Here is a 114368-nt window from a genome sequence, read left to right on the forward strand (position 1 = left end):
ATGACGATGCCGGCCGACCCCGTCGAGGACCTCTGGTCATCCGTACTCGGACTCCTCGCCGAGGACCCCCGCATCACGCCGCAGCTCCACGGGTTCCTGAACCTGGTCGAGCCGAAGGGCGTGCTCGCCGGCACCCTGTACCTCGAGGTCCCGAACGACCTGACCCGGGGCATGCTCGAACAGCGCATCAGGATCCCGATCACCGAGGCGGTCGGTCGCATCGGTGACGACTCGGTCGCGAACTTCGCCATCACCGTCAACCCGGACATGGCGTCGGAGCCGCGGGTTGACCCGAACGTCCCCGAGTACGCCGAGCCCGTGCAGGAAGCCGTCGAGCAGAGTGCCGCACCGCGCCAGTACATCGAGGCGCCGTTCGTCCCGAGCCAGATCGACTCTCCCGGCACCAGCGGTCGGCCCGAGTCGCGACTCAACCCGAAGTACAACTTCGACAACTTCGTCATCGGCTCGTCGAACCGGTTCGCCCACGCGGCAGCGGTCGCCGTGGCTGAGGCACCGGCCAAGGCCTACAACCCGCTCTTCATCTACGGAGACTCCGGGCTGGGCAAGACCCACCTGCTCCACGCCATCGGGCACTACGCCGAGAGCCTCTACCCGGGGATCCGCGTCCGGTACGTGTCGAGCGAGGAGTTCACCAACGACTTCATCAACTCGATCGCGAACAACCGCTCGAACCAGTTCCAGCAGCGGTACCGCGACATCGACATCCTGCTGATCGACGACATCCAGTTCCTGCAGGGGAAGGACTCCACGCAGGAGGCCTTCTTCCACACGTTCAACACGCTGCACGACCACAACAAGCAGGTCGTCATCACGTCCGACGTCGCGCCGAAGCACCTGACCGGGTTCGAGGACCGGATGCGATCGCGCTTCGAGTGGGGCCTGATCACCGACGTGCAGGCGCCCGAGCTCGAGACGCGCATCGCGATCCTCCGCAAGAAGGCACAGTCCGACCACCTGCAGGTGCCCGACGACATCCTCGAGTTCATGGCGTCGAAGGTGTCGAGCAACATCCGCGAGCTCGAGGGCACCCTGATCCGGGTCACCGCGTTCGCGAGCCTGAACCGGACGGCCGTGGACATGGCCCTGGTGCAGACGGTCCTCAAGGACCTGATCACCCTCGACGAGGACAACGTCGTCGCGCCGACGGACATCATCAACCACACCGCGGAGTACTTCAAGCTCTCCGTCGACGACCTGTACGGGTCGTCCCGCTCCCAGGCGATCGCCACGGCACGACAGATCGCGATGTACCTGTGCCGTGAGCTGACGAGCCTGTCCCTGCCCAAGATCGGGCAGCTGTTCGGCAACCGCGACCACACCACCGTGATGTACGCGAACAAGAAGATCACCGAGCTGATGAAGGAGCGTCGGTCGATCTACAACCAGGTCACCGAGCTCACCAGCCGCATCAAGCAGGACCGCCGTTACCGCTGAGATCGGCCCGTTCCCGGCCCCATCCACCATCTGAGACGGTTCCATGGGCCGGACTTCTCACAGTGTGGATAGCCTGTGGATAACTGTGGAGGACACGCCGCCCGGTTGTACACAGGTGGGGGGTCACCTGTGGAGACTGGGGATGGAAGTGGATAGATGAGATTCATTCATCCCGTTAACGCTCACACACCGCTCACAAGTCACAACCGTGTAGTTCCCTACTGCGGAGCGGGATGCACAGGGTTATCCACAGTGTGCACAGGCGTTAACACCATTACTCCTGGTTAACGATCAATCTCTGCGGGACAACCTTGTGGACGGCGGGATGACAAGAAATCCGGCCCCCGTCCGCCTGTGCCAGAATGGGGCGGCCGGACAGTCCAAGCCGATCGACAGGGGTTCCAGCTGTGAAGTTCGAGGTCAACCGGGACGTCTTCTCCGAAGCCGTCTCCTTCGCAGTGAAGCTCCTCCCGCAGCGCACGACCCTCCCGATCCTGTCGGGCGTCCTGATCCACGCCGACGGAGATCGTCTGACGCTCTCGTCGTTCGACTACGAGGTGTCGGCGCAGACGTCCATCTCGGCCCAGATCGACGAGCCGGGCACGGTCCTGGTCTCCGGTCGACTGCTCAACGACATCGCGAGCCGGCTCCCGAACGCCCCCGTGTCGTTCACCACCGAGGACGCCAAGATCTCCGTCTCCTGCGGATCGGCGCACTTCACGCTGCTGTCCATGCCCGTCGAGGAGTACCCGACGCTGCCGGAGATCGGCCCGCAGACCGGTGTGATCCCCGGCGACGCGTTCTCCGAAGCGGTGTCCCAGGTCGCCGTCGCCGCCAGCCGCGACGACGTCACCCCCGTCATCACGGGCGTGCAGCTCGAGGTCGGCGACAACGACCTCTCCCTCATCGCCACGGACCGCTACCGCGTCGCCGTCCGCACCATCGCGTGGGACTCCGGCCGAATCGGCTCGGACCCCCTGCACGCACTGGTCCCGGCCCGCACCCTGCAGGAGGTCGGCCGCACGTTCGGTTCGGCGTCCACGGTGTCGGTCTCGATCAGCGGCAACTCCGACCGCGAGCTCATCGCGTTCCACGCCGACGACAAGACCGTGACGTCGTTGCTCATCAAGGGCAACTACCCGCCGGTCCGCCGGCTCTTCCCCGAGACCGTCAACGACCACGCGGTGATCAACACCGCGGAGCTCGTCGAGGCGGTCCGACGGGTCTCCCTCGTCCTGGAGCGCGAAGCGGCGCTCCGGTTCTCCTTCACGGTCGACGGGCTCACGCTCGAGGCGATCGGATCCGAACAAGCGCAGGCGTCAGAGTCGATCAGTGCGTTGTTGACCGGCGAGGAAACGGTGGTCTCGTTGAAGCCCGCCTTCCTCCTGGACGGACTGAACGCGGTGCACTCCGAGTTCGTCCGCATCTCCTTCACCAAGACGGAGAACCCCAACAAGCCGGGCCCGGTGCTGATCACCGGCCAGACTTCGCAAGAGGCCGCAGCGACCGATGGATACCGGTACCTGCTGCAGCCGAACCTGCTGCTGCGATAGGCGCAACAGGCAACCTGCGCTGGCGCACACCACCGGCAGCATCAGCGCGACGACGAACAGAAGAGGAAATCATGCACATCGGTCTTGTCGGCCTTGGTCGCATGGGCAACAACATGCGTGCCCGTCTCCGCAACGCAGGGATCGAGGTCACCGGGTACGACGCCAACCCCGCCGTCTCGGACGTCGCCGACCTCGGCGCCCTCGCCGCTGCCCTCCCGGAGGGCAAGCGTCTCGTGTGGGTCATGGTCCCACACGGCAAGATCACCGACGACGTGATCACCGACCTGGCCGGTGTCCTCGGCGAGGGCGACCTGGTCATCGACGGTGGCAACTCGAAGTGGCTGGACGACACCACGCACGCCGAGCAGCTCGCTGCGCGCGGCATCCGCTACATGGACGCCGGCGTCTCCGGTGGCGTCTGGGGCAAGGACAACGGCTACGGCCTCATGGTCGGCGGTGACGCCGCGGACGTCGAGTTCGCGATGCCCGTGTTCGACGCGCTGCGTCCCGAGGGTCCCCGTGAAGAGGGCTTCTCGCACGCCGGCCCGATCGGCGCCGGCCACTACGCGAAGATGGTCCACAACGGCATCGAGTACGCGATCATGCAGGCGTACGGCGAGGGCTACGAGCTCCTCGAGGCCAAGGACCTGATCACCGACGTCCCCGCCGTGTTCGCCGGCTGGCAGCGCGGAACGGTCGTCCGTTCCTGGCTGCTCGACCTGATGGTGCTCGCGCTGAACGAGGACCCGAAGCTCGACGAGCTCGAGGGCTACGTCGAGGACTCGGGTGAGGGCCGCTGGACGCTCGAAGAGGGCATCGAGCTCGCCGTGCCGATGCCGGCGCTCTCGGCGTCGATCTTCGCGCGCTTCGTCTCGCGTCAGGGCAGCGCCTCGCCGACGATGAAGGCCGTCGCGGCGCTCCGCAACCAGTTCGGCGGTCACGCCGTCAAGAAGTCCTAGGACTTCCCGGGGGAACCCGGACTCGGCCCGCGTGCACGTCGACCATCTCCAACTGACCGACTTCCGGAACTACCGGGAGGCGGACGTCGACCTCGCACGCGGGCCGAACCTGTTCGTCGGGCGCAACGGACAGGGCAAGACCAACCTGGTCGAGGCGATCGGGTACCTGTCCACCCTCGGCTCGCACCGCGTCCCCACCGACGCTGCTCTCGTCCGTCAGGGATGCGACGCCGCGATCGTCCGGGCACGGCTCGCCCACGAGGATCGCAGCATCCTCGCCGAGGTGCAGATCAACCGCACCGGTGCGAACCGCGCGCAGGTGAACCGCTCCGCGATCAAACCGCGCGAGCTGCCGCGCTACTGCACGAGTGTGCTCTTCGCCCCGGAGGACCTCGCCCTCGTGCGGGGCGAGCCGGCCGGGCGACGCCGGATGCTCGACGAGCTCCTCGGCCAGATCGCACCGCGGATGCAGGGTGTGCTCGCCGACTACGACCGCACGCTCCGGCAGCGGAACACCTTGCTCAAGTCAGCCCGTGCCACCGGCGCGAAGGCGAACGCCCTGTCGACGCTCGACGTCTGGGACGACCGGCTCGTCGGACTCGGCGCCGAGATCGTCGCGGCCCGTGACCACCTGACCCGGCGGCTCGCACCCTTCGTGGCCGAGGCCTACGCGACCGTCGCCGGCGAGCACCACGACGCCTCGATCACTGGTGTCCTGTCGATCCGTGGTGGCGACCCCGAGTCGGCGGCGGCCACCGATCCCGTCCTCGGGACCCCCGACGAGCCCGTCACGGTCGCGTCGGCTGCCGAAGCGTTCGCGGCCGCCCTCGAGCGCCGTCGCCGGGACGAACTCGACCGCGGGCTCACCCTCGTCGGACCGCATCGAGACGACGTTCTGTTCCAGCTCAACGGGTTACCAGCCCGCGGGTACGCGAGTCACGGCGAATCCTGGTCCTTCGCGCTGGCCATCCAGCTCGCGAGCGCCTCGATCCTGCGCGCCGAGTCGAACCTGGGTGACCCGATCATCATCCTCGACGACGTCTTCGCCGAACTCGACGAATCGCGGCGGGAACGGCTGGCGAACGCCGTCGCCGACTACGAGCAGGTGCTCATCACGGCCGCGGTGTTCAACGACGTGCCCCCGAAGCTGGCGGCGCACACCGTGCGGATCGAGGCGGGCACGATCGTGACCGACGAGGCGGACGCGACCCGGGCCTCCAGTCCGGCGACGGACGCGTCGGACGCGACGGACGCGACCGACGCGACGGAGCCGACGGACGCGGACAGCAAGACCGACCCGACCGACACCCCCACCCCCGCCGAAGCCGACGCCTGATGCCGAAGCCCCGCAAGCCCACCGAACCCTCGCAGGTGTACCGCCACCTGCGCGCGGTGTTCGGCGACCCGTCCAAGCGCGGCACCGATGCCCGCCGCCGCCGTGCCCGCGAGTTCGACGCCGACACCGTGCCGTACGGGCGCGGCCGCGAGCCGAAGGGCCTCGCGGACATCGTCGGTTCGCTCGCTCAGGAACTCGGTTGGACCGAACCCCTCGCCCGCTCCGAGCTCTTCGTGGACTGGCCGAGCGTCGTCGGCGAGGAGCTGGCGAAGCACTCCCGACCGGTCACCATCGAGGACGGCGCACTCGTCATCCGGTGCGACTCGACGGCCTGGGCGACCCAGCTCCGACTGATGCGTGCGACGGTCACGACGACCATCGCGGAACGGCACCCCGAAGCCGGGGTCGAGTCGATCAGGGTTTCCGGCCCGGACGCCCCCACGTGGAAACGCGGCCCCAGGACGGTCCAGGGGCGCGGTCCTCGCGACACCTACGGTTGAGGCGACGAAATCATCCTGGAGTGCCAGAAAAGCCCGTCTGCGGGGCAGATGAGCCCTCGAAAGAGGGGGCTCTGCGGTAGACTGGGAGGTGCAGTGCGCGGGCGTTCCGCGCGCAGGCAGGAGCACGCTCGACATGGCAGCAGAATCTGAAGACGACCGGCAGAACCCGCTCGGCGCGGAGACCCCGCAGAGCGAACCGTCCTACGGCGCAGACCAGATTCAGGTGCTCGAGGGGCTCGAGGCCGTCCGCAAGCGCCCGGGTATGTACATCGGTTCGACCGGCCCTCGCGGCCTGCACCACCTGGTCCAGGAGATCGTCGACAACTCCGTCGACGAAGCCCTCGCCGGGTACTGCGACACCATCGACGTGAGCATCCGTGAAGACGGTGGCGTCCGCGTCGTCGACAACGGCCGTGGCATCCCGGTCGACGTCCACGCGGCCGAGGGGGTCTCGACCCTGCAGGTCGTCCTCACCGTCCTGCACGCCGGCGGCAAGTTCGGCGGTGGCGGGTACGCCGTCTCCGGCGGTCTGCACGGCGTCGGTTCGTCCGTCGTGAACGCGCTGAGCTCCGAGCTCGACGTCGAGGTCCGTCGCCAGGGCCACGTCTGGCGCCAGAGCTACACCGACGGTGTCCCCGTCGCGCCCGTCTCCAAGGACGAAGAAACCGACGAGACCGGCACGACGATCACGTTCTGGCCGAACGCCGAGATCTTCGAGTCCGTCGTCTTCGACTACGAGACCCTGCGCACGCGGTTCCAGCAGATGGCCTTCCTGAACAAGGGCCTGCGGATCAACCTCCGCGACGAGCGCGCCCCGGAAGAAGGGGAAGAGGCCCGCAACGACACCTTCATGTACGAGCGTGGTCTCGCCGACTACGTCGAGTACATCAACGCGCAGAAGAAGGCCGACCTCGTCCACCCGGACGTCATCGGCTTCGAGTCCGAGGACCCGGAGCGCAAGATCGCGCTCGAGGTCGCGATGCAGTGGAACACCTCGTACCAGGAGAGCGTCCACACCTTCGCGAACACGATCAACACGCACGAGGGCGGCACCCACGAAGAGGGCTTCCGTGCCGCGCTCACGACCCTCGTCAACCGCTACGCGCGCGAGACGAAGATCATCAAGGAGAAGGACGACAACCTCACGGGTGACGACATCCGCGAAGGGCTGACGGCCGTCATCTCCGTGAAGCTCGGCGAGCCGCAGTTCGAGGGGCAGACGAAGACCAAGCTCGGCAACACCGAGGCGAAGTCGTTCGTGCAGCGCGTCGTCGGCACCGAGCTGACCCACTGGTTCGAGAGCAACCCGACGCAGGCACGCGACGTCGTCCGCAAGGCGATCCAGGCGTCGCAGGCGCGGCTCGCCGCCCGCAAGGCGCGCGAGACCACCCGCCGCAAGGGGCTGCTCGAGTCGGGCGGCATGCCCGGCAAGCTCAAGGACTGCCAGTCGAAGGACCCGACCGTGTCGGAGATCTTCATGGTCGAGGGCGACTCCGCCGGCGGTTCCGCCGTGCAGGGCCGCAACCCGATGACCCAGGCGATCCTGCCCCTGCGCGGCAAGATCCTGAACGTCGAGAAGGCCCGGCTCGACCGCGCCCTCGCCAACCAGGAGATCCAGTCGATGATCACGGCGTTCGGTGCCGGCATCGGTGAGGACTTCGACCCGGACAAGGCCCGGTACCACAAGATCGTGCTGATGGCCGATGCCGATGTCGACGGCCAGCACATCACCACGCTGCTGCTCACGCTGCTGTTCCGCTACATGCGTCCGCTCATCGAGCACGGCTACGTGTACCTGGCGCAGCCGCCGCTCTACCGCCTGAAGTGGTCGAACTCGGCGCACGAGTACGTGTTCAGCGACCGGGAGCGCGACGCCCTGATGCAGGCCGGCCTCGCAGCCGGCAAGCGGATCCCGAAGGACAACGGGATCCAGCGCTACAAGGGCCTCGGCGAGATGGACTACAAGGAGCTCTGGGACACCACCATGAACCCGGACACCCGCACGCTCCTGCAGGTCACGCTCGAGGACGCGGCTGCGGTCGACAGCACCTTCTCGACCCTGATGGGTGAGGACGTCGACGCACGTCGCCAGTTCATCCAGCAGAACGCCAAGGACGTCCGCTTCCTCGACATCTAACGGCCAGGAGGCGCGGCGTGAGCCGCGTCGACCAGTCCTGACCACCTGTGGTCGCGCCCGGTGCGACCAACGGAACCACAGCCTCCAGGCTGTCCAGAAAGGGAACGAAGCCACATGGCTGACGACAACGAGAACGGCGCCGACGAGCAGCCCGAGATCGTCCACGGCGACAGCGGGGACATCGTCGTCTCCGGTGACCGCATCTCGCAGGTCGACCTGCAGCTCGAGATGCAGCGCTCGTACCTCGACTACGCGATGTCGGTCATCGTCGGTCGTGCCCTGCCGGAGGTCCGCGACGGCCTCAAGCCGGTGCACCGCCGTGTGATCTACGCGATGTTCGACGGCGGCTACCGCCCGGACCGTGCGTTCTCGAAGTGCTCCCGCGTCGTCGGTGACGTCATGGGCCAGTTCCACCCGCACGGTGACTCGGCGATCTACGACGCCCTCGTCCGCCTGGTGCAGCCGTGGTCGCTCCGGTACCCGCTCGCGCTCGGCCAGGGCAACTTCGGTTCGCCGGGCAACGACGGCGCCGCCGCTCCGCGGTACACCGAGACGAAGATGGCGCCGCTCGCGCTCGAGATGGTCCGCGACATCGACGAGGACACCGTCGACTTCCAGGACAACTACGACGGCCGCACCCAGGAGCCGGCGATCCTGCCGGCCCGGTTCCCGAACCTGCTCGTCAACGGCTCGGTCGGCATCGCGGTCGGCATGGCCACGAACATCCCGCCGCACAACCTGCGCGAGGTGGCCGAGGGTGCGAAGTGGGCGCTCGACAACCCCGACGCCACCCGTGAAGAGCTGCTCGCCGCGCTCATGCAGCGCATCAAGGGCCCGGACTTCCCGACGGGTGCGCAGGTGCTCGGTACCAAGGGCATCCAGGACGCTTACCGCACCGGCCGTGGCTCGATCACGATGCGGGCCGTGGTCTCGGTGGAGGAGATCCAGGGTCGCACCTGCCTCGTCGTCACCGAGCTGCCATACCAGGTCAACCCGGACAACCTGGCGATCAAGATCGCCGAGCTGGTCAAGGACGGCAAGCTCGCCGGTGTCGCCGACATCCGTGACGAGACCTCCGGCCGTACCGGGCAGCGCCTGGTCATCGTGCTGAAGCGTGACGCGGTCGCCAAGGTCGTGCTGAACAACCTGTACAAGCACACCCAGCTGCAGGAGAACTTCGGCGCGAACATGCTCGCGATCGTCGACGGGGTGCCCCGCACTCTGCCGCTCGACGGCTTCATCTCGGCGTGGGTCGCCCACCAGGTCGACGTCATCGTCCGCCGCACGCAGTTCCGGCTGCGCGAGGCCGAGAAGCGCGCCCACATCCTGCGCGGCTACCTCGCTGCGCTCGATGCCCTCGACGAGGTCATCGCGCTCATCCGTCGCTCGCCCGACGTCGAAGAGGCCCGCACCGGCCTCATGGACCTGCTGTCCGTCGACGAGATCCAGGCGCGCGCGATCCTCGAGCTGCAGCTCCGTCGTCTCGCCGCCCTCGAACGTCAGAAGATCCACGACGAGGCCGAGGAGCTCGAGCGCAAGATCGCCGACTTCCAGGACATCCTCGGGTCGGAGAGCCGCCAGCGCTCGATCATCCGCGACGAGTTGAGCGAGATCGTCGACCGCTTCGGCGACGACCGCCGTACCGAGATCATGTTCGGCTACGACGGCGACATGTCGATGGAAGACCTGATCCCTGAAGAGGAGATGGTCGTCACCATCACCCGCGGTGGCTACGTCAAGCGCACGCGCAGCGACCAGTACCGCTCGCAGCACCGTGGCGGCCGAGGTGTCCGCGGGGCCCAGCTTCGCGCCGACGACATCGTCGAGCACTTCTTCGTCACGACGACGCACCACTGGCTCCTGTTCCTCACCGACCAGGGCCGGGTCTACCGCGCCAAGGCGTACGAGCTGCAGGAGGCCGGCCGCGACGCGAAGGGCCAGCACGTCGCGAACCTGCTCGCGATGCAGCCCGACGAGCAGATCCAGCAGGTGCTCGACATCCGCGACTACGAGGTCGCGCAGTACCTCGTCCTCGCGACCGAGCACGGCCTGGTGAAGAAGACCGCGCTCACCGAGTACGACACGAACCGCACCGGCGGCATCATCGCGATCAACCTGCGCGACGGCGACAAGCTCCGGCAGGCGCTGCTCGTCGACGAGCACGACGACCTGCTCCTGGTGTCCCGCCAGGGCATGTCGCTCCGGTTCACGGCGACGAACGACACCCTGCGTCCGATGGGTCGCTCGACCTCGGGTGTGAAGGGCATGTCCTTCCGCGACGGCGACTCGCTGCTCGCGGCCCGCGTCGTCTCCGACGACGGCTTCGTCTGGGTGATGACCGAGGGCGGCTACGCCAAGCGCACCGCGGTCGACCAGTACCGGGTGCAGGGCCGTGGTGGTCTGGGCATCAAGGTGGCCAAGTTGGCGCTCGACCGAGGCGATCTTGTGGGCGCTCTCATCGTCGGCGAGGACGACGAGGTGCTCGTCGTGCTGCAATCGGGCAAGGTGGTAAGGTCTGCCGTGGCCGAGGTCCCTGCCAAGGGCCGTGACACGATGGGCGTCGTCTTCGCGAGGTTCGCGGAGAACGACCGGATCATCGCGGTGGCCCGGAACACCGAGCGGAACCTGGACGACCAGGACGACGCCGAGATCGAGCCCGCGGGCCCGGTGGAGACGGTCAGCCCTGCCGAAGCGGCCCCGGATTCCACTGATCCCATCGACACCGAGCCCGTCGCAGACGAGGCCGGAGAGGACCAGTCAAGCAATGAGTAGTGTCGCCGAGAAGCTCCAGAAGAAGGCGAAGCGACCCGTCGGCACCCGCCAGGTGCGGTTGCGACTGGTCTACGTCGACTTCTGGTCGATGGTGAAGCTGAGCTTCCTCATCGCCCTGGCCGGCAGCATCGTGATCGTGGTCGCCACGGCACTGGTGTGGGTCATCCTCAACCAGACGGGTGTGTTCACCCAGGTCGACGCCCTGTTGAAGGACGTCACCGGGCAGAACAGTTACTCGATCATGGACCAGTTCTCGCTGGGCCAGGTCCTCGGGTTCTCCATCGTCGTGGGCATCCTCAACGTGGTCGTCGGCACCGTGCTCGGCGCCATCGTGAGCGTGCTCTACAACCTCAGTGTTCGGATCACGGGCGGTCTGCTCGTGGGCTTCACGAACAACTGACACACCCGGGCCGGATGGGCCCACTGCTCGATTTCGTTCCGGCGGCATCGTACGGTAGGCTTTCATCCGGTCTGAGGGGCTATAGCTCAGGCGGTTAGAGCGCTTCGCTGATAACGAAGAGGTCCAAGGTTCAAGTCCTTGTAGCCCCACCAGTTCTCCGGAACAGCACGACAATCCCATCCTGTCGCCGATCACCTCGGTGGCACTCGGGGCCTTAGCTCAGTTGGTAGAGCGCCTGCTTTGCAAGCAGGATGTCGGGAGTTCGATTCTCCCAGGCTCCACTCGCATCAGCCCCTGGTTGCCGACTCCGTCGTCTTCCCAGGGGCTTCGTTCTGTGCCCATGCGCGCCGCCGCCCCTGCGGCGCGATCGTCGCGGGCGGCTCGGTCGTCGTGCTGGTCTGCGTGCCTTCGGCGACGCGCCGCTCCGCGATGGCTGGGACCTCCACTCGCCGTGCGGCCGGCATCTTCTCGAGTGGTCAGGACATGCCGCGTGTGGTTCGCCGAGGTCGCCGGAACTGTCGTCTGCGCGTCCTCCGCACGACAGGTTGCGACCTCTCGGCGGCGTCACCGGGGCGTGTTGCGTGAGCGCATGGCGGACGGGAGGCGCGGGGCCAGGCCGGTGGGTGCCTCCGGGTCGGTGGGTGGGAGCGTTCACGGCACGCGGTGCGCAGGTTCAGCGCGTGCCCGGGAACGACGAAGGGCCCCGGCAGCAGCCGGGGCCCTTCGTACGAACCGGGAGGTCAGGCGGCGGGCTTCTCCGCCGTGTCAGCGTCGTCGGCGACCCACAGGTCGTCGTCGGCGCGGAGCGTCTGGTACGCGGCGTACGCAGCACCGGCGACGGCGACGACGCCGACGATGATGAGTGCGACTCCGCCGAAGCCGAGACCCTTCTTCTGCTGCGACGGGACGTACTTCGCGGCAGCCTTCTTCGCGCTCTTGCTCTTCTTCTGCGCGTTCTTCACGATCTTCTTGACCCGGGGGTCCTTCGCGAGGTCGGTCACGCTCAGCACCGAGCCAGCGGTCGAGACGAGTCCGGGGACCACCTCGGACTGGAACTTGTGCGAAGCGCTCTGCGCTGCCGAGGTGGCAGCGTGCACGCCGGTGGCGAACGCGGGACGGATCCCGTTGTCGATCGCGTTCTGCACGCGGGGTGCGATGTCCTTGCGAGCTGCGTCCGCGGCGTTCGACCGGGCCTCAGCCAGGATCGCGTTCGCGTGCTCGAGGACCTTGCGCTGCTCGCCGAGGAGCGAGGCGGTCTGGCCCTTGAGCTTCTTGATCTGCTTCCGACGCTTTCGCGGGATCTCGATCGTCGTCATCTGGTACCTCCATCGGATCGGCGTGACCCCATCCTGCCACCACACTGCCTGACAGGTCACGGAACCGCAGCTGTGCAATCCGTCCGCGGTCAGGAGTACATGCGAGAATCGGAACATGTCTCTGCACACCGCTGTCGCAACGATCCACACCAACAAGGGCGACATCCGCGTCAACCTGTTCGGCAACCACGCACCGAAGACCGTCAAGAACTTCGTCGACCTCGCCACGGGCCAGCAGGAGTGGACCCACCCCGGCACGGGCAAGGTCTCGACCGACAAGCTCTACGACGGCGTGATCTTCCACCGCATCATCAAGGACTTCATGATCCAGGGCGGCGACCCGCTCGGCCAGGGCATCGGTGGCCCCGGGTACCGCTTCGACGACGAGATCTCCCCGGAGCTCACGTTCCAGAACCCCTACATCTTCGCCATGGCGAACGCCGGCATCCAGGGCGGCCGCGGCACCAACGGCTCGCAGTTCTTCATCACCACGGTGGCGACGCCGTGGCTGCAGGGCAAGCACACCATCTTCGGTGAGGTCGCCGACGACGAGTCCCGTGCGGTCGTCGACGCGATCGAGGGCGTCCCGACCGACGGTCGTGACAAGCCCGTCGAGGACGTCGTCATCCAGAGCATCGACGTCGAAGGCGTCTGACCAGCACGTGACCGACCAGGCGTACAACCCGAACAACACCTGCTACCGGCATCCGGACCGGCAGAGCTTCGTGCTCTGCCAGCGCTGTGGGCGGACGATCTGCCCGGAGTGCCAGACGCCGGCGGCGGTCGGGGTGCACTGCCCGGAGTGCGTGCGTGAACAGCGCGCACAGTTCGCAGCGAACCGTCGAGCGTCCGGAGCCCCCAGTGGGTTCACGGTCGCTCGGCGGCGCTTCGCCATGCTCGACCAGAAGGGCACGACCGTCATCGTGGCGATCACGGTGGCGATCTGGTTGCTCGACCAGGTCAGCGGGCGGTTCTTCACGAGCTTGCTCGCCTACAACTCGCTGCTGCTGCCGACGCAGCCATGGCGTGTGGTGACCTCGCTGTTCGTGCACTCGGGCATCTTCCACATCCTGTTCAACATGTGGGCGCTCTGGATCTTCGGTCGGATGCTCGAGAACATGCTCGGCACCTGGCGGTTCGTGGCGCTGTACTTCATCACGGGGATCTTCGGGTCCATGCTCGTCACCTTCCTCGCGCCGGGGACGACCGTGCTGGGTGCTTCGGGTGCGATCTTCGGGCTGTTCGCCGCGTTCTTCGTGCTGCAGCGCAGCCTGGGGAACAATGCCGTGCAGCTCCTCGTGCTCATGGGACTGAACCTGGTCATCGGGTTCCTGCCCGGCGTCAACATCTCGTGGCAGGCGCACGTCGGCGGGATCATCGGCGGCTTCCTGATGGGGTTCGTCTTCGCACAGACGCGCAACATCCGGAAGCGTCCGCTGCAGATCGCGCTGATCATCGGCGCGGCGGTGCTCGGCATCGCGCTCACCGCTGTGGGGTACGCGGTCACGATCGGCTGACACGGGCACAACGCTCCCCGAACGCCCCGTCGCACTGCGGCGGGGCGTTCGTCGTTCCCAGGGCTGTCCGTGTGCTGCTCGTCCACAGCTGTCCACAGCGCTGCTGCGAGTTATCCACAGGTGTGGAGAAGTCGGTGAGTTACACCAGTGTGATTATCCCCACTGTGGAATCGGTTGTGGATAACTCCGGGGTCGGGGTGTGGATGACGGTGTGGAGAATGGGGAAAAGTGTGGAGAACGGTGGGATCCTCGAGGATGTGCGTTCCAGGAGCGCTTGAGCTTGTGGAGAACGACGACGCCCGCCGCACCTTGCGGTGCGACGGGCGTCGGGAGAACAGCGGGCTGAGGGTCAGCGCCAGCGGGTGGTCATGAGGAAGCCGACGAACATGATGCCGAAGCCGACGACGATGTTCCACGAGCCGAGGCTCGGAACCGGCAGCGTGGCGTTCGAGATGTAGAAGACGATCACCCACACCAGACCGATGAGCATGAAGCCGAACATGACCGGCTTGAACCACACCGGGTTCGGGGCGTCCCCCGCGGTGTCGACCGAGTCAGCTCGGGTCGTCCGGGCGGGCTTGGTGCGGTCCTTGTCCTTGGCCATGGCCGGTATCCTACCGTGACCACGTGTGTGGATCGGCCCGCTGACCGCCGCACACATCCCCCACGAGTACGGTGAACCGCCATGACCAGGATCCTCGTCGTCGACAACTACGACAGCTTCGTCTACACGCTCAACGGGTACGTGCAGCAGCTCGGCGCCGAGACCGATGTCGTGCGCAACGATGCCTTCCCCGAGTCCGAGATTGCCGACCGCATCGCCGAGTACGACGGCGTGCTGCTGTCGCCCGGCCCGGGAACACCGGCGGCTGCCGGCGTCTCGATCCCTACGGTGCACGCGGCCATCGCCGCCGAGACCCCGCTGCTCGGCGTCTGCCTGGGACACCAGGCCATCGCGGAGGCACTCGGCGCCACGGTCACGCACGCCGAGGAGCTCATGCACGGCAAGACCTCCGAGGTCGACCACGACGACAGCGCGCTCTTCGCCGGTGTCCCGCACCCCTTCACGGCCACGCGCTACCACTCGCTCGCGATCGTCGACGGTACCGTCCCCGACGAACTCACCGTGACTGCGCGCACCGAGGGCGGGGTCATCATGGGCGTCCAGCACCGGGCGCACCCCGTGTTCGGCGTGCAGTTCCACCCGGAGTCGGTCCTGACCGAGGGCGGGTACCGCATGGTCGGCAACTGGCTCGAGACCACCGGGCTGTCCGGCGCAGCCGAGCGCGCCGCCGACCTCGGGCCGCTCATCGCGACGCACCGCGCCTGACGAGCGTCCCATGGCGGCAGACGCCGTCGTGTCACCGAGACGCCGCCGGATCCGCCGGCGTCTCGTGTGTTTGGGGGCGTCTTGCTGACACGACGGCGTCTCCCGGGCACTGGATCGCACCGTCTGCGTGACGTGCGGTCGGTTGCGGGCGTGCGTCGTGCCTCCAGGCCGGCAGGAACAGCCTGAGGACGGAGGCGACGAGCGGATGGGCCTGTGGCACGGAGGACGGACGGGAGGCCCGTCACCCGTCCGTCAGGACGGTCGCGTCACGAGACGGTCGGCTCAGCGGCCGTCGTCACCCTGGTCGTCGCCGCGATCGTTCTTCCCGCTGTCGCCGCTGTCGTTGTTGTTGCTGGACGAGGGTGCCTTCGGCGGCGCCGCAGCTCGTGCGCAGTAGGTGAGCGTGACGGCGCTGCCCTGGGCGACGTCTCCGGCAGGGGTGTCCTGCTGGGTCACGAGTCCGCCGGTGCACGAGTAGGACGGCGCCGGGTTCACGGTGAGCCCGAGCTGCTCGACGGTGGCCTTCGCCGCCGAGTACTGCTGCTGCGTCACGTCGGGCAGCTGCACCTTGCCGTTGGAGATCGTGAGGTTGATCACGATGCCCTTGGTGTGCAGGGAACCCGACTCGGGGTCCGAGCTCAGCACCGTGCCCTCGGGGACGTCGGCCGAGTAGTCACTCGAGATCGCGCCGAGGCGGAATCCGGCATCGTCGAGGGACTGTTGCGCAGCCGCTTGCGATTGCCCGTTGAGCTCGGGCACGGGGACGCGTTCCGGGCCGAGGGAGACCACGACGTTGACGTTCTGGTTGCGCCCGACGTTCACGCCGGAGCCCGGGTCCGTCCGGATGACCGTGCCCTTGTCGACGCTGTCGGAGTTCTCCTCGACCTTGACGGGCTTGAGGTCCTTCTTGTCGAGGGCGCTGGCCGCGGCGCTGTAGGTCGAACCCGCCACGTTGGGCACGCTGACCGAGGAGGACACCGGCGGCTTGCCCGGCTGCAGGTTCGCGACGAAGAACACCACGGCGACGATGACCGCGACGGTGAGCAGGATGCCGACCCAGATCCACGCGACCGGAGGTCGGTTCTGGGTGCGCTGGGGTCGGTGCTCGGCGGTGTCGTCGTCGAGTTCACGGAACGCCGATGCGGCGTTGGTCGTCGTGCGGGGGTCGACGCCGAAGAGCACGGTCGAGGCGTCGTTCGCCGCGTTCTGCTGCTGCTTCTTCGTGGACGCGGGCACCCGGCCGGCTGCGGCCTGCTGCAGGTCCGAGCGGAACTCGGCCGCGTTCTGGAACCGGCGCGTGCGGTCCTTGACCAGGGCGTGGAGGGTCACGGCGTCGAGAGCCGGGGACACGTCGGGCGAGATCGTCGACGGTGCGACCGGCTGCTCGCTGACGTGCTGGTAGGCGACCGCCACCGGGGTGTCCCCGAGGAACGGTGCGCGACCGGTGAGGAGCTCGAAGAGCACGACGCCGGTGGAGTAGAGGTCGGTGCGGGCGTCGACGGTCTCGCCGCGGGCCTGCTCCGGTGAGAAGTACGAGGCGGTTCCGAGGATCGACGTGGTCTGCGCGACCGTCGCCGAGGTGTCGGTGATGGCCCGGGCGATGCCGAAGTCCATGACCTTGACCTGGCCGGTGTGGGTGACCATGACGTTGGCGGGCTTGATGTCGCGGTGGACCACGCCCGCACGGTGCGAGTACTCGAGCGCGGTGAGGATGCCCTCGGTGATGCGCACGGCTTCGTCCGGGGCGACGGCGCCCTCGGCGATGATGTCGGAGAGCGGACGGCCCTCGACGTACTCCATGACGATGAAGGGGACCTGCACCTCGGCGCCCGACGGCTCGGAAACCGTCTCTTCGCCGGCGTCGTACACGCGGACGACGGTGGGGTGGGCCATGCGTGCAGCGGCCTGGGCTTCCTGCCGGAACCGCGTGCGGAAGGCCGGGTCGTTGGCGAGGCTCGGCTTGAGGAGCTTCACCGCGACCTTGCGGCCGAGGCGGGTGTCGTTGCCGAGGTGCACGGTCGCCATGCCGCCCCGACCGATGACGTCACCGATCTCGTAGCGATTGGCGAGGAGCGTGATCCCCGCGGTCACACCTTCTGGCACGTACTCCTCCGTCTGTTCGTCCGGGCTAGTGTACGGCAGCACCACCTGGTGAGACGCTGGTCGGGGATGGGTCGACCGAACCGTTACCGAACGGTGTCGACAGTCCCCGTCCAGGGGTCGTTCACAGGTCGTCTTGCGGGGTCTCGGTGGGGTTGATCCCGTCGTCCGGGTTCGTCGTCTCCTGGTCCGTGGGCTCGGTCCACTCGACCTGGGCGCCCGGCGAGGACTCGGAGACCACCGAGGAATCGGACTGCGGCGACTTGCAGGTCACCTTGTACGACAGGGTCACCTTGCCGTACTGGGCGCCGGCGACGGTCACCGCGGTACCGGAGGTGGAGCCGGAGCTGCTGCCGTTCGAGGGGACGGTGCCGTTGTCGATCGTGTACGTGTAGCTGACGTCCGAGTACCCGGCGGGGCAGCTCGTGTACGCGGGCCAGCTGAAGGTCACACGACCGGACTCGCTGACGGTCCCGCCGGTGGCACGCTCGGGCGCCGCTGCGGTCAGCACGTCGCCGAACGCCTTGACGGTGACGAGGGTGCCGGGGGCCAGGCTGCCCTCGGGGCTGAGTGACTCGACGGTGCCGACCTGGTCGGACGACGTCGCGTTCGACCCGGCGACGACCTCGGCCTGCAGGCCCCGGGCGCGGAGCTGGTTCGCGACCTGCTCCGCGTTCTGCCCCTGGTAGTCCGCCGCCGAGACCGTGACGCGGGTCTCGGTCGGCTCGGGGGACGGGGTCTGCGTGGGCGTGCGGGTCGCCTTCGGCGTGCTCGAGGACTTCGTGGGCTCGGGTTCCGGGGCGTTGTTCGCGTTGAGGGCGTACGCGGCGCCGGCGGCGATGGCGAGCACGACGATGATGCCGACAACCCACCAGATCCAGGCGCGCTTCTTCTTCGGTTCCTCGGGCTCGTCGGAGACCGGCGAGCGGGGGGTGCCCGGTCCGCCGGCCATCGCTCCGGCCTGGGTGCCGAGGAGTGCGGTCGCGGCGTCGTTCCCCTGGCCCTGCGGCGGGTTGAACGCGACGGTGCCGTTCTGCGCGATCGCGGGGACGGCCACGGTGGCCGCGGCGACGTCACCACGACGCAGCGCCTGTGCGGCGCGGGCGAGGTTCGCGGCCGTCGCGGGACGGTCTGCCGGCTTCTTCGCGATGCACGAGATGACCAGGGCCGAGACCGGCTCGGGGATGTCCCCGGGCAGCGGCGGCGGCTGCTCGTTGATGTGCGCCATCGCGATCGCGACCTGCGACTCACCGGTGAACGGACGACGACCCGCCAGGGCCTCGTACGCGACGATGCCGAGCGAGTAGATGTCGGTCGACGGCGATGCGGGGTGGCCGCTCGCCTGCTCGGGCGACAGGTACTGCACCGTGCCCATCACCTGACCGGTCGCGGTGAGCGGGACCTGGTCGGCGATGCGCGCGATGCCGAAGTCGGTGATCTTGACGCGGCCGTCGGGCGTGATGAGCAGGTTGCCGGGCTTGATGTCGCGGTGCACCAGGCCGACCGCGTGTGCGGCCTGCAGGGCGTTCGCGGTCTGCGCGACGATGTCGAGCACCTTGTCGACCGGGAGCGTGTGCTCGCGCTCGATCATGGTCGACAGGGCCTCGCCGGGGACGAGCTCCATCACGAGGTAGGCGCTGCCGTCCTCCTCGCCGTAGTCGAAGACGTTGGCGATGCCCTCGTGGTTGACGAGGGCGGCGTGCCGGGCCTCGGCGCGGAAGCGCTCGAGGAAGCCGGGGTCACCGAGGTACTCGTCCTTGAGGATCTTGAGTGCGACGGTTCGGCCGATGACGAGGTCGGTCGCCTGCCACACCTCGCCCATGCCGCCGATGGCGACCCGGGAGGAGAGCTGGTACCGCCCACCGAAGGTGAGTCCGCTGGTGGGTCTCATTTGTTCAGCACCGCCTCCATGACTTTCTTCGCGACCGGGGCCGCGACCGTGTTGCCGACTCCGGACTGCCCGAGCCCGCCGCCGTTGCCGACGACGACCGCGACGGCCACCTCCGGGTCCTTGGCGGGGGCGAACCCCGTGAACCAGAGCGTGTACGGATCGCCGGTGCCACCTTCGGCCGTGCCGGTCTTGCCGGCGACGTCGACACCGTCGATCTTGGCATTGGTACCGGTCCCCGCGCTCACGACGCTCTGCATGGCCTCGGTGAGGTCAGCGGACTCGGAGGACGACAGCGGATCACTGTACTGCTTCGGGGAGAAGGACTCGACCGTCTTCAGGTCGCTCGTGGTGATCGAGTCGACGAGTGAGGGCTGCATGACCTTGCCGCCGTTCGCGATGCCGGCCGACACCATCGCCATCTGCAGCGGGGAGACCCGGACGCTCGCCTGGCCGAAGGCGCTCAGCATGAGCTGGGCCGTCGAGTCGACGTCGGGGTACTGGCTGGCGGTCGCCGCCATCGGGATCTCGATCGCGTCGCCGAAGCCGTACTTGTCGGCCATGCTCTTGATCGCGTCGTACCCGAGCTTCTGGCCGAGTTCGGCGAAGGGGATGTTGCACGAGTACTGGATCGCCGTGCGGAGCTTGACCTTGTCGCCGCCGCCGCAGGTGCCGCCCTCGGCGTTGTTGATGTACGAGCTCGTGCCCGGCAGCTGCAGTCGCGACGGGTTCGGGAACGTGGAGTCGAGGTTGTACTTGCCGCCCTCGAGTGCCGCCGAGGCCACCACGAGCTTGAACACCGATCCGGGGGTGTACAGGTCGCCGCCGATGGCACGGTTCTGCAGCGGAGCGGTGTCGGCCCCGAGCAGCGCGTCGTACTGCCGCTTGACCTCGGCCGTGTCGTGCGAGGTGAGCGAGTTCGGGTCGTAGCTCGGCTTCGACACCATCGCGAGGATCTTGCCGGTCTTCGGCTGGATCGCGACGACGGCGCCGCTGTTGGTGCCGAGCGCGTCGTACGCGGCCTGCTGCACGTCCGGGTCGATGGTCAGGTTGACGTTGTCGCCCTGGACGTCCTGGCCGGTGAGGATCGAGTTGAGGTTCTGGAAGAACGAGGCGTCCGAGTTGCCCGAGAGCACGGTGTTCTCCGCGCTCTCGATGCCGGTGTTGCCCTGCCCGATCGTGAAGTACCCGGTGACCGCGGAGTACAGGTCACCGTTCGTGTACTTGCGCTGGTACTGGTACTGGTCGTCCACCGGGGTCGACTCGGCGATCGGGCTGCCGTCGACGAGGATCGCGCCACGCTTGGTGGAGTAACTGTCCAAGATGGTTCGGGAGTTCCGGGAGTCTGCGCGCAACGAGTCGGCCGCGAAGAACTGGATCGACGTCGTCGACACGAAGAGTGCGACGAACATGAGCACGATGACGGTCGAGACACCGCGGAGCTGTCGGTTCATCGACGACGCTCCTTCCTGGTCGCGCGCGCAGACCGCCCGCTCGCGGCGGGGATCGCGCCCTGCTGGACGCGTTGTTCGGCTGGGATGGAATCGGTGAGTCGCAGCAGCATCGCGGCGATGATCCAGTTGGCGATGAGCGAGGAACCACCGGCGGCCATGAACGGCGTGGTCAGACCGGTCACCGGGATGATCCGGGTGATGCCACCGACGACGACGAACACCTGCAGGGCGATGATGAAGCCGAAGCCGACACCGAGCAGCTTGCCGAAGTCGTCCTGCGCCATGAACCCGACGCGGATGCCACGCGAGGCGAACACGATGAAGAGGGCGAGGATCGCGAAGACGCCGATCAGGCCGAGCTCTTCACCGAGCGACGCGACGATGTAGTCGGCGTTGGCGACCGGCGTGATGTACGGCCGGCCCTGCCCGAGCCCGGTGCCGGTGATGCCGCCGTTCGCGAAGCCGAACAGGCCCTGCACCAGCTGGTAGCTCGCCTGGGTGTCGCGGCTGAAGACCTCTTGGTTGAACGGGTCGAGCCACTGTTCGAAGCGACCGCGGACGTACTCCAGGACGCTCTGTGCGACGAGGGCTCCACCGATGAACAGCGTGAGACCGATCGCGACCCAGCTGATGCGTGCCGTGGCGACGTAGATCATCACCAGGAACAGGCCGAAGTAGAGCAGGGCGGTGCCGAGGTCGCGCTGGAACACGAGGACGGCCATCGCAGCGCCCCACATGACCAGGATCGGGCCGAGGTCACGGGCACGCGGGAACGTCATGCCGAGGAACTTCTTGCCGACGATCGACAGCGAGTCGCGGGCGGTGACGAGGTACCCGGCGAAGAACAGCGCCATGGTGATCTTCGCGAGCTCACCGGGCTGGAACGAGAACGGGCCGATCTTGATCCAGACCCGCGCGCCACCGATGTTCGTGCCGATCCCCGGCAGCATCGGCAGGAGGAGCAGGACGATCGTCAGCGCCATGAAGATGTAGCGGTACCGCTGCAGGAACCGGTGGTTCCGGACGGCGACGAGCGTGATGATCGCCAGGACCATCGCGAGCATCGTCCAGACGATCTGCTTCACGCCGATGGCGTCCCAGCCGGACAGGCCGTTGTGGACGTCGATGCGGTAGATCTCCGCGATGCCGATGCCGTTCAGGACGAGCGCGATCGGCAGGATGAACGGGTCGGCGTTCTTCGCCACGACCCGCAGCACCACGTGCATGACCAGCGCGAGGCCGAGGATGCCGCCGCCGACCCAGAGCACCGACTGGTCGAACAGCCGGCCCTTGGTGCCGAGCTGCACGAGCACCATCGCACCCGCGCAGATGCCGCACGCGATGACGAGCAGGAAGAGCTCGAGGTTCCGCGCACGGGCGGGCTCCCGGAGCTTGATCGTGATCGCCTGGGTGAAGGACTGGGCGGCCGTGGCGTTGCTCATCGCGGGCTCCGGGTGGGGCTCGGCGACGGCGATCGGGTCGGCGAGGGCGACGGGGACGAGCTGGCGTCGCCGTTCCCACCGGTGCCGGCCTGGTCCTCACCGGTCGCGGCGGCCTTGCGCAGGCGCTCGACGATGTCACGGGCGTCGGAGAGTGACTGCGCGTTGATCGTCGAGCGGACGTTCTCGCGGGTGTAGTCCGGCAGCGACGAGACCGTGATGTCGCTGTCCTCGTACACGTCCGACAGCGCCAACGGCCCGATCGACTGCTGCACGCCCTTGTAGATCGCGACGGTGCCCCGGTCGGTGCCGACGTAGTAGTGGTCCTGCGTGATCCGCCAGCCGACGAACACCGCGCCGACGAGCACGGCGACGGCGACCACGAGCGCAACGGTCCAGGACACCCGACGGCGGATGCGGCGTCGGCGGTCCTCGGCGATGAGCTCGGCGAAGAACTGGTCGGACTCGGGCTCGAAGTGCGAGTCCTCGGGCGCGGTGGTGACCTTGAGCGGGTGGAGCAGGATCGTGGGGAGGCGGATCGGCTTGCGGCCGGTCGACGCCTCGAAGGTGAGCGGTGCCGCAGCGGAGCCGACCGTGGTGGCCGCGTCGTCGTCGTCTTCGGGTTCGGTGTCCGTGACGTCCATCACCACGACGGTGACGTTGTCCGGGGCGCCGTGGTCGAGCGTCTCCTTCACCAGGCGCTGCGTGACCTGGTTGGCGTCCATGTTCGAGGCCAGGGCGTGGCGGATGCGCTCTTCGGCCAGGTACGAGGACAGGCCGTCGGAGCAGAGCAGCCAGCGGTCGCCCGGCTGGATGTCCATGATCGCCGTGTCGACCTCTGGGGCGGCGTCGACGTCGCCGAGCACGCGCATCAGCACGGAGCGACGCGGGTGGACCGCGGCTTCCTCCGGCGTGATCCGGCCGCTGTCGACCAGCCGCTGGACGAAGGTGTGGTCCGACGTGATCTGCTGCAGCTCGCCGTCGCGGTGACGGTAGATGCGGGAGTCGCCGATGTGCGCGATCGCGATCTGCTCGCCGACGCGGATCATCGCGGACACCGTTGTGCCCATGCCGGTGAGCTCCTGGTGCTCGAACACGGTCTCGGTGATCAGCTGGTTCGCCGCGATGAGCGCCGACTGCAGCGCGAACTCGGCGTCGTGCGCCGACGGGAACTCGCGGTCGACCTCGCGGATGCGTCGGATCGCGATGGCCGAGGCGACGTCACCGCCGGCGTGGCCGCCCATGCCGTCCGCCACCGCGAACAGGTGCGCCCCGGCGTAGCCGGAGTCCTGGTTGTTCGCGCGGATGCGCCCCACGTGGGACACAGCGGCGCTCAACGTGCGAGCGGTCATGCCGGGTTACCGCCGCAGCTCGAACGTCGTCGTCCCGATCGTGATGGGCGTGCCCTCTGTCACGAGGACGGGAGCGCTCACCTTCTGACCGTTGACGAAGGTGCCGTTCGTGGACTCGAGGTCGGTGAGGAGCCAGCCGTCGGCGCGGAGGTCGAGGCGGGCGTGGTTGGTCGAGGTGTAGTCGTCACGGATCACGACGTTCGACTCACTCGAACGCCCGATCGTGATGGGGCCGCCACCCAGCGGCATCTCCATGCCCTCGCGCGCACCCTCGGTGATGACGAGTCGGGCCGCTGCGGGCGAGGCGGGCCGCTGCCCACCACCCGGTTGACCGATCACGTCGGTGAAGGCACCGCTCGAGGCGGGCCCAGGGGCCGCCGCAGCGGGGACGGTGGGGGTGCTGGGCCCGGACGGCGCCGACTTGGGATCGGTCGGGATCGTGCGGACGCGCTGGCCGAAGAGATCGCTGCGCAGGGCGAACACGATCACGAAGACGAACAGCCAGAGCACCGCGAGGAACGCGAAGCGCAGGACGAGCAGGGTCAGGCCTGTGGTCATCGAGCACCTCCGTCGTTCTCCGGGATCACCCGGAACACCATACGGGTACGACCGATCTCGATGGTGGAGTCCGGCTCAACGATCGCCTGCTGGAAGTGCTGACCGTTCAGTTTCGAGCCGTTCGTGGAGCCGAGATCGGTGGCCTGGGCGTGCTTGCCGTCCCACAGCACCTCGACGTGCTTCCGGCTCGTCCCGGTGTCCGCGATGGTGATGTCCGCGTCGCTGCCGCGCCCGATCACCGTGCGTCCGCGGTGCAGTCGGTGTCGCTGCGAGCCGATGTCGAGCACCGGGATCCAGGCGACGTCGCGCTGCACGGTGGTGGAGTCGACCTGCAGGATGCCCGTCGAGAGCGTGCCGTCCTGCTGGAGCCGGATGGTGACCGGGCCGGAGAACGAGTAGTTCTGCGCGACGGCGTGTTGGTGCACCATCTGGGTCAGTTCGTCGATGAGCGGGCGACCGACGTCGTTCATGCGCGTGCAGTCCGGCGGTGCCAGGCGCACGGTGAACTCGTTCGGCACGAGGATGCGCTCGCGGGAGACCACCGCGGCCTTCGTGTCGAGCTCGCGCCGCAGGGCGCTCGAGATCTCGACGGGCTGCACCCCGGAGCGGAAGGTCTTCGCGAACGCGCCGTTGACGGCGCGTTCCAACCCTCGCTCGAAGTTGTCCAGCAGGCCCATGCGTCTCCCGTGTCGTCGGTCGTCAACCACTGCATGGTAGTGGTTGGCGTTGACACCCGTCTGTGCGTGGTAGTGTTTCGGGGCTGGCGCGAGTGGCGGAATTGGTAGACGCGCACGGTTCAGGTCCGTGTGCTGGAAACGGCGTGGGGGTTCAAGTCCCCCCTCGCGCACCAGGCGAAAACAGGAAAGGCCCCGGAGGAATCCGGGGCCTTTCCTGTTTCTCGGGCCGGGCCGGGGACGGCCGTCGACGCGTCCGGCCTCAGCCCCGGTCGGCGTCCGTCGTGTGGTCGGCATCCGGCCTGGAGGCACGGCTCGGCCCCGACACGCCGGTTCCGTCGAACCCGTGGTCGGCTCTCCGGGCCTGCTGCGGGGCGAAGAACGGGCGCGCGCTGGGCAGGAACAGCAGGACCGCGGCGACGACCGACAGCGCGATCGTCAGGACCGCGAGTTCGCCGCCGGTGACGCTCAGGAGCGCGCGGAAGGCCGCGACGACGACGAGCACGATGCGCGCGACGCGGGAGCCCGCGGCCATCCGGAACACCGCCCACGTCACCAGGGCCCAGAGCACCAGGGCGACGATCCCGGCGAGGACCGGCGGCTGGCCGACCGCCGCGTCCGTCGCGAAGAACTGGAGCACCGTGGCCGCGACGCAGGCTGCCACCCACACCAGCCACAGCACGAAGGACACGGTGACCACCTGCGGTCGGTCCGGTCGTCGGAGGATGAACGTCCTGGTCATGCTGCACCGTCCTCTGCCGCTCCCTGGTGCGGCACGTCGAGCGTACCGAGCGGACGGGGTCCTGCCGAGGTGCCCCGCTACGGTGACCGGGTGACCGACGAACGCACCACCGTCCAGCGTCCCGGAGTGGACGTGCCCGACGACCGTGGTCGGACGGGCCTCGACGCCGTGGGCCGTGCCCTCGACCGCAACCCGGACGTCGTCGTGCGGGACGTCGAGGTGGTGTCGAACGGGTGGCACGTGCTCCGCCGCACGACCCTCGACGTCCGGCGCCGTGACGGTCGGTGGGACCGGCAGCAGCGCGAGACCTACGACCGCGGGAACGGTGCGACGGTCCTGCCGTTCGACGCCGAGCGCGGCACCGTCCTGCTCACGCGGCAGTTCCGGTGGCCCGCGTACGTGAACGGACACCCGGACGGCATGTTGATCGAGGCCGCGGCGGGACTGCTCGACGAGGACGACCCCGAGACCGCGGTCCGGCGTGAAGCCGCCGAGGAGCTCGGCATCCGGCTCGGCGCGCTCGAGCACCTGGGCGACGTGTTCATGAGCCCCGGTTCGGTCACCGAGCGGGTCCACTTCTACCTCGGCGCGTACACGCCGACCGACCGGGTCGAGGCCGGGGGCGGCGTCGAGGACGAGGGTGAGGACATCGAGGTGCTCGAGGTGCAGCTCGACGACGCGCTCGCGATGGTGGCGGACGGTCGGATCGCCGACGGCAAGACGATCATGCTGCTGCAGTGGGTGGCGATGCGGTCAGTGGCACTGCGGCGGGTGTCACCCCGACAGGGCTGACCCGTCCAGGCCCACCGCTCGTGCGATCGTCGTGCGGACCAGGCCCTCGCGGGTCGCGCGGTCGAGGTAGTCGACCAGGGCGTACCCGTTGGTGGCGTCGACGAGCGCGAAGAGCAGGCGTCCGACGCCGTCCGGGTCGTCGGTGTGCAGCACACCCGCGCGCACCCCGTCGGCGACGACCGTGGTGGCGAGGAGCTGCCAGTCGTCCATGACGTCCCGTGCCGCGGTCGCCAGTGCCGCGTTCGTGCGGCCGATGCTCCACGCGTCCGCCCACAGGGTGGCGACGTCGTCGCGGGCGGGATCGGCGATGCAGCCGAGCAGGGTGCGGAGGCCGGAGACGGGGTCGGGCGCAGCGGCGACGATCGCGCGGACCTCGGCGACCTCGGCGTCCGCGACGGTGCGGAACGTCTCGCCGACCAGGTCCTCCATGCTCGGGCGGTAGTGGGCGACGAGCGAGGGTGCGACCCCGATCACGGCGGCGACCCCGCGGAGCGTCACCGCCGCGAGGCCCTCGGCACGCGCCAGGTCGACGGCGGCCGCCGTGATCTGGGATCCGCGTTCGGCCGGGCTCAGGCGCCGGCGGGCCGGTGTCGACGGCATCGTCCCACCGTATCCGCGCGTCACGCGCCCTCGACCACGAAGGCTGCCCAGAGGTCGGCCCGGGTCGAGAAGACGGAGAGGTCACGGTCGAGGAGCCGACCGGCGTGCTCCACCCGGGCGCGGGCGGTGTGCCGGTGGATGCCGAGGACCCGTGCGGCGCGGTCGTACTCGCAGTTCTCCTGCAGCCAGGTCCGGACGGTGCCCGTGAGCTCGGTGCCGGCCGTGCGGTCGTGGTCGAGCAGCGGGGCGAGGAACGCGCGGGCGACGGCACCGGCGTCCACGTCGACGTGGGCGAGGTGGGCGAGCACCCCTTCTCGGGCGAGGTCGCCGAACTCGGTGGTGCCCGGGCGTCCTTCACGACGTCGATCGAGTGCCTGCACGGCCTCGGTGCGGGCGCGCCCGAAGGACCGGTACGCCGCGCCGTCGGACAGGCCGGCGCGCAGGTCGAAGCGGTCGACGAGTTCGGCGACGATCCCGGTGTCGTCTGCGTTCACGCAGAGGAACAGGGCGTCGTCGACCGCGAAGAACAGGTGGCCCGGCCGGTCCTGCACCCACAGTTCGAGCAGGTCCACCACGGTGTCGAGGTCGTGGTCGGGGACGTCGACGGCCGCGATCCGGACGGGTTCGGCGGGCAGCGGCCCCCACACCTCGCGTGACGTCGCCTGCACCACCTCGGGTTCGCCGACGGACAGCATCGTGAGGAGTCCGGTCCGCAGGAGCCCCCGGGCACGGGCGAGCTCGCGGTTCTGCTGCAGGGCGAGGCCGGCCAGGGCGATCACGGCCGTGACGACCTCGCGTCCGGCCCGGTCGAGTGCTCCGCCGTTCGCGATCGCGAGCACGCCGCTCAGGTGCCCGCCGCTGCCGAGCGTCTGCAGGGTGTACCCGACGCCGCGGTCCGTGGCGACCGGCAGGCTGGCCCGCTGCCCGGAGCGCAGCAGCCGCAGCGCCTCGGTGCGCAGGAGGTCGAGGTCGGCAGCGGGCAGACCGTCGGCGGGGTGGCCGCGGTCGAGCCGCCCGGAGACGTCGAACAGGCCGACCCACCCGTCGAGCTGGCGGGACAGCTCGGCGATGGTCGCGCCGAGTCCGTCCGGTCGCATCGCGGCGAGCGAGATGGCCCGCTGCGCGGCGAGGGCCCAGGCGCCGCGTGCGTTGGCGTCCCGCGCGACCGCTTCGGCGTTGGCCTGCGCGACCGCGATGAAGGAGGTCTCGTAGGGCACCTCGAACAGCGGCAGTCCGTTCCGGGTGCAGGCGGTGACCAGGGCGTCGGGGGTGCCGGCACGGACCACCTCGGTGCCGAACCCGAGCGCCACGACACCGCGGTCCACGAGCCGCCGGACGTAGGCCTCGGCGACGTCGTCGCGCACGTCGACCTCGGCACCGAACTGCGTGCCGGTCGTGAGCAGCCCCTGGCCTTCGGCGAGGAACGGGGTCGGGTCCTCGAGGTCCGAGCTGTGCAGCCAGGACAGCGGGGCATCGAGGGTGTGCTCGTTCGCGTCGGTGAGCGGGCGCAGGCGGAGTTCACGCCGGTGCAGCAGGGAGCGCAGCGTTGCGGGCATGCCGTCACCCTATCCACCGGGTCGATCCGCCCGGGGGTCGATGTACGCCGTGGACAGTACGAGTGTGCGGTGGTGGCTCCTACCATCGCGGCATGTCCTCCACCGCAGCGTCCGCGACCCGAGCGACCACCGGCGGCCCGTCGCTGCCCCAGGAACGACGGCTCGTCACCGCCGTCCCTGGTCCGCGATCGCAGGAGCTGCTCGCCCGGAAGGCCGGCGCCGTCGCGGCCGGGGTCGGCGTCGCCGTGCCCATCGCGGTCGTCGCGGCCGGCGGCGGCGTCGTGGTCGACGCCGACGGCAACTCGTTCGTCGACCTCGGGTCCGGGATCGCCGTGACGTCGGTCGGCAACGCCCACCCCGGCGTGGTCGCCGCCGTCACCGAGCAGGTCGCGGCCTTCACACACACGTGCTTCACCATCGCCGCCTACGACGGGTACGTCGCCGTCGCCGAGGCGCTCAACCGTCTGACCCCCGGCGACCACGAGAAGCGGACCGCCCTGTTCAACTCCGGGGCCGAGGCCGTCGAGAACGCCGTCAAGATCGCCCGGAAGCACACCGGTCGGCAGGCCGTCGTCGTCTTCGACCACGCCTACCACGGCCGCACGAACCTGACGATGGCGCTGACCGCGAAGAACCAGCCCTACAAGGACGGCTTCGGGCCGTTCGCACCCGAGGTCTACCGCGTCCCGATGTCGTACCCGTTCCACGACGGGCTGTCGGGGCCCGAAGCGGCGAAGCGTGCGATCAGCCAGATCGAGAAGCAGGTCGGCGCCGAGAACACCGCCGCGGTCCTGATCGAACCGATCCAGGGCGAGGGCGGCTTCGTCGTCCCGGCACCGGGGTTCCTCACCGCGCTGTCCGAGTGGGCCACCGCCAACGGCGTCGTGTTCATCGCCGACGAGGTGCAGACCGGGTTCGCCCGCACCGGCGCGATGTTCGCCAGCGAGCACGAGGGGATCGTGCCCGACGTCGTCACGACCGCGAAGGGCATGGCCGGCGGACTCCCGCTGTCCGGCGTGACCGGGCGTGCGGCGATCATGGACTCCGCCCACGTCGGTGGCCTCGGCGGGACCTACGGCGGCAACCCGGTCTCCTGCGCCGCAGCACTCGCGGCCATCGACGCCTTCGAGCACGACGGACTCGTCGAGCGCGCCGGGGCGATCGGCACGGTCCTGCTCGACGCCCTGCGCAGCGCGCAGGCCGACGACCCCCGCATCGGCGACGTCCGCGGCCGCGGTGCGATGGTCGCGATGGAGCTCGTCGACCCCGCCACCGGTGATCCCGACCCCGGGCTCACCGGACGGGTGGTGCGGTACGCGTTCGAGCACGGCGTCATCGCCCTCACGGCCGGCACGTACGGCAACGTCGTGCGCTTCCTGCCGCCGCTGTCGATCGACGACGACCTGCTCCGCGACGGCCTGACCGTCGTCCTCGACGGGCTGGCCGCGTCGTGAGCGCGACCATCCCCACGACAGCCTGGCCCAGCGTCCCCGACGCCACCGGACCAGCCGCCGAACAGGCGGTGCTCGACCGCGTCCCCACGGGCCTCCTGGTCGACGGTGTCTGGCAGCCGGCGGCCGACGACGCGACCTTCGCCGTCGTCGACCCTGCGACCGGCGAAACACTCCTGCACATCGCCGACGCCTCACCCGAGGACGGCCGGAAGGCGCTCGACGCCGCCGTCGCCGCACGGCACGGCTGGGCGACCACGCCCCCGCGGCAGCGCGCCGAGGTGCTGCGCCGCGCGTTCGACCTGCTGCAGGAGCGACGCGAGGAGTTCGCGCTCCTGATGACGCTGGAGATGGGCAAGCCCCTGGCCGAGGCCCGCGGCGAGGTCACGTACGGTGGCGAGTTCCTCCGTTGGTTCTCGGAGGAAGCGGTCCGCATCGGTGGTTCGTACGGCACCAACCCCGAGGGGACCGGCCGCGCCACCGTCTCGCACAAGCCCGTCGGGCCCGCGTTCCTGATCACGCCGTGGAACTTCCCGTTGGCGATGGCGACCCGCAAGATCGCTCCGGCGCTCGCCGCCGGCTGCACCGTCGTCGTGAAGCCGGCCGAACTGACGCCGCTGACCACCCTGCTGTTCGCCGACCTGCTCGTCGAGGCCGGCGTGCCCGCCGGGGTGGTCAACGTCGTCCCGACCACGCACGCCGCCGACGTCTCCGCGCCCGTGATCGCCGACCCCCGCCTGCGGAAGCTGTCGTTCACCGGTTCGACGCCGGTCGGACGCACCCTGCTCGGCCAGGCGGCGCAGAACGTGCTCCGGACGAGCATGGAGCTCGGGGGCAACGCCCCGTTCCTGGTGTTCGCCGACGCCGACCTCGACCTGGCGGTGGAGGGCGCGCTCGCCGCGAAGTTCCGGAACACCGGCCAGGCCTGCACCGCGGCGAACCGGTTCCTGGTGCACGAGGACGTCGCCGACGAGTTCACGCGCCGGGTCACCGAACGGGTCGCCGCGATGCGGGTCGGCCGGGGGACCGAGGACGGCGTCGTCATCGGGCCGCTCATCGACGCCCGCGCCGTGGACAAGGCGCACCGCCTGGTCACCGACGCGGTCGAGCGCGGGGCGACGGTCCGGACCGGCGGGCACCCGGTCGACGGGCCCGGCACGTTCTACGCGCCGACCGTCCTGACCGACGTGCAGCCGGGCAGCGCGATCCTCGACGACGAGATCTTCGGGCCGGTGCTCGCGATCCGCACGTTCCGCTCCGAGGACGAGGCCGTGGCCGCCGCGAACGACACCGAGTACGGTCTGGTCGGCTACGCGTTCACCGAGGACCCGGCACGCGGGCAGCGCCTGATGGAGCGGCTCGAGACCGGCATGCTGGGGCTGAACACCGGGGTCGTGTCGAACGCCTCGGCACCGTTCGGCGGCGTGAAGCAGTCCGGCCTCGGTCGCGAGGGCGGCGGCGAGGGCATCGCCGAGTACCTCGAGACCATGTACACGCTCACCCCGGACCCGTTCCGGCACACCGACAGCACCACGACCGCACAAGGAGCAGCTCGATGATCGAGAAGGACGTCGTCGTCATCGGAGCCGGTGTCGCCGGTCTCACCGCCGCGGACCGCCTGCGCGCCGCCGGCCTGCGGGTCGCCGTGCTCGAGGCCCGCGACCGCGTGGGGGGCCGCACCTGGACGAACGACATCGACGGGGTGACCCTGGAGATCGGCGGACAGTGGGTCTCGCCCGACCAGACCGCACTGCTCGAGACCCTCGACGAGCTCGGCCTGCAGACGTACGACCGGTACCGCGAGGGCTCCAGCGTCTACGTCGACGCCGACGGCACCCGGACCGAGTACACCGGCGACATCTTCCCCCTGCCCGAGGCCACGGCGAACGAGATCGAACGGCTCGTCGCCGTCGTCGACGAGTACGTCGCGAAGGTCGACCCGGCGCGCCCCTGGGAGACCCCGAACGCAGCCGCCCTCGACGAAGTCTCGTTCCGCGCCTGGCTGCACGACCTCAGCCCGGACCGGGTCGCGACCGACAACGTCGAGCTGTTCATCGCCGGCGCCATGCTCACCAAGCCCGCGCACGCGTTCTCCGCACTGCAGGCCCTGCTGATGGCGGCGTCCGCCGGCAGCTTCACCAACCTGGTCGACGCCGACTTCATCCTCGACAAGCGGGTCGTCGGCGGCATGCAGCAGGTGTCCGAACGGCTCGCCGAGCGCCTCGGCGACGACGTGCACCTGAACGCCCCGGTCCGGACGCTGCGTTGGAGCGACGACGGGGTCGTCGCGCTCGCCGACGGCGGGATCGAGGTGCACGCCCGACAGGCCCTCGTCGCGGTCCCGCCGCCCCTGTACTCGCGGATCTCGTACGAGCCGCCGCTGCCCCGACGCCAGCACCAGCTGCACCAGCACCTGTCGATGGGCTTCGTGATCAAGGTGCACGCCGTCTACGACCGTCCCTTCTGGCGTGCGGCGGGCCTGTCCGGCACCGCGTTCAGCCCGTACGAGGTCGTGCACGAGGCGTACGACAACACTTCGCACGGTTCCGAGCAGGGCACCCTGGTCGGCTTCGTCTCCGACCAGCACGCGGACGACCTGTTCGCGCTGTCGACCGAGGAACGCCGGGCCCGGGTGCTCGCCTCGCTGGCGCACTACTACGGTGACGAGGCCCTGTCGCCCGTCGTCTACTACGAGAGCGACTGGGGCACCGAGGAGTGGACGCGCGGCGCCTACGCGGCGAGCTTCGACCTGGGCGGGCTCGTCCGCTACGGCGTCGACCAGCGTGCCGCGGTCGGTCCGATCCGGTTCGCCTCGAGCGACCTGGCCGGGCAGGGCTACCAGCACGTCGACGGCGCGGTGCGCATCGGGCGCGAGGTCGCCGAGGAGATCCTGGCGGCCGTTCCGCAGGCGGTGGAGGCGCAGTAACTGCCTGAACAGGTCACCGGCATGCGCATCGTCCAGGTCCTGACGTGTCCAGGCGCCGACGCGTACCGTCCGGCCCATGAGTGACGCAGCGAACGGGTCCAGCGACCCCACCAAGGACCAGGAGCAGTACACCGAGGACCTGCCGGACGGGTCGCCCACGGGCGACGCGACGGAGGACCCGCAGCAGGACAGCGACACGGACTCCGGCGGCGAGCCCGCCGACCCGCAGCAGTAGCGGCGACCGCACGGCGGCGCGGTGGTGCGGCTGCTCGCGGGCGTGAGACGCCGGCGTGTTCGCTCGACGCCTCTACGTCATCGAAACGCCGCCGGATCCGGCGGCGTCTCGCGCGTTCCGCGGCGTCGAAGCGTGACGACGGCGTCTTCCGGTGGCGACGTGGGAGCGGCGACCGACGAGCAGACGGGAGGCGCGGTGCCAGCTTGCACCGCGCCTCCCGTCCGTCGTGGGTCCGGCTGCAACACACCGGCGTCTTGATCGGACGCCGTCCCGTCGGCGAGACGCCGGCGGATTCGGCGGCGTCTGGCGGAGACGCCGGCGTCTCCGCGCCGGTCAGCCGATGCGGATCAGCTTCTTGTTCACGAACTCGTCGGCCCCCAGGGGGCCGAGCTCGCGGCCGAAGCCGCTGCCCTTGACGCCACCGAACGGCAGCTCCGGGCTGTCCGCGCCGACGATGTTCACGTAGACCATGCCGGCCTCGATCCGGTCGGCGACCCGGAGTGCCTGGTCGGCGTCGGTGGTGAACAGGTACGAACCGAGGCCGTACGGGGTGTCGTTGGCCAGGGCGATCGCCTCGTCCTCGTCGGCGACGCGGTACACGGTGGCGACGGGGCCGAAGAACTCCTCGCGGTAGGCGTCGTTGTCCGGCGTGACGTCGGTCAGGATCGTCGGCAGGAAGGCGTTGCCCTGGCGGTCGCCGCCCGTGACGACAGTCGCACCCTGCTCGACGGCGGACGCGAGCTGTTCCTGCAGCCGATCGGCTGCGGCCGGGGACGACAACGGACCGAGTTCGGCACCGGGCACGCTCGGGTCCGTCGGTTCGACCGCCGACATCGCCGCGGTGAACTTCGCCAGGAAGTCGTCGTACAGGCCGTCGACCACCAGGAACCGCTTCGGGGCGTTGCAGACCTGGCCGTTGCCCTCGAGCCGGGTGGTGACGGCGGACTCGACGACGGCGTCCAGGTCGTCGGTGGACAGCACGATGAAGGGGTCGGAGCCGCCGAGTTCGAGCACCACCTTCGTCAGGTTCCGGCCGGCGATCTCGGCGACCGCGGCACCGGCGCGCGCCGAACCGGTGAGCGAGACACCCTGCACGCGCGGGTCGGCGATGACGTCGGCGACCTGGTCGTTCGTCGCGAACACGTTCGTGTAGGCCCCGGCCGGGAAGCCCGCGTCGTGGAAGATCCGCTCGATGGCCAGGGCGGACTCCGGGCACTGCGGTGCGTGCTTCAGCAGGACGGTGTTGCCGATGGCCAGGTTCGGGCCGGCGAACCGGGCGATCTGGTACGCGGGGAAGTTCCACGGCATGATGCCGAGCACGACGCCGATGGAGGCCTTGCGGATGAACGCGGACCCCTCGGACCCGTCCGCCAGGGTGATCGGCTGGTCCGCCAGGAACTCCGACGCGTGGTCCGCGTAGTAGTCGTAGATGTCGGCGCAGAAGTCGACCTCGCCCTCGGCCTGGTCGATCGGCTTCGCCATCTCGCGCACGATCGTGGCGGCGAGCTCGGCGTGCCGCTCCCGGTACAGGTCCGCGACCCGGTGGAGCAGGGCTGCACGGTCGGAGACCGCCGTCGTCCGTGACCACTCGGTGTGCGTGTGGTCGGCGACTGCGACGGCATCGTGCAGCTCGGCGTCCGTGATGGTCGGGTAGGTCTCGAGGGTCGTGCCCGTGGTGGGGTCGGTGACGGCGTACATGGCGTCCTCTCGTGGTGGCCGGTCAGGCCTGGTCGGTCAGCTGCTTGTTCACACCGGTGACGGGCTGGTTCTCGTCGAAGCCCTTCGGTGCGACCCGGAAGCCCTTGGTGATGACGAGCAGGTAGACGAACCCGATCGCCGCCCACACTCCTCCTGCGATCAGGGCGTCGGCATGGAGCTGCGACCAGAGCACCCCGGTCAGGAGCATCGCGACCCCCGGCAGCACGATGTAGCGCCAGCGGTCCCCCGCCGTGTGACGGCGTCCGTTCCGGATCGCGAAGTGCACGATCACGGTGGCGTTGACGAAGGTGAACGCGATGAGCGCGCCGAAGTTGATGTAGGCCGCGATCGTGTCGAGCGAGAAGCTCATCGCCAGCAGGGTGACCGCGCCGACGAAGACGACGTTGAACACCGGGGTGTGCGTGCGGGGGTGCACGTAGCCGAAGACCCGCTTCGGCAGGACGTTGTTCCGGCCCATCACCATGAGCATGCGGGCGACGCTGGCGTGCGACGCGAGACCCGAGGCGAGTGCGGCGACGAACCCGGCCGACACGAGGACCGCCTGGAACACCGGACCGCCGACGAGCAGGCCGATCTGGGGGAGCGGGTCGTCGGTGAACTCGCCGAACGGTGCGTTGGTGGGGAAGCGGAGCTGGGCGAAGTAGGCGGAGACCAGGAAGATCGCGCCGCCGAGCAGGACGGTCAGCATGATCGCCTTCGGCATGATGCGGATCGACTTCGCCTCTTCCGTGTACATCGTCACGGCGTCGAAGCCGATGAACGAGAAGCACACCACCGTCGCCCCGGTGAGCAGGGCCGACATCGTCACGCCGTCGTGGACGAAGGGTTCGGCGCTGACGATCGTGCCCGCCCCGGCACCGTGGGTGAGCTCGATCACGGTGAAGACCACGAACGCGATCATCGCCAGGACCGCACCGATGAGCAGCACCATGTTGAGGTTCGACGTGCCGCGCATCGACAGGCAGATCACCGTCGTCACGAACACCGTGTACACGACGACGGTCACCCACGGGGGCAGCCCCGGGAACACCTGCTCCAGGTAGAGCCGGATGATCAGGGCGTTCACCATCGGCAGCAGCAGGTAGTCGAGCAGTGACGCCCAGCCGACCATGAAGCCGAGGTTCGGGTGCATCGACTCCCGGACGTACGTGTACGCGGAACCGGCCGCGGGGTAGACGCGCACCATCTTCCCGTAGCTGATCGCGGTGAGCGCCATGATGACGAGGGCGATCAGGTACGCGCTCGGCACCGCGCCGTCGGTCTGCCCGGAGACGATGCCGAAGGTGTCGAACACGACCGTCGGGGTCATGTAGCCGAGGCCGAGTCCGACGATCGCCCAGAGCCCGAGGCTCCGCTTCAGCGACCCGCCGCGCACCGGTGCTGCCGGCGCGGTGACCGCGATCGGTGATGCCATGTGACTTCCCTGCTCTTCGGGGCCGGGCAGCGTCGCCCGGATCAGTTCGGAGCACCATACCGACGGGTCGGCAGTGGGCGGACCGGCCGCGGTGTACAGGTGATGCCTGGTTGCTGTACGCCATGGCGATCGGCATCCACCCTCGATCCGAGGACAGCCGCAGGGTCCGCTCGGTTCAGCGTGCGGCTCGCCGCAGGGAGTCGACACCGGCGGCGAACGAGTCCTCGAAACGTGCCAGCTCGGGGGCTGCGACACCGTTCCGGCGAGCGACGTCTGGCCAGGTCTCCAGTGCCGCGATGACGAGCTGCAGCTGATCCCGGGCACTCGCGGATGAGAGCCTGCACGATGCCGCCAGGGCTCGGAGGCCGTCGGCTTCGTCGTCGATCATGTCGGAACCCGCGATGGTCGTCTGGCGGAGGGTCGGCTCCGGGTTGGGGTTCAGGTCGAATGCCGGACTGAGCGACCATCCCGCGCGATCCCGGAGGAACCCGTGGTTCCTGAGGTGGTCGTCCGTGTTGTTGATGCCGACACTCACCGCGACTCGGCGGAACAGTTCGTGTGAGTCGCCGGTCGGTCGGCTGCTCATCTCGGGCAGCCGCTCGACGATGTCCGCGTAGTCCGCAGCGTCGCCGTCGTGGAGCTCCAGGACCGTCATGGCGCTCATGTACCCGATCCGGCCACCTGGCGAGCGGTCGAATCGTTCGAGGAGCAGCAGGTGCCGGTCGTCGACTCGCGAGAGACGGTGCGCGGGAACGGTGACGCCCGCTTCGGCCGCGAGGTCCAGGGCGGTTGCTTCCCAAGCCATCACGTCCCACGCATCGGTGTGGTGCGGGAACTTCGCGATCAGCTGCCGTCCGTCCGTGCCGAGCACCGACGCCTTCGGCCGGGCCCCGCCGAGTGAACCGGTGCCGGCCGCCAGGAGCGCCTTCACCGCCGCGTAGTCGTCCACGTCACCCGCGGCGCTGTCGGCGGCCCGCAGGAGTTCGGGGAGGTGCACCAGCTTCGGTACCCGGTGATCGGCGTCGAGGAACGGAGCATCCGCGTCGGTGCGGAATCGCAGAGCGCCCTGGCGGGTGACGTCGCTCACGCCGATGAGGTAGTCGACGTCGTCGAGCGTGCGCGCAGTTCGCGAGTCCTGGCGGGAGATCGCGCGCTCCTGCTTCTGGATGAGGTTGCGGCCCCATCGGTCCGGCGCGGAGTCGCTGAAGGCCCCGGGTAGTCCCTGCGTGTACTGCGTTCCGGATGTCAGGCGCAGCGCGGGGTCGATCTCGTAGGCGGACGGCCGCGCGAGGTAGCCGGTTTCGTACTGGAACGTGGTGCCTTGGAACCGACCCCGACTGCGCTGGAACTGCGCGTGCCCGGCCAGCACCGTGGCACCGTCGAGCTCGATGTGGACCTCGAGGTCATCGCGTCCGGTCACCGGATCCGCTTCCGCAGGAGCATGTCCGCGCGGGCGCGTCCGAGGTCGGTCTGCAGTGGATCGACCGCCTCGGTGAGCGCGTCGAGCACCCCGAGCGCGCGAGCAACCCGCAGCACGACGTGGAAGCCGACGGTCGGATCCCCGTGTTCGAGTTTCCGCAGAGTTGCGCGGGTGATGTCGGCTCGGTCGGCAACCTGTTCGGCGGTGAGGCCGAGGACCTTCCGCCACCCGGTGAAGTCTTCGCCGATCGCGCGCGCGGACCGCGTGATGGCAGCGGGCATCGAGCGAGCCGGGTTGTTCCGCTGCTCTTCCATGGTCAGCAGCATATCCAGTAATTGCTTTACTGGGTAGTTTACTGACCGCTAGTTTTCGGCAGGGGAAGGCTGTTGCTGTGTGATGCAGTGCAGCCCGCCGCCGCGCGCGAAGACCTGTCGCGCGTCGATCGAGCGGACCCGTCGGCCCGGGTACGCCTCGGCGAGGATGCCCCTGGCGCGGTCGTCAGCGACCGGGTCGCCGAACGAGCAGGCGATCACGGCACCGTTCACCACGACGTGGTTCACGTAGTTCCAGTCCACCGGTCCACCGTCGTCCGACAGCGTCGACGGGGCCGGCAACTCGATGATCGTCGCGTCGGTCGCCTGCTCGAGCGCTCGCCGGATCTGCGGCATCACCAGGTGGTCCGGGTGGCCGCCATCCGGCTGGGCGTGCAGCAGGACCGTGCCCGGATCGGCGAAGGTCGCCACCATGTCGACGTGGCCCCGGGTGCCGAAGCCGTCGTAGTCGCGCGTCAGGCCGCGGGGCAGCCAGACCACCCGCGTGGCGCCGATCGTGCGCGCCAGCTCCAGCTCGACGCGCTCCCGGTCGGCGTACGGGTTCCGGCGCGGGTCGAGCTGCACCGTCTCCGTCACCAGGACGGTGCCGGCGCCGTCGACGTGGATCGCCCCGCCCTCGTTGACGAGCAACGACGGGATCCGCGTGGCTCCCGCAGCACCGGCGACCGTGGCGGCGACCTCAGCGTCACGCGTCCAGGTCGACCAGGAGTTCGCGCCCCAGCCGTTGAAGACCCAGTCGACGGCACCGAGTGCACCGGTCACGTCGTCGACGACGAACGTCGGGCCGATGTCGCGCATCCAGAAGTCGTCGAGCGGCGCCTCGAGCACGTCCACGTCGGACGACAGCAGGCGACCGGCATCCGCCCGTGCGACCGGGTCCACGACGACGGTGACCGGCTGGTGCTCGCTGATCGTGTTGGCCGTGGTCGCCCATGCCAGACGCGCGGCGTCGGCGCTCGCCGCGTCGTCGCCGAGCGTCAGGCCGGGGCGCGGGAACGCCATCCACGTGCGTTCCTGCGGAGCCGTCTCGGGAGGCATCACCCAGGTCATGCGCGCGCCTCGCGCCCGGCGGTGGCCGGTTCCACGGCCAGGGCCGCGTCGATCGCGTCGCGTGCGCCGTACGCGTGGCGTTCCTCGTCGACGGGGTCGACGAGCCCGGCGTACAGGTCGGGTCGCCGGGTCAGGTAGAAGGGGAACAGCCGGAGCCACTCCGTCCGGGCGTCGAGGTCGAGGTCGGCGACGAGCACCACGCTCGCGTCACGGGGAGCCTCGACGAGCACGCGGCCGAACGGGTCCGAGATGAAGGACGAGCCGTAGAACGTGATGTCGCCCTCGTCGCCCCACCGGTTCGGCACGACCATGAACTGTCCGGCGGTGATGCCGTTCGACACGATCACCCGCTGCCAGATCGGCGCGGTGTCGAAGTCGGGGAACGTCGGTTCGGAGCCGATCGCCGTCGGGTACACGAGCACCTCGGACCCGGCGAGGCCGTAGGACCGGGCCACCTCGGGGAACCACTCGTCCCAGCAGGTCGGCAGCCCGAGGCGCGCGCCGAGTCCGGCGGGCTCGTACACCGGGAAGGCATCGTCGTCGGTCCCCGGGCGGAAGTACGTGTCCTCGTGGTAGCCGGCGCTGATCGGGATGTGGGTCTTCCGGGTCCGGCCGACCAGGGTGCCGTCGGGAGCGACGAGGACGGCGGTGTTGTAGCCGCGGGGGTCGTCGGGCTGGTCGTCGTCGCCCGGCCGCTCGTACAGCGAGGCGTGCACGAACACCCCGTGCTCGATCGCCTGGGCACGGGCGAAGGCGACGGTCGGGCCGTCCTGCAGCGACTCGGCGAGGTCCTTCGGGGTCCCGCTCGCCAGGGTGTTACCCGGGTAGCGGCGCAGCGTGAGTTCGGGCAGGAACACCGCGGTGGCTCCGTTCGCTGCGGCGGTCGCGATGCCGTCGGCGAGCTGGGCCCGGTGCTCGTCCGGGTCGGGGAGCCACCGCATCTGCACGAGGGCGACGCGGAGCGATCTGCGGGGTGCGCCGGTGTCGGCGTGCAGCGGCGACGGGAGCGAGGGTGTGGTGACGACGTCCATGCGCCATTGTTGATCGGGCGATCAACTACCGCAAGGCCTTCAGCTGATGATGTTGACCGCGCGCGAGATGACCAGCGCCAGCAGGATGAACCCACTCAGTGCCTGGTAGGCCATCATCATCTTCGCCCGGACGGTCATCGGCATCGTGTCCGTCGGGCTGAACGCCATCATGTTCGTCATCGCCACGGAGAGGTAGTCGAGGTAGACCGGCCGCCAGTCCGCGGTCTTCGGGTCGGTCTCCCGCGGGAACTGGAAGTCCGCTTCGGCCGTCGACCACAGTTCGGGGCGCCGCCGTGCCACCGGACCCCCGCGGTCGAGCTCCCAGTAGACGAGCCCGAACACGATGATCGTGCTCACCCAGACCTGCAGCGCGGTGAGCAGCACGGCCGCACCGTCCGCGTGGCCGCCGAGCAGCTCGGTGATGGTCCGGATGACGGTGAGCTGACTGGCGACGGTGAGCAGGGCCGCCAGTGCGAACGACAGCCACCGTGACCAGGCGGTCTCGCGCGTCAGACGCCGCGGGTTGAAGACGATGAGCGGGGCGAGCAGCAGGACGCCCAGGACGGGCACCACCCACGACGGGAAGAACAGCACCTCGTCGGGCAGGAACAGGCTCAGCGCCAGGTTCACCAGGACCGCGACGGCGACCGGTGCCCGGTGTTCGTGTCGCGGTCGGGTCCTCGTCGGGGTCACGGAGCGAGTGTCGCACGGGCCGACACCAGCGGGGGTGTGGCGCTCAGGGCATGGACAGCGGGTCGGCGAGCGAGAGCGGCTCGACCTGGGTGCCGAGCAACCGCCCGGCCGCGCGCAGCCCGGACAGCAGCGCACCGTGCACCGTCGCCGGGTCGTCGCTCCAGGTGGCCTCCCCGGCGAGCTGCACCCGGCCGGACGGGGTGCCGAGCAGGTCGTGGTCGTCGGGTGACGCCCCGACGTGCAGGTACGAGTACGAGCCCCGCGAGAACGGGTCCTCGGCCCACCGGGTGATCCGGAACGCCTCGGGCTGGGGGACGGACGGGCCGAACATCTTCCGCAGCGCCGCCACCCCCTCGTCGACGACCATGGCGTCCGGCAGGGTCTCGAGCCGACGGGCTCCGGCGCCACCGACCAGGGCGGCGAGCACCGGCGCACCGGTCACCCGGGACATGTCGTACCAGGAGTGCCAGTCGACACCGGCGGACCCCTGCTGCCGGACCACCCACGAGTCGCCCCAGAACCGTGTGGGGAACCGCAGGAACACCTTGTCGTAGGTGCCCATCCCGAGCCGGTCGAGCGCTCCGGTCACCGGCGCGGACAGGGGCGGGTCGAAGACCACGTCGCCGGCCTGCAGCACCCCGAGCGGCACGGTGACGACGACCCGCGGCGCGACGACGGTGGTGCCGTCGGCGAGCCCCACGGTCACGGATTCGCCGGCCTGGGTCACCGACCGCACGACCGACGACAGCCGGACGTCGAGCCCCTCGGCCAGCGCGCGGGCGTACTGGGCGTAGCCGCCGGGGAACACCACCTCGTCGCCTGGGACGTGCTCCTCGTCGAGTCCGTGCGCGTCGAGGACGGTCACGGGGGCACCGCAGAGGTCCTCGGAGCGGTGGGCCGTGTACTCGCGGACGCGTGCGGCTCGGTCGCCCTGCCACCGCAGCGAGCGGAGCACGGTGTCGACGGCGGCCGCGTAGGTCGAGGGCGGGGGCGCTTGCGCGACGACGGCGTCGAGGGCCGCGTCGACGGTGTGCAGGTCCGCCACGAACGCCGACGTGTCCTCGGCGGAGAGAGCGGCGCCGGACGGGTCGTGCCACGCGATCGGCCGGCCGTCGAACTGGAAGCTGCCGACCGTGAACTCGACGGTCTCGATGCCGAACCGGGGTGCCAGGGCCCAGAGCGGGTTGCCGTCGACCCCGTGGATCCACGAGGCGCCGAGGTCGACCGGCACCCCGAGTGACGCATCGGTCCAGGTGCGCCCGCCGATCCGGTCGCGGGCCTCGAGCACGACGACCCGCTGCCCGCCGAGTGCGAGCGCCCGGGCGGCGGCGAGCCCGGCGACCCCCGCCCCGACGACCACGACGTCGGCGTCGAGACCGGCAGCCATCAGTGCCCTCCGGTCAGTGGTGCCATGAGCCGAGCGGCCAGACTCGGCCGCCCGGTCAGTGCTTCCTCGCGGTCGGCCAAGTCGGTCGCGACGAGTCCCGCGTTCGCGCCGAGGAACCGCAGCGGCTCGGGCTCCCAGTCGGGCGATCGGTGGTTCACCCACGGCAGTGCGGTCAGTGCCGTCGACTCCCCGCGCACGAGGTCGGCGAGGGTCCGTCCGGCCAGGTTCGTCGTCGACAGGCCGTCCCCGACGTACCCGCCAGCGCTGCCGACGTGTCCGTCCCAGGTCACCGAGGCGCACCAGTCGCGCGGCACCCCGAGCGGGCCGCCCCACGTGTGGGTGACCGGGGCGTCCGAGACGACCGGGAACAGGTCGACCAGGGCCTTCCGCAGGTGCTCGAAGACCCGCGGCACCCGATCGTACCCGGGCGTGATCGAGGACCCCCAGTGGTAGCGGGCTCCGCGGCCGCCGAACGCCAGCCGGTCGTCGGCCGTGCGCTGCCCGTACACGAGCAGGTGCCGGTAGTCGGAGAACGTCTGCCCGTGCTCGAGACCGATGCGTTCCCACGCGGACGCCGGCAGCGGGGCCGTCGCGATCATGAGCGAGTACAGCGGCAGGATCCGCCGCTTCGTCTGCTCCAGCTGGGCGCCGTAGCCCTCGACCGCGATCACCACGGCACCTGCCGTGACGGTGCCGCGCGACGTGACCACACGCCCGCGATCCCAGGACGAGACGGGCGTGTGCTCCGCGATCCGGACGCCACGGGCCTCCAGGGCGGCCGCGAGGCCACGCACCAACGCGGCGGGCTGCACGCGCGCGCAGTCCGGGGTCCACGCGACCCCCGCCGATCCGGCGGCGTCGCCCGCTCGCGCGGGTCGCCACGTCATGTCGTCGCCCCATGCCGCGGAGGACGCGACCTCGTCGTGGGCGGCGCGTTCCTGCACGGCGGAGCGTGCGTACATGACGGTCCCGCCCTTCACGTAGTCGCAGTCGACCTCGGCTTCGGACGCTGCGCGGCCCACCTCGTCGACGGTGTCGCGCATGGCGGCCCGCAACGCGAGCGCGGCGTCGCGCCCGTGCTCCTCGGCGATCGCCGAGGCGGACCGCGGGAACAGCGCCGAGCACCAGCCGCCGTTGCGACCGGACGCGCCGAAGCCGGTGATCTCGCGTTCCAGGACGACGATCTGGAGGCCCGGGTCGGCCTGGTGCAGGTACCACGCGGTCCAGAGACCCGTCAGTCCACCGCCCACGATCGCGACGTCGGCCGTCGTGTCGCCGTCGAGCGGCGGCCGGGGCGTCAGGTCGTCGCGTCCGGTGGACGCGAGCTGGTCGAGCCAGAACGAGACGCCCCGGTAGCCGCCCACGGTCAGATCTTCGTCCAGGCCTCGGACAGGACGCTCCGCAGGATCGACGTCATCTCGCGGAACTCCGGCTGCCCGATGGTCAGCGGCGGCGCGAGCTGGACGACGGGGTCACCGCGGTCGTCGGCCCGGCAGTACAGCCCCGCGTCGAACAGCGCCTTCGACAGGAACCCGCGCAGCAGCCGCTCGGACTCGTCGTCGTCGAAGGTCGTCTTGGTGGCCTTGTCCTTGACGAGCTCGATGCCGTAGAAGTAGCCGTCTCCGCGGACGTCCCCGACGATCGGCAGGTCGAGCAGGGTGTCGAGCTCGGCGCGGAAGAGCGGGGCGTTCTGCTGCACGTTGGCGAGCAGCCCCTCTTCCTCGAAGATGTCGAGGTTCTCCATCGCGACGGCGGCCGACACCGGGTGCCCGCCGAACGTGTAGCCGTGGTAGAAGGTCGTGTCGCCCTTGGAGAACGGCTCGAACAGCCGGTCGCTGATGATCGTCGCGCCGATCGGGGAGTACCCGGAGGTCATCGCCTTGGCGCACGTGATCATGTCCGGCACGAAGCCGTACGTGTCGCAGGCGAACATCGTGCCGATCCGACCGAAGGCGCAGATGACCTCGTCCGAGACGAGCAGCACGTCGTACTCGTCGCAGATCTCGCGCACCCGCTGGAAGTACCCGGGCGGCGGGGTGAAGCAGCCGCCGGAGTTCTGCACCGGCTCGAGGAACACCGCGGCGACGGTGTCGGGGCCCTCGAACTCGATCATCTCGCGGATCCGCTCCGCCGCCCAGAAGCCGAACTGCTCCTCGGTGCCCCCGGGGAAGCCCATCTCCTCGGCGCGGTACGAGTTCGTGTTCGGCACCCGGAAGCCGCCGGGGGTCAGGGGCTCGAACATCTCCTTCATCGCCGGGATGCCGGTGATCGCCAGGGCGCCCTGCGGGGTGCCGTGGTAGGCGACCGCGCGGGAGATCACCTTGTGCTTCATCGGCTTGCCCTGGAGCTTCCAGTAGTACTTCGCGAGCTTGAAGGCGGTCTCCACCGCCTCGCCGCCGCCGGTGGAGTAGAAGACCTTGTTGAGGTCACCGGGGGCGTGCTCGGCCAGCCGGTCGGCGAGCTCGATCGCCGCGGGGTGCGCGTACGACCAGATCGGGAAGAAGCTCAGCGTCTCCGCCTGCTTCGCGGCCATCTCGGCCAGGCGCTTCCGCCCGTGCCCGGCGGCGACGACGAACAGGCCGGACAGCCCGTCGATGTACTCCTTGCCGTGGCTGTCGTAGACGTGGTGGCCCTCGCCGCGCACCATGATCGGCACGTCGGCGCCAGCCTGGTTCGCACCGTGACGGGCGAAGTGCATCCACAGGTGGTCCCGGGACTTCCGCTGCAGGTCGGCGTCGTCGACCGGTGCGAACGGGTCGTAGGAGCCGAGGCGGGTGGGCTGTTCGATGGTCATCGCGTTCCCCAGTCGTAGAGCTGTTTGCGGAGTTGCAGGTAGACGAAGGTCTCGGTGCCGGCGACGCCCGGGATGGCCCGGATGGTGCCGTTGAGCAGTTCGATCAGGTCGTCGTCGTCCTCGCACACGACCTCGACCATCAGGTCGAAGCTGCCGGCGGTCATCACGAGGTAGTCGACCGCCGGCAGCTGCTCCAGGGCATCGGCGACGGTTCGGGTGTCGCCGCTGACCCGGATGCCGATCATCGCCTGGCGGTGGAAGCCCAGTTGCATCGGGTCGGTGACCGCGACGATCTGCATGACGCCGGTCTCGGTCAGCTTCTGCACACGCTGCCGGACCGCCGCTTCACTGAGACCGACGGCCTTGCCGATCTCGCCGTACGGGCGGCGCCCGTCCGCCTGGAGTTGTTCGATGATCCGCTTCGAGGTGTCGTCGATCGGTCCCGGACGTCGTGGTGCTGCCGCCATGCCGGACAGCATGGCAGCGAGGTTCGGGGTGCGCAAGGGATTCCGTTGTGAACTCCGTGTTTCGCGACGATTTCCGTTGTTACAGTTCTCCACAACCTCCGGATCCTTCTTCCGCACCGCCGGAATCCGTGTCAGTATCACCGCCATGCTGGACGCACAGAGCACGGCGACGGCGGACACCGACACCCGGGTCCTGCGGAACTTCGTCGGGGGCGCCTCCGTCGAGTCGACCGCCGACACCACGTTCGACCTGGTCGACCCGACCGATGAGCACGTCTACGGCACGTCCCCGGTGTCCACCCCCGCCGACGTCGACGCCGCCTTCGGTGCGGCCGCGACCGCGTTCGAGACCTGGCGCCGCACCACCCCCGGCGAACGGCAGCTCGCCCTGTTCCGGATCGCCGACGCGATGGAGCAGCGGGCGTCGGAGTTCGCCGACCTCGAGTCGCTCGACACCGGGAAGCCCCGCGCCACCCTGGTCGAGGACGAGATCCTGCTGTCCGTCGACCAGATCCGCTTCTTTGCCGGGGCCGCCCGGAACCTCGAGGGCCGGAGCGCCGGCGAGTACCTGGCCGACCACACCTCGTTCGTCCGGCGTGAACCCATCGGTGTCGTCGCCCAGGTCACCCCGTGGAACTACCCGCTCAACATGGCGGTGTGGAAGTTCGCGCCGGCGCTCGCGGCGGGGAACACCACCGTGCTCAAGCCGAGCGACACGACACCCCTGTCGACCCTGCTGCTCGCCGAGGTCGCCGCCGAGTTCCTGCCGCCGGGGGTCCTGAACGTCGTCGTGGGGGACCGCACCACCGGCGCAGCGATGATCGACCATCCCATCCCGCAGCTCGTGTCCATCACCGGCTCCGTCCGCGCCGGCATGGAAGTCGCCCGTGCCGCCGCCGGTGACCTCAAGCGCACCCACCTGGAGCTCGGCGGCAAGGCACCCGTGATCGTGTTCGACGACGCGGACATCCCCTCGGCGGTGGCCGGGATCGTCGCCGCCGGGTTCTTCAACGCCGGACAGGACTGCACCGCCGCCACCCGGCTGCTCGTGCAACAGGGCATCCACGACGAGTTCGTCGCAGCGCTCACAGCAGAGGCACGCGTCAACGCGAGAACCGGGTCGGACGGTCACTACGGTCCCGTCAACAACGCGAACCAGCTCGCGCACGTGCAGTCGTTCCTGGACACGCTGCCCGACCACGCGACGATCGAGCTCGGCGGCGCACGACAGGGTGACCGCGGGTACTTCCACGAGGCCACGATCGTCGCCGGCCTGCGCCAGGACGACCGTGCCGTGCAGCAGGAGATCTTCGGCCCGGTGCAGACCGTGCAGCGGTTCTCGACGGAACAGCAGGCCCTGACGTGGGCGAACGGCGTCGAGTACGGCCTGGCGAGTTCGGTGTGGACGACCGACCACACGCGTGCCATGCGCTTCGCCCGCGACCTGGACTTCGGCTGCGTGTGGATCAACACGCACATCCCGATCGTCGCCGAGATGCCGCACGGCGGGTTCAAGCACTCCGGCTACGGCAAGGACCTGTCGCAGTACGGCTTCGACGACTACACCCGCATCAAGCACGTCATGTCCTACATCGGCTGAGGCCGACCACCCCCTGGAGGCACCATGGCAATGACCGGAACGTTCGCCGAATCGGGAGCCGATCTCCGGCTCGACCAGATCACGAAGTCCTTCCCCGGCCACACCGCGGTGGACAGCCTCGACCTGACGGTGCCCGCCGGCTCGTTCTTCGCGTTGCTCGGCCCGTCGGGCTGCGGCAAGACGACGACCCTGCGGCTCGTCGCCGGGCTCGAGGAACCCACGAGCGGCACCATCACCATCGGCGGCCAGGACGTCACCGACACGAAGCCGTACCAGCGGCCCGTCAACACGGTGTTCCAGAACTACGCGCTCTTCCCGCACATGAGCGTGCTCGACAACGTCGCGTTCGGGCTGAAGCGGCGCCGGATCCCGGACCCGATGACGAAGGCCACGGAAGCGCTACGGCTGGTCGAGCTCGAGGGGTCGGCGTCGAAGCGGCCCGCCCAGCTCTCCGGCGGCATGCAGCAGCGCGTCGCCCTGGCCCGCGCGATCGTGAACCGGCCGGCCCTGCTGCTGCTCGACGAGCCCCTCGGCGCCCTCGACCTGAAGCTCCGCCACCAGATGCAGCTCGAGCTGAAGACGATCCAGGCCGAGGTCGGGCTCACGTTCTTGCACGTCACCCACGACCAGGAAGAGGCGATGACGATGGCTGACACGGTCGCCGTCATGAACGGCGGTCGGATCGAGCAGATGGGCAGCCCGCAGGACCTGTACGAGCTGCCGCGCACGGCCTTCGTCGCGAACTTCCTCGGCCAGTCGAACCTGCTCGAGGGCGAGGTGCGCGGCACCGATGCCGGCCTGCTCGTCGTCGCGACCGCGGCCGGTTCGGTCGCCGTGCCGGCCGACCGAGCCGTCGCCACGACCGGTCGCGTCGTCGTCGGCGTCCGGCCCGAGAAGCTCAAGATCCGCACCGCCGAACCGACCCCCGAGGCCGGACGGAACATCCTCGGCCCCGGTCGGGTCGTGGACGTCTCGTTCTCCGGCGTCAGCACCCAGTACCTGGTCGACGTGCCGGGCGCCGGGCGCGTCTCGGTGTTCGCGCAGAACTCGAAGGGCGGGCCGCGGATCGCGACCGGCACCGAGGTCTGGCTCACGTGGGGCGTCGACCACGGTTTCGGCCTGGAGGCGCACCCCGCGTCCGACGCGACCGTCACCACCCAGGACGACCCGGGCCTCCAGGCCGTCCCTGCCACGGCAGGATCGCTCGCGTGACCGGCGCGGTGCCCGGTCCGGACCTGCTGCGCGGGCTGACGTCGGCCCGCGTCAGCCGACGCGGCCTGCTGGCAGGCGGCGGGGCCGCCGCGCTGGCCGCCCTGCTCACCGGCTGCAGCATCAAGGGCTCCGCCGCCGCCGGCGCCGAGGACACCGTCGACTGGGCGGCGTTCTGGAAGGACGCGAAGGCGACCGGCACCCTGAACTTCGCGAACTGGCCGCTGTACATCGACTCCGACCACGGCAAGTCCGAGTCCCTGGCGCTGTTCGAGCAGGAGACGGGGATCGCGGTCGACTACCAGGCGGTGATCCAGGACAACGCGACCTTCTACGCGACCGTCTCCCCGATCCTGCGGGCGCACGGTGCGACCGGCTACGACCTGGTCGTCATGACGAACGGGTTCGAGCTGACCCAGATGATCAAGAACGGGTTCGTGTGCGAGCTCGACCACTCGCGGCTGCCGAACTTCGCCGCGAACGCCTCGGACTCCGTCAAGGACCCCATCTACGACCCGGGCAACAAGCACTCCGTCGTCTGGCAGACCGGGTTCACCGGGCTCGCCTACAACCCGAAGTACACCGGGCGGAAGATCACCTCGCTCAAGGACCTGCAGGACCCGGCGTTCAAGGGCCGCATCGGGCTGATGAGCGACAACACCGAACTCGGGTCGCTCGGACTGCTCGCGCTCGGCATCGACCCGGAGACCTCGACGCCCGCCGACTGGCGGAAGGCCCAGGCCTGGCTGCGCGAACTGCGGCCGAGCGTCACCGGCTTCTACGACCAGAGCTACATCAACCGGTTGGAGAACGGCGACACCTGGATCACCCAGGCGTGGTCGGGCGACGTGTTCCAGGCGCAGCAGTCCGGGTTCCCCGACCTGGAGTTCGTCACGCCGGAAGAGGGGCAGATGACCTGGCACGACAACATGCTCATCCCACGGCAGGCCGAGAACCCGGTGTCGGCGCTCGAGTGGATGAACTTCTACTACACGCCGAAGATCGCCGGGATCGTCGAGGACTGGGTCAACTACGTCTGCCCGGTGCCCGCTGCCGAGGACTACGTGCGGGACGAACTCGACGACGCCACCGTGGCGGACAGCCCGCTCGTGTTCCCCTCTGCCGACGTGCTGGAGCAGTCGCACGAGTTCCGTGTGTTCGAGAACTACGACGAGTACTCGGAGTGGAACGGCATCTTCAACGCGGTGGTGCAGTCGTGAGCGCGGTCGGAGTGGCACCGGGGCTCGGTCCCGGTGGTTCCGCCGGTCCTTCCGGTTCCGCGCCGGTGCGGCGGGGACGCCGTCGGAGCACGCCGTTCTTCCTGGCGCTCGTCGGCACCGCGTACCTCTGCGTGTTCTTCGTCATCCCGCTGGTGTCCGGGCTGATCGTCTCGCTCATGACCGGCAACCCGGACGACGGCTACACGTTCACCTGGAACTTCGGGATCTACGGCTCGCTGTTCGTCGACCCGCAGGTGCCCTACCTGACGTTCCTGCTCCGGTCGCTCTGGTACGGCGCCGCCGCCACGATCGCCTGCATCGTCGTCGGGTACCCGGTGGCGTACTTCATCGCGTTCCGGGTGTCGCCGCGGTGGAAGAACCCGCTGCTCATGCTGGTGTTCATCAGCTTCCTGGTGTCGTTCATCATCCGGACCGACATGTGGGCGTTCGTGCTGGCGTCGCAGGGGCCGGTCGTCACGACGCTGCAGGCGCTCGGGCTGGCCGGCAAGGACTTCCACATCCTCGGCACCGGGGGCGCAGTGATCTTCGGTGACGCCTACAACGACCTGGCCTTCATGGTCCTGCCGATCTACGCCGCCCTCGAGCGCATCGACCCACGACTCGGCGAGGCCGCCAACGACCTGTACGCCGGCAAGTTCCGGGCGTTCTGGCACACCACGCTGCCGCTGTCCCGCTCGGGCATCTTCGCCGGGGTGCTGCTCGTCTTCATCGACAGCGTCGGCGACCCGGTGAACTCGGCCCTGCTCGGCGGCACGAACACGTACACGATCGGTCAGGCGATCCAGGACGCCTACTCCGGCAACCAGCAGTACAACGTCGCCGCAGCCCTGTCGACCGTGCTCATGGTCGTGCTCGGCATCATCCTGTTCATCTACGCCCGCGTCTCCGGCACCGACGACCTCGAGGACCTCGTATGACCGCCGTCGCACCGTCCCGATCCGCCGCCGCTCCGGCCTCGCCCGTGACCGGTTCCGTCGCCGGCCGTCCGCGTCGTCACGGCGTGAACCGTCGTGGGCCCTGGCTCGCCATCGTGTACTGGGTGACGATCGCGATCACCCTGGTGCCGATCGTCTACATGATCGTGTACTCGTTCAACGACGCCCCCACCAACCGGCTGTCGTTCGCCTGGAACGGTTTCACGACCTACTGGTACGCGAACCTGGTGAACGTGTCCGGGCTCGGGGCGGCGTTCGTCACCTCGGTGCTCGTCGCGTTCCTCGCCGCGATCATCTCCGTCGCGATCGGGCTGCCCCTCGCGCTGGCGCTGGAGCGGTACCGGTTCCCGGGTCGCGGTGTCGTGAACACCGTCGTGTTCGCCGACATCGCGGCGCCGTCGATCGTCGTCGGTTCCGCGTCGCTCTCGTTCTTCCTGTCGGTGGGGCTCGGCACCGGGTTCCTGACCGTGCTCATCACGCACGTGGCGTTCGACGTCGCCTACGTGGTGGTCGTGCTGCGGGCTCGGATCGCGGGGACCTCGCGGGCACTCGAGGAGGCCGCGGGTGACCTCGGGGCGACACCGTTCCAGGCCTTCCGGCTCGTCACCCTGCCGCTGCTGGCGCCGGGCATGCTCGCCGCCGGGTTGCTGGCGCTCGCCATGTCGATCGACGACTACGTGATCACCTCGTTCGTCGCCGGGCCCGCGGTGACCTTCCCGCTGTTCGTCTACGGCGCCGCGAAGGCCGGGATGCCGCCGCAGGTGCTGTGCTTCGGGACGCTCGTGTTCGCGGTGGGGCTGCTCGTCGCGCTGCTGAACGTGGCGCTCAATCGGCGGTTGGCGCGGACGCGGGGGTAGGGCCTCGCGCTGGGGCTGGTCGCACCGTGCGAGGTGCGTGGGCTGGTGCGCGGTTGCGCGCATGGTGCGCGCTTGTAGCGGCGCACGGTGCGCGGAAGCTCGCACGGGGTGAAGAGGTGCGCACGGTGCGGACGGGAGGCGCGTGGCGGGCTGGTGCCGTGCCTCCCGTCCGCACGGTGCCGGTTTCGTGGCCCGGTGCGGGGTTGGGTGCTGGGTGCGGGCTTGTGACCGGGCACGGCGCGTGGAAGCTCGCACGGGTTGGGGGGTTGTGCACGGTGCTCGGCCCCGTTGGTGTTCGACCGGCGGATGCGGCTCAGACTCCGGCGTCGACGAGTTGTGGACCCAACGGTCGGCGCCGAGCCTGGAGGACCGGTGCGGTCGTCGCCACCACCATGATGACGAGTCCGACGGCGACCACGAACGGAACGGGACGAAGCGGATCCGTCCAACTCGTCAGGGCCGCTGGGATGGTCGCGATCGCGAGTGGTACTGCGATGAGCGCCGCGGTGACGACCACCGCGACGGCTTCCAGTACCGCAGCGACGAGCCCCGTCCGGAAGGTCCCGCCAGCGGCGACGAGCAGGGCAACGCCCCGTCGTCGGCCCATCGTCGTCATCACCACGGTGGCAGCACCGGTGAAGAGGACGATCAGGACCGGTCCGCCGAAGATGGCCAGGCCGCCCAGGTAGTACGCGGGCGAGTCCCAGACGCCGGCCAGGCCGGTGAGCGAGCCCAGCAGCATCGCCACCGCGAGCAGTGCGATCGCCGAGTGGCTCCGCGCGACGTGGTACATCAGCGACTCGCGCGCGAGGAACCACGCCGGCGGAGCCCCGGGGAGCACCGCGGTCCACGCCGACACGAGCGCTCGGCAGGACCAGGGTGCGACCGTGATCACGAACCCCATCGCGGGCACGAGGAAGAGCATCGTGACGCCTCGCGCGCCGAGCAGCGTCAGCGCGTACATCGTGACGGTGACGCCTCCGAGCACCCAGGCGGTGGTCTTCCGGCCGCGGCTGGGACGGGCGGGCTCGGATTCGGGCTCACGGACGGCGTCCAGGGCGGGGGTCGTCGACGCCGAACGTGCAGCCCCGAGTGCGCTGAGGAACACCACGAGCTCGAACACCACGAAGGCGGTGACTGCCTCGAGCACGCCGAGGCGCGGATCGAGGGCTGGCGCACCGGGGTTCCGGAGGGGCGCCGAGAGGAAGGCCATCAGGCTCCGGAGTGTGAGAGGCATCAGCGCGAGGGCGGTTCCGAACGCGACGAGGGACAACGTGACCGCCTGGGCGAGCACGACCCGGCGGATCAGCGCAGGCCCGAGACCGCCGAACTGCCACAGCGCGTACGTCCGGCGCTGGACGCGGATCGCGAACGTCACGAGCACGTTGAGCGCGCCGATGACCACGATGGCGTTCATCGCTCCGAAGACCATCGCGTGGTTGCGCAGGCCGGCTGCGTCGACGGTGTCGGTGATCCCAGCGGCGGTCGAGACGTCACCCGCGCAGACGAGCGCGACGACGGCGGTCAGGACCATGACGACGAACGTCGAGGTCCAGAGCCGCCAAGCCCGGACGACCTCGGCGAGGACGAGACGTGTGATCACCGGGACACCGCCTCGAGGATCTCCGACACCGAGGGAGTGACGAGCTCCCGGTGCAGCCGTCCGTCGCGCAGGACGAGCACGCGGTCGCCGAGTGCCGCGGCCTCGAGGTCGTGCGTGACCATCACGACCGACCGCGACCCCGTGGCCGCCGCACGCAGGAGTTCGAGCACGCGTGCTCCGGACTCGGTGTCCAGGGCGCCGGTCGGTTCGTCGGCGAACACGACGTCCGGCTGGGTGACGATGGTGCGGGCGATCGCCACGCGCTGCTGCTGACCGCCGGAGAGCTGGCCGGGGCGGTTCTGGGCGACCGCGCCGAGACCGACCGCTTCGAGGGCGTTCCGGACGACCACGCGATCGACCGACCCGGTCGCGAGCCGGAGCGGCAGCGCCACGTTCTCGAACGCGGTCAGGGCTGGGATGAGGTTGTACGACTGGAACACGAACCCCAGGTGGTCGCGTCGGAAGGCAGCCAGCGAGTCACCACGGAGGGTCGCGAGGTCGGTGCCGTCGATCCGGACGGTGCCACTGGTCGGCGAGTCCAGCCCGGACAGACACTGCAGGAGCGTCGACTTGCCGGAGCCGCTCGGACCGACGACGGTGACGAACTCGCCGCGGCCGACGTCCACGGAGACGTCTTCGAGGACGGTCGCGTCATGGCCTGCTGCGCTGCGGAACCGCCGCGTCAGCGCCGATGTCTCAAGGAGGGGAGTCATCACACCAATATATGACATATGTTACGAGCGTGAGTCGGCCGGAGCGGCGGCGGACGCGCCACAGGGCACACGCGTAGGTTCCAGCCATGAGTGCAGAGCTGACGCTCGGCGCCGAGGAAGAGCTGCACCTCATCGACCTCGAGTCCGGCCGACTTTCCGCGAAGGCCCCGCGCCTTCTGCCCAAACTGCCCACCGACCGCTTCGGCGCGGAGCTGCAGCGCACGACGATCGAGACGAACACCCCGGTGGTGCGGACCCTCGACGACCTGCGGCGGGTGATCGTCGACCTGCGCAGTGAGCTCAGTGCCGCGATCGCCCCGGCCGGCGTCACGATCGCCGCCGTCGGCACCGCGCCGAGGTCGGAGTACGCCGACTTCGAGCTGAGCTCCGGCGGTCGGTACGGCCGGATGCAGGAGCAGTACCGGATGCTCGTCGACGAACAGCTCATCTGCGGCCTGCAGGTGCACGTCGGGGTGAGCGACCGCGACCTGGCGGTGCTGATCGCCCAGCGGGTGGCGCCGGTGCTCCCGGTGCTGCTCGCCCTGAGCGCGTCGAGTCCGTTCTGGAACGGGCAGGACACCGGGTACGCGTCGTTCCGCAGCATCATCTGGCAGCGGTGGCCGTCGGCCGGCAGCTTCGGTCCGGTGGAGGACGCCGCCGAGTACGACCGGGTGCTCGACGACCTGATCGCCTCGGGCGTGATCGCCGACAAGAAGATGGCCTACTTCGACGTGCGGCCGTCGTCGCACGCGCCGACGCTCGAGCTGCGGGTCTGCGACGCGACGCCGGTGGTGGACGACGCCGTGCTCATCGCCGGACTCTTCCGCGCCGCCGTGCGCAAGGCCGAGAAGTCGGTCGTGTCGGGCGCCGAGTGGCACCCGCGCAGTGAACCCCTGCACCGTGCGGCGATGTGGCAGGCCGCCCGCTCCGGGTTGAGCGGGGAACTGGTCGGCCTCGGGCAGCACCCCGAACGGCTGCCCGCCGAGGTCGCGGTGCGCCAGCTCGTGTCCCGCCTGCGTCCGGAGCTCGAGGAGCTCGGCGACTGGGGAACGGTGACGGAGCTGCTCGACGCGACCCTGGCCCGCGGCAACTCCACCGACCGGCAGCGCACCGCCTACGCCGAGCGCGGGGAGATGGACGACGTCGTCGCCCTGGTGGTGGAGGACACCGCGGGGCTCCCGTCCGGACGCGACGAGGACCCGGTGGTCCCGATCCCCGGGTACCGCGTCCGCGCCGGCGACGAGGCGGTCGGCCCCGGTGCACGCCCTCGTCCGGCGTTCCGAGACCTGGCGGCGTTCTTCGACGGCTGGGACGCCGAGACGGCGATCGAGCGCTGCACCGCCCGCGACGTCTGGACCCGCGAGCACCACGTCGGCTTCGTGGTGGACGGCGGGGCGCAGGAGTTCGGCTGCGACCTGGTGCCCCGGACGATCAGCGCGTACGAGTGGTCGCAGCTCGAGCGTGGCCTGGGGCAGCGTGCCCGCGCGATCGAGCTGTTCCTGCGTGACGCGTACGGCGACCGGCGGATCGTGGCCGACGGCGTGCTGGACGCGGACCACTTCGTCGGCGCGAAGGGCTGGGACCCGGACGCCACCCGGCTGCCGGCGACCGCCGTCCGTGCGCCGGTGCTCGGGTTCGACCTGGTGCGCAACGAGTTCGGCGGCTGGCGGGTGCTCGAGGACAACGTCCGCTCGCCCTCGGGCGTCGCGTACGGCATCGCCCTGCGCGAGCTGATGGACGACGTCGTGCCGGACGCCCCGCGGCCGGCGCACCTGCGCGACCCGCACGGCGTGATCGACCGGCTGCGCCGGACCCTCTGCGCGAACACCACCGCGGTGACGGGCGCGACCGACCCCGTGATCGCACTGGTCAGCGACGGCCCCGCCGCCGGCGCGTGGTTCGAGCACCGCAGGCTGGCCGACGGGGCCGGCATGCGCCTGGTGTCCGGGTCGGACCTGGAGGTCCGCGACGGACGCGTGGTCGACGCGACGACGGGTGACGTGCTCGACGGGCTGTACCTGCGGATCGACCGCGACGTCAGCGCGCTGACGGCGGAGCACGCTCCCGACCTCGGTGCGCGGATCCTCGACGCGGCGGAGGCAGGACGGGTCTACCTGGCGAACGCGCCGGGCAACGCGCTGGTCGACGACAAGGCGATGTACGTCACCGTGCCGGACCTGATCTGGTACTACGTGGACGAGAAACCCCTGCTGGCATCGGTGCCGACGTACCGCACGAGCATCGAGGTCGAACGGCTGTCGGTCCTGGACCGCGTCGGGGAACTCGTCACGAAGCCGGTCGACGGCGAGGGCGGCCGCGGGGTCCTGATCGGGCCGAGCGCGAGCGCCCCCGAGGTGGCCGAGCGACGGCGCGAGATCGCCGCGGACCCCGCCGGGTGGGTGGGGCAGGAGGTGGTGCAGCTGTCCTCGCACCCGACGATCGGACCCGCCGGTCTCGACCCGCGGCACGTGGACCTGCGGGCCTTCGTCTACGCGACGGGGACCGGACCGGACGACGTGCACCTGGCCGACGTCGCCCTGACGCGCGTCGCGCCCGAGGGCAGCATGGTCGTCAACTCGTCGCAGGGCGGCGGCGCGAAGGACACGTGGATCGTGGGGAACGCCCCGGCGGACACCGACTCCGCCCCGGCGGACACCGAGGGAGAGCGCTGATGTGTGGACTCGCGGGTGAGATCCGGTTCGACGGCCGAGCGCCGGACGTCCGGGCGGTCGCCCGGATGACCGGCTGCATGACGCACCGCGGCCCGGACGGCGACGGCCTGTGGGCTCGCGGCCCGGTCGCCCTGGGGCACCGACGGCTGTCCATCGTCGACCTGTCCACCGCGGGCGCGCAGCCGATGGTGCTGGCCGAGGCCGGGCTGACGATCGCTTACAACGGGATGGTCTACAACTACCGGCAGCTCCGCGACGAGCTGCACGGCAAGGGACACCGGTTCGCGTCGACGTCGGACACCGAGGTCATCGCCCTGGCGTACGCCGAGTGGGGCACCGCGTTCGTCGACCACCTGATCGGGATGTTCGCCATCGCCATCTGGGAGCACGGCAGCGGCCGGCTGGTGCTGGCGCGGGACCGGCTCGGCATCAAGCCGCTCTACGTCGCACCCGTCCCGGGCGGGCTCCGGTTCGCAAGCTCCCTGCCGGCGATCCTGGCCGGCGACGCCGGCAGCGGAGGCAACGGCAGCACGAGCGGCAGCGGCGGCACGAGCGCCGGGCGCATCGACACGTCCATCGACCCCGTCGCCTTCGCCTCGTACATGAGCTTCCACTCGATCGTCCCCGCACCCCGCACGATCCTGGCCGGCGTCGGCAAGCTCCCGCCCGCCACCGTCCGGGTGATCGACCCCGACGGCACCACGCACGACACCGTCTACTGGGAACCTCGCTTCGAGCGCGACCCAGCCAAGTCCGACTGGTCCGAGCGGGACTGGGAGCAGGCGTTCATCGGCTCGCTCCGCACCGCCGTCGAGCGCCGGATGGTCGCCGACGTCCCCGTCGGGGTGCTGCTCTCCGGTGGGATCGACTCCTCGCTCGTGGTCGGACTGCTCGCCGAGGCCGGGCAGCAGGACCTCGCCACGTTCAGCATCGGGTTCGAGGCGGCGGGCGGTGAGTCCGGCGACGAGTTCGAGTACTCCGACCAGGTCGCTGCGCACTTCGGCACCGACCACCACCGCATCCACATCCCCTCGTCGCGGCTGCTCGACGGCATCGACGGTGCGGTCGCCGCCATGAGCGAGCCGATGGTCAGCCACGACTGCGTCGCCTTCTACCTGCTGTCGCAGGAGGTCTCGCAGCACGTCAAGGTGGTGCAGTCCGGCCAGGGCGCCGACGAGGTGCTCGCCGGGTACGACTGGTACCCGCCACTCGCCGACGTGCCGCGCGACCAGGCGGCCGAGGCCTACCGCTCCGTGTTCATGGACCGCCGGTGGCCGGCGCTGCAGGGCCTGCTCGGGGAGCGGTGGAAGAGCGACGACGACACCCCGTCGGCCTTCGTGGACCGCCAGTTCGCACGGCCGGGCGCGGAGACGAGCGTGGATGCCGCGCTCCGCAGCGACACCACGATCATGCTCGTCGACGACCCGGTGAAGCGCGTCGACAACATGACGATGGCGTGGGGGCTCGAGGCCCGCGTGCCGTTCCTGGACCACGAGTTCGTCGAGCTCGCCGCCGCGATCACGCCGTCGATGAAGCTCACCGACGGCGGCAAGGGCGTGATGAAGCGCGCCTCGCGCGGGATCGTGCCCGACGCCGTCATCGACCGCAGCAAGGGCTCGTTCCCGGTCCCCGCCATCCGCCAGCTCGAGGGCCCGTACCTGGAGCGCGTCCGCGACGCGCTGCACGCACCCGAGGCGCGGGAGCGCGGGCTCTTCGACCCCGCCACCGTCGAGCGGATGCTGCAGGACCCGAACAGCACCAGGACCGCGATCGGCGCGAACGCGCTCTGGCAGCTCGGCCTGATCGAGATGTGGCTGCAGCAGCAGGGGGTGCGGTGATCGTGGGTTCCGTCCGGCCTGGAGGCGCGCAGGGCGTCGCGTCGTCGGCCACCGTCGAGCCGTCGGTCACCACCAGGGCCGCGGCCGACCTGGGTGCGCGGCTCACCGCCGCCTGGGGGTCGTGGGGACCGACCATGACCCGGAACGCCCGGCGCGTGGCGTTCGTGAGCGACCGGCACGGCACCCCCGAGGTCTTCGTGCAGGACGTCGTCGTCGACGGCGAGCTGCCGGAACCGGTGCGGATCGCGCTCTCCGACGACCCCGTGATCCGGGTGTCGTGGTCGTCCGACGGGGAGTGGCTCGCCGTCGCGCTCGCGACCGACGGTGGCGTGAAGCAACAGGTCTGGGTGGTGCGGCCGGACGGCTCCGACGCTGCGCAGATCGCCGGCTCGCGGTACCAGCACGCCGAACTCGGACCGTGGAGCCGCAGCGGGCACCGGGTCGTCATCACGCTGCCCTCGACCGAGCCCGAGCAGCCGGCCCGTGCGTACCTGGTCGACCCGGTCACCGGGGACCGCGACGACCTGGCCGTGGGGGAGCTCATCCACATCCTCGACCTGTCGGTGGAGGAACGGCTCGTCGTGCTGAGCGACGGGCAGCGCGGCCAGGAGTTCGTCGTGGTCGTCGACCGGCTGACCGACGAGAGCCACGCCCTGTTCACCGACGACCCCGACGGGTCCGCCGAGATCGCGTTCCTCCGGCCCTCGCCCGCGAGCGAGACGAGCCCGCTCGTCGCCTACGTCGCCACCGAGGCCGGACTGCCCCGCCGCGGACTCGTCGCGCAGCCGGTCGGGCCGCACGGCTGGCGCGGCACACCGCGGCGGATCGTCGAGCGCGACGACGCCGAGCTCGAGTACCTGGACGCCGACGACGCCGGCCGCACCCTGCTGCTCGTCTGGAACGTCGACGGTCGCAGCGAACTCGACCTCGTCAACACGCACGACGCCTCGCGCACCCCGGTGCCGGACCTGCCCGGGTACGTCGTCACCGACCCCGTGCTCAGCCGTGACGGCCGGAGCGTGCTGCTCGCCGTCGAGGGACCGACCCGGCCGCGCGAACTGTGGCGGCTCGACACGAACGCGCTGACCTGGAGCCGGGTCACCGACGTGCCGGTGCTGCCCGACGTGCAGCTGGTCGAGCCGACGCTCGAACGGTTCGCCGCCCGTGACGGGCTGGAGCTGACCGGCTGGCTGTACCCAGCCGTGGAGCCGACCGCGTCGGTGGCGGGAGCCGACGTCGGAACGCATGTCGGGCCTCCAGGCCGCGCAGCGCTCGTCCACCTGCACGGCGGACCGGAGTCGCAGGAGCGACCCACGTTCTCGCCGCAGCACCAGGCGCTCGCCGCCGCCGGGGTGACCGTGTTCGCGCCGAACATCCGCGGCTCCAGCGGGTACGGCCACGAGTTCGTGCACGCCGACGACCTGGCGTTGCGGTGGAACGCGCTCGCCGACGTCGTCGACTGCGCGCGGTTCCTGGTGACCAACGGGTACGCGGATCGCTCCCGGGTCGCCGTCGAGGGGCGCTCGTACGGCGGGTACGCGACCCTCGCGTCCCTGGCGTTCACGCCCGACGTGTTCGCGGCCGGGGTCGCGGTGTGCGGGATGAGCGACTTCGCGACCTTCTACCGGGACACCGAACCGTGGATCGCGGCCGCTGCCGCCACGAAGTACGGCCACCCCGTCGAGGACGAAGCCCTGCTCGCGGCACTGTCGCCGATGCGTGCGATCGACGACGTCACGGCGCCGTTGCTCGTCGTGCACGGCGAGCTCGACACGAACGTGCCGATCGGTGAGGCGCACCAGGTCGTGGCGGCGCTGCGGGAGCGGGCGCACGACGTGGAGTACCTGGAACTCGAGGGTGAGGGGCACGAGTACCGGCGGGCGGCGTCGCAGGCGCTGCTGGTGCGGCGGATGGTGGAGTTCGTGGCGGCCCGGCTGGGGTGAGGCGGGGCGCTCGGTCTGGTGCTCGCGCGGGTTCTTCGTGGTGCGAGGTTGCACGCTCGGTGCGAGGTTGTTTCCTTGCACCGGGTGGTCAACTTCGCACCGTGCCGTCACCGGGTGCAACGATGCGTCGGCGGCGCTCGCCGCGGGCGGAGAATGGTGGGATGACGACGACTGCGCCGACCTCGACCGCGCTGCCCCGACCCGGAGAGGTCCTCGTGGCCTCGGCAGCGGACGTCCAGCTGGTCGTCCAACGCGCGACGAACCACTACGCCTCCGGTGTCGTCGCGGACACCGCCGGGTGGGCGGACGGCGATCGTCGGCGGATCGAGGACCTCGGGTTCCGCGGCGGAGACTCCCGCGGCGAAGCGCTCCGGACCCTCGACCTGACCATCGCAGACGACGGCACCCCGACGCGCATGCTCGACGCACCCGCCATGGCCGCGCTGAACAGCCACCACGCGCGGTTCGCCGAGCGGCGCGGCGACGTCGTCCGCTACCAGACCGACGTGTCGGTGTGGACGGGGATCCCCGGGCAGCCCACCGCGCAGGACTGGGAGGACGTCCGGGCGCTGCTCGGGTCGGGCGGGATGCTCGGCGTCGGTGCGGCTGCCGTCCTGCCCGTGGGGTGGGAGCTCGTCGAGGGTGCCGGCGGTGTGCAGCTGACCGGCGAGGCGATCGAGGGTGCGCCGGATCCCGAAGCCGTCGTGCTGACGCCCGACGACGTGCCGGAGATGACCGCCCTGGTGGAGCGGACGAAGCCGGGGCCGTTCCTGCCGCGGACGATCGAGCTCGGCACGTACCTGGGCATCCGGCGGGACGGGCGGCTCGTCGCCATGGCGGGGGAGCGCCTGCACCCGCCTGGGTGGACCGAGATCAGCGCGGTGTGCACGGACGAGGCGTACCGGGGGCAGGGGTTCGGGCGCCGGTTGGTGCTCGCCGTCGCGCACGGCATCCGGCAGCGGGGCGAGACCCCGCTGATGCACGCGGCCGCCGGGAACACCGGGGCGATCGGGCTGTACCAGCACCTGGGGTTCCGACTGCGGGACCGTGGGGCGCCGCGGTTCGTGCGGGTGCCGTGAGCTGCGTCCTGGTCTGACGGGTCAGAACGCGGCGAGGGCGCGGCGGAGCATGTCGTGGCCCTGGGCCTCGAAGCCCTCGTCGCCGACCGCGTAGGCCCAGGTCGCCGTCCCCACTGCTTCGCGGAGTTGGAGCCAGCGCCACGCGTCCGGAGTGCGCGGATCGTCGCCGTACCCGTCGAAGAACGCCGCTTCGAGGGCGGGATCGTGCTGCCAGTGGAGCACCGCGAGGCGGGTGAGGTCGAAGGACGCGGGGCGCCAGCCGAACCGGCCGAAGTCGATGACGCGGAGCCTGCGGTGGTGGTCGTCGCGGGCGTCGTCGTCCACGATCCAGTTGCGCGGGTGGAAGTCGCCGTGGGTCGGAACGAGGGACTGCGTCGCGTGGTCGGTCGGGAGTGCGCGCAGTGCTGCTCGCGCGCGGGCGACCACGTCGTCGGGGATCCGGTGCGGGGCGTCGAGCGCGGCCAGTGCCTTCGCCTGCTCGTGCAGTAGGAACGTCGGGTCGTGGCGGGTGTCCTGGTCGTGCAGCCGTCGGAGCAGTGCTCCGGCCTGACGGTGGACGTCTGGGTCGTGCTCGTCCGGGGTACCGAGGGCGAGGTGCCCGGGGACGCGTTCCAGCACGAGGATGCGGTGCTCCTCGTTCGCGGCGACGAGGGCACCGGCGTCCCCGCTGGCTCGGAGTGCAGCGGTGGCGGTGCGGTGAGCGTCGAGCTCGCGGGGGAAGTGCGTGTTGGTCGGGCCGGAGGCCTTCACGGTGAAGCCGTCGTCGCCAGCGCGGACGAGCAGGACCCTCGTGTCGAGGAGCCCCCACGACTCATCGGCCACGACGACGGCATCGGGGAGCGTCTGCTGCACGAACGCGATCTGGTCGTCGTCGAGTCCGGTGTCCCCCCAGTGCATGGCGGCACGTTACCGTCCTGCTCCGACCACTGGAACCCCTCGACAACGTCGCGGCCGCCGATCCGCTGCCACCGCATGTTGACGTTCCGCGTGCCGGTTCGTCCTACGCTGGCGGTGTGGACGAGTGGTGGGATCTTGTTGACGCGGCCGGGGCGCCGATGGGTGGGACGTTCCGGTGCGGTGACGCGGGTTGGCCGGGCGGGGCGTTCCATCTGGTGGTCACGGTGTGCGTCTATTGAGCCGACGGAACCGTCCTGCTCACGCAGCGGGCTCCGACGAAGGAGTTCGCCTTCGGGTGGGAGTTCCCCGGTGGGAGCGCGTTCGCAGGCGAGACTGGTCCTGCAGCTGCGTGCCGAGAGCTGCTCGAGGAGACCAACGTCACCGTCGACCCCGAGGCTCTGCGCCGCGTCGGCCGCTTCACCGAGGAGACGGCGCTCGTGGACCTCTTCGTCGTGCAGGAGCCGAGTGGTTCAGCGGTGCGAGCGGATCCGACCGAGGTGATGGATTGGCGTTGGGTCTCCCTGTCGGAGGTCGCCGCGCTTCGCCAGAGTGGGGTGATGGCAGAACCATGGGGGCCGCGGCTGGATGCGCTGTGGCCAGCGGCGATGGCATCGATCCTCGCTGCCCGCATGGCACTCTGATGACATCCGAGAGACGGACCAGAACAGGAGCCCGATGGCGTCCCGCATCCAACGCGCACCGCTCGGCGACCGCGGCGCGCTGTGGAACCTCGTCCTCATCTGGGTCGTCATCGTCGTCGGGCTGCTCGCCGCGATCGGCTGCGTCGGCTACATCCTGGACGAGAGCCTCATCTCGTACAGCACTTGCGCCGCCCGCACCGTTTCCTGCGGGGATGCCGGCTGGTACAGCAGCATGGGGCTCACCTTCTTCGGCGGCTTCGCGGCAGTCGTCACCGGCGGTGCGTTCGGCATCCGCCGCCACCACCGCGCCAGCGGCGTCTGGTACCCGCTCGCCGGCCTCGGCGGCGCCCTCCTGCTGACCGCGGTCGCCGTCGTCATCCTCAAGGCGGCGACGAACACGTAGGTCGCCGCACCTCGCCGTCGCGGCAGGTAGGGGACGGCCGGGGTCCCCGTCTCAGTGAGCCATCGGCACTGCTACCCGATGGTGACCTGCCTGCTGTACGACGGCAGGCCCTTGCCTGCTGCGTTCACCGGGGTGACTGAGACCATGTTGCTCCCGGCGGACAACCCTGTGAGCGTCAGAGGGCTCGACGTTCCAGTCACACTGTCTCGGTAATCGGAGAGAATGTAGCTCGTGATGGGCAGGCCCCCATCAACAGATGGCCGCCGACCTGCAGGCCGGCCGCGCCGCGACGCAGGAGCAGAGACCCCAGCGCGATATCTCGGAGGCCGCCGAGGCTCCGCAGCGCGCCGAACAGCTATGGCGTCATCAGGTCGCCTTGGACGCGCAACGGCAGTTGGAGCAGCGTCGCGGTCTATGCCACTGACCGCTAGGGCACTGTGATTGGTCCGGTCGGAGCGTCATGCACATTGACCGCCGCGGCCGACGGGTCCGGCTCCGCGGTACTCGTTGTGGCCGTCCTTCAGAACCAGCCGATAATATAGCTCATGGCATTCCGCCCCCGCTAGTTCTCTGCATGGCCGCCGAGACGACCTGGTGACCCCCCGAGAGAGGGGGTGACGGGCACCTGAGGATCCCCTATATTTTGCCCGGGGGTCTTCCGTGAATCTCCCATGATCAAATGAGAGAGATCGATGCCTCGTTTCCGGCTTCTTGCCGCGCTCGCCACAGTTGTCCTGGCTGCCCTGCTCAGTCCTATTGCTTCCGCCTCGGCCGAAACCAACACGGGGATACTCACAGGAGCAGTTTCAGGCCCAACTGTGAGCCCCAACGGCATCCAAACTGCAATCCGCCTATTCAGTAGCGCGAATGGTGGCGAGTACGCATACCAAACGGTCGATGATCAAGGGAAAGCAGGAAAGTAACGGACTCCGAAACCTGCTCAAGGGCAAGTCAGGACCCCTCTCCGAACACGATCGGGAAGTGGCACAGGCGCTCTTGGACGATCTGCAGAACGCAATGGGAGGCTAAGCCTTGACACCGACCGAATGGGGCGAGCAGTTCGTGGCCAAGCATCCTGAATACAAGCAACTGCTCGACGACCCGGTCAATTGGGATGACAGCCATAATCTAATGGAGCACCTGTTTCTAGGCGACGTTGTCATCCAGATCTCCGCCGCATACCGGCTCGATCCCAAAGATTCACGCATTCAGATGACGCTTGACGATTTAGATATCGATTATGCGCGCGGCGGGGAATGGTTGCAGAATGCGATAGCTGTTTCATTCGTCGAAAGTCTCGGTCGGCTGTCCCCTATTGTCGAAATCCTCGGGCCGGAGCTGCGCCAAGTTGCTCGGGAGATGTTGCACGTGAAGTAGGCGTCTGATAGTGCGGTTCCGTTGTTCAGCTACGTTTTTGGCGCGTGTTTTCCTGAGGCCTTAGCCGATTACCCGTTGACACAAGAGCGCCATATGGGCGCGCAGGGAGAGGCAATCGAGCAAGTCCGGCAACGACATGAGCGCGATGCCGCGACCACATCGAAGAAGGTGACGGCCGTGGGCAGCCTGGCTCGGCCCCCTCCCACCGAGCCCCGAGTCGTGGATTCTCTAGGATCGACCCATGTCCACGACCATGCCCGGCTTCGGGACGGAGCGCATCACGCAGCTCGGCCTGCGCGACCGCGTCTACGACCGGGTGCTCGAGGTCCTGATGGGCCACGACGTCGAACCGGGCATGCGGCTGTCGATCGACGGACTGGCCCGCTCCCTCGGAGTCTCGCCGACCCCGGTGCGCGAAGCCCTCGTGCAACTCGAACGCACCGGCCTCGTCACTCGTGAAGCGAACAAGGGCTACCGGGTCTCGCCGCCCCTGGCCGGCGACCAGCTCGAGGCCCTGTTCGACGCCCGGCTCATCGTCGAGAGCGGCGCCGTCGAGCTCGCAGCCCGCGGCGACGTCGACGGCCTGCGCGAGCGACTGGCGGCAGCGCTCGACGAGCAGGCTGCGGTGGCCGCCGAGGTCGCGTCCGTCGGGGCAGCGCAGGCGCCGGAGGAGCTGATGGCCCGCTTCTTCCGCAGCGACTGGCAGTTCCACCAGCTGATCTTCGACGCGACACGGAACCCGTTCCTCGAGGAGATGTCCGAGATCATCACGACACGCGTGCACCGCATGCGGCAGATCGTCGAGGGTGGCGGGGACGACACGGATCGTGCGGTCCAGGAACACCGGGCCATCCTGGAGGCGCTGGCTGCGGACCCGACGTCGGCCGTCGCCGCGATGCGGCTCCACATCGACGCCGTCCGGTTGCGTTCGCGCGCGGACGCGTCCCACACGAGCTGAGGCGGAGGGGTTGCGTTCCGGCGTCGTGCGAGTATCTTTCCTATAGGAAAGAGGTTCACCGCTGAACCACCACGACATGCAAGGGAGCATTCCGTGACCACTCCACAGGACTGGGTCGACCAGGATTGGGACCCCACCACCTGGACGTCGAAGACCTGGCCGATCGCCGCCTGCCTGCACGGGTTCGCGCAGGTCACCCGCGACGGGACGGCCTTCCACGACGCCCCCGCCGAGGTGTGGGACGAGGTGTTCGCGCAGATCGAGGCCGTCGGCTTCTCGCTCGCCGAGCTCGCCGACAGCCACATCCGGCCCGCTGACCTCGAACCCTCGCGCCGCGACGAGCTGTTCGCCGTCGCGAAGGCGCACGGCATCGGGATCCCGTCGGTGCACCTGCAGCGCAAGAGCGTCATCCAGCCCGGGCACGAGGAGGAGAACCTGGCCTACGCCCACCGCACCATCGATGCGGCGGCCGAGTGGGGCATGCAGGTCTTCTCGACCGGGCTGCACCAGCCGTTCACCGACGCTCAGAAGCGGGCGCTGTGGTTCTGGACGGCGCCGGGCCCGAAGGACCCGGACGACCCGGAGGTCTGGGCCGCTGCGGTCAAGCGACTGCGGGAGCTCGGCGAGCACGCTGCGAGCGTCGGGCTGCCGATGGCGCTCGAGCTGTACGAGGACACGTACCTCGGCACCGCCGACAGCGCGGTCCGCCTGGTCGAGGAGATCGGGCTCGACAACGTCGGCCTGAACGCGGACGTCGCGAACCTCATCCGTCTGCACCGTCCGGTCGAGGACTGGCGGGAGCTCTTCGCGAAGACCATGCCGTACACGAACTACCTGCACGTGAAGAACTACACGCGTGACGAGGCCGGCGACGGCAGTTGGGCGACGAGCGCGCCGAGCACGATGGAGACAGGCCTCATCAACTACCGCCAGGTCCTGCGCGACGCCGTCGCCGACGGGTTCCGCGGGATCGTCATGACCGAGCAGTACGGCGGGGACAGCCTCGGCGTCTGCGCCACCAACCAGCAGTACATCCGATCCGTCCTCGCGACGACGAAGCTCGACGCGACGGCGACCCCGACTGCAGCAACCAGCACCGAAGGAGCAATCCGATGAGCACCCTCGACATCGCCGTCGTCGGGTCCGGCTACATGGGCGGCGGGATCGCCCAGGTCCTCGCCCTCGCCGGCCACACCGTCCGGATCGCCGACGTCTCGGCCGAGATCGCCCAGCAGAACCTGGAGCGACTGCTCACCGAGACCGCACAGTTCGTCGCCGACGGGCTGTTCCCCGAGGACGCCGTCGAACGGGTCCGTGCACACCTGAGCGCTGCCGAGTCGATCGAGGCCGCCGTCGCCGACGCGGACTTCATCGAGGAGGCCGTGCCGGAGAAGCTCGAGATCAAGCACGCGACGCTGCGCCGCATCAGCGAGGCCGCCCGCCCCGACGCCGTGATCGGCTCGAACACCTCGACGATCCTGATCGAGTCGCTGGCCGAGGCGGTCGTGGGCCCGGAGCGGTTCCTCGGCGTGCACTTCTCGAACCCGGCGCCGTTCATCCCCGGCGTCGAGCTCATCCCGCACCCGACCACGAACGAGCACGCGATCGAGGTCGGCGAGACCGTCGTCGCCGCGACCGGCAAGCAGTCGGCGCGGGTGAAGGACTCGACGGGGTTCGTCCTGAACCGCCTGCAGTACGCGCTGTTCGAGGAGGCCACGAAGATCGCCGACGAGGGCATCGCGAGCCCCGACGACATCGACACCATCGTCCGCACCACGTTCGGGTTCCGCCTGCCGTTCTTCGGCCCGTTCGCGATCGCCGACATGGCCGGGCTCGACGTCTACGCGTTCTGCTTCGAGTCGCTGCAGACCCGCTGGCCCGAGCGCTTCGCCACCCCGCCGTCGCTGCAGCAGCACGTCGACGCCGGTGAGCTCGGCACGAAGTCCGGCGCCGGGTACCTCGACGTGCCGGCCGACCGCACGCCCGAGCTCGTGGCCTACCGGAACAAGGCGTACGTGGCGATGCAGAAGCTCCTCGACGAGCTCGGCCCGGCACCGATCCACTGAGCCCGGAGCACGAACCATGAGCACGCAGAACCAGTCAGCCGGCCAGCACCAGGACCGCACCGTCGTCCTCACCGGGGCCGCCTCGCCGCGGGGCATCGGCCGCGCCACCGCCCACCACCTGGCCGAGGCCGGGTGGGACGTCGGGATCATCGACCTCGACCAGACGGCGAGCGAGCAGGTCGCCGCGGGGATCCGCGAACAGCACGGCGTGCGGGCCGTCGGCGTCGGTGCGAACGTCGCCGACGAGTCCGCCGTCCGTGCCGCCTTCGACACGATCGAGGCCGAACTCCGGCCGATCACCGCGCTCGTGAACCTGGCGGGGGTCTCGTCCGCGCACGCCTACCTCGACCTGCCCGAGGGGGAGTGGCACCGGGTGCTGTCGATCAACCTCGACGGTGTGCACTTCGCCAGCCTGCGGGCGGCGGAGTCGATGGTGCGGTCCGGCTACGGGCGCATCGTGAACCTGTCGTCGGTCTCCGCCCAGCGTGGCGGCGGCACCTTCAGCAAGACCCCGTACACGGTGGCGAAGGCCGGCGTGATCGGCCTGACCCGTGGCCTGGCGCGCGAGCTCGGCCCGCGCGGCGTCACCGTCAACGCGATCGCCCCCGGTCCGATCGACACCGACATCATGGGCGGCACCCTGTCCGAGGAGCGGAAGGCCGAGATGGCCGCCGACGGCGTACTGCCGCGCATCGGCACCCCGCGGGACATCGCTGCAGCGATCGCCTACCTGATCAGCGAGGACGCCGGGTTCGTCACGGGCCAGACGCTCAACGTCGACGGCGGCCTGTACATGCACTAGGGCCAGCCGCCCACGGAACGCGCGCCGACCGGGCGACGCGATCCGTGCCTCCCGTCCGGACGACCGAACCGACCGCCGGACGCCAGAACGACCGCACCGTGCTCGCAAAGGAGCGAACCCGTGTCACTACCCCCTGCCCCCGCGCTCGGGTCGACGAACGACCCCGGCCTGAAGTCCGCCATCGGCAAGGCGACGAAACACCTCATGCCGATGCTCGTCATCCTGTACTTCGTCGCGTTCCTCGACCGCACGAACGTCGGCTTCGCCGAAGAGGCCCTGCGCGTCGACCGCGGCATCTCCGACGCCGCCTTCGCCCTGGGCGCCGGCATCTTCTTCATCGGCTACGCGATCTTCGAGATCCCGTCGAACCTGCTGCTCAAGCGGTTCGGTGCGCGCTTCTGGCTCGCCCGGATCGCCGTCACGTGGGGCATCGTCGCCGCACTGTTCGCCTTCACGACGAACGACACGATGTTCATCATCCTGCGCTTCATCCTGGGTGTGACCGAGGCCGGGCTGTTCCCGGGCGTGATCATGTACCTGTCCGAGTGGTTCCCGAACAAGGTGCGCGTGCGCATGTTCGCGATCTTCTACCTGGCGCAGCCGTTCTCGCAGATGATCGGCGCCCCGCTGTCCGGCGGCCTCATCAGCGTCGGTGACCAGGTCACCCCGTTCCACGGCTGGCAGGTCATGTTCGCCGGCGAGGGGATCCTCGCGGTGCTGGCGGGCATCGCGGCCCTGGTGTTCCTGACGAACAGTCCGCAGCAGGCTAAGTGGCTCGAACCGGGCGAGAAGGCGTCGCTCACCGCGGCCATGGAGCGCGAGGACACCGCCCGCAGCGAGGACGGTCCGAAGGGCATCTGGCGCGCGATGGCGAGCGGGCGCGTCTGGTACTTCACGATCATCTACTTCTGCCTGCAGGTCGCCGTGTACGGCACGACGTTCTACCTGCCGCAGCAGGTGTCCTCGCTGCTCGGGCAGGACGTCGGCTGGCAGGTCGGCCTGGTGTCCGCGATCCCGTGGCTCGTCGGACTCGTCGCCTGCTACCTGATCGGGTCGCGTGCGGACTCCGTCGGACGCCGTCGTCGCTGGGGCACCCTGTTCTACGTCACGACCGGCCTGTCGATCCTCGGCTCGGCGTGGGCGGGTGCGAACGGGCAGCCGGTGCTCGGCATCCTGTTCATCACCCTGGCCGTCGCGAGCTTCCTGGCCGTCGGCCCGATCACCTGGGCGTACCCGACGGCGTTCCTGACCGGTGCCGCAGCCGCAGCGGGCATCGGCCTGATCAACTCGCTCGGCAACCTCGGCGGGTTCGTCGCCCCGATCATGCGCACCGCGATCAACGAGGTGGTGCCCACCGACAGCGGTGCGTTCGGCATCGTCTCGCTCGGCGTCCTGGCGTTCGTCGCCGCGGTGATGATCTTCTGCACCAAGTTCTTCCGCGGGGCCAAGGCCGACGAACTGCTCGACACCTCGCACGTCCGCACCACCGACCCGAAGGGCAGCAAGCGATGACCAGACTGTTCAACGACCCGGCGGACTTCGCCGACGAGGCGACCGACGGCTTCGTCGCCGCGAACGAGCGGTGGGTGCGGAAGGTGCACGGCGGGGTCGCCCGCTCCACCACGAGCCCCGACGGCACGGTCGCGGTCGTGATCGGCGGCGGCTCGGGCCACTACCCCGCGTTCGGCGGGCTGGTCGGACACGGCCTGGCCGCCGGTGCCGCGATGGGCAACCTGTTCGCCAGCCCCAGCGCCCAGCAGGTCACCGGGGTCGCGAAGGCCGCGGAGCACGGCGGCGGGGTGCTGCTCAGCTACGGCAACTACGCCGGTGACGTCCTGAACTTCGACGCCGCGGCGCGCACGCTCGAGGCCGACGGCATCCCGGTCCGAACGGTCCGCGTGACCGACGACGTGACGAGCGCCCCGGCCGACGACCGCGCGAAGCGCCGCGGCATCGCGGGTGACCTGTGCGTCTTCAAGGTCGCCGGCGCCGCCGCCGAGCGCGGGGACGACCTCGACACGGTCGCCGCCGTCGCCGAACGGGCGAACGACCGGACGCGCAGCTTCGGCGTCGCGTTCTCCGGGTGCTCCCTGCCCGGCGCCGAGGAACCCCTGTTCACGGTCCCCGAGGGCCGGATGGCGGTCGGCATGGGCATCCACGGCGAGCGTGGCATCGACGAGACGGACGTGCCGTCGGCCGACGGCCTGGCCGAGCTGCTGGTGTCCCGGCTGCTCGACGAACTGCCCGACGGCGTGGCACTCGAGGGCCAGCGGGTGGTCCCGATCCTGAACGGCCTGGGCTCGGTCAAGTACGAGGAGCTCTTCGTCGTCTACCGCTCGGTGCAGCGCCGACTGGCGGACGCCGGCGTCGTCATCGTGGAGCCCGAGGTCGGTGAACTCGTCACGAGCTTCGACATGGCCGGGGTCTCCCTGACGCTGTTCTGGCTCGACGACGAGCTCGAGGAACTCTGGGCAGCACCCGCGGACACGCCCGCCTACCGCAAGGGCGGTGCGGTCGCCGAACAGCGGGTCGACCCGTCCACCGTGGCGGCGGACGCCGAGGGCGTCGGCATCGGCCCGGCGACCGACGAGTCCCGTGCGGTCGCCGAACAGGTCGCCGCCGGGTTCGCCGCGGTCCGCGCCGTCCTCGACGAGCACGCCGACGAACTCGGCCGCATCGACGCCGTGGCCGGTGACGGCGACCACGGCATCGGGATGCAGCGGGGATCGCACGCGGCCGACACCGCAGCCGCCGACGCGGTCAGCCGCGGTGCCGGTGCCGGCACCGTCCTGCTGGTCGCCGCGGATGCCTGGTCCGACAAGGCCGGCGGCACGTCCGGTGCGATCTGGGGTGCCGCCCTGGAGGCACTGGGTCGCGTGGTCGGGGACGACTCGCGTCCGTCGGGTGCCACCGTCGCGCAGGGGGTCCGCGCGGCCACCGAGGCCGTGCTCGCGTTCGGCGCCACCGTCGGTGACAAGACGATGGTGGACGCCCTGGTGCCGTTCGACGAGGTGCTCCGCACCCGGCTCGACGCCGGCGCGGCGCTCGCCGAGGCCTGGGGCGACGCCGTCCGTGCCGCCCGCGGAGCCGCGGACGCCACGGAGTCCCTCGTGCCGAAGATGGGCCGGGCGCGCACGCACGCCGACCAGGCCGTCGGCACCGCGGACCCCGGCGCGCTGTCCTTCGCCCTCGTCGTGGAGACGGTCGCCCCGTGATCACCGTCGGGGTGTCGCTGAAGACGTACTTCTCGCACGCCCGGACGCTGTCGTGGGCGGCCGAGGTCGCCGACATCGCCCGGCGACACCCCGCGGTCCGCTCGGGTGCGGCGTCGCTCTTCGTGGCGCCGACGTTCCCGGCGCTCGTCCCGGTGCGTGACCTGCTCGCCGGCACCGGGGTGCAGCTCGCCGCGCAGGACCTGTCGTGGGCTGATGCAGGCGCGTTCACCGGCGAGGTCTCCGGCGCCGAACTGCGGGAGATCGGCGTCGACCTGGTCGAGATCGGGCACGCCGAACGGCGTTCCCTGTTCCACGAGGACGACGCGACGATCGCGGGGAAGGTGCACGCGGCCTTCCGCAACCACCTGCGTCCGCTGGTCTGCGTCGGGGAGCCGGACCGGGCCTCCGATCCGACCGAGGCCATGGCGGCGGTGACCGCGCAGCTCGACCGGGCCGTCTCGGCCGCCGTCGCGGACGGTCTCGCCGGACCCCTGACCGTCGCCTACGAACCGGTGTGGGCGATCGGCGCACCGGCACCCGCACCGGACGACCACATCGTGGCGGTGCTCGCCGGGATCGAGCAGCACCTCGCCACCCGGCCCGAGCTGCACGGCAGCACCGTCCTCTACGGCGGCAGTGCCGGACCCGGCCTGCTCACCCGGGGGCAGGGCCGGATCGGCGGGCTGTTCCTCGGACGGTTCGCCCACGAGCCCGCAGCGGTCGAGGCGATCCTCGACGAGGTCGCGGCGCTCAGCTGAGCTGGTCGCGCACCGGCCGTGGGGCGCGACCGAGCAGTTCGCCGAGCAGCGGATCGGTGCCGGCGAACAGGCCCCGCTCGGCGGCCTGGTACATGCCGAGCAGGAACCCGACCATGTGCGGGTCCTGCCCCGCGGCCAGCGCACGGGCACGCCACTCGTCCTCGCCCAGGGCCTCGAACCCGATCGTCCGATCGGACACCTCGGACGCCTGCCGAGCCAGGTCGGCGAAGGTCGGCGCGTCCGGAGCGGTGAGCGTCACCGGCCCGTCGAACGGCTGATCGGCGAGCAGGATCGCGGCGGCTGCCTCGGCGGCATCCTCGCGGGCGGTCCACGACACCGGGCCGTCGACGGGGACGGACACGACGCCGGTCTCCTGCCACGGTCCCGTCATCCAGGCGGCGCTGTGCGCGTAGAAGCCGTTCCGCAGGCTCGTCCACGGCAGCCCGGAGTCGCGGAGCAGGTCCTCGGTGGCGGCGTGGTGCGCGGCGGGCACGAAGGGCGAACCGTGCGCGGCGCCCTGGTGGCTCGTGTACAGGACCCGGCCGACGCCGGCGTCCACGGCCGCGTCGACCGCGGCACGGTGCAGCGCGACGGCGTCGGCGGCCGGGTCGCTCGACGAGACGAGCAGGAGCTGATCGGCGCCCGCGAAGGCTGCCGGCAGGGTCTCCGGTTCGGCGTAGTCGCCGCGGCGGACCTCGACGCCGCGGTCGGCGAACCGCTGTGCTCGGGCCGGCTCACGGGTCACCACCGCCAGGTCGGACGGCGCGAGGTGCTCGAGCAGGTGGTCGGCGGTCGCGCCGTTGAGGGCTCCGGTGGCCCCGGTGATGAGGATCATGGCTTCTCCGTATCGGTGGAAACAGCGCGTCGGTATCGCTGGTAACACAGTGATAGCACAGATCCGTTATCGTTGTTCCGTGATCGAGCAGGGAAGCCAGCGCGACGAGACGCGTGCGCGCATCGTCGAGGTCGCCGGCACCATGCTGCGCGAACGCGGTGCCGCGGCGGTGACCACGCGGGCGGTCGCGGACGGCGCAGGTGTCCAGGCACCGACCATCTACCGGTTGTTCGGCGACAAGGACGGTCTGCTCGAAGCGGTCGCCGAGCACGCGATGGCGACGTTCTCGGCGATGAAGGCCGACGCCGTCCGTGCTGCTCGTGACGAGGCGACCGACCCCGTCGAGGACCTGCGCACCGGGTGGTCGATGACGATCGGCTTCGGGCTGGCGAACCCCGACCTGTTCGTGCTGTTGAGCGACCCGGAGCGTGGCCGTCGGTCGGCAGCCGCCCGCGCCGGTACCGCGCTGCTCGCCGAACGCATCCGGCGGGTGGCCGAGGCCGGACGACTGGCCGTGCCGGAACACCGCGCGGTCGAGCTCGTGCACGCGGCCGGCACCGGTGCGGTGCTCGCGATCCTGGCCGCTCCGGCGGACGAGCGGGACCCGTCACTCGCCGATGACGTCCTCGATGCCGTGCTCGGGCGGATCCTCGTGCCGAGCGGGCCGACGAGGGACGACGGCGGCGACGCCCCGGGTGGTCGCGGTCGGTGGACTGACGCCGTGACGAGCGCCGCGATCACACTGCGTGCCGCGGCGCCCCGGCTCGATCGACTGTCGGCAGCCGAGCGGACGATGCTCGCGGAGTGGCTCGACCGGATCGCCGCGGACTAGTCCTCGCGGGTGCCCGCCAGCCCGTGGTCGTGGGCGTAGACGACGAGCTGCACCCGGTCGCGCAGTGACAACTTGCCGAGGATGCTCGAGATCTGGGTCTTCACCGTCGACTCGGTGACGTACTCCTTCGTGGCGATCTCGGCGTTCGAGAGCCCACGGGACGCCCACCCGAACACGACGCGCTCCCGCTCGGTCAGGGTCGCGAACTCCGGCGGCTGCGGTGCCGGGGCCCGCGCCACGTCGGTGCCGAACAGCTGCGCGAGGTCGTTCGGGGCGATGACCGAGCTGCCCTCGTGCACGGCACGCACCGCGGCGAACAGGAACGGCGGCGTGGTGTCCTTGAGCAGGAACCCGCTGGCGCCGAGCCGGATCGCGGTCGCCGCCGCCGGGTCGAGCCCGAAGGTGGTGAGCACGACGACGCGGGGCAGCGGGCCCGGGACGGAGCCGGAGTAGAGCTGCCGGACGGTCTCCACGCCGTCCATGCCGGCCATCCGCATGTCGAGCAGCACCACGTCGGGGCGCACCTCGGGGATGAGTGCGAGCGCTTCGGCCCCGTCGGAAGCCTCGCCGACCACGCGCATGTCGTCCTGGGCGTCGAGCACCACCCGGAGCCCGGCGCGGAACAGCGCCTGGTCGTCGGTGAGCAGGATCCTGATCGGTTCGGTCATCGGACGGGTCCCCCTTGGACGTCGAACGGGATGCGGGCGCGTGCCGTGAACACGTCGTCCAGCACGGCGGCGTCGAACGACCCACCGAGGGCGCCGAGGCGCGAGTCCATGCCGTCGATCCCGCGGCCCGAGCCGGCGGTGGTGCCGTCGCCGGCGACGTTCTCGACCTCGAGCACCAGGTCGGCGTTCCGCCAGGTCTCCCGCACGACGACCGGGTTGCCGGGGGCGCCGTGGCGCAGGGCGTTCGTGAGCATCTCCTGCAGCACGCGGCGGGCGGCGGTGCCGGTGTCCGGGCGCAGGGCCAGCGGGACCCCGCGCACCGTGCGGTCGACGTCGACCCCGGCGTCGCGGATGCCCTGCACGATCTCCTCGAGCGAGCCCGGGCCGGTCGCCTCGGCGGAGCCGTCGATGTGCCCGAGGACCTGTCGGACCTCGACCAGGGAGCTCCGGGCGGTGCTCGCGATGGTGGCGCTGACCGCTCGGATGCGCGCCTCGTCGTCGAGGAACGGCACCGAGTCGGCCTGCGCGATGATGACCGCGAGCGAGTGGCCGACGACGTCGTGCACGTCGCGGGCGATGTCCGCCCGGATGCGTTCGGACTCGGCGACGTCGATGGCGCGGGTGGCGGTGGCCTCGGCCTCGGTGGCGACGGCTTCGGCACGCGATGCTGCGGCCTCGGCGTCGGCACGGCGCTCCGACTCGCGGTCGCGGGAGCGGAAGGCCCGGACGGCGACTCCGCCCGCCCAGACCCCGAGCAGCGCGGTCACCGGGGCGGCCATCGCCAGGAACGCCTGGTCGCGCGGGCCGTTGATGAGCACGAGGAACCGGAAGCCGGTCGACGCCAGGTAGACCGTGGCCCCCGCTCCGGCGACGACCGCGAGCACGCCGGAGACGACGACCTCGGTGCGGGTGCCCACGACCGCGGCGGTACCGATCACGACGAACATCGCGAGGTCCACCAGCGACGGGCGCTCGCCGCCACCGACCTGGATCACCCCGAGGACGACCACCATCGCCATCGCGGCGGACGGGGAGATGCGACGCAGGGCGATCGCCACCGAGGCCGACAGCACCGCGGCGAGGCTCGCGTGCTCGAGCTCGAGGTCGATGGGCAGCAGGAAGACGAACGCCGCCAGGGCCGCCCAGGCCACGTCGATGACGATCGACCGGGTGGCGAGCGGCCGGAGGAACCTGCCCCGTTCGGTCACGAGAGCGATCCTCCCATGCCGTACCGGCGTCACGCGGGCGGGGCCATGGCCATCAGTGCGATGACGGTGGCGACCACGATCGCCGCGCAGAGCAGCAGGGTGGCGATCGTGTGCTTGGTCGAGGTCTGCATGCTCCCAGCCTGCGCAACCGGACGGCCGAGGGCATCGGGCGGCCGACCGAAGGGCCTCGTCCTGCCGGGTGAAGCCGACGGTGGACCCGGAACCGTGGAACGGCGCATCCGGGACACCCTCTGCGTGATCCGGCCACCTTGGACGGCCGCTCAGTGCCCCCGGCGAACCATCGGCCGTGCAATCGCTCGATCGAGACGAAGGAGCACGATTTGTACTTCCACAAGCAGGAACTCCAGTTCAAGGCAACGCCCGACAAGCCCGACGCGATCTACGCCCGCAAGCTGCAGGAGGTGCTCGGCGGCCAGTACGGAGAGATCTCCGTCGCGCTGCAGTACCAGTTCCAGGCGTGGAACATGCACATCCCCGGCAAGTACCGCGACATGGTGTTCGGCATCGGCGCCGAGGAGATGGGCCACGTCGAGATGCTCGCGACGATGATCGCGCAGCTGCTCGAGAAGTCCCCGCTCGGCATCACCGAGGACGCGCTGCAGGACGACCCCACGGTCGCCGCGATCGTCGGCGGCACCGACGTCCAGCACGCGATCGTCGCCGGTGCGGGTGCCCGCCCGGTGGACAGCAACGGCAACCCCTGGCAGGGCTCGTACATCACCGCCAGCGGCAACCTGCTCGCCGACTTCACGGCGAACGAGAACGCCGAGATGCAGGGTCGTGTGCAGGCCGCCCGGCTGTACCACATGACCGACGACCACGGCGTGCGGGACCTGCTGTCCTTCCTCATCGCCCGCGACACCATGCACCAGAACATGTGGGCGACCGCTGCCGCCGAGCTGCGCGAGAAGGGCGTCGAGGGCTTCCCCGTGCCGAGCAACTTCCCGCAGTCGAAGGAGAACCAGGAGGTCAACTACCAGTACCTCAACTTCTCCGACGGTGCCGAGGCGAAGAACGGCCCGTGGGCGAGCGGCCCCTCGTTCGACGGCAAGGGCGAGTACTCGTACCACGACGGCCCGACCACCTCGGTCCCGATGCCCCCGCCCACGCACCCCGACGTCCGGCTCTACGGCACCACCGAGCTGCCGAACGTCGTCGAGAAGACGGCCGGCCTGGTGCAGGACAAGCTGAACAAGGAGTAGTCCCGACGGTCGCCCACGCGACCGACGGATGACAGGAGGCCCGGCGCACGACGTGCACCGGGCCTCCTGTCCGTCAGGTGGTCACCGCACCGACGGGGCGGACCCGCCCACGGTCATCAGTGCCCCCGTCTCGGGTTCTTCGTCGCGCGGTGCTTCGAAGATGCCGGAGTAGGCGCGCACCGCGCTCCACCCCGCGATCAGCAGGGCCGTGCCGAGGACCGCCGCGACCCAGGGCGCCAGGAGCGACTGCTCGACGAGCCGGGGCGCGGCGACCCAGGTCAGGAACGTGCCGGTCAGGCTGCCGGTGGCCCCGAGGAGCACGGCGGTGCGCCGGTCCAGGCTCGTCAGCGCGAGCGCCGCGGTGACGACGAGGACCGCGACCACAGCGTTCAGCAGGACGGACGTCATCGCTCAGCTCCTCACTCGGCGGCGGCGCCGGAACCGACCGCGAGCTGCTCCGACGCGCCACCGACGGTGACGGCGATCTTGCGCGGCTTCGCGGACTCCTTGACGGGGATCGTGACGCTCAGCACACCGTTGTCGTACCCGGCGGTGATGCGCTCGGCGTCCAGGCCGTCGCCGAGCGTCAGCTGCCGGACGAACGTGCCGGGCTGGCGCTCACGGGTGAGCCACTGCGAGCCCTCGGGTGCGCCGAGGGTGCGCTCGGCGCGGATGGTCAGGACGGAACCGTCCACGTCGATGTCGACGGAGCCCGGGTCGATGCCGGGCAGGTCGACGTCGAGGACGTAGTGGTCCCCGGTGCGGTACAGGTCCATCGGCATCGAGCGCGGACCGGCGGCGGTGCCGAGGAGCGAACCCGCGAGTCGGTCGAGCTCGCGGAACGGATCGAAGTTCATCGTCATCGGAATCAACTCCTTCGTGGTTCTCGTTGAGTCCCCTCGACTCAACTGCCACCGTTTTAGCACTCGACCCTGGTGAGTGCCAAAAGATCGCTCGGAGGACGCCGAGAACTCAGCCGAGCAGGGGCTCGAGCCGCGCGACCGCCGCCCGCAGGTGCACCAGGGCCTGGCCAGGGGACTCCACCCGGGCCGCGGGCGCCGACAACGTCAGCCCCGCCACGAGCTCACCGCGCTCGCCGCGGACGGGCAGCGCCAGGCACCCGAAGCCCCGCACGAAGGCACCGACCTGCGACGCCGAGGCACCGCCGGCTGCGTGCAGCCGCCCCATCGCGCTCGACCCGGGTGCCGCTCGCAGGGCGGTCGCGTCGAGGAGCGGGAAGTCCGGGTCGACGTCGACGTCGCAGATCCCGTCGGCGTCGTACCGGGCCAGGTGCACCCCGGCGCGGACCGCCGAGCGCACGTCGGACAGCACGGACCGGACGGCTCGGGGGAGTGGTGGGACCGACGGGGCCGCGGCCGGGGCGACGCCGGCGAGCTCCGAGACCTTGTGCCCCAGCGCGAAGCCCCGCAGGTCCGGCAGCCGTACCAGGTACTCGTCCTCCACGAGCAGCGTGATGAGCCGGTAGGTGGTCGCCCGCGGCATCCCGAGCGCGTCCGAGATCTGCTGGGCGGTGACGCCGGGCCCGGCGTGCGCGACCGCCTCGAGCACCGCGAGGGCGTTCTGGATCGCCTTCGGCTGCCGCGCGCGGAGACCGGGTTCGCTCACCGCACCCCCGTCCCGTGGCCGGGTCCGGCGGACGGCCGGGAGGCGCCCAGCAGGTCCGCCTCGACCGGCACGTCGTACACCGCCCGGCTCCGACCCCGTCGCCAGGGTCGCCGACGGGTCGCCACCAGGAACGCGACGACGACCGCGGTGACCGTCCCGACGGCGAGGACGACGGCCGGCCACCGGGGCGATGCGGCCTCGACCCCGGCGTAGGTGAGCAGCACGGCGGTGAGCAGGACGCCGGTCGTCACCGCGGTGGCCGCCACCCCGGTCGTCAACTCATCGATGCGGCGCAGGAACACCGGGGCCGCGAAACACGTCATCGCGTACGCCGTCAGGTACCCGAGTGCCGCGACGACCAGTTCGGCCTCCATCAGGGACCAGGTCGGGATGCCGGTGAGGAGCCCGAGGACCGGCAGCGCGGTCAGCACCGAGCACGCCAGCACGCCCGCGACGAAGGGTGTCCGGAACCGTGGCGACGCCCGCCCGAGCGCTGCGGGCAGCACCCCTTCACGGCCCATCGCGAACAGCACCCGGACGAGCGCCGTCGTCGAGGCGATCGCGCACGCGGCGAACGAGGCGGCGATCCCGAGGTCGAGCGCCCACCCGACCCACTGCATGCCGAAGGCCGTGGCGAGCTCGTTGACCGGCGACGCGCTCGTGGCGAGGTCGGCGCCGATCGCGGCGAACCCGGTCTGCTGGGCGGCAGCGCTCACGACGTAGAGCACGCCCGCGACCAGGACGGTCCACGAGATCGCGCGGGGGATCGCCTGGAACGGACGCCGGGCCTCCACGCCGAGCACCGACGCGCTCTCGAACCCGACGAAGGCGGTGACCGCGAGCGCCGTGCCCACCGCGAAGGGTGCCGGTGCAGTCGGACCGAGCGCGAGGGCGGACGTGTCGACGGGGTGCAGCCGTGCGACCAGGGCGACGATCAGCACGACGATGACGGCGACGGACAGGGTCTCGACGAGCAGGGTGAGGCGCGTCGACAACCGGACCCCGAGGGCGATGACGGCGAACACCGCGGCGCCCATGACGGTGATCACCACGACCGTGACCAGGGAGCCGGTGCCGGCCAACGGGACGAACCGGGACAGCAGGTAGTCGAGGTAGTAGCCGCTGCCGGTGAGCGAGAACATCGCGATGAACCCGTAGCCGAGCAGCAGAGCAGCGCCCGCGACCACACCGGCCGCCGGCCCCAGGCCGAGCGAGACGTAGGTGTAGAGCGAGCCGGTGCCCGCCACGCGTCGGACGAACTGGTTCACGGTGCGTCCGACCAGGAACGACAGCGCCATCGCGGCGAGCAGGGACCACGTCGCGCCCTGCCCGGCGACGGTCGCGACGAGCACCGGGATCGTGGTGGCCGCCGCCGACGGTGCGACCGCGGACACCGACTGCGCCAGCACGTCGACCGGGCCGATGCTCCGCCGGGACAGCCCGTCGACGGGGGAGCGCGTGCCGATGCCCGGCACCCGGGGCGGGTCGGCGATGGCACGGTCGAGCGCGGTCATGCGGCAACGGTACGGGGGCTGCGTTGCCCCGGTGTCTCGGTCGTGTTTCGCGGTGGTCTCGGGCAAATGAGACGCCTCGTCCGGGCCGTCCCATTCGGGTGCGTGCGGGTTTCACACCCGTGGAACGGGGGCGCAACGGCAGCGCGGGACCGTGGTCCCACCCCGACCCCGTCACCCGAACCGGAAGGCCACGATGTCCAGCATCACGAAGGACCCCGCGTCACTCGGAGCCGTACCCGCACCCCAGCGGACGATGCGCGGCTCGCTCGGCGTCACCGCGATCGTGTTCATGGTCGTCGCGGCCGCCGCCCCGCTCACCGTCGTCGGCGGTGCCGCCCCGCTGGGCATGCTGCTCGGCAACGGCGTCGGGTTCCCGTCGCTCTACGCCGCGTCCGCCGTGATCCTGCTGCTGTTCTCGGTGGGGCTGGCGGCGATGACCCGGCACCTGCCACGACCCGGCGCCTTCTTCACGTTCGTGGGCCACGGGCTCGGTCGTCCGGCCGGTGCGGGGGCGGCCACCCTGGCGCTGCTGACCTACACGACGATCCAGGTCAGCGTGCACGGCTACATCGGGTACCTGCTCGGGGTGACCGTCACGGGCCTCGGTGGGCCGGACATCCCCTGGTACGTGTGGTCCCTGGTCGTCGTGGCGCTCGTCGGGGTGCTCGGTTACCGGCACATCGACCTGTCGAGCAAGGTCCTCGGCGTCCTGCTCGTCGGCGAGGTCGGGATCGTGCTCGTCCTGGTCGCCGCGATCGTGTTCCGGGGCGGTGCCGACGGGCTCTCGCTCGCGCCGTTCGAACCGACCCACGTCATGTCCGGCTCGCCCGGCGTCGGCCTCATGTTCGCCATCGCGGCGTTCATCGGGTTCGAGGCCACCGCGATCTTCCGCGACGAGGCGAAGGACCCGGAGCGCACGATCCCACGGGCCACCTACACCGCCGTCATCGGCATCGGGGTGTTCTACACGCTGGCGTCGTGGGGACTCGTGATGGCCTGGGGTCCGGACGGTGTGCTCGCCGAGGCCGCGAAGGACCCGGGCGCGCTCATCCTCACCACGGCGGCGCGGTACATCGGCACCGCGGGCGAGGCCGTCATGAACGTGCTGCTGCTCACGAGCATGTTCGCCTGCGTCCTGTCCTTCCACAACGTCATCACCCGGTACCAGCACTCGATGGCGAACGCCTCGCTCCTGCCCGGTCGTCTCGGCACGGTGCACCGCAAGCACGAGTCACCGCACACCTCGAGCGTCGTGCAGACCGTCACCGCCGCCGTACTCATGGTCCTGTTCGCCGTCCTCGGCCTCGACCCGGTCCTGCAGGTCTTCAGCTGGTTCGCCGGCGTCGCCACCCTGGGCGTGGCGATCCTGATGGCCGCGACGAGCCTCGCCGTCATCGTGTACTTCCGCCGGAACCGCGCCGACCGCCGCATCTGGAACACCGTCATCGCCCCGGTCCTTGGGTTCGTCGGGCTCGTCGCCTCGGCCGTCCTGATCTGGGCGAACTTCCCGACGCTCGTCGGTGACGTCGACGGTTCCGGAGCGAGCGTCTTCGGTGTCGTCAGCACCGTGCTCACCGGCCTCGTCGTGGTCGTGCCCGCCGTCGGCGTGCTGCAGGCCGTGGTGCTGCGCCGGCGCGACCGCCGCCGCTACGACCAGATGCTCGACCGTCTCGCCAGCGACGGCTGACCGACCCACCCGACCCGCGCCTCCAGACCGAACCGAAGGAACCACCAGCATGACCCTCACCGATCCCGTCACCGCCACCACCCACCCGCTCGCGAACCTGAGCCCCGACGAGTTCACCGCGGTCCGCGACGTCGTCACGGCGCAGCCGGACTGGACCGACACCACGCGCTTCGTCTACGTCGGCCTCGAGGAGCCGCACAAGCAGCAGGTCCTGGCCTGGCAGGCCGGCGACGGTCCCCTGCCGGACCGCCGTGCCCGCGTGATGCTCCTCGACATGGCGACCGGACGTTCCACGGACGGCGTCGTCTCGATCACCGACCGGATCGTCCTGTCCACCGACGTGCTCGACGGGTCCCGTGGACAGCTGCCCGTCCTCATCGAGGAGTTCGACGCCGTCGGCGAGATCGCGAACGCGGACGAGCGCTGGGTCGCCGCCCTGGCGAAGCGCGGCCTGACGCCGGACGAGGTGAAGTGCGTCCCGCTGTCGGCCGGGTACTACGACTACCCCGAGGAGGAGGGGCGCCGGATCCTCCGCGTGCTCGCCTTCCGCCAGGACCACCCCGCCGACCACGTCTGGGCGCACCCCGTGGACGGCCTGTCCGTGTACGTCGACGCCGCCAACCGCGCGGTGACCCGCATCGTGGACGTCGCGGAGATGCCCGTGCCCGCCACGTCCGGCAACTTCGACGATCCGGCGGTGCAGGGCGAACCGCTCGACCTCAAGCCGATCGTCATCACGCAGCCCGAGGGGCCGTCGTTCTCGGTCGACGGCGAGTTCGTCGAGTGGGCGAACTGGCGGTTCCAGGTCGGGTTCGACGCCCGCGAGGGGCTCGTGCTCCGGCAGCTGTCGTGGCAGGACGGTGCGCGGCTGCGGCCGATCGTCTACCGGGCCTCGATCGACGAGATGCTCGTGCCCTACGGCGACCCGTCGCCGGTGCGGTTCTGGCAGAACTACTTCGACACCGGCGAGTACCTGTTCGGACGCTTCACCAACTCGCTCGAGCTCGGCTGCGACTGCGTCGGCGAGATCAAGTACTTCGACGCCGTCCTGGCCGACGAGCTCGGCAACCCGCAGACCATCCGGAACGGCATCTGCATGCACGAGGAGGACTTCGGCACGCTGTGGAAGCACGGGGACATCTACACCGGGTCGCAGGAGGTCCGGCGCTCCCGTCGGCTGGTGATCTCGTTCTTCACCACCGTCGGCAACTACGACTACGGGTTCTACTGGTACCTGTACCTCGACGGCACGATCGAGTGCGAGGCGAAGCTCACCGGTGTCCTCTTCACCTCGTCGTACCCGGGTCGGACTGAGTCCGGTGCGGACTACCCGTACGCCTCCGAGGTCGCGCCCGGACTCGGCGCCCCGTACCACCAGCACCTGTTCTCGGCGCGGCTGGACATGATGGTCGACGGGCTGTCGAACGCGGTGGACGAGGTCGATGCCGTCCGGGTCCCCGTCGGCCCGGGCAACGAGCACGGCAACGCGTTCACGAAGTCGGTCACCCGGCTGTCGTCCGAGTCGTCCTCCGGCCGTCTCGCCGACGCGTCGAAGGCCCGGACGTGGTTCATCTCGAACACCGAGGAGCGCAACCACCTCGACCGCCCCACCGGGTACGTGCTGTACCCGCAGGACGCCCCGGTGCTGCTCGCGGACGACTCGTCGTCGGTGGCCGCACGCGCCGAGTTCGCGCGGAAGCACCTCTACGTGACGCAGTACGACCCGGCCGAGCGCTTCGCCGCCGGTGACTTCGTGCACCAGAACCCCGGCGGGGACGGTGTCGCCCGGTACGTGCAGGGTGACCGTCCGCTCGACGGCGAGGACATCGTGCTGTGGCACACCTTCGGTCCCACGCACTTCCCCCGGCCCGAGGACTGGCCCGTCATGCCGGTCGATTACGCCAAGTTCACGCTCAAGCCGTACGGGTTCTTCCCGCGGAACCCGGCCCTGAACGTGCCGGCGTCGATCGGGGCGTCGGCCGGGTCGCACTGCTCGCACCACGTCTCCGGCGCCGTCGAGGCCGCACACGACGCAGCCGAGCACCAGCACGACCACGGGCACGGGCACGACCACGGGGACGGGCACTGACGTGACCGACCTGCTCGGGCTCGCGGCCATCGTGCCGGCGTCGGCCGGGGCCTGCTGCACGGTCGGGGCGTGGCGCCCCGGCCGTGCGGTCGACGTGGTCGCCGCGGTCGCGATGGTGGCGGCGATGGTCGACGGGGCATTCGGACCCCGGGTCCTGCCGGGTGTCCTGTGGTTCCTGGTGCTGGCGTTCCTCGCCGTGGTGGTCGCCGGGGTGCACCGGTTGCAGTCCACGTCCGCCTGGAGGCGCGGGCCGGCTCAGCCGCCGGGCGCGGCCTCCGCACACGGCCGGTACGGGCGACTGCACGCTGCCCTGGGCCTGCTCGTGATGGGCGCGATGGGTGTCGGCATGGCGCACGACGCCGGCGCCGCGGGGATGCACCAGCACCTCGGGGTGGTCGCGGTGACGTGGCAGATGGTGCTCGGCGGGTTGACCCTCGGGTACCTGGTGCTCACCGTCCACATGCTCCGTGACGGCGTCCGGCGACGTTCGCGTCCGCTGCCGCTGGTCGAGACCCTGGCGATGGGGGTCGCGGTCGCGGTGATGTCCGCGGCGATGGTCTGAGGCGCGTGCCGCGTGCCGCCGAACCCTTCGGCGCGCAAAACGTACACAGTGCGAATGGTTCGTTGAACTGATCGTTCACTTCGTGAAAGAGTTCAGGCGTCCGCAGGGGACACACAGCAAGCAAGAAGGGCGGGACACGACATGCACAGCACGTACTCCGGGATGCCTCGGACGGCACGGATCGGTGGCAGCCACACCCGCGTCGGTCTCACCGACCCGGCGATCATCGACGCGTACGTCGAGCGTCGCATCCAGGACCCCTCGCTGCTCGCCGGTCGTTCCGAACCGTCCTACGCGGACTTCTTCAGCACGCCTGCCGTTTAGCAAGGAGCGCATGACCCCATGCCGTTGACCGTCGTCCGTCGAGAGCACGTCCACCTCTACGCCCGCGAACCCGAGTCCGGGGTCGCGAAGACCGCCGTCGACGCGCTGCTCCGCCTGCAGCACGCCGAGGATCAGCAGATCGAGTCCGCCCGCATCGAGAGCGGCCTGTCGAAGAACGAGTTCCTCGCCGTCCGGTACATGCTCCAGGCACACCGGGACGGCCGCGCGATGGGCCCGAAGGACCTCGCCGTGATGCTCGCCGTCTCGAACGCCTCGGTCACCAAGATCGTCGACGGGCTCGTGCAGAAGGGGCTGCTGTCGCGCACGGCGCACCCCACCGACCGTCGTGCGCAGGTGCTCGCCCCGACCGACCAGGCCGCCGAGAAGATCGACGCCTCGTACGCGCGCTTCCACGCGGCCGTCGTCGAGGTGCTCGAGCAACTGCCGGACGCGGACAACGCCGTCCTCGCCGACTCGCTCACGAAGATCGTCGACGCGCTCGCCGCGGGCACGCCCGCGCCGGTCGACGAGTACACGGTCGACGACCAGGACTGACGCGAGCGCGCCCGGCTGACGCGACCCGGCGGGTGCGACGCGACCCCGATACGGACTGGAGGCCCGTGGTGCGCCCGCCACGGGCCTCCAGTCCGGACGGTGGCGAGAAAACCTTCCAGCGGTAAGTTGGGTGCATGACCCTCCCCGCGGACGACGCCGACGCGGCCCAGCCGCGCCGCGGCGGGTACCGCAAGGGCGCCGAGCGGCGCACGCAGATCCTCGACGAGATGATCCGCATGGTCGCGGAGCAGGGGGTCGACGCATCGTCGCTCCGCTCGGTGGCCGAGGCCCTCGGGATCACGCACGCGGCACTGCGCCACTACTTCCCGAGCCGTGACGAACTGCTGCTCGCCGTCTACCGGGAGCACGAGGTCCGCGAGCAGGGCGCGCCCGACCGGATGAAGTCGGCGATCGGCGACATGCGCGAGAGCGCATCGCGCAACCGGGCCGTGCCGGGGCTGGTGCAGCTGTACACGACCCTCGCGGCCGACGCCGTGCAGGAGGGCCACCCGGCCACACGCGACTTCATGCGCGAACGCTTCGCCCGCCTGCGTGCCGAACTCGCCGAACTGATCGAGGCGGACCAGGCGAGTGGCCGGATCCGCGCCGACCTGGACCCGGTCGACCTGGCGAGCCTGAGCATCGCGGCATCCGACGGACTGCAGGTCCAGTGGCTGCTCGACCCCGACGCCGTCGACGGCGAGCGGGTGCTGCGGCTGCTCGAGCAGCTCGTCCCGCCGGTGCGCTGAGCGGCCAGGGGTACGCCCAGACCGCCGGTGGCACAGCGACCGGCCGGTAGAAGGGCAGCATGACCACTTCCACGCGCACCCCGCTCGGCGTCACGCTCGTCGACGGGGGCGCCAACGTCGCCCTGTTCTCGAGCACCGCCGAGCGGGTCGAGTTCTGCACCTTCGACGACGACGGCACCGAGCACCGCACCGAGCTCCGCAACCGCACCGGCTACACCTTCCACGACGTCGTCCCCGGCGTGACCGTCGGCACCCGCTACGGCTTCCGCGTGCACGGTGCGTGGGACCCGGCGAACGGCCTGCGGCACAACGGCGCGAAGCTCCTGCTCGACCCCTACGCCACCGCCGTCGACGGCGAGTACGAGTGGGGCCAGGCGCTCTTCGGTCACGACATGAACGAGCCCGAGCAGATCGACGAGACGGACTCGGCCAGCGCGATGCCCAAGTCCGTCGTCGCCGACCGGTCCTTCGACTGGGACGGTGACACCCTGCTGCGGACCCCGCTCGCCGACACCGTCGTGTACGAGGTGCACGTCAAGGGCTTCACGAAGCAGCACCCGGACGTCCCCGAGGAGATCCGCGGCACCTACGCCGGCATGGCCCACCCGGCAGCGATCAAGCACCTGACCGACCTCGGGGTCACCGCGGTCGAGCTGCTGCCGACGCACCAGTTCGTGCAGGACTCGACGCTCCTCGACAAGGGCCTCCGCAACTACTGGGGCTACAACAGCATCGGCTTCTTCGCGCCGCACGACGAGTACTCGTCCTCCGGCACCGCCGGGCAGCAGGTCGCCGAGTTCAAGGCGATGGTGAAGGCCCTGCACGCCGCGGGGCTCGAGGTCATCATGGACGTCGTCTACAACCACACCGCCGAGGGCAACCACATGGGCCCGACGCTGTCGTTCAAGGGGATCGACAACCAGTCGTACTACCGGCTGGTCGAGGGTGACGAGGCGAACTACTTCGACACCACCGGCACCGGCAACAGCCTGAACGTCGGGCACCCGGCGGCCCTCGGACTCATCATGGACTCGCTCCGCTACTGGGTCGAGGAGATGCACGTCGACGGCTTCCGGTTCGACCTGGCCACGACGCTCACCCGCCAGGACGGCGAGGCCGAGAAGCACTCCGCGTTCCTCGACATCATCCACCAGGACCCCGTGCTGCGTGAGGTCAAGATGATCGCCGAGCCGTGGGACACCGCCGGCTACCAGGTCGGCGGGTTCCCGGCCGACTGGTCCGAGTGGAACGGCAAGTACCGCGACGACCTGCGCGCATTCTGGCGCGGCGACGAGGGTGCGCTCGGCGACGCCGTCCAGCGGGTCCTGGGCAGCCCCGACGTCTACGAGGGCTCACGGCGCTCCCCGCTGTGCTCGATCGACTTCGTGACCGCCCACGACGGTTTCACCCTGGCCGACCTGACGATGTACGCCGACAAGCACAACGAGGCGAACGGCGAGGACAACAACGACGGCGAGAGCGACAACGCCTCGTTCAACGGCGGCATCGAGGGCCCGACCGATGACGGCGCGGTGAACGACTACCGCGACCGGCAGCGCCGCAACTTCCTCGGCACCCTGCTGCTCTCCGCCGGCGTGCCGATGATCCTGGGTGGCGACGAGCTCGCCCGGTCACAGGGCGGCAACAACAACGCTTACTGCCAGGACGACGAGATCTCGTGGTTCGACTGGGCCGCCGCCGACCAGGACCTGCTCGCCTTCACCACGGCGGCCATCGCGTTCCGTCGGCAGCACCAGGCCCTGCGTCCGGAGTGGTTCCGCACCGCGCCGGGTGACTCGGAGTCGACGGTGACCGTGCTCCGTGCCGACGCCGCCGGGTTCGAGGACGGCGACTGGGCGGACGGCGGCAACCGGGCCGTGACGCTCGTGTTGCACCAGGGCGACGACACCGTGGCCGTGCTGCTGAACGCGTCGGACACCACGGTGGAGTTCACGCTGCCGGAGCGTCCGGGTGGGGGCAGCTGGTCCCTCGGGCTGTCGAGCGATCCCGACCAGGCCGTGGTGGGCGACGCGGCGACGCTGCTCGTGCGCGACGCGTCCTTCACCGCGCTGGTCTGAAGGGTCGCGCGGGCGGCGCGCTCGCGCGGTTTCGCTTGGTGAGCAGAAATGGTCGGGTCCCCGTTCGGGACCCGACCATTGCTGCTCACGAAGTGGTGCCGTCAGAACTTCTGGTCGGTCTCCTTCGGGTGCCGGGTCTTGCCCGTCGCCTGGTCGTGGGTGGCCGCGTCCGGGGCGTCCATCGCCGGGCCCACCCCGACCGGGACACCGGCCTCGGGGTGGTTCAGGTCGAACGCCGGCGACTCCGACCGGATCCGCGGTACCGACGTGAAGTTGTGCCGGGGCGGCGGGCAGCTGGTCGCCCACTCGAGCGACCGGCCGTAGCCCCACGGGTCGTTGACGAGCACCTTGCGGCCCTTCCGCATCGTCTGCACGATGTTCAGGAAGAACGGGATCATCGACGCCGCCGTCAGGACCGCACCCACCGTCGAGACCTGGTGCAGCCAGGTGATGTCGTCCTCGGGCAGGTAGCTCGCGTACCGGCGGGGCATCGCGATGACGCCGAGCCAGTGCTGGATCAGGAACGTCATGTGGAACCCGATGAACAGCATCCAGAACTGCACCTTGCCGAGTCGCTCGTCGAGCATCTTGCCCGTGAACTTCGGCCACCAGAAGAAGAACCCCGAGAACATCGCGAAGACGACGGTCCCGAAGACCACGTAGTGGAAGTGCGCCACGACGAAGTAGGTGTCGTGGACGTGGAAGTCGAGCGGCGGCGACGCCAGGATCACGCCCGTCAGTCCGCCGAACGTGAAGGTCACGAGGAACCCGATCGCCCACAGGATCGGCGTCTCGAAGGTCACCGACCCCCGCCACATCGTGCCGACCCAGTTGAAGATCTTCACGCCGGTCGGCACGGCGATCAGCATCGTCATGAGTGAGAACCACGGCAGCAGGACCCCACCCGTCGCGAACATGTGGTGCGCCCACACCGACACGGACAGCGCCGCGATCGAGATCGTCGCGTACACGAGCGTCTTGTAGCCGAAGATCGGCTTCCGGCTGAAGGCCGGGAACACCTCGGACACGATGCCGAAGAACGGCAGGGCGATCACGTAGACCTCGGGGTGGCCGAAGAACCAGAACAGGTGCTGCCACAGCAGGGGTCCGCCGTTGGCCGGGTTGAAGATCTGCGCGTCGAAGACCCGGTCGAGCAGCAGGCCGAACAGCGCCACCGCCAGCACCGGGAACGCCATCAGCACGAGGATCGACGTGATCAGCACGTTCCACGTGAAGATCGGCATCCGGAACATCGTCATCCCAGGGGCGCGCATGGTGATGACGGTCGTGATGAAGTTCACGGCGCCGAGGATCGTGCTGAATCCGGTCATGCTCAGGCCGGCGACCCAGAGGTGCCCGCCGATGCCCGGTTCGAAGGTGGTGTCCGACAGCGGTGCGTAGGCCGTCCACCCGAACGCGGCCGCTCCGCCCGGTGTCAGGAACCCGCCCATCGTCACCAGGCTGCCCATCGCGTAGAGCCAGTACGAGAACGCGTTGAGCCGGGGGAACGCGACGTCCGGTGCGCCGATCTGCAGCGGCATGATCGCGTTGGCGAACCCGGAGAACAACGGCGTCGCGAACAGCAGCAGCATGACGGTGCCGTGCATCGTGAGCAGCTGGTTGTACTCCTCGCGGGTCTCGAGCACGTCGAGCGCCGGTGTGAAGAGCTCCGTCCGCATCACCACGGCCATGACCCCGGCCAGGCAGAAGTACCCGAACGACGTCACCAGGTACAGGTTGCCGATCGTCTTGTGGTCGGTGGTGGTGTGCCAGTGCACGAATCGCGCGCCGAGCTTCACCGGGCGTCCTGGGCCGACGTCCGCCGGGTGTTCGCCGAGGACGGGCGGGTTCTCGAGGTCGGTCACGGGGTGCTCCCATCGGATCGTTCGGAAAGCGCGAGGCTGCTCTGACCGTGAGGTGCGGTCGCGTTGATTCTGTCCATCGGGTGCGCAAAGTGTCTGAAGGAACGGGTGGAAGGCAGCGAGATGTGGATACGGGTCGTGTTGCCCCGCGAGGTCCTGGCGCGGAGCCTGCCGGGTGTGCTGCACCGGGCGTGGATCGCGGGCTTCTCCACCCGCGTCCTGCCCGTCCGACCGGCCGGCTGCGACGACCCGGAGTGGACCCCGGTCGAGTTCCTGCTCGACGTCGAATCGTCGAGCACCGGCTGGGCCGAGGCGTTCGAGATCGAGTTCACGAGTGCGATGACGCCCCGGTGTCGACGAGCGATCCGGGGGAACGGTTGCCACCTGGAACCCATCAGCCGACCGCACCGCTGAGGCCCGAGCTCGCCGGGTGACCCCCGATGACCGAACCGGTGTCCGCACCGGGCCACAGGCCGGCTGCGACGCGGCCGGTCCGTGCGTGCACGCTCGTCATCGCGGCAGCGAGTGCGACCTGCCCGAGGTCACCGGTCGTCGCGTAGGCCGCACGTTGCCTGGACGCGCCGGTGCCGCGCGCGAACAGGTCGGCCAGGCCGCGTTCGACGAGCTGGTCGTCGCCGTTCGCGACGAGCGCCGGCAGCACGTGGGCGAGCAGGAGCGTGACGACCTCGCGTGCGGGTGCGGCGCGGCCCGTCAACGGGTCGACCAGTTCACCGTCCAGGCCCTCGAGCGCAGCGCGCCAGTTCGCGAGCCGGACGGTGCAGGCGGGGGTGTCGCGCTCGAGCGACCCTGAACGCCACTCCTCGGCAGCGGTGTCGACCATCGCCCGGACGAGTCCGGCGATCGTCACGGTCACCGCGGGGTCGAGGGGGACGTCGGCGACGCGGACCTCGACGGTCGGGTGTGCGTGGGACAGGCGCGCGTCGAGGTAGAGCATCCCCTCGTCGAGCAGGGCGCCGGTGCGGAGCATGCCCTCGGTGACGGCGCGGTAGCGCTCCTCGGAGCCGAACCGCTCCATCGGCCCGGCCGACGGCCACTGGCTCCAGGCGATCGACCGGAAACTCGCATGACCGGTGTCCACTCCGGCATGGAAGGGGGAGTTGGCACTCAGGGCGATGAGCACCGGTGTCCACGTGCGGATCCGGTCGAGCACCGCGACACCCTCGGCGGGGGAGTCGATCGCGACGTGGACGTGCAGGCCGCAGGTCAGGCCCTGCCGGGGGATGGACCCGTAGCGCTGCATCATCCGGTGGTACCGGGCGCCGTCGCTCACGTGCGGGGTCACCGGAGTCGGCGACGTCGCGAGCGGGGCGGCGTGCGCACCGAAGCCGTTCGCGACCTGTTCGACGAGTGCCCGGTTGTCGAGCACCTGCGCGCCGAGCGCGGCGAGCGAGGTGTGCGGGCGGGTGGTGACCTCGATCATCTCGCGCTGCATCTCGCCCACGACGCCGCCGGGGTCCGGCACCCGCGTCGCCCTCGCACCGGCCAGCACACCGTCGGCGACCGGCACGGGCACGCCCGTCGACCGGTCGATGAGGAGCAGCTCCTCCTCCACACCCATGGTTCTCATCACCCGAGTGAAGAAGCCACCGACTTCGGGCCGTTCCAGATGGCCGACGAGCGCGGATCCGTTGGCCGAACCGCGCGGTCCGGTCCACGGAGCGCAGGGTCGAGCGATCACACACCCTGGTGAGCAGCAATGGTCGGGTCCCCGTTCGGGACCCGACCATTGCTGCTCACGAAGTGGTGCGTGTGGCGCTCCTGGGCGCTCCTAGGCGTTCGCGCCGGCGGTCAGCACGGCTGCCGCGGGGTCGAAGTCCTCGGGGAGCGGCGGGATCGCGTCCACGGCCGACGTGATGTCGACGGCGGAACCCGACTCGGCCGCGTCACGGATGCCGAGCAGCACGTCGAGCACGTGCAGCGCGACGGCGCCGGAGGCACGCTCGGGGCGGTCCTCGGCGATGGCGCGGGCGAGCTCGACGACACCGGTGCCACGACCCCAGGTGGAGCCGACCGCCTCGAGCGTCTCGGGCTCGTCCTGCCCGTAGCGCCAGAGCTGCGACGAGCCCTCGAACGTGTTCGGGTCCGGCAGCGAGATCGTGCCGAGCGTGCCGTTGATCTCGACGAAGCCCATGCGCGGCAGGGCGTGCTGGAACGAGAACGTCGACTGGGCGGACTGCCCGCCGGCGAACTCGATCAGGGCCGCGTGGTGCGTCGGGACCTCGACCGGGAACGTCTCGCCGGCGCGGGGGCCGGACGCGATCGTGCGACGGTCGAGCGACTTCGACGAGACGGCCTGCACGCGCGAGGCGGTGCCGAACGCGTGCACCAGGGTCGTCACGTAGTACGGGCCCATGTCGAACAGGGGGCCGGCACCGGTGGCGAACAGGAAGTCCGGGTTCGGGTGCCACGCCTCGGGTCCGGGCACGTGGAACAGCGTCGTCGCGGAGAGCGGCTCGCCGATGTCACCGCGGGCGATGGCCCGGAGCGCCGTCTGGATGCCCGCGCCGAGCACGGTGTCCGGAGCGGTCGCGACGCGCAGGCCCTTGGCCTTCGCCGACTCGAGCACCGCGGCGGCCGACGCGTGGTCGGTCGCGATCGGCTTCTCGCTCCAGACGTGCTTGCCGGCGTCGATGATCTGCTGGTCGACCTCGGCGTGTGCGGCCGGGATCGTCAGGTTGATCACGATCGAGATGTCGTCGCGGGCGAGGAGTTCCTCGACCGATCCCGACGAGGCGACGCCGTACGCAGCCGCCTGCGCAGCGGCACGCTCGAGCAGCACGTCGGCGACGAAGCGGACCTCGACGTCGGCGAACTTGGTCAGGTTCTCGAGGTACTGGGTGGAGATGTTGCCGGCACCGATGATGCCGATCCCGACACGGCTCACTTGTCGTTGTCCTTGAGCCAGGTGAGGGACTCGGTGATGCCCTCGAAGACGTCGCCCTTGTACGCGTCGAACTCGACCACGCGGATCGCCTGCGGTGCGGCGGCGAGGATCGCGGCCACGTCGACGTCGCCCTGACCGGCCGGCGTCTGGTTCTCGAAGGCGCGCTGCAGCGCCTCGGGCACGATGAGGGCGCTCTCGGACGAGGGCAGCGCGGTGCGGATGTCACCGTCGACCTTGCCGTCCTTGACGTGGATCGCGACGACACGGTCGCCCAGGCCCTTGAGCACGGCGGGGGCGTCGGCGCCCCCGACGGTCGCCCAGAAGGTGTCGACCTCGAGGACGGTCTCCGGCGACAGCTGCGACACGAAGAGGTCGTAGACGGTGCGGCCGTCGACCTTGTTCGTGAACTCCCACTGGTGGTTGTGGTAGCCGAACTGCAGGCCACGGCCGGCCGCCTCGGCGGTCAGCTCGTTGACGCGCTCGGCGATCTTCGCGACGTCGTCGGCGGTCTGCCAGCGGTCGGTCGGGATGAACGGGTCGATGACGGTGCGGATGCCGAGGCGCTCGGCGGCGTCCCAGATCGGCGCGGTGTCCTCGGCGTCGATCACGGCGACGTGGCCGGACGGAGCCTTGAGGCCGGTGGCCGCGAACGCACGCTCGAGGTCGGTGGCGCGCTCGACGAACGCGTAGGGCTCGACGTTCTCGTACCCGATCTCGGCGACACGGGCGATGGCCTTGTCGAGGTCTTCGGCGATGGCGTCGCGCAGCGAGTACAGCTGCACAGAAGTGGTGGGCATTGCAGAGGCTCCTTCGATCCTGTCTGGGTGTCGCGGCCCGTCGAGGAGCGATGCTCCGCGGCGAGATCGATGACGACGCTACCCCAAAAACCACCCGGTGTGTAGTTTTTGCTGCCCCGTGTGACGCGGCCCGGATGGCCCGCGCGTCACGGCCCGGGACGCGGCCGGTGTTGCAGACAACACGTGTCGATGTATGCTCGCGTCGGAAAAACCTTGTCAGGCAAGGTTTTCATCGACTCAAGGAGGCGTCATGAGCACACCCGAACCCGGCAGCCCGGCACTGCTCAACCCGGAAGAGGGCATCACCCAGCCCGTCAGCACGGTCAAGGTGGGCATCGGCTACCAGATCGCCCTGTTCCTCGGGCAGTTCGGCCTCTTCGTCGCGCTCATGGCGCCCGTCTACGTGAGCATGCAGCTCAAGGCGCAGGCCCTGGTCGGCGACGACGCTGCGAACGTCATCGGCTCGGTGCTGCCGATCGGCGCGTTCGGTGCGCTCATCATGAACCCCCTCGCGGGTGCCCTGTCCGACCGCACCCGCACGCGCTGGGGCCGTCGTCGCCCCTGGCTGGTCAGCGGTGTGGTGGTCTTCGCGATCGCCCTCGCGTGGATCGCCTACTCGCCCGACGTCCTCAACCTGACGCTGGCCTGGCTGCTCGCCCAGCTCGCCGCGAACGCCACGCTCGCCACCCTGCTCGCGAGCTTCGCCGACAACGTGCCGCAGCTGCAGCGCGGCCGGTCCTCGAGCATCATCGCGCTCGCGCAGAACATCGCCGTGCTCGCCGGCACCTACCTGTCGGTCTTCTTCGTCGCGAACCTGCCCGTGCTGTTCATCGCGCCCGGCATCCTGGCGATCATCCTGGTCGCCGTGTACGCCGTCGTCGCGCGGGACGACCTGCCCACGTACAAGCTCAAGAAGTTCACGTTCCTGAACCTCATCGCGTCGTTCTGGACGAACCCGGTCAAGAACCCGGACTTCGCGTTCGCGTGGTGGTCGCGCTTCCTCATCATCTTCGCGACCTTCATGTTCACGACGTACCGCCTGCTCTACATGGAGCAGCACCTCGGCATCGAGAGCGCGAAGGAGGCGACGGCCGCCGTCGCCTTCGGTGTGCTGCTCTACACGATCGCGCTGCTGGTCAGTGCGGCGCTGTCCGGCTGGGCCTCGGACAAGCTCGGTCGCCGCAAGGTGTTCGTCGGTGGCTCCACGGCGATGTTCGCGGTCGGACTCATCGTGCTGGCGCACGCCGACACGGTGAACGGCTTCTACGTCGCCGAGGTCATCATGGGCTTCGCCTACGGCATCTACTCCGCGATCGACACCGCACTCGTCGTCGACGTGCTGCCCAACGCGGACCGTCCCGGTAAGGACCTCGGCGTCATCAACATCGCCAACGCCCTGCCGCAGTCGCTCGCGCCGGCCGTCGCCCTGTTCTTCCTGAAGATCGGGTCCGGGGACGCCGCCGACAACTACACGCTCATGTGCTGGGCCGCCGGCGCGATCGCCATCATCGGCGCACTCGTCGTCATCCCCATCAAGCGGGTGCGGTAGCGCCCGTCGCGCAACGCGACCACACGTCGCGCAACGCGACAAGAGGACGGACTGGAGGCCCGTGGCGACGCCGCCACGGGCCTCCAGTCCGTCGCAGCCACCGACCCACCGCGCCGGGCCGGCGTCAGGGGGCGCCGGGGGAGGGCAGCTCCTGCCGGAGCGCCTCGGCCAGGCGGGAAGCGAACCGTCGGACCGCCGTCGCCTCGTCGACGCTCAGCGCGTCGATGGTCTCGATGAGCGGAGCGTGGATGTGCCCGTAGGCACGCGCGAGGTCCTGCTCGGCGGACCCGGCCGCCGTGACGAGGATGCCGCGCCGGTCCGCGGCGTTCGGCCGCCGCTCGGCCCGGCCGTCACGCACCAGGCGGTCGATGAGCTTCGTGATCCCCGCGGTGGAGAGCCGCAACGCCCGGGCGAGCTGTGTGGGGTTGACCGTCCGTCCATCGCGGCGCGCGAGCACCAGGTGTCGCAGGGCGAGGGCATCGATGGGGAGCATCCCCAGGGTGCGGAGCGCCTGCTCGTCGGCCTCGTGGACGCTGTCGCTCAGGGCCTGCAGACTCGCGATCGCGGCGGCACCCTCGGCGGTGCGCGGCTGCCGGTCGAACAGATCGGATCCGCGATGCTGGTCGTCTTCGCTCATGGTCGCCCCTGCGTCCTGTCGTTTGGTGGACAAACCCCATGTTCCCCGACCTCCCTGGGAACCCAAACTGGGGAAGTAATCAGCCAGGCGAGACAACTGTTGCGGTCATGACGCCATCGATGTCCGGTGGCGGAGATCAGAAGGAGTGACCATGTCGAACACGGCAGGAAATCCCGCACGACACGACTCGGTCGTCCGTGCCACCTGGAACGAGACCAAGTCCGCACTCAAGACCACCGAGTTCTACGCCTGGCTGGTCGTGTCCATCGCGATCCTCGTCGCGTCGGCCGTCGTGGACAACGCGGACGAGGGCCACACCGGCTTCGGTGCCGACCAGGCCTGGCTGTACGTCGCGATCGTGACGGCCGCCTACGTCGTCAGCCGCGGCATCGCGAAGTCCGGCGTGCGCAAGCCCGACTGGAACGACGACGACCGACGCGACGTCAACGGTCGTTCGAACTGACGCCGAGCACCACGTGCACCCGGCTCCCGAGCCGGAGTGAGGCCGTCCCGATCGCATCGGGGCGGCCTTTCGTCACGTCCGCTCGTGTCGTCGCCGCACCGATACCGTGAACCCCATGCTCGACGCCACGCCCGCCTCGTTCGACACCCCCGCCGGCCGCATCGTCGGGACGGTCGACGGCGACGTGGTGCGGGTGCTCGGGATCCCGTACGCGCAGGCCGAACGGTTCGCCCCGCCGCAGCCGATGCCACCGTTCGCGGGCGAGCTGCACGCGTCCACCCCGTCGCCGGTCGCACCGCAGCCGCACGAGGAGTTCGTCGACCTGCTGCTCAACCCGATCCAGGGCATCGAGGTCGACGAGCACTGCCAGCGGCTCTCGATCACGCTGCCCGCCGACGTGCGGCCGGGCGAACAGCTGCCCGTGATGGTCTGGATCCACGGTGGCTCGTACGTCATCGGCGGCGGCGACCTGCCGATCTACGACGCCCGCGACCTGGTGACCGAGCAGCGCGTGATCGTGGTGTCGGTCACGTTCCGGCTCGGCGTGCTCGGGTTCCTCGGTGACGGCGAGACGATCCCGGCCAACCTCGGGCTCCTCGACCTGGTCGAGTCGCTGCGCTGGGTGCGCGCGAACATCGCTTCGTTCGGCGGCGACCCCGAGCTGGTCACCGTCTTCGGGCAGTCGGCCGGCGGGGACGCAGCTGCGCACCTGATGATCAGCGCCGGCGCCGAAGGGCTGTTCCGCCGCGCGATCATCCAGAGCGCTCCGCTCGGGCTGTCCCGCCGTCGGGCACGGATGAACCGCGCGATGGTCCGGGCGGTCGGCACCGTGCACGCCGACACCCCGCTCGAGGACCTGCTCGACCGTCAGGCGCTCGGCATCCGGGCCGCTGCGCCGTACGGGCTCGCCGCCGGCATGCCCTTCGGCACCCAGTACGGCTTCGCGCCGCTGCCCGCCGAGCGTGACCTCGACGCCGCGTGGAGCCGGGTCGCCCCCGACGTCGACGTGCTGATCGGGTCCGGTTCGGACGAGGCCGGCATGTACGTGCCGCTCGTGCCCGGCCTGCGTCGGGTCACCCGGTCGCGGGTGCTGCGGTCGGCCCTGCGGTGGTGGGTCGTCCGTCCGCTGTCCGACGTCATCTACGGGCGCGACGCCCGACGGTTCACCGAACGGCACCGACGCGCCGGCGGCCGGGCGACCTCCTACCGACTGCACCGCGGTGTCACGAGCGCCCCGACCGGAGCCGTGCACATGAGCGACCTGCCGCTGCTGCTCGGTGGCCGCGAGGCCTGGGCCGGCACCCGGTTCGTCCCCGAACGCGACTGGCCCGAGGTCGAGCGCCGCGGCCGGGCCTTCCGGGCGATCTGGGCCGACTTCGCCCGCACCGGCGAGGTCCGGGCCCCCGATGACGAGACGCTGACGTTCGACCGCGGCTGACCCAGAGCCGGCGACGGTGGCCGCGCCCCCTGAACTGGCGGTCGCGGGCCGCTGACCGGCCCCGCACAATCGTCAGCATGCCCACGACCGATGTCGACCTCCGCGCACGCATCGTCGCCGGGGCGATCAGTGCCTACCGAGCCGGGGACTTCCACCGTGTCGGGCCCGACGAGGTCGCCGAGCACGCCGGTGTCACGGCCGACGAGTTCCACCGGGCGTACCCGATGTGGGAACTCCTGGTGGTCGCGGTCATGGACAAGTGGAACAACGGCAGCCGACGCGAGCTCTGGTTGATCGCGGAGCGGGACGGCACGGTCGCCTACCTGCGAGCCCGGCTCGCCGCGGGCTTGGAAGATCCGGCTCTCGTGCGCCTCCGGGTCGCCGTGCTCAGCGCCGCCTCGAACCCCCACCACCCCGCCGCCGGGTGGTTCCGCACCCAGTACACGCGCGCGTTCGAGGACGTCACCCTCGCCCTGGTCCGTGACGTCGTCGCCGGCCGGGAACCCCGCGGCGCCTCGCCCCGGCACGCCGCCGAGCAGCTCATGGCGCTGTACGAGGGGCTCCAGCTGCAGTCCGTGATCCGAGACGACGGGGAACCGCTCAGCGCCTTCGACCGGGCGGTCGCTCGGATGCGCGTGGGCTGGGCAGCGGCACGCGTGAACGCCTGATCCGGGTCGGGCGCGCACGTCGGGTCCGGTCCGCACCATGCGGGTCCGGGGCTTTCAGCGGCGAGCGGTCACGACTCCCCGCGCGTGCAGCGTCGCGTGGTCACGTTCCGTCGTTTGGCGGTGCCGCAAGCAACGGTTCGTGACCGCTCGGCGGGCAGCCATCGGGGTGTCCTGACCGCGCGTCGGCGTGGACGTCCCGGCAGCACGCCGGACGGCCGGGAGGCCCGTGGCGGCGGCGACTCGCGCCACCCGGCCCGCGGGGTGGTCGCGACACACCGCACGATCGCGTCGCGTGGTCACGTTCCGTCGTTTGCAGGCGGCGGGGCCGACGGTCCGTGACCGCTCGGCGTGCGGGCCGCGGGGGGTCGTGACCGGTCGGCGGGCTGGTGAGCGTCCGCACCACCCCGGCCCACGGCCTGGAGGCCCGGCGCGGCTGGCAGACGTCGGTGCACCCACCTGGCATGGTCGGCCCATGGAGTACACGGACTACGACACCCGGCTCGCCGCCTACGGCGTGATCACGGACGGTGACCGCGTGCTCCTGGCGAAGCTGCGTCACCCCGACGCGGGCACGTGGACGCTGCCGGGCGGCGGGGTCGAGTTCGACGAGACCGTCGAGCAGGCCGTCGTGCGCGAGATCCGCGAGGAGACCGGGTACGAGGCCCAGGCCGGTGCCCTGCTCGGGGTCCGACACCACATCGTCCCCGCGGAGCGCCGCATCCACGCCAACGGTCGCCCGATGAAGGCCGTGCAGGTCGTGTTCCGGGCGACGATCACCGGGGGAGCCCTGCGCCACGAGCTCGACGGCTCGACCGACGAGTCGCGATGGATCCCCGTCGCCGAGCTCCCGCACCACCGCCACGGCCTGCTCGTGCCGATCGCCCTCGGCTGGGCGGGTGCCCTGTCCCGCTGACCGCATCACCGGCGGTCAGCTTTCGGAATGCAACATGTTCACTCCTCGATGACGCTGAGGACGTTGCCCGACGGGTCGGTGAACCAGGCGATGAGCGGCCCGCCCTTCCGGTTCACACCCCGGTCGTCGGTCATCCCCTCGTACTGCAGGAACACGACGCCCTTCGCGGTGAGCTCGTCGACCGCGGCGTCGATGTCCGGCACCGGGAAGTTCAGCACCGTGAAGGCCGCCGGTTCGTGACCCGGGCCCTTCGGGTAGACGAGCACCTGGTGTCCACCGCCGAGCTGCAGGAAGAGCATGCCGTGGTCCTCGGTGACCTCGAGGCCCAGGACGTCCTGGTAGAACGCCTTCGCCTCGGGCACGTCGCGCACCGAGAACCCGCTGAACGCCTTCGTCGCATCGACCATGCGGCAAGTGAACCACCGCTGCCCGGCGTCGGTGCACTCTGCGAGGATGAGGCCGTGAGCGACTCCGGCACGACCGTCGACCAGGCCGTCGAGCGCGCCGTCGAACTGGCCCGTTCGAGCCGCCGCACGGTGCTCGGGATCGCCGGAGCACCGGGCGCTGGCAAGTCCACGCTCGCCCGTCGCATCGTCACCGCCGTCGACGACCGCCTGGGTGCAGGCACCGCGGTGCAGGTCCCGATGGACGGCTTCCACCTGTCGAACGCGGCGCTCGACGCCCTCGGCCGGCACGACCGCAAGGGCGCGGCGGACACCTTCGACGCCGACGGGTACGTCGCGCTCGTCCGCCGACTCGTCGCCGCCGACGAGGACGTGGTGTGGGCACCGGACTTCGACCGTCGCGTGGACGAACCCGTCGCCGGCAGCATCGCGGTGCCCCGTGCAGCCCGGCTGGTGGTGTCCGAGGGCAACTACCTGCTCGACGACACCGCACCGTGGTCGGCGCTGCCGGCGCTCTTCACCGAGACCTGGTTCTGCGCCGTCGCCGACGACGTGCGGCTCGACCGCCTGGTCGGCCGGCACATGCGGCACGGCCGCAACCACGACGCCGCCCGCGCATGGGCGGTGGAGGTGGACGGCGTGAACGCCGCGAGGGTCGCGCCCACGGTGATCCGGGCCTCCAGGACGGTGTGGACGTGACCACCGACCAACGCGACCGTCGACGACCACCAGGCCTCCCCGACAACGACGTGACCCCGACGACGACCACGCGACACCGACACGAGGAGCGACCATGACCATCGCCATCACCGGAGCGACCGGCAACATCGGGGGCGCCGTGAGCGCGGCGCTCGCCGCGGACGCCGTGCCGTTCCGGATGCTCGTGCGCGACGCCTCGCGTGCGCCGGAGCTGCCCGGCACCGAGGTCGCCGTCGCGACCTTCGCCGACGCCGACGCGAGCCGAGCGGCGCTGCAGGGCGTCGAGGTGCTGCTCATGGTCTCGGCGGCCGAGGCCCAGGACCGCCTCGACCAGCACCGGGCGTTCGTCGCCGCGGCGGCCGACGCGGGCGTGCGGCACGTGGTCTACACGTCGTTCCTCGGCGCGGCTCCGGACGCGACCTTCACGCTCGGACGCGACCACTGGGCGACGGAGCAGGCGATCCGCGAGAGCGGGATGGCCTTCACGTTCCTGCGCGACAGCTTCTACCTGGACTTCGTCGAGGACCTGGTCGGTGAGGACGGCGTGATCCGCGGCCCCGCCGGCGACGGCGCCATGGCCGCGGTGGCCCGTGCCGACGTCGCCCGCGTCGCGACGGCGGTGCTGCACGACCCGGACGCGCACCGCGACCAGACGTACGAGCTGACCGGCCCCGAGGCGATCACCCTCGCCCAGGCGGCGGCGATCGTGTCCGAGGTCCGCGGCCGCACGGTCAGCTACCACCCGGAGACCCTCGACGAGGCGTACGCATCACGTGCGCAGTGGAACCCGGAGCCGTGGCAGGCCGACGCCTGGGTGAGCACCTACACGGCCATCGCCGAGGGGGCGCTCGCGCACGTGTCCGGCGACGTCGAACGCATCACCGGGCGTCCGCCGATGTCCCTGCGCGAGGTGCTCGCCGCGGGCTGACCCGCGGCGGTGGTGCGCACCGGGTCCGACCGACGGCCCGGGCAGGCCGCAGTGCCAGACGGTCCACGTGATGCCGTCCGCCCGGCGCGGCTGCATCGGCAGGCGTGCGTGCCGGGTGCCGCTGGTGAGCGCTCGGCAGCCCCCGGCCAGAGCGGCGCGCAGGAGCGGGTCGGTGCGGGGCGCGTGGGCCTCGACGACGAGGACGCGCAGGCCGTCGGCGATCCTCCGGCGGATCTGGTGCGTCGTGAAGACGGGCACGGTGCCCGAGAACCCGCCGTCCGTCAGCACCGGCAGCCCGGTCGCGTCGATCACGGGTGCGGAGATGTGCCACGTGTCCGTCATGAAGAGCGGTTCGTCGTGCCGGTACCCCTCCAGGCGCCGCGCGGTCGCGACGAGTCGGCGGAGGGCACGCGGGTAGGGCGTCGAACCGCCCCACGGGTCCGGGCGCGACACGTGGAAGACGTCCGGGCTGCCGGCCGGGATCGGCCATCGCGCGGGCCACGGCCCGACCGACGCGTCGACGCCGCTGCCGTCGCGGGTCGCGTCGAGGGCCTGCAGGGAGAACGCGGCGGGTCCGGCGACGAGCGCGAGCCCGGCTGCCAGCGCGATGACCGTCCGGGAGGCCCGGTGCCGGTCCGGCCCGCGCGTCGCCTCCCAGCGGGGTCGCCACCACACCGCCACCAGCGTCGCGACGACGGCGACCGTCGAGACGGCGATCGCGGGCACGGCGAGCACGCTCGGCATCGCGGTGCCCCGCGCGAGGAACACCACCCAGCCGAGCTGCGCCGCGGCGAGGACGACCGGGAGCGCCCGGAGCCCTCGAGACTGCGCCCGGACGAGCCCGACCGCACCGCGCCACCCGAGGGCTGCGAGCAGGGCCAGCTGCACGCCGATCGCGGCGACGTAGGCGGTGTGCGGCACCGCGGCCACCGAGAGCACGGCCGCCGCGGTGCCGAGCCAGACCACCAGGACGGCCAGGGTGGCGGATCCGGCGCGGGTGTCGAACGCGTGCCCGAACGGGGAGCCGAGGGCACCGGGTCGCTCCGCACGGCGGCGGACGAGCACCACGGCCGCGACCACCACGCCGAACACCGCCGCGGGCAGGAGCCAGGCGACCTGTGACGCCAGGTGCGGTCCGAGCAGCTTGCCGAACCCGGCCGGACCACCGCGCCAGGTGTGCGGACCGAACGGCACCGTGAACGACCGGACGGATCCGGGCACCGCGCCGGGCAGGAACCGGTCGATGCCGTTGTACCCGAACACCATGGCGAGCGGACTGTCGTCGGTGGAGCCGTCGGCCCACGGCCGCGAACCCGACGGGGTGAGCGCCAGCGCGGTGACCCACGACAGCGAGGCCACGACCGCGACGATCCCGAGCACCCCGGCACGGACCACCCGGGTGCCGAAGCGGAAGGGACGGCCGTCGTGCCGGGCCGAGGCCAGCAGGGTGCCGAGCAGCAGTGCCGGCAGGACGAACCACGCCTGCACCATCTTCGCCTGGAACCCGACGCCGACGGCCAGGCCCGCGGCGACGAGCGGCCACCAGCGCCCGGTCAGTGCCGCGTGCTGCCAGCACAGCAGGGCGACGGCCAGCGCGGCGGTGACCATACCGTCCTCCATCGGGTGCGCGAACATCGACACGAAGACCGGCGTCGACCCGGCTGCTGCGGCGGCGACGAGGCCCGTGCCGACCCCGGCCCAGCGGAGCCCGACCAACGAGCAGGCCCACAGGGTGACGAGCCCCTCGACGACCTGGGGGAACGCGAGCGCGGCGGTGGAGTGCCCGAACAGCCGGAGGCTCAGCGCCTGCGGGACGGCGAAGCCGCTGAGCTTGTCGAGCGTCACCGTCGCGGAGGGGTCGAATGCGCCCGAGAACAGTGCCGGCCACGACTCGGACATCGACCGCGCCGAGGCCTGGTAGAAGCTGAAGTCCCCGCCACGGCCCAGGTTCCAGGCGAGCAGCACGGTCGTGCCGCCCGCGATCACGAGCAGGGTGAGCCGTGCTGCGAGCGGCTGGTCCCGCCACCGGGCGGGTCGTCGGATGTCCACTCTCCGGACCTTGGCCGTCCGGGATGACGACCGGCCGGGACCGTGCCGCCAGCTGGCCGCGAAGCCGGTCCGCGCGCTGAGGGGTCGTGCGGGTGCGGCCCCCGTCGGTCAGCGCCTCGGGGGTCGAGCCGGAGCGGGGTCTCAGCCGGCGTCCGGGTTCGGGGTCAGGACACCCGTCGCGCGGCGAACGTCCCGACGACACCGAGGGTGAGCACCGCGACGAGCACGACGAGCAGCGGCGCCGTCCAGTTCCCCGTCGCACCGTGCAGGGCACCGGCGACGAGCGGCCCTGCCGACCCGAGCAGGTACCCGCCGCCCTGCACGAACGCGGACATCCGGCGGGCGTCGGCGTCGCTCGAGACGATCCGCACGATGACGATGAAGATCACGGTGATGCCACCGCCCTGGGCTGCGCCGCCGAGCACGGACCACAGCAACCAGAGCTGCGGGGCGAACAGCAGCCCGAGCGGCATGGCCAGCCACAGGGTGCCGACCAGGGCGATGATCGCCGCCGGACGCCACCGGGTCGCGAGCAGCGGGACACCGAGCGCCCCGACGACGGCCAGGATCTGGAACACCGACGAGCTCGCGCCCGACGACGCCTTCGAGAAGCCGATCTCGTCGTGCAGCAGCGTCGGGATCCACGCGGTGAGGGCGTAGTACGAGAACGCCTGACCACCGAACGCCAGCGTCAGGCCCCAGGTGATGAGCCGTCGTGCCGGTCGGATGGGCTCGGCGGCGGCGACCCGGGCGGCCTCGGCGGCGCGGGCGGTCCGGATCGCCCCGGTGTCGAGCACCTGGTCGATCGGGCCGGTGACGGGCAGCGGTTCGTCCCGCTCGGACGGCAGCGGACGTCGCCAGGCGGCCCGAGCACCGACCGTGTAGGTCCAGGCCGCGGCGGCGATGAGCGCGAAGACCGCCCAGATCGCGATGGCGACCGGCCAGCCCCACAGGGCCGCCAGGGGAGCGGTGCCGAGCGACGTGATCATCGACCCGACGTTGAGCGCCGACGTGTAGACGCCGGTGACCAGGCCGACGCGTTCCGGCGAGGTGTCCCGCCGGATGACCACCGGGATCACCACGTTGCCGATCGTGATGCCGATGCCGATGACCGCGGTGCCGATCAGCAGCGCCGCCGACGAGGGCATCGAGCGCACGACGGTGCCGACGAGCACGATGACGAGCGACAGCGAGACCGCGCGCTCGGGGTCGGCCTTCGCGATGACCCAGCTGGCGAACGGCGTCGCGAGGGCGAAGCACAGCACCGGGATCGTCGTCAGCAGCCCGGCGATCGTCGCGGTCAGGCCGAGGTCGGCGCGGACGTCCCCGATGACCGGGGCGGTCGCGACGATCGGACCGCGGAAGTTCAGCGCGATCAGGATGATGGCCGCCGGCAGCAGCCAGGCGGCGCCGCGGAGGCCCCGACGTGCAACGTCGTTCATGCGGACGGCGTCGCGGACGGCAGCAGGATCGGCAGCAGGTCGAGCGGGGTGGCGGCGCGGGCGATGGTGCCCTCGGCCTCGTCGGGGGAGCCGTAACCCCACTCGGCGAAGACGACCGGGACGCCGTGCACGGTCGCGCCCTCGACGTCGTGCTTCCGGTCGCCGATCAGCACCGGGCGGCTGGTGTCGAAGCCGTGGGCGTCGAGGCGGCGCAGTGCCTCTTCGACGACGTCGGCCTTGCTCGACCGCACCTCGTCGTCGCTCGCACCCGTGATGATGTCGATGTCCCCGGTGAGCCCGTAGTGCTCGAGGATGTAGGTCGCCGGGGTCTCCGGCTTGCTCGTCGCCGTCGAGATCGGCAGCCCCGCCTGGTGCAGGGTGTGCAGCACGACGTCGATGTCCGGGAACATCGCGGAGTCGAGCGCCCCGTGCGAGAAGTAGTGCTCGCGGTAGACGGCGAGGGTGCGGTCTGCCAGTTCGTCGTCCATGCCCATCGCGATCCGGAACGTGTCCATGATCGGCGGACCGACGAACGACATCAGGGTGTCGCGGTCCGGCACCGGGACGCCGACGGTGCGGAAGGTGTGCGTCAGGCTCTCGAGGATGCCCGGAGCGGAGTCGCTGATGGTGCCGTCGAGGTCGAACAGGATGGCGGAGAACGGGCTGGTCATGTCCTGTCCACCCTAGCCGGGCCGTGGCGGCGACCATCCGGGATCCGTCGGCGGCGGGGCGGGGGTGCGCCGTGCCTCCAGGCCGGACGGCCCGACGCGGGTCAGAACAGGCGGGTGTGGCCGCCCTCGATGCCGCGCATCGCGTCGTAGTCGAGCACGAGGACGCGGATGCCGCGGTCCTCGGCGAGGGTGCGTGCCTGCGGTGCCACCGTCTGCGCCGCCAGCACGCCCTGCACCGGGCGCAGGTGCGGGTCGCGGTTCATGAGCTCGAGGTACCGGGTGAGCTGCTCGACCGCGTCGATGTTGGCGTTGCGCTTCATCTCGACCGCGACGCTCGCCCCTGCGTCGTCGCGGGCCAGGATGTCGACCGGCCCGATCGCCGTCATGTACTCGCGACGGACCAGGGTGTGGCCGTCACCGAGGAGCTCGATCTGCTCGGCCAGGAGCTGTTGCAGGTGCGCCTCGACCCCGTCCTTCACCAGGCCCGGGTCGACGCCCAGGTCGTGGGTCTCGTCGGACACCACCTCGTACAGGGAGACGATGAGCTTGTCCTGCGTCTTCTTCTGCGTCACCGTCCACACCTGCGTGATGCCGGCGACCGACTGCTCCTCGTCCGGGTCGGTGATCTCGATCGAGCAGGGCGGGCTCATCCAGTTCAGCGGCTTGTAGCTGCCGCCGTCGGAGTGCACGAGCAGGGAGCCGTCCGCCTTGAGCATGAGCAGGCGGGTCGCGAGCGGCAGGTGGGCTGAGAGCCGGCCCGCGTAGTCGACGGAGCACCGGGCGATGACGAGACGCACCCCGGAAGCCTAACCGGCGTGGTGGCCCCGGGCCGACGGCACGTCGGTGCGCGCACCGCCACCGTCGACGTCGTCGCTGCTGTCGCGGGTGCTGGCAGCGTCGGATGCGGTGGCAGCGCTGGCAGCGGTGGCAGCGCTGTCGGCCTGGAGGCGCGGCTCGCCTCCGCCGTCCACGTCGCCCGTGCTGCGGGTCGGGCGGGCGGCGGCGCCGGTCTCACGAGCGGCGCCCGACGCGAGTCCGGCCGCGATGATGAACACGAAGACGATCAGCAGCGCACCGAGCAGGCCGATCTCCTCGCCGAGGAACCCGATCAGCGGCGGCCCGGCCAGGAACGCCACGTAGCCGATCGTCGCGACGGCGCTGACCTTGGCGGCCGCGGTGCGGGGGTCGTCGGCCGCGGCGGACATGCCCATCGGGAAGCCGAGGCTGGCACCGAGGCCCCAGAGCACGACGCCGACGATCGCGAGCGGCACGTTGTCGATGAAGATGAGCATGCCGAGGCCGACCACCGCGACGGCGGCGCTGATGCGCAGGATCGGCACGCGGCCGAACTTGTCGATCAGCGGGCTGCCGGCGACGCGGCCGGCGGTCATCGCGGCCAGGAACACCGTCAGCACGGCGGCACCACCGGCGTTGTCGAGCCCGTGGCCGTCGATCATCGCGAGGGGCAGCCAGTCGTTCGCGGACCCCTCGGCCAGCGCCATGCCGAGCACGATCACGCCGATGAGCAGCGTCGAGGGCTGTGCCCAGACCTGCCAGCGGGTGAGCGGGGTCGCGACGGGGCTGGTGTCGGTCGACACCGGCTGCTCGAAGCGGTGCTCGTCCTGGAACTTCGTGACGGCGACGAGCATGGCGGCGCTCGTGATGACGACGAGCACGATGAAGTGCCACGACACCGGGATCTCGAACCGCTCGGCCAGCGCACCGAGGCCTGCACCGGCGAGCGTGCCGAGGCTGAACGCGGCGTGGAACAGCGGCATGATCGTGCGGCCACCGGCCTTCTCGGCGGCGGCGCCGGAGACGTTCATCGACACGTCGCACAGGCCGTTCCCGAAGCCGAACGCGATGAGCGCGATCCAGATGGCGGCGAAGCCCCACCCGAGCGTGACCGCCACACCGGCGAAGATCATCCCGACCGCCAGGCACGCCGCAGCCACCTGCACGCCCCGCCTCGCACCGAGCTTCGCGACGATGTGCCCGGCGAACGTCAGGCCGCCGATCGAGCCGACCGCCATGCCGAGCACGAGCAGACCCATCTCGAACGTGCTCGCCCCGAGGGAGTCGCGGACGCTCGGGATCCGGCCCAGCCACGTTGCGATGTCGAGCCCGGACAGGGTGAACACCACGAACACCGCGATGATCCAGGCCTTGGTGGTCGGGACGGTGCGGGTGGACGGCGTCGTCATGGTGGTTCCCATCGTGCTGCGGCGCGCTCGGTGCTGCGCGTTCTGGTGCGTGTCGGTGCTGGTCTTGCGGCTGTCGAATCGATTCGACTGCTCGTTCCGGCTACGCTAACGGGCGATGGACGAACCGGCAACAGGACGCGGCGCGTCGCCTTCCCGCGGCGGCGCCACCCGTTCGTCGCGCCCGACGCTGGCAGCGGTCGCCCGTGCTGCCGGTGTCGCGCCGTCGACGGCCTCGCTCGCCTTCAGTGGCCTCGGCCCGGTGTCCGAGGACGCCAAGGCCCGCGTCCTCGCCGCCGCCGCCGATCTCGGTTACGGCGGCCCCGATCCCCGTGCCCGTTCGCTGCGCCGCGGCCGCTCCGGTGTCATCGGTGTCGTGATGGACGAGCGCCTGAGCGATGCGTTCCGTGACCCGGTCAACGTCCTGACGCTCGACGGCATCGCCGAGGTCGCCGGTGCTGCCGGTGCCTCGCTGTTGCTCGTCCGGAGTCCGCTCGACGACGAGCAGGGCGCCGGCCCGTTGGTCGACGCCCCGATGGACGCCGTCGTGCTCGTCGGGTGCAACGTCCGGATCGACCCTGCCGTCGCGGTGCTGCGCCGTCGGCAGATCCCCGTCGTCGCGATCGAGGCGGACGAGATCGAGGGTGCCGTCCCCGTCCAGCTCGACAACCGCGACGCCTCACGCCGTGCTGCGGAGTACCTGCAGGGGCTCAGCCACCGGGACGTGACCGTCGTGACCCTGCCCCTCGATGCCGCACGCCGCCGTGGCCCGATCGACGCAGCCCGGCAGGCCGAGGGCATCGCCTTCACCACGCTCGAACGCCTGCGTGGTGTGCGCCAGGTCTACCCGGACGCCGTCGCGATCGAGACCGCCGGCAGCTCGGTGGAAGAGGGACGTCTCGCCGGCACGGAACTCTTCGCGCCGGACAGCCCTCGTCCCACCGCCGTCGTCGCGCAGAGCGACCTGATCGCCGTCGGGGTGATCTCGGCCGCGCTCGATGCCGGACTCCGTGTGCCCGAGGACGTCAGCGTCGTCGGCTTCGACGGCATCACGGTGGACGACAGCCTGCTCCACCGCACCCCGATCCGGCACCTGACCACTCTGGTGCAGCCGTTCGTGCAGAAGGGTCAGGCCGCCGCACGTGCCGCCCTAGCCATGCTCGAGGGGGCGGAGCCGCAGCCGGCGTCGTTCACGTCGGAGTTGCGGGTGGGGGATACGACGGGGCCGCCGCCCGCTTCGCGCTGATCTCACGTCGTCCGAATCCGCCGTACCGAGAACCTTGCGCATGCTGGACCGTTTCCGTGCGCGCCTTCAGCGTCCGGACCTGCCGATGGGGCGTTCGAGCCGCCGGCTCCTACGCTGGCGGTGTGGACGAGTGGTGGGATCTTGTTGACGCGGCGGGGGGCCGATGGGTGGGATGTTCCGGCGCGGTGACGCGGGTTGGCCGGGCGGGGCGTTCCATCTGGTGGTCACGGTGTGCGTCTACCGAGCCGACGGAACCGTCCTGCTCACGCAGCGGGCTCCGACGAAGGAGTTCGCCTTCGGGTGGGAGTTCCCCGGTGGGAGCGCGTTCGCAGGCGAGACTGGTCCTGCAGCTGCGTGCCGAGAGCTGCTCGAGGAGACCAACGTCACCGTCGACCCCGAGGCTCTGCGCCGCGTCGGCCGCTTCACCGAGGAGACGGCGCTCGTGGACCTCTTCGTCGTGCAGGAGCCGAGTGGTTCAGCGGTGCGAGCGGATCCTGCCGAGGTGATGGATTGGCGTTGGGTCTCCCTGTCGGAGGTCGCCGCGCTTCGCCAGAGTGGGGTGATGGCAGAACCATGGGGGCCGCGGCTGGATGCGCTGTGGCCAGCGGCGATGGCATCGATCCTCGCTGCCGATGGCTTACGAAGGCGCACTTCGAGATAGCCGATCCGCTTTCGGACCCGTGTGCGGAAGCAGATCGGCTTGGTGCACCTCGAGGAGATGTCGTTGCTGGGCAGCGCTGAGCTTGGGCTGGCGACCGCGGAGATGCCCCTTTGCCTTGGCTAACTGCATCCCTCCGCGTGTCCGGGTTCGGATCAGGTCCGATTCGAACTTGGCAACCATCGCGAGGACGTTGAACAGCAGCCGACCCACGGGATCGTTCGGATCATGGACGGAGCCACCGATGTTGAGCTTGACGTCCTTCGCGGTGAGCTCATCGACGACGTCCTTCGCGTCGCGGAGGCTCCGGGCCAATCGGTCCAGCTTCGCAATCACAAGCGTGTCTCCGTCACGGCAGGACGCAAGCGCTTCGCGGAGACCGGGTCTCGAGCGATTCGTACCGGTCAGACCGTGGTCGGTGTGGATGTGACCGTGAGGACTCCGAGCCGCTCAAGCGCGATCCGTTGAGCGGTGAGGTCTTATTCGTGGGTTGAGACGCGGGCGTACCCGATGAGAAAAGCGTTGATGCCGCGAGGATCGGCCGACTCCTGGCGATCTGCGCTGTCTCGCATCCGATCCCTGGCCGCACAGCGTGAAGGGCCACACCCGCGGTGCGGCCCTCCACCCTGATTCTGGGATCAGTCGAGCAAGTAGGACAACTGCTGGTCGTACTTGAAGAGCAGCTCGTCGGCGCTGTCCGCGGCGACCTGTCCACGGACGACGATGGCGTCGCTGTCGTCGTGCTGGCTGAACAGAGCAGGGAAGCTGTCACGGTTGGCGACGGTGGCGCCGATGAACTGCATGAAGTGCTCCAGTCCGGCGGTAGTCGTCTCCCCGAGGACGACGCGCCGCCCGGTCTGCTTCTCCAGGAGCCGGTAGCCCACCGGCCGCGTCGTGCTCTCGTACTGCTCGACGTAGCAACGGACGCTGATGATTTCGGGCATTTTGTTCTCCTCTTCCCGAGACGCTTGTGCGTCTTCTACGTCCTACTATCGGCAGTCGACGCGGCCAGTGAATTTGCGGCGACTGATCTACTGCAGTTGGTAGGTGACGGTGCCGAGCTCGTCGCCGAAAAGGTTATCTTTGGCGGAGAGTTCTACCGCGGTGTTGGTGTCGTCGAGTTCGTACGCGATCGCGTTTTCGACCGTGCCGCCTTCCTTGATCTGCTGGGTCTGCGAGTCGAGGTACTGCTCGTCCGGCAAGGTACCCACGTCGAGGGTGTTGACCGCGTTCGGGTCGTTGTCCTGCGTCGCGGTGAAGGAACCAATCCATGCGGTGATCGGGTCTGTCGCCGTGCTCGTGAGGTTGGTGGTCTTGTAGACGATCGCGATGACCGGCTTCGTGCCGGACTCGTTGCCGGGCTGCCCCACAGCGATCACTCGGTGACTGGTGATCTCGATCTTGTACTTCGGTGTCGTCAACACGCCGTCCTTGAACGACGCTGCGGCACTGTCGGCTTCAGCAGAGGCCGACGTTGAAGGCCCACCAGCCGTCGGCACGGCGTCTTCCTCAAATGCTTTCGCTGCACTAGCGAAAGCCGCGGTGTAGACGACAGCGAGGACGATCGAGAGCAGCAAGCCCACACCGGACAAGATCAGGCCAGCGATCGCAGCCTTCCGCGGGCGGAACTTGATCACGAGTCCGATGATGCCGAACACGACACCCACAGCGCCTGTGACGATGGCCAGGTAGTTCACGACTGGGATCGCGAACCCGACCATCGTGACGATGCCCAGGATCAGAGCGGTAATGCCGTAACCGTTGCTCTGGGAACGCGGTGGCGGCGCCGGCTGAGAGGGGGCGACGGGCAGGGTGTCGGACACTGGAACTCCTGGATTCGGGTTACGTCCAGCCAGAGATGGCAGGGCTCACAGGAAAAGTAGGGCAATGCCGAGCAGTTGTCGCATGCTCAGACCGAGGGTCGGCGCCCTGCCTCGCGCCGACGAGTCTCGCTTGCAGCCGGTAATCCCTATGAGAAGACAACTCGACGGTCTTCGCCGTAGCAAGCGAAGCGCGCGCCGACCCGCTCAGGGCCGGTCATTTCGTCGGTCGGTGGAACTAGCCTTCTTCTGGAGGAACACATGCCCGAATCGCTCGACCCTGCCGCCCGCCTGCACGGGCTGCTCGACCACTGCAAGCGCAAAAACGGAGGCCAGCGGACAGGGGCGGAGTGGGCTTCGTACTTGGAAGTAGACGAGGACTCTGTCGACTACATCCAGGCGGTCGCACAGATGGCGCTACTGCCCGGCCAAGTGCGCACCGCATTCGCGGGCCTCCCGGATACGGGCGGGATGGTCCCGTACGACTTCTTCCTCGAACCCCTCCCTGCCATCGAAAGCGCGATCTACTTCGGAGTGCAGAACCAGAGCGGCCAGCTCGTTCACTTCGTGGGGAAGTACTCGGACGCTCAGGTCGACCGCATCTTGTCCGCGAGCGCGCTGCTTAAGCGCCACGCCGGGTCGCCGGCCGATGCCACAGACCTCCTCGATGCCGTGGCGTCCACCGCGGACGAGCTCAGCACGCTCCTGGCTGATGACACGACGCTCGAACCCGACGTTCGCGCCTTGCTCTACACCCTCGCCGACGCGCTGCGGCGCACCGCCCAGACGTTTAAGATGACCGGCGCGGAGGGTGTCGCCCAGGAGCGTGACCTGCTCATCGGCCGCCTCCTGGCGAACACGGAACTGCGGCAAAACGTCAGCCGGCACCCGAACGTCGTCACCGTGCTCGCGCGCCTACTCAGGGGCACAGAGCGCGCCGCCTCGTTTTACAACACCACCGTGGAAGCAGGCGACGGCATCCATGGCGTTATCCAGGCGATCACCGCCGGCTGATCAACCGAACAGCCCGTGGGCCCTGGAAAGCGGCTACGACGCATGGCCAACCCGGGCCTTCACGACCTGATCAGGTACCTACCCAAAAGTGTTGATAGCCGATCCCCTGTCGGGACTGGTGAGCGGCGACTGCAGGGCGTCACGGTCGGCGTCAATCACGACGGGGACTGTAGACCGACTCCCTGCGGCCCGAGATGCGAGCCGAGGCCGCAGGGAACGCACTCAGCCTTCTAGGAGCGGTGCCGGCGCCAACGAGACTGCACCTTCGGTGTCATCATCTGCTGTTTCTGCAAGCCCATCCACGCTTAGGGAAACGTCAGACTGCACAAGTTGCACATCTTCCGTTTCGAGAAGATCCGATTGCGACATTGCTCGAACCGCCCCGATCACCTCTCGAACCGGGAACTCAGCCCGCGCGCGGAGTTCGTCCGTGATGTATCGATCTTCCGCGTCTGGGAGATCTACCCTGCTTGGCAGCAGTGCGTCAGCGCGAAGAAACGCCCGAACAAGAAAGAAGCTTTTGTAGTAAAGCTCACTGAAACCGCCGTCGTACGGCAGGGGAAGGCGGATGAGACCCAGTCTTCCGTCCCTCCGGGGCGTGTCGCGCGGGCTTTCTGAGGGGTAGATTCCGATCCGCAGGCCGGACGCGCCCTGGAGGCCACCCGCTCGAGACTTCACTGTTGTGCCCACCCATTTATCGGACTGCGGATTGCCAATGAACAGATCGGCCTTCCAGATCCCAGATATCGAACGCGGCAGCTTTTCCCCATCACCCTTGGCATAGAAAGCTTCGATTATGTCCGGAATATAGCGCTGGAGCTTGGGCGGATGGCCGCGCTTGCCTACGTAGAGTCGCGAGTCTGGGGTGAGGGCCTCGTTTACCGACTCAAGGATCGGGATACGCCCATCCTTCTCTGGGCCGAAGAGGATGGAGTCGGCTCCGTCGCCGATTCCGCAGAAGTCCTCCAACACCTGGCTCGCAAGTGGGTGGATCAACGGGTCACGACGCGCGATCGCGTCGTGAACGGTCCACTCGAAGCAGATACCGGCGTCCCCCGAGCCCTCTCGGAACTCGCGTGCGAGATCCTCCAGGGTGATCTTGTCGTACCCCCCAAGGCGATCGACCCGTGCCATCTTGAGCGAGTACAAGGTTGCCTCCAGTACAGCGGCAACCATCGAGTACTTCGCCATCACTGGATCAGACACGTCCGCGGTCTGAAAGCTGCGCATTGTTCGCATCTTATGGATGCTACGGCACGGGCTGACCGACTAGGAGCCCGGCGGGCGTCCGATTCCCCACTCGAGCACTGCGGCAAGGGCCGTCTCGATAGCCGATCCTTCTGCGGACATGGCCGTTGGGCGACCCGACGAGGGACCAGGTGAAGATGCGCTGATGCGCGAGCCCCCAGAGCATCGCACCACCCGCAATCACTCCCTCTACCGTGGCGAGCACATTCGAGAGCCGATTGCCTACGCCGGTCGACCTGAGATCACGATGCCGTCCGGACTCGGCGATACCACGATCTCACCGACACCCTCGCCGTCCTCAAGGTCGCCGGGCTTGCCGCGGTCGTTGAATCGCACGACACGATCCGCCTCGACGACGGCCGCCGTGCACACTTCCCGGCATGGACGAGACATCCGCGCGGCGAACCGGAACCTGAGGCGGAGATGCTGCAGTTGGCGCCGCGGACGGTGATGCAGACATCGATTGCTCTCGCGGAACAAAGTGAGATGGTGCTGCTCTTCGATGTCCGCCGACGCCGCGTGTGGATTGATGGAAAAGCAGGTCCTCGGCGTCCATGACCAGTGGCGCGACGCAGCCCCCATCTGCATCACGTTCGCCGTCGCCCGAATGCTCGCCGTCAAAGGCGCTAACGTCGCTCGAATCGATGAGC

Annotated in this window: 103 protein-coding genes, 3 tRNA genes and 2 pseudogenes; 59 read left to right on the forward strand and 49 right to left on the reverse strand. The window is 70.2% G+C overall.

Annotation, left to right across the window (positions count from 1 at the left end):
- The 10 genes from dnaA to DEJ19_RS00050 all read left to right on the forward strand — a co-directional run bounded on the left by dnaA (position 1) and on the right by DEJ19_RS00050 (position 11393).
- Complete coding sequence (gene dnaA / locus DEJ19_RS00005; RefSeq protein WP_071404155.1) at positions 1-1455, forward strand: chromosomal replication initiator protein DnaA; 1455 nt, start codon at positions 1-3, stop codon at positions 1453-1455.
- A gap of 407 nt (positions 1456-1862) precedes the next feature.
- Positions 1863-3008, forward strand: coding sequence for a DNA polymerase III subunit beta (gene dnaN, locus DEJ19_RS00010; protein ID WP_111099689.1), 1146 nt, complete (start codon positions 1863-1865; stop codon positions 3006-3008).
- Positions 3009-3079: 71 nt separating this feature from the next.
- Positions 3080-3967 carry a phosphogluconate dehydrogenase (NAD(+)-dependent, decarboxylating) gene (gene gnd / locus DEJ19_RS00015; protein WP_110863683.1) on the forward strand — a complete coding sequence of 296 codons (888 nt, stop codon included), beginning with the start codon at positions 3080-3082 and terminating at the stop codon, positions 3965-3967.
- 31 nt (positions 3968-3998) lie between these two features.
- Positions 3999-5303, forward strand: a complete 1305-nt coding sequence (gene recF, locus DEJ19_RS00020; RefSeq protein ID WP_111232549.1) for a DNA replication/repair protein RecF — start codon at positions 3999-4001, stop codon at positions 5301-5303.
- Complete coding sequence (locus tag DEJ19_RS00025) at positions 5303-5803, forward strand: DciA family protein (protein ID WP_027466919.1); 501 nt, start codon at positions 5303-5305, stop codon at positions 5801-5803. Before recF ends, DEJ19_RS00025 begins: the two co-directional genes overlap by 1 nt.
- 133 nt (positions 5804-5936) lie before the next feature.
- On the forward strand, positions 5937-7940 hold the full coding sequence (gene gyrB / locus DEJ19_RS00030; RefSeq protein WP_071404134.1) for a DNA topoisomerase (ATP-hydrolyzing) subunit B: 2004 nt from the start codon (positions 5937-5939) through the stop codon (positions 7938-7940).
- Between the two features lie 114 nt (positions 7941-8054).
- The gene (gene gyrA, locus DEJ19_RS00035; RefSeq protein WP_071404135.1) at positions 8055-10712 is read left to right on the forward strand and encodes a DNA gyrase subunit A; all 2658 of its coding nucleotides are present in this window, start codon (positions 8055-8057) and stop codon (positions 10710-10712) included.
- Complete coding sequence (locus tag DEJ19_RS00040; RefSeq protein ID WP_027466922.1) at positions 10705-11112, forward strand: DUF3566 domain-containing protein; 408 nt, start codon at positions 10705-10707, stop codon at positions 11110-11112. Before gyrA ends, DEJ19_RS00040 begins: the two co-directional genes overlap by 8 nt.
- A 75-nt stretch (positions 11113-11187) precedes the next feature.
- A tRNA-Ile gene (locus DEJ19_RS00045) sits at positions 11188-11264 on the forward strand.
- A 56-nt stretch (positions 11265-11320) separates the two neighbouring features.
- Positions 11321-11393 (forward strand) — tRNA-Ala (locus tag DEJ19_RS00050).
- Positions 11394-11852: 459 nt separating this feature from the next.
- Here the strand turns inward: DEJ19_RS00050 and DEJ19_RS00055 are convergent.
- Positions 11853-12428, reverse strand: coding sequence for a hypothetical protein (locus DEJ19_RS00055; protein ID WP_051597033.1), 576 nt, complete (start codon positions 12426-12428; stop codon positions 11853-11855).
- 115 nt (positions 12429-12543) lie between these two features.
- Between DEJ19_RS00055 and DEJ19_RS00060 the strand changes: the two genes are divergently transcribed.
- Both DEJ19_RS00060 and DEJ19_RS00065 read left to right on the forward strand, forming a co-directional pair.
- Positions 12544-13083 carry a peptidylprolyl isomerase gene (locus DEJ19_RS00060; protein WP_027466924.1) on the forward strand — a complete coding sequence of 180 codons (540 nt, stop codon included), beginning with the start codon at positions 12544-12546 and terminating at the stop codon, positions 13081-13083.
- A gap of 7 nt (positions 13084-13090) precedes the next feature.
- Positions 13091-13945, forward strand: a complete 855-nt coding sequence (locus tag DEJ19_RS00065; protein ID WP_111232548.1) for a rhomboid family intramembrane serine protease — start codon at positions 13091-13093, stop codon at positions 13943-13945.
- Positions 13946-14294: 349 nt separating this feature from the next.
- On the opposite strand, the gene DEJ19_RS00070 is transcribed toward DEJ19_RS00065, so the two are convergent.
- The gene (locus tag DEJ19_RS00070; protein WP_071404137.1) at positions 14295-14549 is read right to left on the reverse strand and encodes a cell division protein CrgA; all 255 of its coding nucleotides are present in this window, start codon (positions 14547-14549) and stop codon (positions 14295-14297) included.
- Between the two features lie 81 nt (positions 14550-14630).
- On the opposite strand from DEJ19_RS00070, the gene DEJ19_RS00075 reads away from it, so the two are divergent.
- Entirely contained in the window at positions 14631-15275 is a 645-nt protein-coding gene (locus DEJ19_RS00075; protein ID WP_111022494.1) for an anthranilate synthase component II, read from the forward strand.
- A 282-nt stretch (positions 15276-15557) separates the two neighbouring features.
- Here DEJ19_RS00075 and pknB read toward each other — a convergent pair whose 3' ends face one another.
- From pknB to DEJ19_RS00110, 7 genes are all read right to left on the reverse strand, one after another.
- Entirely contained in the window at positions 15558-17378 is a 1821-nt protein-coding gene (gene pknB / locus DEJ19_RS00080) for a Stk1 family PASTA domain-containing Ser/Thr kinase (RefSeq protein WP_258375877.1), read from the reverse strand.
- 121 nt (positions 17379-17499) lie between these two features.
- Positions 17500-19266: a serine/threonine-protein kinase gene (locus tag DEJ19_RS00085; protein ID WP_111099693.1), complete on the reverse strand. Its 1767-nt coding sequence runs from the start codon at positions 19264-19266 to the stop codon at positions 17500-17502.
- Positions 19263-20717, reverse strand: coding sequence for a peptidoglycan D,D-transpeptidase FtsI family protein (locus tag DEJ19_RS00090; RefSeq protein ID WP_110863675.1), 1455 nt, complete (start codon positions 20715-20717; stop codon positions 19263-19265). Before DEJ19_RS00090 ends, DEJ19_RS00085 begins: the two co-directional genes overlap by 4 nt.
- Positions 20714-22159 carry an FtsW/RodA/SpoVE family cell cycle protein gene (locus tag DEJ19_RS00095; RefSeq protein WP_071404142.1) on the reverse strand — a complete coding sequence of 482 codons (1446 nt, stop codon included), beginning with the start codon at positions 22157-22159 and terminating at the stop codon, positions 20714-20716. The genes DEJ19_RS00090 and DEJ19_RS00095 overlap by 4 nt, the downstream gene beginning before the upstream one ends.
- Positions 22156-23508, reverse strand: coding sequence for a Stp1/IreP family PP2C-type Ser/Thr phosphatase (locus DEJ19_RS00100; protein ID WP_111232547.1), 1353 nt, complete (start codon positions 23506-23508; stop codon positions 22156-22158). Before DEJ19_RS00100 ends, DEJ19_RS00095 begins: the two co-directional genes overlap by 4 nt.
- A gap of 6 nt (positions 23509-23514) precedes the next feature.
- Positions 23515-24066, reverse strand: coding sequence for an FHA domain-containing protein FhaB/FipA (locus DEJ19_RS00105; protein WP_111232546.1), 552 nt, complete (start codon positions 24064-24066; stop codon positions 23515-23517).
- On the reverse strand, positions 24063-24743 hold the full coding sequence (locus DEJ19_RS00110) for an FHA domain-containing protein (protein ID WP_017887797.1): 681 nt from the start codon (positions 24741-24743) through the stop codon (positions 24063-24065). The genes DEJ19_RS00105 and DEJ19_RS00110 overlap by 4 nt, the downstream gene beginning before the upstream one ends.
- Before the next feature lie 86 nt (positions 24744-24829).
- Between DEJ19_RS00110 and DEJ19_RS00115 the strand changes: the two genes are divergently transcribed.
- A tRNA-Leu gene (locus DEJ19_RS00115) sits at positions 24830-24916 on the forward strand.
- Positions 24917-25002: 86 nt separating this feature from the next.
- Here the strand turns inward: DEJ19_RS00115 and DEJ19_RS00120 are convergent.
- A complete protein-coding gene (locus DEJ19_RS00120) occupies positions 25003-25482 on the reverse strand; it encodes a hypothetical protein (RefSeq protein ID WP_111232545.1) in 480 nt (159 codons plus the stop codon).
- A 90-nt stretch (positions 25483-25572) separates the two neighbouring features.
- Here DEJ19_RS00120 and DEJ19_RS00125 point away from each other — a divergent pair, with 90 nt between their 5' ends.
- A complete protein-coding gene (locus DEJ19_RS00125; RefSeq protein WP_111099795.1) occupies positions 25573-26274 on the forward strand; it encodes an NUDIX domain-containing protein in 702 nt (233 codons plus the stop codon).
- On the opposite strand, the gene DEJ19_RS00130 is transcribed toward DEJ19_RS00125, so the two are convergent.
- Positions 26257-26874: a TetR/AcrR family transcriptional regulator gene (locus DEJ19_RS00130; protein ID WP_111099696.1), complete on the reverse strand. Its 618-nt coding sequence runs from the start codon at positions 26872-26874 to the stop codon at positions 26257-26259. The two genes, DEJ19_RS00125 and DEJ19_RS00130, sit on opposite strands and share 18 nt — an antisense overlap.
- 20 nt (positions 26875-26894) lie before the next feature.
- Positions 26895-28430, reverse strand: coding sequence for a PucR family transcriptional regulator (locus DEJ19_RS00135; protein WP_111232544.1), 1536 nt, complete (start codon positions 28428-28430; stop codon positions 26895-26897).
- A 92-nt stretch (positions 28431-28522) separates the two neighbouring features.
- Between DEJ19_RS00135 and gabT the strand changes: the two genes are divergently transcribed.
- The 4 genes from gabT (at position 28523) to DEJ19_RS00155 (ending at position 33042) form a co-directional block, all read left to right on the forward strand.
- On the forward strand, positions 28523-29884 hold the full coding sequence (gabT, locus tag DEJ19_RS00140; RefSeq protein WP_111232543.1) for a 4-aminobutyrate--2-oxoglutarate transaminase: 1362 nt from the start codon (positions 28523-28525) through the stop codon (positions 29882-29884).
- A 68-nt stretch (positions 29885-29952) separates the two neighbouring features.
- Positions 29953-31440 carry an NAD-dependent succinate-semialdehyde dehydrogenase gene (locus DEJ19_RS00145; RefSeq protein WP_111232690.1) on the forward strand — a complete coding sequence of 496 codons (1488 nt, stop codon included), beginning with the start codon at positions 29953-29955 and terminating at the stop codon, positions 31438-31440.
- Entirely contained in the window at positions 31437-32807 is a 1371-nt protein-coding gene (locus DEJ19_RS00150; protein ID WP_111232542.1) for a flavin monoamine oxidase family protein, read from the forward strand. Before DEJ19_RS00145 ends, DEJ19_RS00150 begins: the two co-directional genes overlap by 4 nt.
- A gap of 76 nt (positions 32808-32883) precedes the next feature.
- Positions 32884-33042 carry a hypothetical protein gene (locus tag DEJ19_RS00155; RefSeq protein WP_155896911.1) on the forward strand — a complete coding sequence of 53 codons (159 nt, stop codon included), beginning with the start codon at positions 32884-32886 and terminating at the stop codon, positions 33040-33042.
- Between the two features lie 333 nt (positions 33043-33375).
- Here DEJ19_RS00155 and DEJ19_RS00160 read toward each other — a convergent pair whose 3' ends face one another.
- The 11 genes from DEJ19_RS00160 to DEJ19_RS00210 all read right to left on the reverse strand — a co-directional run bounded on the left by DEJ19_RS00160 (position 33376) and on the right by DEJ19_RS00210 (position 45361).
- The gene (locus DEJ19_RS00160) at positions 33376-34740 is read right to left on the reverse strand and encodes an NAD-dependent succinate-semialdehyde dehydrogenase (RefSeq protein WP_111232541.1); all 1365 of its coding nucleotides are present in this window, start codon (positions 34738-34740) and stop codon (positions 33376-33378) included.
- Between the two features lie 22 nt (positions 34741-34762).
- Positions 34763-36175, reverse strand: a complete 1413-nt coding sequence (locus DEJ19_RS00165; RefSeq protein ID WP_051597034.1) for an APC family permease — start codon at positions 36173-36175, stop codon at positions 34763-34765.
- Positions 36176-36350: 175 nt separating this feature from the next.
- Positions 36351-37595, reverse strand: a complete 1245-nt coding sequence (locus DEJ19_RS00170; RefSeq protein WP_111232540.1) for a type II toxin-antitoxin system HipA family toxin — start codon at positions 37593-37595, stop codon at positions 36351-36353.
- Entirely contained in the window at positions 37592-37909 is a 318-nt protein-coding gene (locus tag DEJ19_RS00175) for a helix-turn-helix domain-containing protein (protein ID WP_349775275.1), read from the reverse strand. The genes DEJ19_RS00170 and DEJ19_RS00175 overlap by 4 nt, the downstream gene beginning before the upstream one ends.
- Before the next feature lie 48 nt (positions 37910-37957).
- Positions 37958-38977: an agmatine deiminase family protein gene (locus DEJ19_RS00180; protein WP_111232539.1), complete on the reverse strand. Its 1020-nt coding sequence runs from the start codon at positions 38975-38977 to the stop codon at positions 37958-37960.
- Complete coding sequence (locus DEJ19_RS00185) at positions 38974-40008, reverse strand: nitrilase-related carbon-nitrogen hydrolase (protein WP_111232538.1); 1035 nt, start codon at positions 40006-40008, stop codon at positions 38974-38976. Before DEJ19_RS00185 ends, DEJ19_RS00180 begins: the two co-directional genes overlap by 4 nt.
- 39 nt (positions 40009-40047) lie before the next feature.
- Positions 40048-40701, reverse strand: a complete 654-nt coding sequence (locus DEJ19_RS00190) for a DUF1345 domain-containing protein (protein WP_111232537.1) — start codon at positions 40699-40701, stop codon at positions 40048-40050.
- 43 nt (positions 40702-40744) lie between these two features.
- On the reverse strand, positions 40745-42088 hold the full coding sequence (locus DEJ19_RS00195; protein WP_111232536.1) for a flavin monoamine oxidase family protein: 1344 nt from the start codon (positions 42086-42088) through the stop codon (positions 40745-40747).
- On the reverse strand, positions 42088-43452 hold the full coding sequence (locus DEJ19_RS00200) for an NAD(P)/FAD-dependent oxidoreductase (protein ID WP_111232535.1): 1365 nt from the start codon (positions 43450-43452) through the stop codon (positions 42088-42090). Before DEJ19_RS00200 ends, DEJ19_RS00195 begins: the two co-directional genes overlap by 1 nt.
- 2 nt (positions 43453-43454) lie before the next feature.
- Complete coding sequence (locus DEJ19_RS00205) at positions 43455-44882, reverse strand: aspartate aminotransferase family protein (protein ID WP_110893698.1); 1428 nt, start codon at positions 44880-44882, stop codon at positions 43455-43457.
- Positions 44879-45361, reverse strand: a complete 483-nt coding sequence (locus tag DEJ19_RS00210; RefSeq protein ID WP_035809531.1) for an Lrp/AsnC family transcriptional regulator — start codon at positions 45359-45361, stop codon at positions 44879-44881. The genes DEJ19_RS00205 and DEJ19_RS00210 overlap by 4 nt, the downstream gene beginning before the upstream one ends.
- 133 nt (positions 45362-45494) lie before the next feature.
- Between DEJ19_RS00210 and DEJ19_RS00215 the strand changes: the two genes are divergently transcribed.
- From DEJ19_RS00215 to DEJ19_RS00235, 5 genes are read left to right on the forward strand one after another with little or no spacing between them, the layout of a single operon-like run.
- Positions 45495-46949: a gamma-aminobutyraldehyde dehydrogenase gene (locus DEJ19_RS00215; protein ID WP_111232534.1), complete on the forward strand. Its 1455-nt coding sequence runs from the start codon at positions 45495-45497 to the stop codon at positions 46947-46949.
- Between the two features lie 30 nt (positions 46950-46979).
- Positions 46980-48161, forward strand: coding sequence for an ABC transporter ATP-binding protein (locus tag DEJ19_RS00220; RefSeq protein ID WP_372503451.1), 1182 nt, complete (start codon positions 46980-46982; stop codon positions 48159-48161).
- Positions 48158-49378 (forward strand): ABC transporter substrate-binding protein, encoded by a 1221-nt coding sequence (locus tag DEJ19_RS00225; RefSeq protein ID WP_220035286.1) that lies wholly within the window; start codon positions 48158-48160, stop codon positions 49376-49378. The genes DEJ19_RS00220 and DEJ19_RS00225 overlap by 4 nt, the downstream gene beginning before the upstream one ends.
- Complete coding sequence (locus tag DEJ19_RS00230; protein ID WP_146237652.1) at positions 49375-50316, forward strand: ABC transporter permease; 942 nt, start codon at positions 49375-49377, stop codon at positions 50314-50316. Before DEJ19_RS00225 ends, DEJ19_RS00230 begins: the two co-directional genes overlap by 4 nt.
- Positions 50313-51191: an ABC transporter permease gene (locus DEJ19_RS00235; protein ID WP_111232532.1), complete on the forward strand. Its 879-nt coding sequence runs from the start codon at positions 50313-50315 to the stop codon at positions 51189-51191. The genes DEJ19_RS00230 and DEJ19_RS00235 overlap by 4 nt, the downstream gene beginning before the upstream one ends.
- Before the next feature lie 313 nt (positions 51192-51504).
- Here DEJ19_RS00235 and DEJ19_RS00240 read toward each other — a convergent pair whose 3' ends face one another.
- Positions 51505-52794 (reverse strand): ABC transporter permease family protein, encoded by a 1290-nt coding sequence (locus tag DEJ19_RS00240; protein ID WP_111232531.1) that lies wholly within the window; start codon positions 52792-52794, stop codon positions 51505-51507.
- Positions 52791-53507, reverse strand: a complete 717-nt coding sequence (locus tag DEJ19_RS00245) for an ABC transporter ATP-binding protein (protein WP_111232530.1) — start codon at positions 53505-53507, stop codon at positions 52791-52793. The genes DEJ19_RS00240 and DEJ19_RS00245 overlap by 4 nt, the downstream gene beginning before the upstream one ends.
- An 86-nt stretch (positions 53508-53593) precedes the next feature.
- Here DEJ19_RS00245 and DEJ19_RS00250 point away from each other — a divergent pair, with 86 nt between their 5' ends.
- From DEJ19_RS00250 to DEJ19_RS00265, 4 genes are all read left to right on the forward strand, one after another.
- Positions 53594-56179: a carboxylate--amine ligase/circularly permuted type 2 ATP-grasp protein gene (locus DEJ19_RS00250; RefSeq protein ID WP_111232529.1), complete on the forward strand. Its 2586-nt coding sequence runs from the start codon at positions 53594-53596 to the stop codon at positions 56177-56179.
- Positions 56179-58017, forward strand: a complete 1839-nt coding sequence (locus DEJ19_RS00255) for an N-acetylglutaminylglutamine amidotransferase (protein WP_111232528.1) — start codon at positions 56179-56181, stop codon at positions 58015-58017. The genes DEJ19_RS00250 and DEJ19_RS00255 overlap by 1 nt, the downstream gene beginning before the upstream one ends.
- On the forward strand, positions 57990-59960 hold the full coding sequence (locus DEJ19_RS00260; RefSeq protein ID WP_258377340.1) for a S9 family peptidase: 1971 nt from the start codon (positions 57990-57992) through the stop codon (positions 59958-59960). Before DEJ19_RS00255 ends, DEJ19_RS00260 begins: the two co-directional genes overlap by 28 nt.
- A 161-nt stretch (positions 59961-60121) precedes the next feature.
- Positions 60122-61039 (forward strand): GNAT family N-acetyltransferase, encoded by a 918-nt coding sequence (locus tag DEJ19_RS00265; protein ID WP_220035285.1) that lies wholly within the window; start codon positions 60122-60124, stop codon positions 61037-61039.
- A 21-nt stretch (positions 61040-61060) separates the two neighbouring features.
- On the opposite strand, the gene DEJ19_RS00270 is transcribed toward DEJ19_RS00265, so the two are convergent.
- The gene (locus tag DEJ19_RS00270) at positions 61061-61936 is read right to left on the reverse strand and encodes an aminoglycoside phosphotransferase family protein (protein WP_111232526.1); all 876 of its coding nucleotides are present in this window, start codon (positions 61934-61936) and stop codon (positions 61061-61063) included.
- A 254-nt stretch (positions 61937-62190) separates the two neighbouring features.
- Here DEJ19_RS00270 and DEJ19_RS00275 point away from each other — a divergent pair, with 254 nt between their 5' ends.
- The 11 genes from DEJ19_RS00275 (at position 62191) to DEJ19_RS00325 (ending at position 72156) form a co-directional block, all read left to right on the forward strand.
- A complete protein-coding gene (locus DEJ19_RS00275; protein ID WP_111232687.1) occupies positions 62191-62577 on the forward strand; it encodes an NUDIX domain-containing protein in 387 nt (128 codons plus the stop codon).
- Positions 62578-62611: 34 nt separating this feature from the next.
- Positions 62612-62980 carry a hypothetical protein gene (locus tag DEJ19_RS00280; RefSeq protein WP_111232525.1) on the forward strand — a complete coding sequence of 123 codons (369 nt, stop codon included), beginning with the start codon at positions 62612-62614 and terminating at the stop codon, positions 62978-62980.
- 256 nt (positions 62981-63236) lie between these two features.
- The gene (locus DEJ19_RS00285; RefSeq protein WP_284176577.1) at positions 63237-63404 is read left to right on the forward strand and encodes a hypothetical protein; all 168 of its coding nucleotides are present in this window, start codon (positions 63237-63239) and stop codon (positions 63402-63404) included.
- Positions 63405-64012: 608 nt separating this feature from the next.
- Positions 64013-64357 carry a DUF7674 family protein gene (locus DEJ19_RS00290; RefSeq protein ID WP_146250607.1) on the forward strand — a complete coding sequence of 115 codons (345 nt, stop codon included), beginning with the start codon at positions 64013-64015 and terminating at the stop codon, positions 64355-64357.
- A gap of 241 nt (positions 64358-64598) precedes the next feature.
- The gene (locus DEJ19_RS00295) at positions 64599-65315 is read left to right on the forward strand and encodes a GntR family transcriptional regulator (RefSeq protein WP_110863648.1); all 717 of its coding nucleotides are present in this window, start codon (positions 64599-64601) and stop codon (positions 65313-65315) included.
- Positions 65316-65408: 93 nt separating this feature from the next.
- Positions 65409-66431, forward strand: a complete 1023-nt coding sequence (locus DEJ19_RS00300) for a sugar phosphate isomerase/epimerase family protein (protein ID WP_111232523.1) — start codon at positions 65409-65411, stop codon at positions 66429-66431.
- A complete protein-coding gene (locus DEJ19_RS00305; protein ID WP_111232522.1) occupies positions 66428-67381 on the forward strand; it encodes a 3-hydroxyacyl-CoA dehydrogenase family protein in 954 nt (317 codons plus the stop codon). Before DEJ19_RS00300 ends, DEJ19_RS00305 begins: the two co-directional genes overlap by 4 nt.
- A 16-nt stretch (positions 67382-67397) precedes the next feature.
- Positions 67398-68183 carry an SDR family NAD(P)-dependent oxidoreductase gene (locus DEJ19_RS00310; RefSeq protein ID WP_111232521.1) on the forward strand — a complete coding sequence of 262 codons (786 nt, stop codon included), beginning with the start codon at positions 67398-67400 and terminating at the stop codon, positions 68181-68183.
- 120 nt (positions 68184-68303) lie between these two features.
- Complete coding sequence (locus DEJ19_RS00315) at positions 68304-69695, forward strand: MFS transporter (RefSeq protein ID WP_035809316.1); 1392 nt, start codon at positions 68304-68306, stop codon at positions 69693-69695.
- Entirely contained in the window at positions 69692-71398 is a 1707-nt protein-coding gene (locus DEJ19_RS00320; protein WP_111232520.1) for a dihydroxyacetone kinase family protein, read from the forward strand. The genes DEJ19_RS00315 and DEJ19_RS00320 overlap by 4 nt, the downstream gene beginning before the upstream one ends.
- A complete protein-coding gene (locus DEJ19_RS00325) occupies positions 71395-72156 on the forward strand; it encodes a triose-phosphate isomerase family protein (protein ID WP_111232519.1) in 762 nt (253 codons plus the stop codon). The genes DEJ19_RS00320 and DEJ19_RS00325 overlap by 4 nt, the downstream gene beginning before the upstream one ends.
- Here the strand turns inward: DEJ19_RS00325 and DEJ19_RS00330 are convergent.
- Positions 72149-72991, reverse strand: coding sequence for an NmrA family NAD(P)-binding protein (locus tag DEJ19_RS00330; RefSeq protein ID WP_111232518.1), 843 nt, complete (start codon positions 72989-72991; stop codon positions 72149-72151). The genes DEJ19_RS00325 and DEJ19_RS00330 overlap by 8 nt on opposite strands.
- A gap of 79 nt (positions 72992-73070) precedes the next feature.
- On the opposite strand from DEJ19_RS00330, the gene DEJ19_RS00335 reads away from it, so the two are divergent.
- Positions 73071-73823, forward strand: coding sequence for a TetR/AcrR family transcriptional regulator (locus DEJ19_RS00335; protein WP_258377339.1), 753 nt, complete (start codon positions 73071-73073; stop codon positions 73821-73823).
- Here DEJ19_RS00335 and DEJ19_RS00340 read toward each other — a convergent pair.
- A complete protein-coding gene (locus tag DEJ19_RS00340; RefSeq protein ID WP_111232516.1) occupies positions 73820-74491 on the reverse strand; it encodes a response regulator in 672 nt (223 codons plus the stop codon). The two genes, DEJ19_RS00335 and DEJ19_RS00340, sit on opposite strands and share 4 nt — an antisense overlap.
- Positions 74488-75699, reverse strand: a complete 1212-nt coding sequence (locus tag DEJ19_RS00345; protein ID WP_258370709.1) for a sensor histidine kinase — start codon at positions 75697-75699, stop codon at positions 74488-74490. The genes DEJ19_RS00340 and DEJ19_RS00345 overlap by 4 nt, the downstream gene beginning before the upstream one ends.
- A gap of 341 nt (positions 75700-76040) precedes the next feature.
- On the opposite strand from DEJ19_RS00345, the gene DEJ19_RS00350 reads away from it, so the two are divergent.
- Entirely contained in the window at positions 76041-76922 is an 882-nt protein-coding gene (locus DEJ19_RS00350; RefSeq protein ID WP_071404423.1) for a manganese catalase, read from the forward strand.
- An 81-nt stretch (positions 76923-77003) separates the two neighbouring features.
- Here DEJ19_RS00350 and DEJ19_RS00355 read toward each other — a convergent pair whose 3' ends face one another.
- The 4 genes from DEJ19_RS00355 to DEJ19_RS00370 all read right to left on the reverse strand — a co-directional run bounded on the left by DEJ19_RS00355 (position 77004) and on the right by DEJ19_RS00370 (position 80062).
- A complete protein-coding gene (locus DEJ19_RS00355; RefSeq protein WP_111232515.1) occupies positions 77004-77330 on the reverse strand; it encodes a hypothetical protein in 327 nt (108 codons plus the stop codon).
- Between the two features lie 11 nt (positions 77331-77341).
- Positions 77342-77785, reverse strand: coding sequence for an Hsp20/alpha crystallin family protein (locus DEJ19_RS00360; protein ID WP_027466972.1), 444 nt, complete (start codon positions 77783-77785; stop codon positions 77342-77344).
- Positions 77786-77894: 109 nt separating this feature from the next.
- Positions 77895-78548, reverse strand: coding sequence for a helix-turn-helix domain-containing protein (locus DEJ19_RS00365; RefSeq protein WP_258377338.1), 654 nt, complete (start codon positions 78546-78548; stop codon positions 77895-77897).
- On the reverse strand, positions 78545-80062 hold the full coding sequence (locus DEJ19_RS00370; protein WP_111232514.1) for an APC family permease: 1518 nt from the start codon (positions 80060-80062) through the stop codon (positions 78545-78547). The genes DEJ19_RS00365 and DEJ19_RS00370 overlap by 4 nt, the downstream gene beginning before the upstream one ends.
- 193 nt (positions 80063-80255) lie before the next feature.
- Here DEJ19_RS00370 and DEJ19_RS00375 point away from each other — a divergent pair, with 193 nt between their 5' ends.
- The 7 genes from DEJ19_RS00375 (at position 80256) to glgX (ending at position 88106) form a co-directional block, all read left to right on the forward strand.
- The gene (locus DEJ19_RS00375) at positions 80256-81749 is read left to right on the forward strand and encodes an APC family permease (protein ID WP_027466974.1); all 1494 of its coding nucleotides are present in this window, start codon (positions 80256-80258) and stop codon (positions 81747-81749) included.
- 49 nt (positions 81750-81798) lie between these two features.
- Positions 81799-83838, forward strand: a complete 2040-nt coding sequence (locus DEJ19_RS00380) for a primary-amine oxidase (RefSeq protein ID WP_111232513.1) — start codon at positions 81799-81801, stop codon at positions 83836-83838.
- Position 83839: 1 nt separating this feature from the next.
- Positions 83840-84400: a hypothetical protein gene (locus DEJ19_RS00385; protein ID WP_111232512.1), complete on the forward strand. Its 561-nt coding sequence runs from the start codon at positions 83840-83842 to the stop codon at positions 84398-84400.
- A gap of 141 nt (positions 84401-84541) precedes the next feature.
- Positions 84542-84724, forward strand: a complete 183-nt coding sequence (locus DEJ19_RS00390) for a hypothetical protein (protein ID WP_071248776.1) — start codon at positions 84542-84544, stop codon at positions 84722-84724.
- An 18-nt stretch (positions 84725-84742) separates the two neighbouring features.
- Positions 84743-85279 (forward strand): MarR family winged helix-turn-helix transcriptional regulator, encoded by a 537-nt coding sequence (locus DEJ19_RS00395; RefSeq protein WP_110863636.1) that lies wholly within the window; start codon positions 84743-84745, stop codon positions 85277-85279.
- Positions 85280-85413: 134 nt separating this feature from the next.
- On the forward strand, positions 85414-86028 hold the full coding sequence (locus DEJ19_RS00400) for a TetR/AcrR family transcriptional regulator (protein WP_111232511.1): 615 nt from the start codon (positions 85414-85416) through the stop codon (positions 86026-86028).
- Between the two features lie 59 nt (positions 86029-86087).
- Complete coding sequence (glgX, locus tag DEJ19_RS00405; protein ID WP_111232510.1) at positions 86088-88106, forward strand: glycogen debranching protein GlgX; 2019 nt, start codon at positions 86088-86090, stop codon at positions 88104-88106.
- 101 nt (positions 88107-88207) lie between these two features.
- On the opposite strand, the gene ctaD is transcribed toward glgX, so the two are convergent.
- Positions 88208-89905 (reverse strand): aa3-type cytochrome oxidase subunit I, encoded by a 1698-nt coding sequence (ctaD, locus tag DEJ19_RS00410; RefSeq protein WP_258377347.1) that lies wholly within the window; start codon positions 89903-89905, stop codon positions 88208-88210.
- A 201-nt stretch (positions 89906-90106) separates the two neighbouring features.
- Here ctaD and DEJ19_RS00415 point away from each other — a divergent pair, with 201 nt between their 5' ends.
- Positions 90107-90382 (forward strand): hypothetical protein, encoded by a 276-nt coding sequence (locus tag DEJ19_RS00415; protein WP_146250606.1) that lies wholly within the window; start codon positions 90107-90109, stop codon positions 90380-90382.
- Here DEJ19_RS00415 and DEJ19_RS00420 read toward each other — a convergent pair.
- The 3 genes from DEJ19_RS00420 to DEJ19_RS00430 form a co-directional block, all read right to left on the reverse strand.
- Positions 90363-91556 (reverse strand): carboxylate-amine ligase, encoded by a 1194-nt coding sequence (locus DEJ19_RS00420; RefSeq protein ID WP_220035284.1) that lies wholly within the window; start codon positions 91554-91556, stop codon positions 90363-90365. The genes DEJ19_RS00415 and DEJ19_RS00420 overlap by 20 nt on opposite strands.
- Before the next feature lie 201 nt (positions 91557-91757).
- On the reverse strand, positions 91758-92873 hold the full coding sequence (locus DEJ19_RS00425) for a Gfo/Idh/MocA family protein (protein ID WP_110863630.1): 1116 nt from the start codon (positions 92871-92873) through the stop codon (positions 91758-91760).
- Entirely contained in the window at positions 92870-93670 is an 801-nt protein-coding gene (locus DEJ19_RS00430) for a sugar phosphate isomerase/epimerase family protein (RefSeq protein WP_181243003.1), read from the reverse strand. The genes DEJ19_RS00425 and DEJ19_RS00430 overlap by 4 nt, the downstream gene beginning before the upstream one ends.
- 250 nt (positions 93671-93920) lie before the next feature.
- Between DEJ19_RS00430 and DEJ19_RS00435 the strand changes: the two genes are divergently transcribed.
- The gene (locus DEJ19_RS00435) at positions 93921-95219 is read left to right on the forward strand and encodes an MFS transporter (RefSeq protein ID WP_111232507.1); all 1299 of its coding nucleotides are present in this window, start codon (positions 93921-93923) and stop codon (positions 95217-95219) included.
- Positions 95220-95343: 124 nt separating this feature from the next.
- Here the strand turns inward: DEJ19_RS00435 and DEJ19_RS00440 are convergent, their stop codons facing one another.
- A complete protein-coding gene (locus DEJ19_RS00440; RefSeq protein ID WP_111232506.1) occupies positions 95344-95856 on the reverse strand; it encodes a MarR family winged helix-turn-helix transcriptional regulator in 513 nt (170 codons plus the stop codon).
- Positions 95857-96007: 151 nt separating this feature from the next.
- Here DEJ19_RS00440 and DEJ19_RS00445 point away from each other — a divergent pair, with 151 nt between their 5' ends.
- From DEJ19_RS00445 to DEJ19_RS00460, 4 genes are all read left to right on the forward strand, one after another.
- On the forward strand, positions 96008-96319 hold the full coding sequence (locus DEJ19_RS00445) for a hypothetical protein (RefSeq protein ID WP_110863626.1): 312 nt from the start codon (positions 96008-96010) through the stop codon (positions 96317-96319).
- Between the two features lie 115 nt (positions 96320-96434).
- Complete coding sequence (locus tag DEJ19_RS00450) at positions 96435-97757, forward strand: carboxylesterase family protein (protein ID WP_111232505.1); 1323 nt, start codon at positions 96435-96437, stop codon at positions 97755-97757.
- A gap of 77 nt (positions 97758-97834) precedes the next feature.
- Positions 97835-98425 (forward strand): TetR/AcrR family transcriptional regulator, encoded by a 591-nt coding sequence (locus DEJ19_RS00455; protein ID WP_111232504.1) that lies wholly within the window; start codon positions 97835-97837, stop codon positions 98423-98425.
- 472 nt (positions 98426-98897) lie between these two features.
- Positions 98898-99338, forward strand: coding sequence for an NUDIX hydrolase (locus DEJ19_RS00460; protein WP_027466986.1), 441 nt, complete (start codon positions 98898-98900; stop codon positions 99336-99338).
- Positions 99339-99376: 38 nt separating this feature from the next.
- Here DEJ19_RS00460 and DEJ19_RS00465 read toward each other — a convergent pair whose 3' ends face one another.
- Entirely contained in the window at positions 99377-99745 is a 369-nt protein-coding gene (locus tag DEJ19_RS00465) for a VOC family protein (RefSeq protein WP_111232503.1), read from the reverse strand.
- 54 nt (positions 99746-99799) lie between these two features.
- Between DEJ19_RS00465 and DEJ19_RS00470 the strand changes: the two genes are divergently transcribed.
- The gene (locus tag DEJ19_RS00470) at positions 99800-100441 is read left to right on the forward strand and encodes a nucleoside/nucleotide kinase family protein (protein ID WP_111232502.1); all 642 of its coding nucleotides are present in this window, start codon (positions 99800-99802) and stop codon (positions 100439-100441) included.
- 94 nt (positions 100442-100535) lie between these two features.
- Positions 100536-101369, forward strand: coding sequence for an SDR family oxidoreductase (locus tag DEJ19_RS00475; protein ID WP_111232501.1), 834 nt, complete (start codon positions 100536-100538; stop codon positions 101367-101369).
- Positions 101370-102722: 1353 nt separating this feature from the next.
- On the opposite strand, the pseudogene DEJ19_RS00480 reads toward DEJ19_RS00475, so the two are convergent.
- From DEJ19_RS00480 to DEJ19_RS00500, 5 genes and pseudogenes are all read right to left on the reverse strand, one after another.
- Positions 102723-103268: pseudogene (locus DEJ19_RS00480) on the reverse strand (ArnT family glycosyltransferase); the annotation flags it as partial.
- 314 nt (positions 103269-103582) lie between these two features.
- Complete coding sequence (locus DEJ19_RS00485; protein WP_111232499.1) at positions 103583-104860, reverse strand: MFS transporter; 1278 nt, start codon at positions 104858-104860, stop codon at positions 103583-103585.
- Positions 104857-105531: an HAD hydrolase-like protein gene (locus tag DEJ19_RS00490; protein ID WP_111232498.1), complete on the reverse strand. Its 675-nt coding sequence runs from the start codon at positions 105529-105531 to the stop codon at positions 104857-104859. The genes DEJ19_RS00485 and DEJ19_RS00490 overlap by 4 nt, the downstream gene beginning before the upstream one ends.
- Positions 105532-105632: 101 nt before the next feature.
- Positions 105633-106328, reverse strand: a complete 696-nt coding sequence (nucS, locus tag DEJ19_RS00495; protein ID WP_111232497.1) for an endonuclease NucS — start codon at positions 106326-106328, stop codon at positions 105633-105635.
- Between the two features lie 9 nt (positions 106329-106337).
- Entirely contained in the window at positions 106338-107735 is a 1398-nt protein-coding gene (locus DEJ19_RS00500; RefSeq protein ID WP_258377337.1) for an MFS transporter, read from the reverse strand.
- A gap of 115 nt (positions 107736-107850) precedes the next feature.
- Between DEJ19_RS00500 and DEJ19_RS00505 the strand changes: the two genes are divergently transcribed.
- Together DEJ19_RS00505 and DEJ19_RS00510 are read left to right on the forward strand one after the other, a co-directional pair.
- On the forward strand, positions 107851-108978 hold the full coding sequence (locus DEJ19_RS00505; RefSeq protein ID WP_111232496.1) for a substrate-binding domain-containing protein: 1128 nt from the start codon (positions 107851-107853) through the stop codon (positions 108976-108978).
- A 163-nt stretch (positions 108979-109141) separates the two neighbouring features.
- Positions 109142-109639 carry an NUDIX domain-containing protein gene (locus DEJ19_RS00510; RefSeq protein WP_111232495.1) on the forward strand — a complete coding sequence of 166 codons (498 nt, stop codon included), beginning with the start codon at positions 109142-109144 and terminating at the stop codon, positions 109637-109639.
- Positions 109640-109678: 39 nt separating this feature from the next.
- On the opposite strand, the pseudogene DEJ19_RS00515 reads toward DEJ19_RS00510, so the two are convergent.
- The 3 genes and pseudogenes from DEJ19_RS00515 to DEJ19_RS00525 form a co-directional block, all read right to left on the reverse strand.
- Positions 109679-110097: pseudogene (locus DEJ19_RS00515) on the reverse strand (recombinase family protein); the annotation flags it as partial.
- Between the two features lie 177 nt (positions 110098-110274).
- Entirely contained in the window at positions 110275-110580 is a 306-nt protein-coding gene (locus DEJ19_RS00520) for a hypothetical protein (protein ID WP_111232494.1), read from the reverse strand.
- A gap of 87 nt (positions 110581-110667) precedes the next feature.
- The gene (locus DEJ19_RS00525; protein ID WP_220035282.1) at positions 110668-111459 is read right to left on the reverse strand and encodes a DUF5067 domain-containing protein; all 792 of its coding nucleotides are present in this window, start codon (positions 111457-111459) and stop codon (positions 110668-110670) included.
- A gap of 258 nt (positions 111460-111717) precedes the next feature.
- Between DEJ19_RS00525 and DEJ19_RS00530 the strand changes: the two genes are divergently transcribed.
- A complete protein-coding gene (locus DEJ19_RS00530) occupies positions 111718-112470 on the forward strand; it encodes a hypothetical protein (RefSeq protein ID WP_111232493.1) in 753 nt (250 codons plus the stop codon).
- 222 nt (positions 112471-112692) lie between these two features.
- Here DEJ19_RS00530 and DEJ19_RS00535 read toward each other — a convergent pair whose 3' ends face one another.
- Both DEJ19_RS00535 and DEJ19_RS00540 read right to left on the reverse strand, forming a co-directional pair.
- Positions 112693-113661 (reverse strand): hypothetical protein, encoded by a 969-nt coding sequence (locus DEJ19_RS00535; protein WP_146250605.1) that lies wholly within the window; start codon positions 113659-113661, stop codon positions 112693-112695.
- A gap of 279 nt (positions 113662-113940) precedes the next feature.
- A complete protein-coding gene (locus DEJ19_RS00540) occupies positions 113941-114339 on the reverse strand; it encodes a hypothetical protein (RefSeq protein ID WP_146250604.1) in 399 nt (132 codons plus the stop codon).
- Positions 114340-114368: the final 29 nt, after the last annotated feature.

Origin of the sequence: Curtobacterium sp. MCSS17_016 (assembly GCF_003234255.2) — a bacterium.
Taxonomy (GTDB): Bacteria; Actinomycetota; Actinomycetes; order Actinomycetales; family Microbacteriaceae; genus Curtobacterium; species Curtobacterium flaccumfaciens.

What these genes read in the sequence shown, in the direction of transcription:
- DEJ19_RS00465 (WP_111232503.1), bottom strand. Translation starts at nt 99,745, where the DNA reads ATGGTCGATGCGACGAAGGCGTTCAGCGGGTTCTCGGTGCGCGACGTG.
- gabT (WP_111232543.1), top strand. Translation starts at nt 28,523, where the DNA reads ATGTCCTCCACCGCAGCGTCCGCGACCCGAGCGACCACCGGCGGCCCG.
- DEJ19_RS00165 (WP_051597034.1), bottom strand. Translation starts at nt 36,175, where the DNA reads ATGGCATCACCGATCGCGGTCACCGCGCCGGCAGCACCGGTGCGCGGC.
- DEJ19_RS00255 (WP_111232528.1), top strand. Translation starts at nt 56,179, where the DNA reads ATGTGTGGACTCGCGGGTGAGATCCGGTTCGACGGCCGAGCGCCGGAC.
- dnaA (WP_071404155.1), top strand. Translation starts at nt 1, where the DNA reads ATGACGATGCCGGCCGACCCCGTCGAGGACCTCTGGTCATCCGTACTC.
- DEJ19_RS00265 (WP_220035285.1), top strand. Translation starts at nt 60,122, where the DNA reads ATGACGACGACTGCGCCGACCTCGACCGCGCTGCCCCGACCCGGAGAG.
- DEJ19_RS00210 (WP_035809531.1), bottom strand. Translation starts at nt 45,361, where the DNA reads ATGCTGTCCGGCATGGCGGCAGCACCACGACGTCCGGGACCGATCGAC.
- DEJ19_RS00445 (WP_110863626.1), top strand. Translation starts at nt 96,008, where the DNA reads ATGTCGAACACGGCAGGAAATCCCGCACGACACGACTCGGTCGTCCGT.
- DEJ19_RS00395 (WP_110863636.1), top strand. Translation starts at nt 84,743, where the DNA reads ATGCCGTTGACCGTCGTCCGTCGAGAGCACGTCCACCTCTACGCCCGC.
- DEJ19_RS00390 (WP_071248776.1), top strand. Translation starts at nt 84,542, where the DNA reads ATGCACAGCACGTACTCCGGGATGCCTCGGACGGCACGGATCGGTGGC.
- DEJ19_RS00295 (WP_110863648.1), top strand. Translation starts at nt 64,599, where the DNA reads ATGTCCACGACCATGCCCGGCTTCGGGACGGAGCGCATCACGCAGCTC.
- DEJ19_RS00150 (WP_111232542.1), top strand. Translation starts at nt 31,437, where the DNA reads ATGATCGAGAAGGACGTCGTCGTCATCGGAGCCGGTGTCGCCGGTCTC.
- DEJ19_RS00055 (WP_051597033.1), bottom strand. Translation starts at nt 12,428, where the DNA reads ATGACGACGATCGAGATCCCGCGAAAGCGTCGGAAGCAGATCAAGAAG.
- DEJ19_RS00070 (WP_071404137.1), bottom strand. Translation starts at nt 14,549, where the DNA reads ATGGCCAAGGACAAGGACCGCACCAAGCCCGCCCGGACGACCCGAGCT.
- DEJ19_RS00215 (WP_111232534.1), top strand. Translation starts at nt 45,495, where the DNA reads ATGCTGGACGCACAGAGCACGGCGACGGCGGACACCGACACCCGGGTC.
- DEJ19_RS00310 (WP_111232521.1), top strand. Translation starts at nt 67,398, where the DNA reads ATGAGCACGCAGAACCAGTCAGCCGGCCAGCACCAGGACCGCACCGTC.
- DEJ19_RS00450 (WP_111232505.1), top strand. Translation starts at nt 96,435, where the DNA reads ATGCTCGACGCCACGCCCGCCTCGTTCGACACCCCCGCCGGCCGCATC.
- DEJ19_RS00245 (WP_111232530.1), bottom strand. Translation starts at nt 53,507, where the DNA reads ATGACTCCCCTCCTTGAGACATCGGCGCTGACGCGGCGGTTCCGCAGC.
- DEJ19_RS00380 (WP_111232513.1), top strand. Translation starts at nt 81,799, where the DNA reads ATGACCCTCACCGATCCCGTCACCGCCACCACCCACCCGCTCGCGAAC.
- DEJ19_RS00430 (WP_181243003.1), bottom strand. Translation starts at nt 93,670, where the DNA reads ATGCCCACCACTTCTGTGCAGCTGTACTCGCTGCGCGACGCCATCGCC.
- DEJ19_RS00110 (WP_017887797.1), bottom strand. Translation starts at nt 24,743, where the DNA reads ATGGGCCTGCTGGACAACTTCGAGCGAGGGTTGGAACGCGCCGTCAAC.
- DEJ19_RS00530 (WP_111232493.1), top strand. Translation starts at nt 111,718, where the DNA reads ATGCCCGAATCGCTCGACCCTGCCGCCCGCCTGCACGGGCTGCTCGAC.
- DEJ19_RS00320 (WP_111232520.1), top strand. Translation starts at nt 69,692, where the DNA reads ATGACCAGACTGTTCAACGACCCGGCGGACTTCGCCGACGAGGCGACC.
- DEJ19_RS00340 (WP_111232516.1), bottom strand. Translation starts at nt 74,491, where the DNA reads ATGACCGAACCGATCAGGATCCTGCTCACCGACGACCAGGCGCTGTTC.
- DEJ19_RS00160 (WP_111232541.1), bottom strand. Translation starts at nt 34,740, where the DNA reads ATGTACGCCGTCACCGACCCCACCACGGGCACGACCCTCGAGACCTAC.
- DEJ19_RS00375 (WP_027466974.1), top strand. Translation starts at nt 80,256, where the DNA reads ATGTCCAGCATCACGAAGGACCCCGCGTCACTCGGAGCCGTACCCGCA.
- DEJ19_RS00355 (WP_111232515.1), bottom strand. Translation starts at nt 77,330, where the DNA reads ATGACGTCCGTCCTGCTGAACGCTGTGGTCGCGGTCCTCGTCGTCACC.
- DEJ19_RS00205 (WP_110893698.1), bottom strand. Translation starts at nt 44,882, where the DNA reads ATGACCATCGAACAGCCCACCCGCCTCGGCTCCTACGACCCGTTCGCA.
- DEJ19_RS00155 (WP_155896911.1), top strand. Translation starts at nt 32,884, where the DNA reads ATGAGTGACGCAGCGAACGGGTCCAGCGACCCCACCAAGGACCAGGAG.
- DEJ19_RS00535 (WP_146250605.1), bottom strand. Translation starts at nt 113,661, where the DNA reads ATGGCGAAGTACTCGATGGTTGCCGCTGTACTGGAGGCAACCTTGTAC.
- DEJ19_RS00185 (WP_111232538.1), bottom strand. Translation starts at nt 40,008, where the DNA reads ATGGACGTCGTCACCACACCCTCGCTCCCGTCGCCGCTGCACGCCGAC.
- DEJ19_RS00250 (WP_111232529.1), top strand. Translation starts at nt 53,594, where the DNA reads ATGAGTGCAGAGCTGACGCTCGGCGCCGAGGAAGAGCTGCACCTCATC.
- gyrA (WP_071404135.1), top strand. Translation starts at nt 8,055, where the DNA reads ATGGCTGACGACAACGAGAACGGCGCCGACGAGCAGCCCGAGATCGTC.
- DEJ19_RS00040 (WP_027466922.1), top strand. Translation starts at nt 10,705, where the DNA reads ATGAGTAGTGTCGCCGAGAAGCTCCAGAAGAAGGCGAAGCGACCCGTC.
- DEJ19_RS00180 (WP_111232539.1), bottom strand. Translation starts at nt 38,977, where the DNA reads ATGACCTGGGTGATGCCTCCCGAGACGGCTCCGCAGGAACGCACGTGG.
- DEJ19_RS00455 (WP_111232504.1), top strand. Translation starts at nt 97,835, where the DNA reads ATGCCCACGACCGATGTCGACCTCCGCGCACGCATCGTCGCCGGGGCG.
- DEJ19_RS00400 (WP_111232511.1), top strand. Translation starts at nt 85,414, where the DNA reads ATGACCCTCCCCGCGGACGACGCCGACGCGGCCCAGCCGCGCCGCGGC.
- DEJ19_RS00505 (WP_111232496.1), top strand. Translation starts at nt 107,851, where the DNA reads ATGGACGAACCGGCAACAGGACGCGGCGCGTCGCCTTCCCGCGGCGGC.
- DEJ19_RS00085 (WP_111099693.1), bottom strand. Translation starts at nt 19,266, where the DNA reads ATGAGACCCACCAGCGGACTCACCTTCGGTGGGCGGTACCAGCTCTCC.
- DEJ19_RS00175 (WP_349775275.1), bottom strand. Translation starts at nt 37,909, where the DNA reads ATGGAAGAGCAGCGGAACAACCCGGCTCGCTCGATGCCCGCTGCCATC.
- DEJ19_RS00360 (WP_027466972.1), bottom strand. Translation starts at nt 77,785, where the DNA reads ATGACGATGAACTTCGATCCGTTCCGCGAGCTCGACCGACTCGCGGGT.
- DEJ19_RS00420 (WP_220035284.1), bottom strand. Translation starts at nt 91,556, where the DNA reads ATGAGAACCATGGGTGTGGAGGAGGAGCTGCTCCTCATCGACCGGTCG.
- DEJ19_RS00075 (WP_111022494.1), top strand. Translation starts at nt 14,631, where the DNA reads ATGACCAGGATCCTCGTCGTCGACAACTACGACAGCTTCGTCTACACG.
- DEJ19_RS00475 (WP_111232501.1), top strand. Translation starts at nt 100,536, where the DNA reads ATGACCATCGCCATCACCGGAGCGACCGGCAACATCGGGGGCGCCGTG.
- DEJ19_RS00090 (WP_110863675.1), bottom strand. Translation starts at nt 20,717, where the DNA reads ATGAACCGACAGCTCCGCGGTGTCTCGACCGTCATCGTGCTCATGTTC.
- DEJ19_RS00025 (WP_027466919.1), top strand. Translation starts at nt 5,303, where the DNA reads ATGCCGAAGCCCCGCAAGCCCACCGAACCCTCGCAGGTGTACCGCCAC.
- DEJ19_RS00500 (WP_258377337.1), bottom strand. Translation starts at nt 107,735, where the DNA reads ATGACGACGCCGTCCACCCGCACCGTCCCGACCACCAAGGCCTGGATC.
- DEJ19_RS00105 (WP_111232546.1), bottom strand. Translation starts at nt 24,066, where the DNA reads ATGACCACAGGCCTGACCCTGCTCGTCCTGCGCTTCGCGTTCCTCGCG.
- gyrB (WP_071404134.1), top strand. Translation starts at nt 5,937, where the DNA reads ATGGCAGCAGAATCTGAAGACGACCGGCAGAACCCGCTCGGCGCGGAG.
- DEJ19_RS00270 (WP_111232526.1), bottom strand. Translation starts at nt 61,936, where the DNA reads ATGCACTGGGGGGACACCGGACTCGACGACGACCAGATCGCGTTCGTG.
- DEJ19_RS00520 (WP_111232494.1), bottom strand. Translation starts at nt 110,580, where the DNA reads ATGCCCGAAATCATCAGCGTCCGTTGCTACGTCGAGCAGTACGAGAGC.
- DEJ19_RS00280 (WP_111232525.1), top strand. Translation starts at nt 62,612, where the DNA reads ATGGCGTCCCGCATCCAACGCGCACCGCTCGGCGACCGCGGCGCGCTG.
- DEJ19_RS00330 (WP_111232518.1), bottom strand. Translation starts at nt 72,991, where the DNA reads ATGATCCTCATCACCGGGGCCACCGGAGCCCTCAACGGCGCGACCGCC.
- DEJ19_RS00490 (WP_111232498.1), bottom strand. Translation starts at nt 105,531, where the DNA reads ATGACCAGCCCGTTCTCCGCCATCCTGTTCGACCTCGACGGCACCATC.
- DEJ19_RS00460 (WP_027466986.1), top strand. Translation starts at nt 98,898, where the DNA reads ATGGAGTACACGGACTACGACACCCGGCTCGCCGCCTACGGCGTGATC.
- DEJ19_RS00195 (WP_111232536.1), bottom strand. Translation starts at nt 42,088, where the DNA reads ATGGCTGCCGGTCTCGACGCCGACGTCGTGGTCGTCGGGGCGGGGGTC.
- DEJ19_RS00135 (WP_111232544.1), bottom strand. Translation starts at nt 28,430, where the DNA reads ATGCCCGCAACGCTGCGCTCCCTGCTGCACCGGCGTGAACTCCGCCTG.
- DEJ19_RS00485 (WP_111232499.1), bottom strand. Translation starts at nt 104,860, where the DNA reads ATGAACGACGTTGCACGTCGGGGCCTCCGCGGCGCCGCCTGGCTGCTG.
- glgX (WP_111232510.1), top strand. Translation starts at nt 86,088, where the DNA reads ATGACCACTTCCACGCGCACCCCGCTCGGCGTCACGCTCGTCGACGGG.
- DEJ19_RS00220 (WP_372503451.1), top strand. Translation starts at nt 46,980, where the DNA reads ATGACCGGAACGTTCGCCGAATCGGGAGCCGATCTCCGGCTCGACCAG.
- DEJ19_RS00510 (WP_111232495.1), top strand. Translation starts at nt 109,142, where the DNA reads ATGGGTGGGATGTTCCGGCGCGGTGACGCGGGTTGGCCGGGCGGGGCG.
- gnd (WP_110863683.1), top strand. Translation starts at nt 3,080, where the DNA reads ATGCACATCGGTCTTGTCGGCCTTGGTCGCATGGGCAACAACATGCGT.
- DEJ19_RS00370 (WP_111232514.1), bottom strand. Translation starts at nt 80,062, where the DNA reads ATGACCGCGCTCGACCGTGCCATCGCCGACCCGCCCCGGGTGCCGGGC.
- DEJ19_RS00305 (WP_111232522.1), top strand. Translation starts at nt 66,428, where the DNA reads ATGAGCACCCTCGACATCGCCGTCGTCGGGTCCGGCTACATGGGCGGC.
- DEJ19_RS00095 (WP_071404142.1), bottom strand. Translation starts at nt 22,159, where the DNA reads ATGAGCAACGCCACGGCCGCCCAGTCCTTCACCCAGGCGATCACGATC.
- DEJ19_RS00285 (WP_284176577.1), top strand. Translation starts at nt 63,237, where the DNA reads ATGGCCGCCGACCTGCAGGCCGGCCGCGCCGCGACGCAGGAGCAGAGA.
- DEJ19_RS00100 (WP_111232547.1), bottom strand. Translation starts at nt 23,508, where the DNA reads ATGACCGCTCGCACGTTGAGCGCCGCTGTGTCCCACGTGGGGCGCATC.
- DEJ19_RS00235 (WP_111232532.1), top strand. Translation starts at nt 50,313, where the DNA reads ATGACCGCCGTCGCACCGTCCCGATCCGCCGCCGCTCCGGCCTCGCCC.
- DEJ19_RS00120 (WP_111232545.1), bottom strand. Translation starts at nt 25,482, where the DNA reads ATGACCAGGACGTTCATCCTCCGACGACCGGACCGACCGCAGGTGGTC.
- DEJ19_RS00440 (WP_111232506.1), bottom strand. Translation starts at nt 95,856, where the DNA reads ATGAGCGAAGACGACCAGCATCGCGGATCCGATCTGTTCGACCGGCAG.
- DEJ19_RS00060 (WP_027466924.1), top strand. Translation starts at nt 12,544, where the DNA reads ATGTCTCTGCACACCGCTGTCGCAACGATCCACACCAACAAGGGCGAC.
- DEJ19_RS00435 (WP_111232507.1), top strand. Translation starts at nt 93,921, where the DNA reads ATGAGCACACCCGAACCCGGCAGCCCGGCACTGCTCAACCCGGAAGAG.
- DEJ19_RS00130 (WP_111099696.1), bottom strand. Translation starts at nt 26,874, where the DNA reads ATGCCGTCGACACCGGCCCGCCGGCGCCTGAGCCCGGCCGAACGCGGA.